Consider the following 112,009-nt stretch of genomic DNA (forward strand, 5'->3'; position numbering starts at 1 on the left):
AGGGGGCGGTAAGCGCATCCATCTTGCATATCAGCGATTCCCAAATCTGGATACGGGTTTGTCAAAGACATAATGTCCAAAATACTAGACTCAATGTCTGCTCCATGAGACATCACTCCCCGCCGCCGCAGCGCGCGGTCGAGGAGGCCTCATGTCGTTTCGTGAAAAGCATCTGTGGGTCAGCATCGTCTCCAGCGTGGCGGTGTGGGGCTGGTATTTCTGGTTCGTGGCCCGGCATCTGACGGCCGGCTGGCGGACCGACGATCATTTCACCGCGACGCTCAGCATAGCTTTCCTCGGCTGTCTGATCCTGGTGGTGCTGATCGAGGCGGTTCTGACCTTCATCGCCACGGCGATCACGCCGAAGGCCGAGCGCAGGATGAAGGACGAGCGGGAGATCCACGCCGCCCTCAAGGCCAGCCACATCGCCCTGATGGCCCTGATCGGCCTGATCTTCTGCGTCTCGGCCGCCGCCTGGCTGGCCGGGGTGGTGGACGACAATATGGTGGGCGGCCGCGCGGTCTTCTCGGTCAACGGCAATCTGATGGTGGCGCTCGCCAACGTCCTTCTGGCCTGCCTCGTCCTGACCGAACTGGTGCGGGCCGGGGTGACGCTGATGCTGCTGCGGGGGCTGCGCTGATGACCGTCTCGGAGAAGAAGGCCTGGATCAGCCTGATCGTCAGCGCGGGGATCTGGAGCGGTTATGCCGGGCTGGTCGGGTGGCATGCGATGGCCGGGGACGATCTGGGACGCTGGCCGGTGGCCCTGTTCGTCGAGGCGGTGATCGTGAGCCTTACGGTTCAGTTCGGCCTGTCGCTGCTGGCCCGCTGGCGCGCCCTGTCGTGGGAGACCGGGCTGGTCGATGAGCGCGAGCGGCTGATCGAGGGGCGGGCGGCGGCTCTGGGTTATGGCGCCTTGATCGCGGTGGTCGCGGCTGTGGCCCTGACCTGCGCCCTCGTCATCGGCGTGGGTCTGCCGGTGGGGCGCTATCGGCTGGTTCCGGACGGGGCGTTGAACCCGACGGTGGTCATGGCCGGCGGCCTGCTGCTGGCCATCGTCCTGGCCGAGATGCTGAAGTCGGCGACCGTGCTGGTCCTACACCGGCGCGCCCTCTGATGGCGGCTCCCCCACCCATCAGGAACCGCATCCGCGAGCTGCGCTTTCATGCGGGCGAGATGACCCAGGCGGCGCTGGCCGAGCGGATCGGCATGACCCGCCAGACCATCGTGGCCATCGAACAGGGCAAATACTCCCCCAGCCTCGAAGCCGCCTTCCGCATCGCCCAGGTGTTCGGCGTGCCGATCACCGAAGTGTTCGAGTGGGAGGGGTAAGGGGCCGCACATTCGCGGGCCTCGCTTGCACGATCGCGGGTTTCGCGCCCCCATCCGCCTTTGTATGCAGAGCGCATACAAGGAGCCTCCGATGTCCGACGCCTACGACAACATCCTGATCGAACGCCACGCCGACGGCTATGCGGTGGTGACCCTGAACCGGCCCGAGGCGCTGAACGCCCTGAACTCGGCCCTGTTCAAGGATCTGGCCGACTTCCTCGACGCGGTCGAGCGCGACGACAGCGTGCGTTGCCTGATCCTGACCGGCTCGGGCGAGAAGGCCTTCGCCGCCGGCGCCGACATCAAGGAGATGGCGGACCAGACCTATGCCCAGATGTATGCGAACAACTACTTCGCCCTGGGCCACGACCGCATCACCCGGTTCCGGAAGCCGATCATCGCGGCGGTCAACGGCTTCGCCCTGGGCGGCGGCTGTGAGCTGGCCATGCTGTGCGACTTCATCATCGCCTCGGACAAGGCGAAGTTCGGCCAGCCGGAGATCAACCTCGGCGTCGCGCCCGGCATCGGCGGCTCGCAGCGGCTGACGCGTCTGGTCGGCAAGTCCAAGGCCATGGACATGGTTCTGACCGCCCGGATGATGGACGCCGCCGAAGCTGAGCGTGCGGGTCTGGCGTCGCGCGTCTTCCCCCATGCCGAACTGATGGACGAGGTCCGCAAGATCGCGGCCCGCATCGCGGCCCAGAGCCCGCTGGCCGTCATGGCCAACAAGGAGATGGTCAACGCCGCCCTGGAGACGACCCTGACGCAGGGCGTGCAGTTCGAGCGCCGCCTGTTCCACTCCCTGTTCGCCTTCGACGATCAGAAAGAAGGAATGGCCGCCTTCGTCGAGAAGCGGAAGCCGGAGTTCAAGGGTTCCTAGAGGGCAACCTCAGGTCCCGGGAGCCGAGGTCCCCGGACGAGCCGGCATCGACCCCGCCTCGCAGCGCGGCCGGTCGCCGCGATTGCAGGCCGCTACGGTGGCGCGCCAGTCGGCCATGGCCTTCTGGTAGCGGGCCTCCTGATCGGCGTCGTATTCGGCGCGGGACTGGGCGTTGATCTGGGCGTCGATGGCCTGGCGCTCGGTCTCAGCCTCAACGTCGGCCTTCTGTTCCTTGTACTCGTGCACTGCCTCGGAATAGGCGGCGGCGTTGGCGTGGTCGGTCTGGTCGGCCAGCTCGTTGCGCTGGGCCACCTGGGCGTTCAGCCGCTGGGTGATCGAGACCTCGACCGGGTTCTGCTCGGAATCCGGGGCCGGGGCATTGGTCTCGCCCTTGAGCTCCAGAGCCGCGTCCGTGGAGGCGGCGGCCTGGGTGCGGGTCTGCGACGCCGGGGTGGGGGCGGGCGCGCCCAGCAGGGCCGAGACATTGTCCGTCGGCGCGGGCGCGGGCGTGCTGCTCTGTTGAGCCAGAACAGGCCCGGCCAGCAGGGCCGCGACGGCGGCCAGAACAGGAGCGGTGCGTTTCATATCTCAAGATTCCTTCCGAACAGCCCCCGGGGCAAGGAAACGCGCCAGACCCCGAAAGGGCTCCACCGCCGGCTGGGCCGCGCCTCGGGTGAAGTCCGCAGGCCCGGCCCCGCTCCACGGACCGTTGCCCGGCGAGGGCGGTCGACAGGGATCGAAAAGACAGCGACGGACTCGCGTTGACCCCCGCCGCGGGTTCAGCTATAGCCGCGCCTCTTCAGATTTCCGCGCCGTGGACACTGTGCTCCGCGGCGTTTTCCGTCTCATAGGTTTACCGATGGCCAACAACGCCGGCGCCCGTAAGGCGATCCGTAAGATCGCCGCCCGCACCGAAGTCAACAAGGCGCGCCGCACGCGCGTCCGCACCTTCCTGCGCAAGTTCCAGGAAGCGGTCACGGCGGGCGACGCCGGCGCCGCCAAGGACGCCTTCATCACCGCTCAATCCGAGCTGATGCGCGCCGTCACCAAGGGCGTGGTTCACAAGAACACGGGCTCGCGCAAGGTCAGCCGTCTGGCCGCCCAGCTGAAGAAGATGTCGGCCGCCTGATAGCGGTCCGACACTCGTCAAACGGGTGACCTAACTTTAGGCCCACACCCTACGGCGAAGCTTGCGGTCTGGATGCATACGGATCGGATTTTTCCGAACCGTCATTGTAAAATCCAGTAAATTCAACGGCGAGGCAGCTTCGGTTGCCTCGCCGTTTGCACGTCTGTCGCTAACTGTTCACAGGAGAATCCATGCTCGCCTGTGGGGTGAAATCCGCATTTCCCCAAGCCGGGTTTGGATTTAGCGGAGTCAAACAATTTAAGTACGAATCGACGTTCGAATCAGCGTTGACCCTCCCGCCGCCGAGCGTAAGTTTTGGGTTCTAACGCACTTCCATCCCCACACGGATGAAGACGGCGGGAACGAGGTTCCAGTCGGCGGGAGACGTCAAACCGAGAGGCCGCACCCGGCCCGTTGAAGCGCACGCTTCGCGGGACAGGAGACTGCGTCCCTGAGTTTTGCGCCCCGGTGCGTAGCCGACCGTCAGAAGGACGTCGGGTGGTGATGACTTTTTTATGGCGGGTGGCTTAACGATGGGGGGCTTGGCAGTGACGAGCATGACGGACCCGGATCGGATCTGGACGGAGGCGGCGGGCCGTCTGCGCGCGGAAATCGGCGAAGGCCCCTTCAGCTCCTATATCGCGCCCTCGGCGGTCCGTTCGGACGGCGCCGGCCAGCTGATCCTCGTCACGCCCACCGCCTACGCCCGCGACTGGGTGCGCAAGAACGCCCTGCGTCGCATGAACGAGCTGTGGCTGGGCCTGGACGGCCTGTCGCGCCGTCTGGAAGTCCGTTGCCGGGCCGAGGTCGGCTCGCCGGCCCCGGCGACCGCTGTGGTTCAGGGCGCCGTTGACACCGTTGTCGCGTCGGCTGCGATCCCGGCCGCCACCGTGGCCCCCGTCGCCGACGGCGCCCGCGCCGTGCGCGCCGCCGGCCTGCAGGAACGCCTGACCTTCGACAGCTTCGTGGAAGGGCAGGGCAACGCCTTCGCCCTCGCCATCGCCAAACAGGTGGCCAGCTGGGCCGACGGCCATTTCAACCCGGTCTTCTTCTGCGGCCCCTACGGCTACGGCAAGACCCACCTGCTCAACGCCATCGCCTGGGAGGCCCAGCGCCTCAAGCCCGAGGCCAAGGTGGTCTATCTGACCGCCGAACGCTTCCTGTCGACCTTCGTGCGCGCCATGCAGGACCGCTCGACGGCGGCCTTCAAGGAAAGCCTGCGCTCGGCCGACATGCTGCTGCTGGACGACGTCCAGTTCGTCGGCGGCAAGGCCTCGACCCAGGAAGAACTGCTCTCGACCCTCACCGCCCTGATCGAGGACGGCAAGCGGATCGTGCTGTCGGCGGACCGCCCGCCCACCGCCCTGTCGGAAGTCGAGCCGCGCCTGCGCAGCCACCTGTCCGCCGGTCTGACCTGCCCGGTCGAGCCCGCCGACCGCGCCCTCAAGATCGCCGTCGCCCAGAACCGCCTGGCCGCCTTTGCCAAAATGGGCGTGGTCCAGGGCGAGGCGCCGCGCGAGGTGCTGGAACAGCTGGTTGACCGCACCCCGGGTTCGGTCCGCGAGCTGGAAGGCGCCGTCAACACCCTGGCCGCCGCCGCCGGATCGCGTCTGGCCTCGCTGGGCGTCGATGAGGCCGCCGGCCTGCTGGGCGCCGCCCTGCGTGGCGGACCCGAGCGCCGCATCACGGTCGACGAGATCCAGAAGACCGTCGCCGAACATTTCAACATGAAGCAGGCCGATCTGCTGTCGGAGCGCCGGACCCGCGCCATCGCCCGTCCGCGCCAGATCGCCATGTATCTGTGCAAGCAGCACACGACCCGCTCCTATCCCGATATCGGTCGTCGCTTCGGCGGGCGTGACCACACCACCGTCCTGCACGGCGTGCGCAAGATCGAGGAGCTTCTGCCCGCCGACGACCAGATCGCCCGGGACGTGGAAGCCCTGACGCGGAAACTGCGCGGATAGGGTCGAGATTCGAGGGGTGAGGGTCGAGTAAGGCCTTGCGACGGGTGTGGGGCCCGGACTTATCCACATGCCCCTCGGCCTGTTTCCTCGACCCTCGACGCTCGTCCCTCGACCCTTCCTTGCTCCCCGCAGCCAATCCGCTAGTGTCACGGGCCAATCTGTAAGGCGACGCCGCGATTCCGCGTCGCGACCGGGCGATAAGACGATATGCAGCTGACCATCGAACGATCCGCGCTCCTGAAGGCCCTCGGGCATGTGCAGAGCGTGGTCGAGCGCCGCAACACCATTCCGATCCTGTCCAATGTCCTGCTCAGCGCCGGGCGCGACAGCCTGTCGTTCGCCGCGACCGATCTGGACATGGAGATGATCGACCGCGCCGACGCCGTGGTTCAGGTCGAGGGCCAGATCACCGCCCCGGCCCACACCCTGTTCGAGATCGTGCGCAAGCTGCCGGACGGCGCCGAGGTCTCCCTGACCTACAACGGCGACGATCCGCGTCTGACGGTCTCGGCCGGCCGCTCGCGCTTCAACCTGCCGGTCCTGCCGGCGGGCGACTTCCCCGTCATGTCGACCGACGCCTCGGGCGCCCGGTTCAGCCTGATGAAGGAAGACCTAGCCCGTCTGATAGACAAGACCCGGTTCGCCGTCTCCACCGAAGAGACGCGCTACTATCTGAACGGCCTGTATCTGCACACGGTCGCGGACAACGGCATCCCGCTGCTGCGCGCCGTGGCCACCGACGGCCACCGTCTGGCCCTGGCCGAGACCCCGGCCCCCGAGGGCGCCGCGGGCGGTCCGGGCGTGATCGTGCCGAGGAAGACCGTGGATCAGGTCCGTCGCCTGCTGGACGACGGCGCAGGGCCCGTCGAGGTCCAGGTCTCGCCCCAGAAGATCCGTTTCGAGTTCGGCCAGGCCTCCCTGACCTCCAAGGTCATCGACGGCGCCTTCCCCGACTATATGCGCGTCATTCCCAAGGGGAACGACAAGCAGGCCGACATCGACAACGCCATGTTCTCCAAGGCCGTCGACCGCGTGGCCACCATCTCGGCCGAGAAGAGCCGGTCGGTGAAGCTGGCCTTCGAGCTGGACCGCGTCACCCTGACGGTGCGCAACATGGAGGCCGGGCAGGGCGTCGAGGAGGTCGAGATCGGCTATTCCGAAGAGCCCTTCGAGATCGGCTTCAACGCCCGCTACCTGCTGGACGTCGCCGGCCAGATCACCGGTGAGAACGCCACCTTCATGTTCGCCGACCCGGCCTCGCCCACGCTGGTCCTCGATCCGGGTGATCCGGGCGTTCAGTATGTGCTGATGCCGCTGCGTGTCTGACGACGAAGGCGTCGCGCTTCTGGTCATTCGCACGGCGCGATGGCGGACCCTTGCGAGCATGGCGACATCCGTGATCGGCGTCGCCGTCATTTTCGGTGTTTGGGGTTGGGTCGCCAACATCATCGGTTTTCGGAGAAGCCTGACCATGATGGCGGCTGATCCGTTCAGTGCGGTGACAACGAGCTTCGTCGCGCTGCTGGCTCTCTCGCTTGTGGGCCATTCCGTCTACCGCCACTTCCATCGCGATACCCTGACCCTGAGTGACAAGGGCTTCCGGTTCCGGATGCCGGAGCGAGGGCGGTTTGTGCGTTGGTCCGACGTGAAGCGGTTCCGGGTCGAACGCCCGAAGGACAGCATGTATTCCGTGGTCGGGTGGGACCACCAGGATGACGCTCTCAGCGGTAACCCGGTCTGGCAAAATCCCAATCTGGAGGACGTTCGGAAGACGACATTGGACGCCGAAATCGGATACTACTGGGAGGGAGGCGCCGAGGCTGTCTGCGTCACGCTGGAGCAATGGCGCAAACGCTACGGCGGATCATGACACGCGACCTGACCCGGCGATGGGACGCTCTGTGATCACCGCCCTCACCCTCACCGACTTCCGCTCCTATGCGAGCGCGACCCTGCCTGTGGGGGCGGGGCCGGTGGTACTGCATGGGCCGAACGGGGCGGGCAAGACCAATCTGCTGGAAGCGCTCAGCCTGTTCACGCCCGGGCGCGGCCTGCGCGGGGCGACAGCGGTGGAGATGGGGCGGCGCGAGCCCGGCGAGGCCGGCGGCCGGGCCTGGGCCGTGGCCCTGACGCTGGACGCCGGCGACGGCGACGAGATCCGGCTGGGCACCGGGGTCCAGTCGGCGGGCGCGGCGCGGCGCATCGTGCGCATCGACGGGGAGACGGCGCCGCCTGGGCGGCTGCTCGATTATCTTCGGCCTGTCTGGGCGACGCCCGAGCAAGACCGGCTGTTCTCCGACGCCCGCGCCGAGCGGCTGAAATTCTTCGACCGGCTGGTCTTCGCGGCGAACCCCGCCCATGCGGCGACGGTCTCGGCCTATGAGAAGGCCCTGCGGGAGCGGCTGCGGCTGCTGACCGACGGCGCCGAGGGGCGGGAGGCCGATCCCCTGTGGCTCGATGCGCTGGAGCTGCGGCTGGCCGAGAACGGGGCCAGGGCCGCCATGGCCCGTGCGAGCGCTCTGGAGACCCTGCAGGCCGGCATCGACGCCCGCGGCGACCGTCCCTTCCCCCAGGCCGATCTGGGCCTCTCCGGCGAGGCCGAGGGGCTGGCTGTGTCGGGCGCCGACGAAGCCGCCATCGCCGCCGTGATCCGCGAGGGGATGGTCCGCTCGCGCGGCCGCGACGCCGCCGCCGGACGGTCGCTGTACGGCCCGCACCGCTCGGACCTGACCGCCCTGCACCGCGAGAAGAACCGGCCCGCCGCCGAGGGCTCTTCGGGGGAGCAGAAGGCGCTGGTCCTGAACCTGATCCTGGCCCAGATCGTGCGGTTGAAATCCGAGGGCGGGGCGTCTCCCGTCCTGCTCCTCGACGAGGCCCCGGCCCACCTCGACGCCAACCGCCGCGCGGCCCTGTTCGACGAGATCGTCGCCCTGAATTTGCAGGCCTTCATGACCGGCACGGAGGCCGCCCTGTTCGAGGATTTGCAGGGCCGCGCGCGCTTCGTCCGGGTCGAGGGCGGCAGCCTTTCGACCGAGGGCTGAACCCTCCGCTTTCCCTCGCTTTTCGTGGGGCTTTTCCTATATAAACGACAGATCGAGTCCGCCTGAATCGGCGGGTCTCTGAAAGCTCTTCCCTGCGGGCCGGATGGCCGTTCGCCATCCCCTTGGACGCCCGCGTCTCCGGACGATTGAATGACCGACCAGAACGAAAACGCCCGTCACGAAGATACGGCCGAAGAAGCCGCCTACGGTGCGGAATCCATCAAGGTTCTCAAGGGGCTGGATGCTGTCCGCAAACGCCCCGGCATGTATATCGGCGACACCGACGACGGCTCCGGCCTGCACCACATGGTCTATGAAGTCGTCGACAACGCCATCGACGAGGCCCTGGCCGGTCACGCCGACCTGGTCGAGGTGATCCTGAACGCCGACGGCTCGGTCACCGTGACCGACAACGGCCGCGGCATCCCGGTCGACATCCACGCCGAGGAAGGCGTCTCGGCGGCCGAGGTCATCATGACCCAGCTGCACGCCGGCGGTAAGTTCGACCAGAACTCCTACAAGGTCTCCGGCGGTCTGCACGGCGTCGGCGTCTCGGTGGTGAACGCCCTGTCGGACTGGCTGAAGCTGGTCATCTTCCGCAACGGCAAACGCCACGAGATGAAGTTCGAGCGCGGCGACACCGTCGAGAGCCTGAAGGTCACCGGCGACGCCCCCCTGCGCGACAACGGCAAGGTGCTGTCGGGCACCCAGGTCACCTTCTATCCGTCGGTGACGACGTTCAGCCATATCGACTTCGACCTGAAGACGCTGGAGCACCGCCTGCGCGAGCTGGCCTTCCTGAACTCGGGCGTGGTCATCAAGCTGCAGGACCATCGCGGCGCCGAGCCGATCGACATCCTGCTGCACTACGAGGGCGGGGTCGAAGCCTTCGTGCGCCACCTCGACAAGTCCAAGACCCCCCTGATGAAGGACGTGATCGTCATCAAGGGCAAGAAGGACAATATCGAGATCGACATGGCCCTGTGGTGGAATGACTCCTACCACGAGACGATGTTGTGCTTCACCAACAACATCCCCCAGCGCGACGGCGGCACCCACCTGTCGGCCTTCCGCACCAGCCTGACGCGGGTCATGGGCGCCTATATGGAAAGCTCGGGCGCGCTCAAGAAGGAGAAGGTCGCGCCGTCGGGCGAGGATGCCCGCGAAGGCCTGACCTGCGTCCTGTCGGTCAAGGTGCCGGATCCGAAATTCTCGTCGCAAACCAAGGACAAGCTGGTTTCGTCCGAGGTGCGTCCGGCCGTCGAGGGCCTGTGCACCGAGGGCCTGTCGCAGTGGTTCGAGGAACACCCCGTCGAGGCCAAGGCCATCGTCTCCAAGATCATCGAGGCGGCCTCCGCCCGTGAGGCGGCGCGCAAGGCCCGCGACCTGACCCGGCGCAAGTCGGCGCTGGATATCTCCAGCCTGCCCGGCAAGCTGGCCGACTGCCAAGAACGCGATCCCGCCAAGTCCGAACTGTTCATCGTCGAGGGCGATTCCGCCGGCGGCTCGGCCAAACAGGCCCGCAACCGCGAGAACCAGGCCGTCCTGCCCCTGCGCGGCAAGATCCTGAACGTCGAGCGCGCCCGCTTCGACCGGATGCTGTCCTCGGACCTGATCGGCACGCTTATTCTGGCGCTCGGCACCGGCATCGGCCGCGACGACTTCAACGCCGACAAGCTGCGCTATCACAAGATCATTCTGATGGCCGACGCCGACGTCGACGGCGCCCACATCCGGACCCTGTTGCTGACCTTCTTCTATCGTCAGATGCCGGAGCTGATCGAACGCGGCCACGTCTATATCGCCCAGCCGCCGCTCTATAAGGTCTCCAAGGGCAAGAACTCGCGTTACCTCAAGGACCAGGCCGAGATGGACTCCTACCTCATCGAGGAAGGGTCTTCGGAAGCCGAGCTGGACCTGGCCAGCGGAGAGCGCCGCACCGGTCAGGACCTGCAGGCCCTGGTCCGCGAGGCCAAGGCCTTCAAGGCCCTGGTCGACCGCCTGTCGCAACGCGCCCCGGCCTTCGCGGTCGAGCAGTCGGCCCTGGCCGGCCTGTTCGCCGAGGATCATGGGGATCCGGCCGCGGCGGCCGCCCGCCTGAACCTCTACGCCGAAGAAGGCGACGGCGACTGGTCGGGCGAGCCGGGCGTGCAGGGGGCGGTGGTGTTCAACCGTGTCCGCCGCGCCGTCTCGGAAACGATCGTGCTGGAAGAGGCCCTGCTGCGCTCGCTGGACGCCCGCCGTCTGGCCGAAAGGGCCCTGTCGTTCGAAGGCGTGTTCGACAAGCCCGCCGTCTATCGCCGCAAGGACAAGTCCACGACCATTCGCGGGCCGATCGACCTGCTGAACGCGGTGCTCGACGCGGGCAAGAAGGGTCTGGCGATCCAGCGCTATAAGGGTCTGGGCGAGATGAACCCTGAACAGCTGTGGGAGACCACGCTGGACGCCAACGCCCGCACCCTCCTGAAGGTCTCGGTCGAGCACCAGGAAGACGCCGACGACCTGTTCGCCAAGCTGATGGGCGATGTGGTGGAACCGCGCCGCGAGTTCATCCAGGCCAACGCTCTGGATGCAGCCGTCGACGTCTGATCAACACCGAAAGACGATCCGCAGGCCGGGCTTGCGGATCGTTTCCGGCTCTTCGCCTAATGCCGTCCGGCGTCGATGAAGGCCTTGATCGACGGATAGGTTGGCGTCGCGCGGTCACCGTCGCAGACCAGCTGGGCCAGATAGGCGTCGCGGGTTTCCGGCGCATAGGGGGCCCATTCCTCGGCATCGTCGAAGCGATCGGTCTGGACGCCGTTGGGGCCGTATTCGACCGAATAGACGAGCCGCGACTGTTTGGCCGAGCAACGGACCTCGATCTGGTCGGCGGCGTAGCTGTAGTCGCCGGGAGCGCCGTTCAGCGGGACCTTGGCCACGCTGACGCTGACGACGTCGCCGGTCGTGACGAAGCCGTTGACGTTGGCCATGTAAATCTTGACCGCGCTGCGGGAGAACGGGTTCCAGTCCTCCGTCGACGCCATGGTCTCGGCCGGAGCGGGCGTAGCGGCCGGGGCCGCATCCTGGGCCATGGCGGCTCCGCCGGCGGTCAGGCCGATCGTGAGCGCCGTGATTTGCAAAAGCGTCTTCATATGGTGTTTTCCCCATCTCTCCCTGACGTGGCGGAATATCATCCCTGTCCGGGACCGTTTGCAAGCGCCCCGGAGAGCGCCGAAATACGGAGATGAGCGACTTCGGCCATGTTCGCGCGTTACGTCAGCCCATGACCCGATGGCTGCTACTTTTCCTTGTCTTTCTGAGCGGACCGGCGCTGGCCCGGACCCCCTATCCGCCCGCGTCCCAGGCGGTTTCCCAGCCGGTGTTCCAGTCCGACCGGATCGTGGTCGAGAGCCGGGGACAGGGGCCGGATGTGATCCTGATTCCCGGCCTGGCCTCGACCGGCGAGGTGTGGCGGCGCACGGCGGACCGGTTGGACGACCGCTATCGTGTTCACCTGATCTCGTTGCGCGGCTTCGGCCAGATCCCGGCGGGGGCCAACGCCCAGGGAACGGTCATCGGGCCCGTCGCCAGTGAGATCCGTCGCTACATCGCCTTCCAGCACATGAACCGTCCGGCCGTCGTGGGCCACTCGATGGGCGGGCTGATCGCCCTGAGGATGGCGGCCGACGCCCCCGGCCAGATCGGCCGGGTGATGGTGGTGGACGCCGCCCCCTTCTTCCCGTCGCTAATCAGCGCGGGCGCCACGGTCGGGGATGTCGAGCCCCTGGCGCGGATCGCCTACCAGGCCCTGATGTTCCTGGGCGACGAGGCCCTGCGCCAGCAGGGGACCGCGATCGGCGACCAGCTGGGCGGGGCGTCGGACAGTCTGTTCAGCTCCATGGGCTGGCAGGGCGGCGACCGGGCCATGCTGGCCCAGAGCCTGTATGAGGTCATGACCACCGACCTGCGTCACCGCCTGCCGGACATCACGGCTCCGGTGACGGTCGTCTATGGCTGGAGCCCCGACGACGCCTCACCGCGCGCCCACGTCGATGGCCTGTTCCGCGCCAGCTACGCCAGCCTGCGCAGCCCTGCGACCTTCGAACGGATCGAGGGGGCCGAGCATATGGTCATGCTGGACCGGCCGACGGCGTTTTACGCGGCGCTGGACCGGTTCCTGGACTAGCCGTCAGCCCTGACCTCAGCCTTGGGCGGCCAGCGCCTCAAGCAACCCCTTGCCGTAGCGGTCCAGCTTGGACTGGCCGACGCCGGAGACGGCGCCGAGGGCCTCCAGCGAGCCCGGCTCGACGAGGGCGATCTCCAGCAGGGTCTTGTCCTGGAAGATGACATAGGGCGGGACGTGCTGTTCGGCGGCGCGGTCGCGGCGCCAGGCCCGCAGGGTCTCGAAGCGGGCGCGGACGTCGGCGTCCAGGGCCTCGACGGCGGCGTTGCGGTCATTGCGGGCGCGGCGGGGCTCGGCCCGGCCGGTGAGCGAGGCGGCGGGAACGCGGCGCACCTCGATGGCCCGCTCGCCGCGGTAGACGGCGCGGACGGCCTCGGGATCGCCGAGACCGACCAGCGGCTTGCCGTCATTGGGGTCTTCCAGCAGCAGGCCCTCGAACAGCAGGTGGTCGACGATGTCGCGCCAGCCGTTCTGGGAGACGTCCTGACCGATGCTCCAGGTGGAGAGGTCGCTCTCCCAGGGCTGGACGTCCTTGGTCTTGCCCAGCAGGTGATCGATGACGCGGTTGCGGCCGAAGCGTCCGCCGAGGCGCTGGACGGCGGCGAGCGCCTTCTGGGCCTGGACGGTGGCGTCATAGAGGGCGGGCGGATCGATGCAGACGTCGCAGACGCCGCAGACGCCGGCGTCGGTCTCTCCGAAATAACGTCGCACGGCCTGGGGGCGGCAGATCGCGCCGTCCAGCATGGCGAACAGGCGACGCGCCTTGCCCACCTGCACCGCCTTGACCTCTTCGGGCATGGGGCGGCTGTCGAGGCGGCGCAGGTTCCAGGCGATGTCGGAGGGGCCGTAGAGGGTGATGCCCTCGGCCGGTTCGCCGTCGCGTCCGGCCCGGCCGATCTCTTGCCAGTAAGCCTCCAGCGAGCCGGGCGGATCGGCGTGGATGACGAAGCGGACGTCGGCCTTGTCCACCCCCATGCCGAAGGCGATGGTGGCGACCATGACGGCGCCTTCCTCGGCGAGGAAGCGGGCGAGGCGGCGGTCGCGATCGTCCGTGCCCATGCCGGCGTGATAGGCGATAGCGTTGGTCCCGGCGTCTCTCAGGGCCTGGGCGACACGGTCGCAGCCGTCGCGCGAGCCGCAGTAGACGACGCCCGACTTGCCGCGCCGCTGACGCACCAGATCGATGACGGCGGCGTCGGTGCGGGCGCGCGAAGCGTTTTCCTTGCGCACGGCCGAGAGCTGCAGGTTCGGGCGGGCGAAGCTGTCGACGAAGACCTCGGCCGCGTCGAGGCGTAGGGAGCGGACGATGTCCTCGCGGGTGCGGGCGTCGGCGGTGGCGGTGACGGCGATGCGCGGCACGCCCGGAAACAGCTCGGCCAACTTGCCCAGGGTCCGGTAGTCGGGGCGGAAGTCGTGACCCCATTGGGAAACGCAGTGGGCCTCGTCGATGGCGATCAGGCTGAGTGGAAGCTCGTGCAGCCGGTCGATCAGATGCGGCTGGGCCAGACCTTCGGGCGAGACATAGAGCAGGTCCAGCTCACCCGCGCGGGCGGCGCGCCAGATGGCCGAGCGGTCGTCCATGGAGACGCCGGAATCGAGGCGGGCGGCGGCGACGCCCTGCTGCTTCAGCGCCTCAACCTGATCGGTCATCAGGGCGATCAGGGGCGAGACGACGAGGCCGAGGCCCGGGCGCAGGATGGCCGGGATCTGGTAGCAGACCGACTTGCCGCCGCCGGTCGGCAGGACGGCGAGGACGTCGCGCCCCACCAGGGCCTCGGCGACGACATCGGCCTGAAGCCCGCGGAAGTCGGGGTGGCCCCAGACGCGGTGCAGCAGCTCGCGCGCGTCATCCATGCCTGCCGGGGCAGACGTCGGGAGGGTGGCGGATTCGGCGGGCATCGCGCGCTTGTGCCCGATCCGTTCCGGGGTGTCACGCCGGGACTGGGCGTGGGATCAGGCCTCGAAGGTCACGATCTGGCGCACCACCTGACCGGCGTGCAGGCGATCGAAGCCCTCGTTGATCTGATCCAGCGGAATCTTGCCGCTCATTAGCCTGTCCACGGGCAGCCGGCCCTGACGATAGAGGGCGACGTAGCGGGGGATGTCGCGGCTGGGCACGCAGGTGCCGATGTAGGAGCCCTTGAGCGTCCGCTCCTCGCCCACGAGTGACACGACATTGACCGGCAGGGCGGCGTCGGGTGGGGGCAGGCCGGCGGTGACCGTAGTGCCGCCGCGTCGGGTCATGCGCCAGGCGGCGTCGAGCGCCCGAACGGAGCCGGCCATCTCGAAGACGAAGTCGGCGCCGCCGTTCGTCAGCTTGCGGACCTGTTCGACCGCGTCCGGATCGGCGGCGTTGACCGTCTGGACGGGTCCGAGGGTGCGGGCCAGCGTTAGCTTGTCTTCGGACAGGTCCACCGCGATGACGGGCGAGGCTCCCGAGGCCAGGGCGCCGAGGACGCTGGCGAGGCCGACGCCGCCGAGGCCGACGACGACGGCGCTCTGGCCCGCGCGAACGCCCGCCGTGTTCACAACGGCGCCGACGCCGGTCAGGACGGCGCAGCCGAACAGGGCGGCCTCGTCGAGCGGCAACTCGGGATCGACCTTCACCAGCGACCGGCGCGAGACGACGGCGCGGTCTGCGAAGGCGGAACAGCCGAGGTGGTGGTTCAGGGCCTCCGCCCCCCCATCATGAGAAATGTGATGGATGCGCTTGCCGCCCGAGAGCAGCTCGCCCTTGCCGTTGGCGACGGCGCCGGGTTCGCACAGGGCGGGGCGACCCTCGGCGCACGGGTTGCAGTGGCCGCAGGACGGCATGAAGACCATCACCACATGATCGCCGACGGCCAGGTCGGTGATCCCGTCGCCCAGCGCCTCGACCACGCCGGCGGCCTCGTGACCCAGGGCCATGGGCAGGGGGCGGGGCCGGTCGCCGTTGATGACGCTGAGATCGGAGTGGCACAGGCCCGCCGCCTTGATCGCCACCAGCACCTCGCCTGGGCCGGGCGGATCGAGGGTGACGGTTTCGACCGCCAACGGACGACTGTCGGCATAGGGGTGGGCGGCGCCCATGGCGCGGAGAACGGCGGCTCGGCTGGTGATCGTCATCTGGCGGCCTCGTGATCGATGACCTCTCGATAGGCGCTTGACGCAGCGTCGGCCAAGCCCGAGCGTCGTTCCGCGAACAGCTCCGCTGTCGGGACGTCCCCCGGTTTGTCCCGCCAGAGGCAAGAAACCCCCTGCGCTCAATCAGCGAGGCTCCGCGAGCCGAGCGCTAGCGCACTAAAAAAGAGGACGAGGAAACCTATGGCGATCCGGGAAGAAGGGCCTCTGGCCGATCGGGCGACCTACAAGGCCTTCCACATGGTCTCGACCCGCTGGGCCGACAACGACCAGTACGGCCATATCAACAACGCCAAATTCTACGAGTTCGTGGACTCGGCGGTGAACGCTCATCTGATCATCGCCGACGCCCTGACGGAATCGATCGGCCTGGTGGTCGACAGCGGCTGCCGATACACCTCGTCCCTGGCGTTTCCGGATGTGATCGAGGTCGGGATCAAGGTCGACCACGTCGGCAATTCGAGCGTGAAATACGGCTTCGCCGTCTTCCGCCGCGGCGTCAGCGTCCCCGCCGCCATCGGCCATTTCGTCCACGTCTACGTCGACGCCCAGACCCGCCGGCCCAAGCCACTGCCAGACAAGCTCCGGGCCGTGGTCGAGAACCTGAAGGCCGGCTGAGACGCTCCTCCGCCTGCATTGCTGAAGGTTCACTTGCCGGACGACGCTACACCTGTAGCGTTGATCTGACCCCGTTCCGGGGGCGGAGAGAGGTGCGGGATGCGGTATTGGCTGATGGGTGTGACGGCTGCGGCCATGGTTGCGTCTCCCGCTTCGGCCGCGCCGGAGACCTGGCTGTTGTCGGTCGATCGGTGGGGTAATGCGGAGCATTCAGCCCTGACGCTGGGGACCTCGGGCCGCGTCCTGACCGGGCAACTGGACGGCTGGACGGTCAGCGGACGCAAGGACGGCGAGAGGCTGACCTTCACCGCCACCGACAGCGACGGGGATGTGCGCCGGTTCGAGGGGACGGCGCATGACGGCGTCCTGACCGGCTGGGCCGACTATGAGGACACTTCGAACACGGGCGCGCGGGTACGCCATGCGGTCAGCGGGCGTCGGCTGGCGATGCCGGAAGGACCACCGGGACCGCGGACCTACGACCCCCGGACCTTCTCCAACACCTTCACCGCCGATCTGGCGCCGGTCATGGTCATCCAGCCGGGCGATGTGGTGACGACCCGGACTGTCGATTCCGGCGGGGTGGATGAGCGGGGCCGCACGGTCGCTCTGTACGGCAATCCCCAGACCGGACCCTTCTTCGTCGTGGGGGCGAAGGCGGGGGATGTGCTGGCGATCCATATCCGCAAGCTGTCGCTGAACCGGGACTGGGCCGACAGCCTGGACGGCTTCTCCGGGCGTGCGATGTCGCAAGGATTGGCGCGGGTTCCGGACCTGGGCGCGCGGGTGCGATGGCGGCTGGACCGTCAGACGGGAACGGCGCGGCTGGAAAATCCGCCCGAGGGTCTGAAGGACTATGTCGTGCCGGTGCGGCCCATGCTGGGCGGACTGGGCGTGGCGCCGGACTTCGGCTTTCCGGCCCAGTCGGCGGGCGATACGGGGCGGCACGGCGGCAATATGGACCTGAATGCGATCGGCGAGGGCGCGACCGTCTATCTGCCCGTGTTCCAGCCCGGCGCCATGCTGTTCCTGGGCGACGGCCATGCCCTGCAGGGCGACGGGGAAACGACCCAGTGGGCGCTGGAGACCTCGCTGGACGTCGAGTTCAGCGTCGAGATTCTGCCGGCCCGGCCGCTGTCGTCACCGCGCGTCGAGACGGCGGACCGGATCACGGTGCTGGGGCAGGCGCCGTCGCTGGACGAGGCCGTGCGCGCCGCGACCGGGGGCATGGTCCAGTGGCTGCAGCAGGACTACGGGCTGACCGTGTCCGAGGCCTCTATGATCCTGGGCACCGCAGCGGAGTATCGGGTCGCGACCCTGGCCGGGCGCAATGCAGGCCTGAGTCTCAGCCTCGATAAGGCCCGACTGGAGGGACTGAAGCGGGTTCAGTCCTCGTCGAGGTAGCGGGCGAGGAGCACGGCGCCGACGGCGGTGACAACGCCCAGTGCAAATGCGGCGACGATGGAGCCGGTGGCCACGGCGGTCGAAACGGTGACGGGGCGCGCCTCATACCATTCGACGATGTCGGCCTCGTCCAGATCGTCGTCTTCGTAACCGGCGGCTTCGGCGGCGTAATCGGGTCCGGTCATGGGAAAACTCTTTCTTGGGGCGCTAACGCTCGCGACGCGGTCGCTCGCTGCTTGAGCGCCGGGGCGTCAGCGCGATGGTGATGCCTTAATCCAAATCAGACTTGGCGGTTCCGTCATTCGCGTGCAACGGGCGCCTGTCGTGACAGTCGGTCGCGCATCGGCTAGAGGCGGCGGCTCTACAGCGCGGCGCTCAAGCAGCGAGCGACCGCGTTGCAAGCGATAGCGCCCACTACCAAGAGACTTCCATGGCCGGCCATTCCAAGTTCAAGAACATCATGCACCGCAAGGGTCGCGCCGATGCGGTGCGCTCCAAGCTGTTCTCCAAACTGTCGCGCGACATCACCGTGGCCGCCAAGAACGGCATGCCCGATCCGGCCCTGAACCCGCGTCTGCGTCTGGCCATCAACAACGCCAAGGCCGAGAGCCTGCCCAAGGACGTGATCGCCCGCGCCATCAACAAGGCCGCCGGCGGCGACGTCGATACGATGGAAGAGGTCCGCTACGAGGGCCGCGGCCCCGGCGGCGTCGGCATCATCGTCGAGGCCCTGACCGACAACCGCAACCGCGCGGCGTCGAACATCGGCGCGGCCTTCAAGAAGAACGGCGGCGCCCTGAGCGAGATGAACTCGGTCGCCTTCATGTGGGATAAGGTCGGCCAGATCATCTACAAGGCCGAGGCCGGTACCGAGGACGCGGTCATGGAGGCCGCCATCGAGGCCGGCGCCCAGGACGTCGAGAGCGATCTGGTCAAGCCCGACATCTATGAGGACGCGCCGGGTCACACGATCTGGACCAGCTTCGAGGACCTGAACGACGTCGCCGAGGCCATGTCCAAGGTGCTGGGCGATCCCAAGTCGACTGCAATCGTCTGGAAGCCCCAGTCTGAGGTGCCGGTCTCCGGCGAGCAAGTGGCGACCCTGCTGAAACTGCTCGACGCCCTGGACGCCGAGGACGACGTTTCCTCCGTCTATTCCAACGAGGACATCTCGGACGAAGACCTGGCGAAATACGCCGGGTGACGACGCCGGGGGGCGATATCGGGGAGGCGACGGCGGCGGAGACTTCAGCCGCTGCGCCGCGCCGTGGCTTCGACGGGGTGGCCGTCCTGGCGTGGATCGGTGCCATCCTGTTTGTCATCGCCCTTCCGGTTCTGGCGATCGTCGCCGTTGTGGCCATCGGGTCGCGGCAGCCCGAATTCGCCGGCCAGTGGGCCGAGATCGCCGACGTCTTCTCCGGCAAGGACGAAGTCCTGGCGACACCGCTTCCGGGGCGCCCGCCCCGAACCTGGTCGGACAAGGCCGGGAAGGATCGCCCAAAACGTCGGGAGACCGACGCGCCCACCGTCATCGCCAATCCCTCGTGGGTGGTGCGGCCGGCGGCTGAATTTCCACGGCTCGCCTACAGGCAGGGCGTCAAGGCGGGGCGGGTCGAGCTGCAGTGCCCGGTCGAAGCCGACGGGACCATTCCCTCCTGCTGGATTCTCAGCGAGACCCCGGCCGGCGCGGGTTTCGGCCAGGCGGCGGTGAACGGGGCGGTTCGGGCGCGTCTCACGCCCCGCACCGTCGATGGCGTTGCGACCAACGGCATGGTCCGGTTCGCGGTGAACTTCCGCCTGGGATAGGGCGCGGATTGTCCCGTCTGCGGGGCCGATTGTCCCCAGACCCGCGGAGTTCCCCGTATCGACTCGCCGGTAGGCGGAAGTTAACGTTTGGTTGAAGGGGGCGCCGGGAGTCCGATTCGTTTGAAGGCCTTGTCAGGAGGCCGCCTCCCGCAGGTTGTCCACCAATCGGAGTGCAGACGATGCTGTCCAGGATCGACCGGGTGCTGTCGCGTAACGGCAAGGGCGAACGCGCCGCTGCGGCCAATCAGACCGAAGCCGCCGTGGGTCAGGACGCCGCCGGGGTCATCGGCGAACGGTTCGAGACCATCCAGGACAGCCTCGACCAGCTGTCGGACATGGCCCAGAAGTTCGGGACGTTCGAGAGCCTGCTGGTTCAGCTGCGCGATCCGCTGGAAGCCGAGTTCCGCTCGCGCCGCGACAACCATGTCGAGCTGATCAACCTGCGTGTCGCCCACGGCGAGGCCGCCGAACGTCTGGAAGTCGCCAGCGCCGAGGCCCGCAAACTGGCCGCCGCCCTCAGCGAGGCCGAGGCCAAGGTCGACGACCTGACCGCGCGCAACGGTGAACAGTCCGCGAGCCTGCAGGAAGCCCGCATCGAGACCGACCGCCTGCGCAGCGACCTGTCGCTGGCGACCTCCAGGGTCGACGCGCTCGAGATCGCCGAGCGCACCGCGACCCAGCGCATCCGGGAGCTGGAACAGGATCAGGACTCCCTGCGCGCCCAGCTGAAGCAGGCCGAGACCCAGCGCACCGAATCCGAGAACGGCCGGGCCCAGACCCAGCGCGACCACGCCTTGGTGCTGGAAGAAAACACCGTCCTGCGTCGCCGTATGGAAGAGGTTTCGGCCGAGGTCGCCTCCCTGGCCCGCTCGTCCGCCGCCAGCGAAGGCCTGCTGGCCACCGAACGCGCTCGCGCGGCCTCGGAGCAGAGCGAGACGGCCCGCAACATGCGGGTGCTGGAAAACCAGACCGAGACCGCCCGCGCCGAGATCGCCTCCCTGTCGTCGCGACTGGATACGGCGACCGCCCGCGCCAACGGGCTGGAGGTTCTGAACACCGAACAGGCCTCGCGCCTGAGCGAACTGCAGGCCGGATCGCACGGCGCCGAGCGCAAGGCCGAACAGCTGCAGATCAGCCTGGACCGCGCCCTGGAGCGTATCCGCGGTCTGGAAAGCGAAGTCGAGGACACCCGCCAGCGTCTGGCCGGGATGGAAGTGGCCCGCCTCGCCGCCGTGGACCGCGCCGAGACCCTGACCAAGGCCGCCTCGACCCACGACAAGGCCATCGCCCGCGCCGAGGACCGGATGCTGAAGATCCAGGCCAAGCTGGCGGCGGTGCAGGAAGATCACCACACCAAGGCCGAGGGCTGGCTGCAGCAGATCACCGCCCTGCGCGCCGACGTCGAAGGCGCCCGCGCCGAGGCGGCCATGTCGGCGGCGGCCTTGGACGCGGCCCGTCGCGAACGCGGCGGCCGTCCGGCGGCGACGGAAAGCCACGGCTCGGTTCAGGCCCTCGTGGGCTGAGGCGGCCCCGGCGGGAACCGTAGAGCTTGGCCCGGGTTAAAGCCGGGCTCTGACGGAAGGACCCCGCCCATGGACATCACCCAGCTGATCCTCGACGATCACGCCGAGCAACGGCGGCTGTTCGCCATCCTGGAACAGATCGATCCGAAGGACGTCGACGCCCTGACCAAGGTCTGGGGACGGCTGTCGGCCTTCCTTGATGTCCATGCCGAGGCCGAGGAGCGGTTCTTCTATCCCGAGCTTCTGAAGCGCGGCGAAGGCGCCAACGACGCCGAGGACGGCACGGTCGAGGGCGAGACCGAAGACGCCATCGAGGACCACAACAAGCTCCGCGACGCGGTCAAGGCGGCCAACGCGCTGAAAATCGGTACGGCCGAATGGATCGAGGCGGTCGGCAAGGCCAATATCGTCAACTCAAAACACATGGGCGAGGAGGAGCGGCAGGGTTTGACCGACTTCCGCCGCAACGCCCCGATCACCAAACGCCACGAGCTGGCGGTCCAGTTCGCCGCCTTCGAGGCCGACCACCTGATGGGGATCAAGCCGGTCAACAAGGACCCTGAGGCCTATGTCGAGAAACACGGCTGACGCCGGCTTCTCCTACTCCTGAACCGCGTAGAGCTTGATCAGCTCGAACAGGAAGTCCCGCCCCTCATAGAGCGAACGGACGCGCAGCCGCTCGTTCAGGCCGTGGACGCCGTTGCCGTCCGGGTCGGTGAACATGCCGGTGACGCCATAGGTCGGGATGCCCGCCGCATTGGTGAAGCGACCGTCGGTGGCGCCCGTCGACAGGGTCGGGACGACCGGCACGCCGGGCCACATCTTCGCCGCCGCCGCCTTGATCGGATCGAGGATGGCGGGGGTCAGGGGCGGGGCCGGCGAGGTCGGACTGGGCTCGCCGATGGTCTTGATGGTGATGGCAGGGTTGGCGAGGGCGGAGGCGATCTCGGCTTGCGTCTCCGCGATCGAATGGCCGGGCAGGATGCGGCAGTTGACGTTGACCGTGACCTTCTGCGGCTGGGCGTTGGGGGCGTGGCCGCCGTTGATCAGGGTGGGGATGCAGGTCGTGCGCATCATGGCGTTCCACACCGGATTGGCGGCCCCCAGACGCGCGGCCGCCGCCGCGTCGGGCGCGTCATGGGCGGTCAGGGCGCGCAGGTCGGCGGCGCTGGCGGGCGTCGTTTCGGCGATGGCCGAGAAATAGGCGCGGGTGACCGGCGACAGCTCCAGCGGGAAGTCATGCTGCACCAGCCGGTCCAGCGCGGCGCCCATGGCCCCGATGGCGTTGTCCTTCCTCGGCCGGGCCGAGTGGCCGCCGGGGTTGGTCAGCTCCAGCGTATAGTCCTGATAGACCTTCTCTCCGGCCTGGACGTTCAGGGCGATGCGGTTGGCGTTGGCGTCGAGCTGTCCGCCCGCGCCCTCATTCAGGGCGAAGCCGGCCTGGAGCATTTCCGGGTGGTGCTCCAGCAGCCACTGGACGCCGTTCCAGTTGTCGTTGGTCTCCTCGCCGCAGGTCAGGGCCATCTTGATGGTGCGGCGGGGCTGGAAGCCCTGTTGTTTCAGGCGGATCAGGCTGTCGACCCAGACCGAGGCCTCGGCCTTGTCGTCCGAAGCGCCGCGCGCATAGAAATAGCCGTTCTCCTCGACGAGGACAAAGGGATCGCGCTCCCAGTCGGCGCGCCGCGCCTCCACCACATCGATATGGGCCAACAGCAGCATGGCGGGAGCGGAAGCGTCCGTGCCGGGCAGGGTGGCGATCAGGGAGCCGAACTTCGGCTGGTCCTCGGGAATGACGACGCGGGCATCGGCCCCGGAATAGCCGGCGGCGACCATGCGCGCGGCCATCCGCTGGGCGGCCAGGGTGCAGCTGCCTTCGGACAGGGTGGTGTTGGTCTCGACCAGCTCCTTGTAGAGGCCGCGGAACTCGACCTGATCGGGGCGAAGTTCCGTCGCTTGCGGCGTGTCCGCCCTGGCGATGGTCACGGCGGAGATGATGATGATCAGGGCGGCGGCGCCGAACAGCGACAGGATGATCCGGCTGGTGCGCAGCTTCTTCATCTCGGCATAGGCGGCGTCGTCGAGCCAGAAGGTGTTCGGAGCGGCCTCGATCACCGCGTTGCGCCGGATCAGGCGACGCAGGGCGCCGCGCTGGATCAGCCGGCCCTCAGCGAGGGCCACGGCCGTTTCGGGCGAGGTCGCATTCGCGTTGCGAAGCGTCTGCACGATCCGCTTCTCGGCCCGCACTGACGCCCCCGCCACCGCTCCGCCTATGCCTGCAGTCATGATCCCCGCCTCCTGTTTCGGGGGACAGTAGCGCGTCCCGAGGTCAGCGCCAGCATCCAGTCATTGTTCGGTAACCCCGTTTGAGGCATGAACGGAACGAATGCCGAACACGATGATTCAAAATGGCCCCGTCCGCATCCTCGGACTCGACCCCGGCCTGCGCCGGACGGGGTGGGGGGTGATCGTGTCCGAGGGCTCGCGGCTGCGCTGGATCGCCCATGGCGTAGTGGCCCCGGACGAGCGGGCGCCCTTCGCCGAACGGCTGCTGCATCTGCTTGAGGCGGTCGGCGAAATCTGTGTCGCCCATGGCTGCGAGGAGGCGGCGATCGAGGAGGTCTTCGTCAACGTCAATCCGGCCTCGACCCTGAAGCTGGGCCATGCGCGGGCGGCGGTCATGCTGGCTCCGGCGCGCTGCGGCCTGCCGGTGGCGGAATATTCGCCCAATCTGATCAAGAAGGCAGTGGTCGGAGCGGGCCATGCCGACAAGGGCCAGATCGCCTTCATGGTGAAGCGGCTGATGCCGGCCTCCGGCGAGGTCAAGGCCGATGCGGCCGACGCGCTGGCCGTCGCCATCACCCATGCGCAGCTCAGGAAGCGCACCCTGCTGGAAAGCCTGCGAGGCGCGGCATGATCGGTCGTCTGAGAGGCGTGCTGGCCGAGGTCGAGGAGGGGCACTGCCTGATCGACTGCGCGGGGGTGGGCTATGTGGTGGCCTGCGGGGCGCGAACGCTCGGGCGGCTGCCGGCGCCCGGCGACGAGGCGACCCTGCATGTGCATTCCCAGTGGAGCGAGGATGCGGGGCCGCGCCTCTACGGCTTCCTGACCCGCGACGAGCGGCGCGCCTTCACCACCATGCTGTCCATCCAGGGTGTCGGCCCCAAGGCCGCCCTGTCCGTGTTGGACGTCCTGCCGCCCGGCGAGTTGGCCGGCGCCGTGGCGCGCGAGGACAAGGCGGCGATCGGCCGGGCCAATGGCGTGGGGCCCAAGCTCGCCCTGCGCATCGTCACCGAACTGAAGGGCAAGCCTCTGGGCGACGTCTCCTTCACGCCGTCCGCGCCGGGCGTCCATGCCGAGGTCGCGCCGCCCGCGCCCAGCATCGCCGGGGAGGCCGTCTCGGCCCTGCTGGGTCTGGGCATCGCCGAGATCAATGCGCGGCGCGCCGTCGATCAGGCTCTGATCCGTCTGGGCGAGGACGCCGACCTGTCGGCTGTGATCCGCGCCGGGCTGCAGGAACTCGGCCGATGACCGACGACCGCATCATCTCTCCCCAGCCGGCCCCCGGTGAAGCCTATGACAGGGCGCTGCGGCCGCAGTCGCTGGCCGAGTTCGTCGGCCAATCGCAGGCCAAGGGCAATCTGAAGGTCTTCATCGGCGCGGCCCGCGCGCGCGGCGAGGCGCTGGATCACGTCCTGCTGTTCGGGCCTCCGGGTCTGGGCAAGACGACCCTGGCCCAGATCGTGTCGAAGGAGCTGGGCGTGGGCTTCCGCGCCACCTCGGGGCCGATCCTGGCCAAGGCCGGGGATCTGGCCGCCATCCTGACCAACCTCGAACCGCGGGACGTCCTGTTCATCGACGAGATCCACCGGCTGGCCCCGCAGGTGGAGGAAATTCTCTATCCGGCGATGGAGGACCATGTCCTGGACCTGATCATCGGCGAGGGACCGTCGGCGCGCTCGGTGCGTATCGATCTGGCGCCCTTCACCCTGGTCGGGGCGACGACGCGGGCCGGGCTGCTGGCCACGCCGCTGCGCGACCGGTTCGGCATTCCGCTGCGGCTGGAGTTCTACACCCCCGACGAACTGGTGCGGGTCATCACCGGGGCGGCGCGCAAGATGGGCGTGGCCATCGACGACGAGGGGGCGCGGGAGATCGGATCGCGCTCGCGGGGCACGCCGCGCGTGGCGGGCCGCCTGCTGCGCCGGGTGCGCGACTTCGCCGAGGCGGAGGGGGCGAAGACGGTGACGAAGCTGGTCGCCGCCCGGGCTCTGGCGCGGCTGGAGATCGACGAGGCGGGTCTGGATTCCAACGACCGTCGCTTCCTCAAGGCCCTGATCGAGAACTATGGCGGCGGGCCGGTCGGGATGGACACCCTGGCCGCGGCCATCGCCGAGGCGCGCGACGCCGTCGAGGACGTGATCGAGCCCTATCTGCTGCAGCAGGGCTTTATCCAGCGCACGCCGCGCGGCCGCATGGCCTGCGCCCGCGCCTATAGCCACCTCGGCCTGACCGAACCGCCCAAGCCGCCGGTCTCCGGCGTGGGCGACCTGTTCGACTGATGATCCTTCGCACGCCCGGACCGGCGGACCTGCCCGGGCTGAACGGCCTGATGAAGGCGAGCGCGGCCTATGCGGGCGAGTATGCGGCGATCCTCGAAGGCTATGAGATCGACGAGGCCCTGCTGGCCCGTGACGTCTATCGGCTGGCGGAGGATGAGCAGGGCTTGATCGGCTTCTTCAGTCTGACGCCCGGATCACCGCCGGAACTGGCTCTGATGTTTGTGGCGGACGCCCGGCAAGGCGAGGGCTGGGGCGCGCGGCTGTTTCAGGCGATGGCGGCCGAGGCTCAAGCGCTGGGCGCCGACGCGGTTCTGATCGTATCCCATCCGCCGTCGGTCGGCTTCTACGAGCGGCAGGGCGCGATCAGGATCGGTGAAAAGCCGCCCACAGGGCGTGCAGGCTGGTCCAGACCGATGCTGAGGATGAGACTTTGATCCGGTTGAACACTCTCGCCGCGGCAGTTGCACAAGCGATCGTGACCGCCGTCGTGGGCCTGATCGCCATCCGGCTGGCGGGCGGTCCGACCTCGGCCCTGATTGTTCAGGCGGGTGCTCTGGTTGTCGGCGCCCTGATCGCCGTCGGGCTGGGTTTCAATCCCTGGCGGCCGGGACCGAAGGGCGCGGCGGTTCTGGTCGGCGTCTGTCTGGCCCTGCTGTTCGCAACGCTCGGAGACGCTGGGCCGGGCGTACATCGCTGGATCGCAGCGGGACCGATCGTGTTGCAGCCGGCGTCGATCGTCCTGCCGTTCGTGGTCTGGGCGCTGGCGGTCGCGCGGACCAATTGGTGGGCGGGCGCCCTGACCGGCGCCTTCGCCCTGGTGCTGGCGATCCAGCCCGACGCGGCCTCGGCGACGGCTCTGCTGCTGGGGTTGATCGCCCTGGCGGTTGTGCGGGGCAGGGTGGCGGCGCCGGATGTCACCGCCCTTCTGATGGCGCTGGCGGCGGCGGTCTGGAGCTGGACGCGCGTCGATCCCCTGCCGGCCGTCGCCCATGTGGAGCGCGTCGTGCCCGAGGCCTTCGCGGTCAATCCCGTCGGCGGTGTCGCGGCGGGGCTAATGTTGATCCTCCTGCCCCTGCCGTTCGTGGTCAGGGCCTTGGAAGGAAGAGAGCGGGCGATTGCGGCCGGTCTGGCGGGTCTGTGGATCGGGCTGGTCGCGGGCAATCTGTTCGGCAACTACCCGGCGCCGGTCGTGGGGTACGGAGCGTCACTGGTCGTCGGCTGGCTGGCCTCGCTGGGTTTGGTCCTTTCGCGCGCTGCGCCGGCCACCGCGCCACGATGGACGATCGTTTCGCGGGTGCGATAGCCGACACTTTCCCTCCGCCCCGAACCCCGGCATGCTGCACGGGTGGAGGCGTGAATGGCGCGACGGCTGTCGGTTCAGAGAGTGATCGGAGTGCTTGGCGTCGCCGTTCTCGGCCTGGGCGCGCTGAGCCTGTGGGCGATCTCCCAGGGCGCACGGCCCGGTTTCTCCCAGGAGCCGGCCGCCGAACGGGTTCTGCGTCAGGCGCGCGAACAGCTTGGGGGTAAGGCCGAAATCCGTTTGATCGCCCCCGGAAACGGGCGGGTCGTGTGCGGCTATCTGGCCGCCGATCGTGCGGCGCCCGCGACCGGCTTCGTCTCGCGCCCCAACCGGCTGCTGCTCAGCAATGACCCTCTGAAGGGCGAATTCCAGCAGATGGTGGCCCAGGACTGTCCGGAATTCCCGGCGGCGGCGCCCAGCACGATCCTCCGATGAATCCCGACGTGCCCACCGCAGGCCGTTTCGAGGGCCGCGACCACCTGCTGCCGGTCCGGGTCTATTACGAGGACACCGACTTCACCGGTCTGGTCTATCACGCCAACTATGTCCGCTATTTCGAGCGGGGTCGGTCGGACTTCATGCGGCTGACCGCCAAGGGCCATGCCGAGCTGCTGGACGACGCCGAGCCGATGGCCTTCGTCGTCGCCGAAATGAACATCAAATACCTCAAGCCCGCGCGGATCGACGACGCCCTGGTCGTGCGCACCACCTATGACGCGGTGAAAGGGTCCCGGCTGATCATCTCCCAGAGTGTCGAACGGGACGGGGAGGTGCTGTGCCGGGCCGAGGTGACGGCAGTCTGCATCCATCTGGACGGCCGGCCCCGTCGACCGACCAAGGCCCTGATCCAGAGCGTGACGCCCTGGCTGAAGGGCTGACGGCCCCCCATTCGACCGAATATATGGAGGCCATGCTCACGCACCGGTGAGGGGAGCGTTAGTGACCTTGTCACGTCTGGCCGCTAGAGCCGGACAAGCGCCACACTATGGTCACGCCGGCCCGCACGATAGGCCGGACGCCGATTGCCTCAAGGACCCGCTCGCCGATGACAGTTCCCGCCGCCGCCGAAGCCGGAATGCTGAACCCCGTCACCCTTTTCATGACGGCCGATTGGGTCGTGAAGATCGTGATGATCGGTCTGGCCGGGGCCTCGGTCTGGTCCTGGGCCATCATCATCGACAAGGCTTTCCGCTTCACCGCCCTGAACAGCCAGGCCGACACCTTCGAGAAGGCGCTGAGCTCGGGTCGGTCGCTTGAGGACGTCGCGGCGGAAGCCGGGCCGCAGCCGAACCACGCCCTGCCGCGCATGCTGGTCACGGCGCTGGCCGATTGGCGAGAGACCCGGGCGCGCGGAGTGTTGACGGAGCAGCAGGGCAATCTGCTGATCAGCCGCATTGATCGGTCGCTGGATTCGATCATCGCCCGCGAGGGACAGCGGGTCGAAAACGGCCTGGGCGTGCTGTCTGTCGTCGCCACGGCCTCGCCCTTCATCGGCCTGTTCGGCACCGTCTGGGGCATCATGAACGCCTTCGGCCGCATCGCCTCGGCGGGCAACACCAATCTGACGACCGTGGCCCCGGCCATTTCCGAAGCCCTGTTCGCCACGGCGATCGGCCTGGCGGCGGCCATCCCGGCCTATATCGCCTACAACAAGTTCTCGATCGACGCGGGCAAGTTCTCGGGCCGTCTGGAAAGCTTCGCCGACGACCTGCAGGCCGCCGTGGCCCGTCGTCTGGGCGTGCCGAGCGCTCCGCCGCCCCCGCCTCCGCCGCCGTCCGAATTCTCGCTGCGCCGGGCCGACTGAGATGGCCATGGGCGGAGGGGCCGGACAGGGCCACGTACGCGGACGTCGCCGCGCCAAGAAGCGGCCGCTGAGCGAGATCAATGTCACACCGCTGGTCGACGTCATGCTGGTGCTGCTGATCATCTTCATGATCTCGGCGCCCCTGCTGACGGTGGGGGTGCCGGTCGAGCTGCCCAAGACCGAGGCCAGCGCCGTGCCGACGGACAATACGCCGATCACCCTGTCGATCGATCAGAACGGGGCGATCTTCCTGGACAAGACCCCGACCGAATACGACCAGCTGACGGCGCGGGTCGCCGACGCCGTGGGCGACGCCAAGAAGGACGAAAAGCCGATCTTCGTGCGCGCCGACGGCCGTGCGCCGTATCAGGCCGTGGCGCGGGTGATGGCGAGGCTCTCGGCCTCGGGTTTCACCAAGCTGAACCTGATCACCGATACGGCGCCGGATTCCGAAGGCTGACGTGAGAAGGCCGAGCCCCGCAATTCTGGGATCGATCGCGCTGCACGTCGGCGTGCTGGCGCTCGCCTTCGTGAGCTGGCCGAAGAAGGACCTGCCCGCGCCGATGCCGTCTTCCGTGCCGGTGTCGATCCTGTCGTCCGAGGTCATCGACGCCGCGGCCCCCGACAATCCCTCCGAGGAACTGATCACCGAGGACGGCGCCAGCGCACCGACCGAGGCGGTCGAGGCGCCCCCGGCTCCGACGCCCGCCCCGACCCCGCCTCCGACCCCCGCGCCGCCGACGCCGCGCATTCCGCCCAAGGTCACGCCGCCGGCCCCGACCCCACGTCCAACACCGACCCGTCCGACCCCGCCGGTCACCCGTCCCACGCCGCCGCGCCCCAAGACCCAGCCGCCAGCCGCGACACCGCGTCGCAATGAGCCCTCGCTGGACCTCGGCGCCCTGCAGGGGCCGCGCCGTCCGAATAACAATCCCGGCCGTCCCTCGACGGGCCAGCAGGGGACGGGGCAGGCAGCCCAGGCCTCGGGTCCGCAGCTGGCCGCGCTCGGACGTCAGGTGACGCCGAACTGGAACGTGCGGGTGGTTTGCGACCTGCCGAACGGCAACGCCCTGACTATCCGGGTGCGGGTCCGGCTGGACGCCACCGGCCGCATACAGGGCACGCCCGTCATCGAAGGGTCGAGCAACGATCCGGCCTGGCGCGCCGCCGCCGACAGCCTGATGCAGGCCCTGCGCGCGACGTCTCCGTTCGACGTTCCGGCGGGCTTCGCGGCCCAGGAAGTGCCGTTCCGGTTCGATACCGCGCGGCCCTGCGGCAACCGCTGATGCATTGGGCGGTTCAAGCTTCGCCAAACGGTCGCCCCAATCACCGGCAAGCTGGTCTTGGGGGCGACGGACGCGCTAGATCAGGCGCGCCGCAAGGTAAATGAGGGAGCCGTCCATGCGTCTGAAAACTCTTCTGGTCACGGTCGCTGCGGTGGCGATGTCGGCCCCGATGCTGGCGCAGGCTCAGGTTCCCGGCCAAGGCCCCACCGCTGCACCGGCGACCCAGGACGTCGTCGTCGACGAGGGCGTTCTGAAGCCCTTCCAGATCGCCATCGCGCCTTTCAGCGGCCCGAACGGATCCGAAGTCTCCGGCGTCCTGACCGGCGACCTGACGCGGTCCGGCTATTTCGAGGCGATCAGCCCGCGCAGCTTCATCGAGACCGGGTTGACGCTGAACAACGCGCCCAACTTCCCGCAGTGGACCCAGATCGGCGCCCAGGCGGTGCTCTACGGGTCGGTGACGCCGCGCCCCGACAACCGCAACGACTACGGCTTCCGTCTGTACGACCCGTACCGGCAGTGCCAGCTGGTCAGCTACAACTTCACCGCCACGCCCGAGCAATGGCGTCGGGTCGCGCACAAGATCGCCGACGTCGTCTATCAGCGCATGACCGGCGAGAGCGGCTTCTTCGACACCCGCATCATCTATGTCGCCGAGAGCGGCACCGAGCTGAATCGCCTGTCTCGCCTCGCGATCGTCGATCAGGACGGCTACAATCCCGTCTTCCTGACCGGGGGCGAGGAGATCATCCTGACGCCGCGCTTCTCGTCCAACCCGGACGAGATCACCTATATGGCGCTGGGCAAGGACTACAGCCGCATCTACCTCTACAACCTGTCGACCGGCCGCCGCGAAAGCCTGGGCGAGTTCGATGGTCAGGCCCTCGCGCCGCGCTATTCGCCGGACGGGTCCAAGGTGGCCTTCTCGATCATCCGCGGCGGCAACACCGACGTCTATGTGATGGATCTGCGCAGCCGTCAGCTGAGCCGTCTGACTTCGGATCCGGGCATCGACACCTCGCCGTCGTTCAGCCCGGACGCGCGCCAGATCGTGTTCAACTCGGACCGTTCGGGCACGCCGCGCCTGTATGTCATGAATGCCGACGGCTCGGGCCAGCGGCCGATCTCGCGTGGCGGCGGCAGCTATACCGCCCCGTCCTGGAGCCCGCGCGGCGACCTGATCGCCTTCACCAAATCCTCGGGCGGCCGGTTCTCGATCGGCGTCATGGGCACGGATGGTTCGGGGGAGCGCAGCCTGTCGTCCAGCTATTTCGAGGAAGGCCCGTCCTGGGCCCCGAACGGCCGCTACATCATGTTCTCGCGCCAGACGCGCGGCGGAAACACCAACCTCTGGATGGTCGACCTGTCGGGTCGGGTCATCGCCCAGTCTGGATATCAGGGCCGGGGCTCGGACCCCGCCTGGTCGCCGCTGCTGGACGCCGCCCCTGTGAACCTCGGCCGCAGCCAGGGACCGGACAGCTGTCCTTCGTGATTTCGGCTGCCTCGTCAGGGGAAATCAGTTCACGAGCGGAGCCGAACCCCTCAACAGTGCGTTACCCGAGCCAGAAGCGCCACCATTTCGCCACCTGCCCCGCTAAAGGCAAAGCTTGAAGCGCCGATCCGGCGTCCGAGGGCAAAACCAAGGAGACGACCCGCGATGACGACCATGACCAACCTGATCAAGCTGACCGCCGTCGGCCTCGTGATGGCCTCGATGGCCGCCTGTACCCCCAAGCGCGCCGTCGAGCCTGCTGTCCCGAACCAGCCGACCGCCCCGTCGAACCCGATCTATCCGGGTACGGGCACGGGCAACATCGGTGGCTCGAACACCGGCGCCGCTCGCCCGGGTTCAGAACAGGACTTCGTCGTCAATGTCGGCGACCGCGTCTATTTCGACCTGGATTCCTATCAGGTCTCGACCGAGGCTTATCCGCGCCTGGACGCCCAGGCCCAGTGGCTGCTGCGCTATCCGCAGATCACTGTCCGGATCGAAGGCAACGCCGATGAACGCGGCACCCGTGAGTACAACCTGGCCCTCGGCGCCCGCCGTGCGGAATCGGTGCGCAACTACCTGGTCCAGCGCGGCGTGCCCGCCGGCCGGATCGACACCATCAGCTACGGCAAGGAGCGCCCGATCGCCCAGGGCTCGAGCGAGGAATCGTGGGCCCGCAACCGCAACGGCCACACCGCGATCGTCTCCGGCGGGATGTAATCGCCCGCAGACGTGACGACATCGGGGGCGCTCGCGACGCGGGCGCCCCTTTTCGTTCCGGGACGCCCTCGTTCCGGAAGCCTGGGCCCGGCCTTGCGAAGGCCTCGAAACGGTGAAACCACTAAAGCCATGATGAAGCCCTTCCATCGCAATCTCCTGCTGGCCGCCACGGGCCTGTGCATCGTGGGCGGCGGCGTCGCCGTGTCCCAGGTCCAGCCTCTGGCGCCCGTCGAATGGGACAACCGCCGTCTCGACACCCTGGACCGCAATGTGCGCCGCCTCGAACGCGCCGTGACGCAGAGGAACGCGGTCGGCCAGCCCGTGCTGGTCGAGCCCGATCCGGAGGTCGTGGCCCTGCAGGGGCAGGTCAGCGACATGGACCGGCGTCTGCAGGACCTGGAGGCCAGCCTGCAGCGGCTGACCCGCGACGGCGAACAGACGGCCTTCAAGCTGGATGAAGCGACGCGCGACAACGCCGCCCTGCAAACCCGGCTGAACGCCAGCGACGCCCGCATCAAGGCCATCGAGGATCAGGCCAGGGCCGCCGCGGCCGCCGCCGCCGAGGCCGAGCAGGCGGGGCGGTCGCCGACCGGGAACGCCGCCGGCGATCTGGCCGCCGCCCGCGCCCTGACCGATGCGGCCGCGCAGGCCCAGGCTTATGAGGTTCTGATCACCAACTGGCCGTCCACGCCCCAGTCTGCCGAGGCCGGCTATCGTCTGGGCGACCTGCGCCGCGCCGACGATGACATGAACGGCGCCGTCCAGGCCTATGCCGGCGCCCTGAACGGCTGGCCGACCACGCCCTGGGCCGGGGAGACGACGCTGAAACTGGCCCGCGCCCTGGCGGCGACCAACCGCAATCCGCAGGCCTGTGCGGCGCTCGGCGAGTTCAACCGGCGCTATGCCGCGGCGGCCTCGGCCCAGCTGAAAACCATCGCCGGTCAGATCCGCACCCAGGCCCGCTGCACCTGACCGCCATGACCGCGCCGGACCCAGGTCTGGCGGCGCGGGTCGAGACCCGGCTCGACGCCCGGCTGATGCATGGAGCCGAGCCACCCGTCGTTCTGGGCCTGTCCGGCGGCGGGGATTCCCTCGCCCTGCTGGAGATCGCCGCCGACTGGGCGGCGCGCCACGGCCGCCGTCTGCTGGCCGTCACGGTCGATCACGGCCTGAACCCTGACAGCCGCGACTGGAGCCGCTTGTGCGCCGAGGCCTGCGCCCGTCGCGGCGTCGGCTGGATCGAACGACGCTGGGAGGGGGACAAGCCGGCGACCGGATTGACGGCGGCGGCGCGGACGGCGCGCCATGGGCTGATCGCCGAGGCGGCGCGGGCGGCGGGCGCGAAGGTCGTCCTGCTGGCTCATACCGCCGACGATATCCTCGAGAGCGACTGGATGCGGGCTCGCCCGGTCGAGGCGGGAGGCTCTACCCTGGGGCGTCTGCGCGAATGGTCGCCGTCACCGGTCTGGCCCGACGGACTTGGCCTGATCCTGTTCCGCCCCCTGCTCGAAGAGCGCCGCGAGGCCCTGCGCGACCTGCTGCGGGGCAGGGGTCTGGGCTGGATCGAGGATCCGGCCAATGCCGATGCACGGTTCGGGCGCAGCCGGGCGAGGCAGGCGCTGGCGGCCGGGGAGGGGGCTTTCGATGACGAAACCCCTCTGGCTCCCGTCGACCTCGGCGCCAGGCCGGTCCCTCTCCCTCTGGGAGAGGGCTTTGAATGCGGGAGGGGACACGGCTCGACAGTTCTGGCCGCGACCCTTCTGTGCGCCTCGGGAGGCTCGGCGCCGCCGCGCCGTGACCGGCTGGAACGGCTGATCCAGCGTCTCCGGTCGGACGAGAATTTTGACGCGGGTCTCGCCGGCGCCCGGATCGAGGCGCGCGGCGAAACGGTCCTGATCGGCCGGGAGCCAGGGGAGTTTCGTCGTCACGCGCCAGACGACGTCGCCCTGACGCCCGGAGAGCCCGCCGTCTGGGACGGGCGATACGAGATCGTGATCGCGGAGGCCGGCTGGACAGTCACGGCGGCCGTAGGAAGGCTGAACAGGCTGTCCGATGCGGATCGCAGAGTCCTGTCGCGCGTTCCATCGTGGGCCCGCGGAGCCCTGCCCGTGCTGATCCGGGACGAGGACGCTGGCCCGGTTCTGGCATGGCGCAGGGCTGAGGTTCGGGCGCTGGCGCCCCGACGTCTGGCGTTGTTCCTGGGAGCGATGTCGGGCGAAACGACGCAGGAGGCCGACCTCTTTCGAACCATCCATGGCGAAACGCCGCCCGCTGACCTATTTTCACACAAAGACCACCATCGCGGCTTAGGCTGACCGCCTTGCCGAAGGACCGAGAACAACAATGAACCTGCGTAATCTGGCGATCTGGGGCTTGATCCTGCTCGCGCTCGTGGCGGGCTATGCCGCCCTGAGCCAGAGCGGCGGTCCTCTGGCCGTGACCAAGGGCGGCCCGGCCGCCGCCGCTGCGAACCGGCAGGAGATCATCACCTATTCGAAGCTGGTCAATGAAGTCGGGGCCAAGAACGTCAAGGCGGTCGTGGTCAAGGGCGACCAGATCCAGGGCGTGTTCCAGAACAACAGCCGCTTCGTCGTCACCACCCCGCTGCAGAATGAGGCGCTGATCGAGGCCATCCGCGAGTCGGGCGCCCAGGTCGACGTCAAGACCACTCGCCAGTCGTGGTGGCAGGCCCTGTTGATCGGCATCCTGCCCATCCTGCTGCTGGTAGGCGTCTGGGTCTTCTTCATGCGTCAGATGCAGGGCGGGGCGCGCGGCGCCATGGGCTTCGGCAAATCCAAGGCCAAGCTCCTGACCGAGCACAAGGGCCGCAAGACTTTCGACGACGTTGCCGGCGTGGACGAGGCCAAGGAAGAACTGCAGGAGGTTGTCGACTTCCTCAAGGATCCGGGCAAGTTCCAGCGTCTGGGCGGCAAGATCCCCAAGGGCGCCCTGCTGGTCGGCCCTCCCGGGACCGGCAAGACCCTGCTGGCCCGCGCCGTCGCGGGCGAGGCAGGCGTGCCCTTCTTCTCCATCTCCGGCTCGGACTTCGTCGAGATGTTCGTCGGCGTCGGCGCCAGCCGCGTGCGTGACATGTTCGAACAGGCCAAGAAGAACGCCCCCTGCATCATCTTCATCGACGAGATCGACGCGGTCGGTCGTCACCGCGGCGCCGGTCTGGGTGGCGGCAATGACGAACGCGAGCAGACCCTGAACCAGTTGCTGGTCGAGATGGACGGCTTCGAGGCCAATGAAGGCATCATCCTGATCGCCGCGACCAACCGTCCCGACGTTCTCGACCCGGCCCTGCTGCGTCCCGGCCGCTTCGACCGTCAGGTCGTGGTGCCCAACCCCGATGTAAACGGTCGCGAGAAGATCCTGCGCGTGCACATGAAGGACGTGCCCCTGGCCGCCGACGTCAACGTCAAGACCCTGGCGCGCGGCACTCCGGGCTTCTCCGGCGCCGACCTGGCCAATCTGGTCAACGAAGCCGCCCTGATGGCCGCCCGCAAGGACCGTCGCATGGTCACCCATCGCGACTTCGAGGACGCCAAGGACAAGGTCATGATGGGCGCCGAGCGCAAGTCCATGGCCATGAACGAGGAAGAGAAGCGCCTGACCGCCTATCACGAAGGCGGCCACGCCATCGTGGCCATGAACGTCAAGATGGCCGATCCGGTGCACAAGGCGACCATCGTCCCGCGCGGCCAGGCCTTGGGCATGGTCATGCAGCTGCCGGAAGGCGACCGCTATTCGATGAAGTACCAGCAGATGGTCGATCGCATCGCCATCATGGCCGGCGGCCGCGTCGCCGAGGAAATCATCTTCGGCAAGGAGAACATCACCTCCGGCGCTTCGTCCGACATCACCCAGGCGACCAAGCTGGCCCGCCGCATGGTGACCCAGTGGGGCTTCTCCGACATCCTGGGCACCGTGGCCTATGGCGAGAACGAGCAGGAGGTCTTCCTCGGCCACTCGGTCGCGCGCAGCCAGAACATCAGTGAAGAGACCGCCCGGATCATCGATTCGGAGGTCAAGCGTCTGGTCACTGAAGGCTGGGATGAGGCCCGCCAGATCCTGACCGACAAGGCTGACGATCTGGAGAAGCTGGCCCAGGCCCTGCTCGAGTACGAGACCCTGTCGGGTCAGGAGATCAAGGACCTGCTGGAGAAGGGCGCCGCGCCGAACCGCGACGAGAACAACTTCCCCAACTCCGGGCCTTCGGTCTCGGTCCCCGTGACCCCCGTCGCCGACGGCGGTGTCACGGTCGACGTCCCGACCGTCCACTAGGCCTTCTGGAACCCGCCGGCGGCTTCGGCCTCGGCGGGTTCTTTCCGATGAACATGTTTGCATTATAAACAAGTCTATGAGATATGGCCTCATCCGAAACGGGAGGGGTCGCCATGTCGGCATCCGAAATCGATCGTTCCGAGCGCCTGCACGGCCTCGACGCACTGCGGGGCGGCGCCCTGCTTCTGGGCGTGGTCCTCCACGCCTCCATGTCCTTCATTCCGGCGCCGATCTGGATCGTCAGTGACGACCAGCAGTCGGTCGGGGCGGGGGTGCTGTTCTTCGCCATCCACATCTTCCGCATGGCGACCTTCTTCCTGCTGGCCGGCCTGTTCGCCCATATGATGCTGGGCCGGCGCGGCGTCGGCGGCTTCCTCAAGGACCGCTTCATCCGCATCGGCGGACCGCTGGGCGTCTTCTGGACCCCGGTCATGGCGGCGATCATCGCCGTGCTGATCTGGAATGCGATCCGGCAGGCCGCCGGCGCCCCGATGGGCCCGCCGCCGCCGCCGCCGACCTACACCTGGCTGACCATCCCCCTGACCCATCTGTGGTTCCTGTGGGTGCTGATGCTCTTCTATGTCGCCACCCTGATCCTGCGCGCGCCCTTCGCGATGCTTGATCGCAGCGGCGGCTGGGGCCGGACGGTCGATGGGCTGACGACGACGCTCGCCACGCCCTGGGGCGCCGTCGTCCTCGCCGCGCCTCTGGCGGTCGCCGTCTGGTTCGAGCCGAACTGGGTTCCCTTCTTCGGCATTCCGACGCCCGATCATGGACTGGTTCCCAACCTGAGCGCCTGCGTCGGCTTCGGCACGGTCTTCGGTTTCGGCTTCCTGCTGGATCGCCGCCGCGACCTTCTGGCGAGGCTGGAAGGCTGGGCGCCGGTCAACCTCGGTCTCGCGGTCGGGGCGGGCGCCACGCTGCTGATGCTGGCGGGCGGTCCCGCGCCCTCCATCGTTCCGGTGACCGATCCGGCGACCAAGGCCATGGCGGCCGCGGCGCTCGGCGTGGCGACCCTCGCCTCGGCCTTCGCTGCGGTGGGGCTGGCGCTGAAGCTCTTCTCTGGCCACAGCGCCTTGCGCCGCTACCTCGCCGACGCCTCCTACTGGATCTACATCGTCCATCTGCCGCTGGTGATGGTCGGGCAGGTGCTGATCCAGGACTGGGCCATGGTCTGGCCGGTCAAGCTGACGGTCGTGGTCGCGGGCGTCCTGGCGGTCAGCCTCGCCAGCTATGAGCTCCTGATCCGTCACAGCTTCATGGGGCGGTGGCTGAACGGGCGACGCATCCCCTGGCGGCGAAAGCCAGACGCCGAACTCGCGCCCGCCGAATAGCTTGCCAACCCCGGCCGGCGCGTCCATCCGATGGAGGCGCCGGCCGCATCAGGAATCGCCCTCATGTCAGACAAGTCCACGCCCGAAGCCGACCTCGCCTTCCTGCGCTCCGTCGTGACAGGCGGAGGCCCGGGCGGTCATCTGACGCTGGGCGTCGCCTATCTGGCCGGGGGCTTGCTCTACGGCGCCCAGTGCCTGTTCCACATCGGTCAGATCGCCGGCTGGATCCGCTGGCCTGATCTCGCCAATCTGGCGGTGGTCGTCGCGGTGCCGGTGGCCTTCTTCATCATCCTGACCTGGGCGATCCTTGAAGATCGCAAGGTCCCCAAGCCGGGTCCTATGGTCACCCGCACCCTGAACGCGGCCTTCAGCGCCACCGGCATGGCCAATCTGGCGATCATCATCGTCTTCGGCGTCGGGTCCGCACGCGATCATGACTTCGCCGTGTGGCTCTACTATGCGGCGGTGATCTTTGCCCTGCAGTCGGCGGCCTGGTTCGTCGCCTTTACCCTGAAGCGGACGCCGTGGATGTTGGCGGTCTCTATCGGCGGCTGGCTGACGGCAGTGGCGCTGGGCCTGACGGTGCGTCAGGCTGCGATCTACCTCGGCATCTGTACGGTGGCCCTGTTCCTGCTGTTCGCCTTGCCCGGCTGGGTCATGCTGCGCGGCGCCCTCAATGCGCGCAAAGCCGCCTGAACCATGGGCTTGCACGATCTCGGACGAATCGACGAGGTCATCCACGGCCGCATGCGGCTGGGGATCATGGTCTATCTGGCCGACGCCGAGGTCGCCGACTTCACCGAGCTGAAGACGGTGCTTGAGGCGACCCAGGGCAATCTCTCCGTCCACATCAAGAAGCTGGAGGAGGCGGGCTACGTCGCCGTCGCCAAGAGCTTCGTGAACAACAAGCCCCTGACCCGGGTCTCCATCACCGACGAGGGCCGCAAGGCTTTTGCCGCCTATCTGGAGGCGCTGGGCGGACTGATCGGTGGACGCGGCTGATGGCGCCGGTCGTCGTCGATCCGAAGCATGTCCACGCCTTCGCGGACGAGGGCGCCTTCGAGGCCTGGCTGGCGCAGAACCACGATCGCGAGACCGAGGTCTGGATCCGCATCTACAAGGTGAGGTCCGGCGTGGCCTCCATCACGGTCAAGGAAGCCATCGACGTCTGCCTTTGCTGGGGCTGGATCGACGGAGTGAAGAAGAGCTTCGACGAGGCCAGCTTCCTGCAGCGCTACACCCCGCGTGGAAAGAAGAGTGTCTGGAGCCAGGTCAATGTCGACAACGTCGCGCGCCTGACCGAGGCCGGGCGGATGACCAGTCACGGGCACAGCCACGTCGAGGCGGCGAAGGCCGATGGCCGCTGGGACGCCGCCTATCGCATCAAGGGCTCGACCCTGCCTGACGATCTTGTGGCGGCGGTCGAACCCGTCCCGGAAGCGAAGGCGACGCTTGCGACCCTCAGCGCCCAGAACCGCTTCGCCCTGATCTTCCGGCTGCAGGCCCTGAAGACCGAGGGGGGACGGCAGAAGGCCATCGCCCGGTTCGTCGAGATGCTGGCGAGGGGCGAAACGATCTATCCGCAAGGCAAAACCCAGGCGGTCGGCGCCTCGCTGCCCGGCTCGGTAAAATCTCGCAGGTAGAGGGTCACGCGATCGGGAAAGCTCGAGGCCCAGATCACGGCCTCCGAGACCGAGATGCCAAGCCGCTCCTCGTAAAGGGTATTGTCCCGGAACTCGTTCGGGTCCGCGAGGTCGGCGTCATTGCAGCTATTATCGTGATGGGTGGCCTCAACCCGCGCCTCCACGTATTTCCAGCGATACGGCCGCGCCCGTTCATCGATAATGTTTCCGATCATGCTCTCCAGTATCGCATCCAGCACCCCTTTGGTTATGGGCATCGTCAACGTCACGCCCGACAGCTTCTCGGACGGCGGGCGACTGGCGACGGTGGAGGCGGCGGTGGCCCACGCCCTGTCGCTGGTCGAACAGGGCGCCGACGTCCTCGATATCGGGGGAGAGAGCACCCGGCCGGGCGCCGAGCCCGTCAATGTCGCCGAGGAGATCGCCCGCACCCTGCCGGTCATCGCGGGCGTGCGCGCCCACTGGGCCGGGCCGATCAGCATCGACACCCTGAAGCCCGAGGTGGCCCGGGCGGCCGTCGGCGCCGGGGCGACAATCTGGAACGACGTCTCGGCCCTGAGCTTTTCGCCCGACAGTCTGGCGACGGCGGCGGCCCTGCGCTGCGACGTGGTCCTGATGCATATGCAGGGCGAGCCGCGCACCATGCAGGCGGCGCCCCTCTATGACGACGTCGTCGGCGAGGTCGTCGATTATCTGGAGGCCCGGGCGAAGGCGGCGGTGAAGGCCGGGGTGGCGCGCGAGAAGATCTGGCTGGATCCCGGCATCGGCTTCGGCAAGACCACGGCCCATAACCTCGCCCTCACGGCGCGGCTCGAGGCTCTGGTCGACCTGGGCTACCCCGTCCTCTACGCCGCCAGCCGCAAGCGCACGATCCTCGGCGTCGACGAGACCGCGACCGATCCCGCCGACCGACTGGGCGGATCGCTGGCCCTGATGCTGGAAGGGGCGCGGCGCGGCGCGAGGATGGTCCGTGTCCACGATGTGCGCGAGACGGTTCAGGCGCTCAAGCTGTGGTCGGCAGTCAGCTCGGCAGGTTGATCTGCCACGACACGCCGAACCGGTCCTGCACCCAGGCGAACCGTTTCGAGAAGCCATAGTTTCCGGCGGGCATCATCGTCTTGCCGCCTGCGCCCAGCGCCTCGGCCAAGGCGTCGACCTCGGCTTCGGCCTCCACCGTCAGGAAGGTCGAGGTCGAGGGGGTGAAGGTGAAATCGTGCACGGGCGGGGAGTCATTGGCCATGATCTCCAGCCCGGCGATCGTCAGCCGCGCCATGGCCACCTTGCCGTCCGGACCCTTGTGCAGGGCGGCGACGGCGGCCCCGGGAATGGCTTCGGCGTAGAAGGTCAGGGCCTCCTCGCAATCGCCCTGGAACATCAGGAAGGGGGCGGCGGCGGTGATCATGGCTCAGCTCCGGTTGGCGTCGGCGACGGCCGAGAGGTTGTCGAGGATCATGGACCAGCCGGCGGCGCTGCGCTCGGCATAGGCGGCCCAGGCGGGGGCGAGATCATGGCTGAGGATGACGGTGCAGCCGTCGCTCTCTGAGGCAAAGGTTACGGTCACGCGCGTCGGCTCCTCCGGCGCTTCGTCGACCCAGAAGTCGAAGACGATCCGGGCGGGGCGTTCGATCTCCACGAACCGGCCGAAGTGCCGCGCCAGATCCTCGCCGCGCCGTTCGAAGATGGCGAAGGCGCCGCCGACGACGGGGTTGTAGTCTGTCTTCTCCATCACGCCGTCGGGGGTATGGAACAGCCACAGGCCGACCGTCGCCGGATCGAGGAAGGCGTCGAACACCCGTTCGGGCGGATGGCGGAAGCGTTTCTCGACGCGCACCTCTACCGGATCGCTCATTCGCTCCAGCCTTCCACATGATGGTCGGGATGGCGGTCGACGACGAAGCGCGGCTCGATCCCATGCTCCAGCCAGATTTTTGCGCCGCCGAGGACCAGGGCAAAGCCGCCGGTGGAATCCAGAGCCTTGGCCACGCCGTCGGCGTCGTCCGTGAAACCCCGGTTCTCGACGGTGACCCAGGTGTGGTCCCCCCGCGGTTCGAACAGCCATTCGACTTCGGTCGGGGTCGCGCGGTTGTCCCAGTCGATCAGGATGCGGCGGTCCGGCTCGACGGCTTTCACGACGACCTCGGTCGAGGCTCCGTACATGGCCCAGGTCCAGTCGACGACGGCGCCGGGCGCCAGCACGCCGGTGCTGTCGGTGAACCAGAAGCGGGTGGTCACCGCCGGGTCGGCGAAGGCCTGAAAGACCTCCGCGACCGGTCGGCGGATCAGCATCCCGGCAGTTGCGACGGGCGCGCTCACGCCGTCCGCCAGTCGTTCGAGTACGGCTTCTCGTCGCCTGCCTTGGGGTTGTCGATCCGCTCGGCATAGGCGTCACGCAGGGCGAACCAGCGGTCCCAGCTCCACGGATGGCGCACGCCGTGGATGGCGTCCTCCAGTCCTTCCATATGGTGCTGCCAGCCGGCGAGGACGTTCTTGCGTCCGCTCTCCCAGGTCGAGGGCACCCGGTGCGACAGGATCAGGTGGGTGCCGTCGCCGTCGGGCTCCAGCCGCCACGAGACGATCGAGTCCGGATTGCTGCCGAAGGTGTGCTCGAACAGGGTGTAGGGCCGCACGGTCAGGACCTCGTTCGACTGGCGGCGCTTCTCCGGCACGTCAGGCATGAAGTCGTTGTCGGGTTGGCGGAAATGCAGCTCCATCTTGCCGCCCGGAACCGTCTCGATCTCGGCTTCGGCGAGCCAGCAGGCGAGACCTTCGGGCGTGGTCAGGGCTTTCCAGACGCGCTCGGGCGAATGCCGCAGACGGCGTTCGAAGCCGATGATCCAGCCGTCTCCGTCTTCGCGGATGGTCCCGGCGTCGCGGCCGGGAAGCGTTTCAACGAGGGCGTCGGTCATTGTGGAAACTCCTTGTCCAGATGCGCTTCCAGGGCGTCGAGCTTGTCGCTCCAGAAGCGGCGATAGGGGGCCAGCCAGGCGTCCAGCTCGGCCAGGGGGGCGGGGTTCAGGCGATAGAGGCGACGGTTGGCGTCCTTGCGCACCGTCACCAGCCCGGCGGCGCGCAGCACGCCCAGATGTTTCGACACGGCCGGCTGGCTGATCGGCAGGGCGGCGACGAAGTCCCCGGCGGGGCGTTCGCCATCGCGCAACAGACCCATGATGGCCATGCGGTTGGGTTCGGACAGGGCGAGGAGGGCGTCGTGCATTTGAATAACTAATCAGCTATATAGCCGAAACGCAATATATGATTTTCTTGCCCTCTGTGAGGGTGTGACGCATCAGGACGGCATGACCGCCGAATCCATAAGCAAGCCCGCCAAAGAAGGCCCGGGGCGCGTCCTGATCATCGCCGGCTCGGACTCGGGCGGCGGGGCCGGGATCCAGGCCGATATCAAGGCCGTGACCATGCTGGGCGCCTATGCGGCGACCGCCATCACGGCCATCACGGTCCAGAATACGCTGGGGGTGACGGGGGTGTTCCCCCTGCCGCTCGACCTGATCGAGCAGCAGGCGCGGGCCGTGCTGGACGACATCGGCGCCGACGCGATCAAGACCGGCATGCTGGGCACGGCCGAGACGGTCGAACGCGTCGCCGCCATCCTCGATACCTCGGACGCCGCCGTGGTCGTCGATCCGGTCATGGTGGCCAAGGGCGGGGCCTCCCTGCTGGCCAATGACGCGGTCGAGGCGGTGAAGGCCCTGATGGTCCCGCGCGCGACCTTGCTGACTCCCAACGCGCCAGAGGCCGAGGCCCTGACCGGGCTCGTGGTCTACGATCTGGACGGCCAGCGCCGCGCTGGCGAGGCCCTGTTGGCCATGGGGGCGAAGGCGGTGTTGATGAAGGGCGGCCATGTCGACGGGCCGACCGTCATCGACATCCTCATGACCGCGTCTGGCGAAACCTTGCTGGAGGGGCCGCGCATCGACACCACCTCGACCCACGGCACCGGCTGCACCCTGGCCAGCGCCTGCGCGGCGGGTCTGGCCAAGGGCCTGCCGCTGGAGGTCGCGGTCGCCGAGGCCTGGGCCTATGTCGCCGAGGCGATCCGGCGCGCGCCGGGGCTGGGCCATGGCCACGGCCCTCTGGATCACGGTTGGCCGGTGAGGGGACGATGAGCGATCTGAAGCAACGACTGGTCGAGATCGTCCGCGGCTATCCCGACCTGATGCACGTCATGACCACGGTGCGGGGCCTCGACCTGCCCGACTGGCTGATCTTCTCCGGCTCAGTCTATCAGAGCGTCTGGAACGATGTGACGGGCCGCGAGCCGGGCTACGGCGTCAACGACTTCGACCTCGGCTATTTCGACCCGGACACCAGCTGGGACGCAGAGGACGTAATCATCAAGCGCGTCGCCGCCGCCTTCGAGGAGCCGCTGCGCAGCCGGGTCGAGGCGCGCAACCAATGCCGGGTGCCGATCTGGTTCAGGTCCAAATTCGGCGAGGACTACGACCCCATCGCCTCGACCGCCGAGGCCCTGCCGCGTTTCGTCGCCCCGGCCTTCGCCGTTGGCGTGCGGTTGGAAGCCGACGACAGCATCACCGTCGTGGCGCCTTTCGGTCTGGAAGACGCCTTCGACCTGATCGTGCGTCCCAATCCCAACCGGCCCCTGGCCAAGGACTGGGCGAAGATCGCGACCAAGGTGACGTCGCGCTGGCCGGAAGTGACGGTGGTCGAGGCCTGACCCCCGCCGCACGGGGCTTTGCCGTGTTCTGATTTTTCGCGTATCGTCGTTCCCTGTCGCATGCGAGGGGAGATCGCGATGACGATGACGGCTGCGCCGGTGGCGGTGAAGGAGCGGTTCGGCTCCATGGATGTGCTACGGGGTGTCGCGGTCTGCGGCATCCTGCTGATGAACATTCCCTACATGGGCATGCTGGGCGAGTCGGGCCGACCGCCGCTGCCCGCCGCCCCCAATCCCGACTGGATCGCCTTCACCATCCAGGACGTCTTCTTCTCCGGAACCATGCGCGGGATGTTCACCCTGCTGTTCGGGGCCGGGATGCTGATCATGCTGCGCCGCGTCGACGAGCCGGGCGGGGAGAAGGCGACCTGGGCCTATCTGACCCGCTGCTTCGCCCTGATCCTTCTGGGGGTGGCGAACTTTGCGATCTTCGTCTGGCCCGGCGAAATCCTGTTCGCGTACGGCGTGACGGGACTGGCGCTGATCCTGTTCCGGAAGTCGCCGCCCCGGCTTTTACTGACGGCTGCGGCAGCATCGCTGGTGGTCCTGACACTGAGCTTCGCCATCCCGGTGATCGACCGCGCCGCCGCCCTGCGCGACGCCCCCGCCGCGGCGGCCGCCAAGGCCGAGGGCAAGACCCTCACCGACGAGCAGAAGGCCGCGCTCAAGATGCAGGCGCGGGGCGCCGAGGCCATGCGCCCACCCGCCGCCAAGCTGGAGAAGGAACGCCAGCAGCGCACCAGCTTCCCCGGCGTCCTCGTCTGGAGCACCAAAATCTGGGCCCAGTTCAATCTCACGCGCAACGGCGTCATCGGCCTGCTGGAAAGCCTCGGCTTCATGCTGATCGGCATGGCCCTGTTCCAGAAGGGCTATCTGACCGGCCAGAAGCCGTTGAAGACCTATGTCGGACTGATGGTCGGCGGCTATGGCCTCGGTCTGGCGATCCGGGGCGTACAGGCCTTCTGCGCCTGGACGACGGCCTATGAGCTGAACCCCTGGCAGATGCTCTGGGGCGCCTTCCTCTACGAAGTCGGGCGGCTGCCGATGACCATCGGCCTGCTGGGTCTGGTCATGACCCTCTATCAGGTCGGCGCTCTGGGCAAGCTGGCGGGGGCCGTCAAGGCCATCGGTCGCATGGCCCTGACCAACTATGTCGGCCAGTCGGTCATCACGGCCATCCTGTTCTACGCCTTCGGCCTGCTCGGGAAGTTCGGCTTCGCCCAGTTGATGGGGATCGCCGCCCTGATCTGGATCGGGCAGGGGATCTTCAGCGTCGTCTGGCTGAAATTCTATGAGATGGGGCCGCTGGAATGGCTTCTGCGGATGCTGACCTATGGCCAGAGAACGCCCATTCCCCGTGTCGCTCCGGTGATCGCCGCCCCGGCCGCGGCCCCGGCGGAATAGGCTTCGGGTTTCCAGTCCATCGCGCGTGGTCTAGGCAACCACCATGCGCCAGTGGACCATAGACGCCTTCGCCGACCGAGCCTTCATGGGCAATCCGGCCTGTGTGGTCGAGCCGTTCGAGGTCTGGCCCGTCGACGGCTGGATGCAGGCCCTGGCCATGGAGAACAACCAGTCGGAGACGGCCTTCCTGCGCCGGACGGCCGACCCGTCCCGCTTCGACCTGCGCTGGTTCACCCCGACAATGGAGGTCGATCTCTGCGGTCATGCAACCCTCGCCTCCGGCGCGGCCCTGATGACGGAAATCGACCCGGCCCTGACCGCCGTCAGCTTTGACACCCGGTCGGGGTGTCTGACCGTCCGCAAGGCGGCTGAGGGCTTCGAGATGGATCTACCGTCGGATCCGCCACGCCGAACCGGCCCGGTTGAGGGTCTGGCTGAGGCCATGGGCGTCGAGCCCGTTGAGGTCTGGGCGGGCCGTTATCTGGTCGTCCTGCTGCCCGACGCGGCGGCCGTGCGGGCCTGCACGCCCGACTTCAAGGCTCTGGGCGGCTTACAGGGTGAGGCTGGGGAGGGTGGTCAGGTGATCATCGCAGCCCTGTCTGATCAGGATGACGTCGATGTGGTCGATCGATTCTTCGGGCCCGGCTGCGGTATCGATGAGGATCCCGCGACCGGTTCGGCCCATTGCATCCTCGCGCCCCTCTATGCCGACCGGCTGGGACGTCCGGTGGTCCGCTTCCGCCAAATTTATCCCGGTCGCGGCGCCCTCTTCGAGACCGAGGTCGCGGGCGATCGTGTGCTGATCCGGGGGCAGGCGGTCACCGTGATGGAAAGCCGGCTGCGGCTGCGTCCCTGACCGCATAGCGAAAGGGCGCGACCCTTGCGGATCGCGCCCTCTGATTCAGACCGAAAGGTCCGGATTAGCCGCGACGGTTATCCCGGTCGTGGCGCTCGTAGCGGATCTGGGCTTCGAGGCGGTCGAAGCGACGATCCAGGTCGGCGCGTTCCCAGCTCGACAGACCGCCGCGGCGGTAGCTGGCTTCCAGACGGGCCAGGCTGTTGAACTCGCCGCGCAGGCGGCTGGCTTCACGACGGCTCAGCGAACCGTTGCGGACGCCCTGGTCAATGCGGCGATCCAGCTGGACCTGGCGCTGGTTGATCGACTGCCAGTTGCCGTAGCCGGTGGAGACGACGGGCGGGCGGCTGTTGTACGGGCCGTGATAGGACTGGGCGGCGGCGGGGATGGCGGCGGCCGACGTCGCGGCCAGAACCAGGGCGGGGACAATCATCTTCTTGAACATCTGATCACTCCTTGGAAATCTGTTCGTCGGGGGCCGGGGTGGCCAGCGATGACTGCAGATAACCACCCCCCGGCTGAGCCCGACCTGAACAGCCCTGGTCAGGTTCGGTTCATGTGCATGACAAATGCGCAAGACGGACTTTGGTGGGATATGCGAACCCCTTCGACATCCCGGCAAACCGCCTTACAGTGCCGTTCAGGCCTCGTTCAGGGCCACTGACGCATAAACACCTCCATCATGACCCGCGCTCTCGCCATCACCCTGGCTCTTCTTGTCGCCGCCGCGCCCTTCAGCGCCGCGTCTGCGCAGGATCACGGCCGCCGTGGCGACTACGACCGCGGGCAGCGTCAGGAGCAGTCGCGTGATCAGGGCCGGGAAGGCCGTCAGATCAGCGAGGCCCAGGCCCAGTCCATCGCCCAGTCCCGCGCGCGCGGCGCCCGCTTCGTCGGCTCTCGCGGGCTGCAGGGCGGCTCCTATGTCTTCGTCTTCGATGACAATGGGCGGATCTTCCAGATCTCCGTCTCGGCCAGCGGAAATTGAACCCAGGTTTCGGGAGCTACTGAATGCGCATTCTTCTGGTCGAGGACGATGTCGATCTGTCGCGTCAGCTGAAGCAGGCGCTGGGCGACGCTGGCTATGCGGTCGATCACGCCGCCGATGGCGAAGAGGCCCACTTCCTCGGCGACACCGAACCCTATGATGTGGTCGTGCTCGACCTCGGTCTGCCCAAGATCGACGGCGTCTCCGTGCTCGAGCGCTGGCGCCGCGACGGCAAGACGACCCCGGTCCTGATCCTGACGGCGCGCGGCGCCTGGTCCGACAAGGTCTCGGGCTTCGACGCCGGCGCTGACGACTATCTGACCAAGCCCTTCCACACCGAGGAGCTGCTGGCGCGGTTGCGGGCCCTGCTGCGCCGCTCGGCCGGCATCGCCTCGGCGACCCTGTCATGCGGCGGCCTGCGTCTGGACCCGCGCGCGGCCCGGGCCACGGTCAACGGCGAGCCTCTGCGCCTGACCTCGCTGGAGTACCGGCTGCTGCACTACATGATGATGCATCAGGGCCGGGTCATCAGCCGCACCGAGCTGGTCGAGCACCTCTACGACCAGGATTTCGACCGCGATTCCAACACCATCGAAGTGTTCATCGGTCGGGTGCGCAAGAAGGTCGGGTCTGACCGGATCGAGACCGTGCGCGGCCTCGGCTATCGCCTGACGCCCCTGGCCGGCGAATCCGAAGCGGCGTGAGCGACGCCCCTGTCGAACCTTCCGTAGAGCGCTCGAAGCCGTCGATCTTCGAGGACTGGGGCCGCTGGTTCGGCCGCCCCGGCCGCAGTCTGACGCGGCGTCTGATCCTGCTGGCCTGCGGCTGGATCGCCCTGGCCCTGATCCTGACCGGCGGGGTTCTGACCAGCCAGTATCAGGAAAGCGCCCTGCGCCGGCTCGGCTATATGCTGGGCGACACCATCGACGAAGTGGTGCTGGCCACCACCGCCACGCCCGGCGGCGGCGTTCACGTCGACGAGATCAAGGACGCCCCGACGCTAAGGGGCCTGTCCGGCAAATACTGGATGATCGCCGAGTTCGACGAGCAAGGCGGCCTGCGCGTCGTCGAACGGTCGCCGTCACTGGCGGGCGAGACCCTGTTCATCGACCCCGAATTGCCGTCGCGGCTGAAGTCCGAGTTCGGCATCCTGATCACCTACAACGACCTGAACGGGGTGCTGCGGCCGTCGCACAGCCAGCCGCTGCGCGTTGCCGCCAGTCTCAAGTCCATCCCTGACCGCGCCGCGCCCCTGGTCTTCATGGCCGGCATCGACCGGTCCGACATCGACCTCGACACCCGCCAGTTCGCCACCTTCACCTGGACGGCTCTGCTGATTCTGGGGCTGGGTCTGGTGATCGCTGTCTTCCTGCAGGTCCAGATCGGCCTGCGCCCCCTGTTCGGGCTCAGGACCGAGATCGCCAATGTCCGCAAGGGCAAGGCGGCGCGCATTGAGCGCTCCTATCCCGTTGAAATCGCGCCGCTTGCGGAGCAGGTGAACCAGCTTCTGGACCACAATCAGGAGGTGGTGGAGCGTCAGCGGACCCACGTCGGAAACCTGGCCCACGCCCTGAAGACGCCGCTGTCGGTCATGTTGGCCGAGGCCTCGGACCCCCAGAGCGATCGCGAAAAACTGGGTGATCTCGTGCGCCGCCAGACCGAGGTGATGAAGGGTCAGGTCGACCACCACCTGCGCCGCGCCCGCGCCGCCGCCCGCGCCGCCCACGGTCTGGGCGAACGGACACCGGTCGGCGAGGTCATCGACGAACTGGCCGTCATGCTGGAGCGGGTCTTCCAGTCCAAGGACGTGGAGATCGACTGGCGCGCCCCGGACGAACTGGGCTTCCTCGGCGAGCGTCAGGATCTGCAGGAAATCCTCGGCAATCTGATCGAGAACGCCTGCAAATGGTGCAAGCGCCGCGTCCGGGTTTCGGCCGGTCCCAGTGGTCTGGGCCAGATGATCGTGGTGGTCGAGGATGACGGCCCCGGCCTGCCCGAGGACCAGCGCGAGACGGCCATGAAGCGTGGCCAGCGGATGGACGAAGGCGCGCCCGGATCGGGCCTGGGCCTGTCGATTGTCGACGACCTGACGCGCGCCTACGGCGGCCGTCTGACACTGGGCGGCAGCGATCTGGGCGGGTTGAAAGCCATCCTTGAGTTGCCGGCGGCTGAGGCCTAACCCGTTAAGGTTCCTACGTAATCCGTTAACCCGCTAACCCTATTCTGGACGCGTACAGGCGTTTACGTGGGGTAGAGGCTGGATGACCGAACTTTCGGTCGCGCATCGCATGGCTCTGGGCCAGGTGGTCGAAGGCGTTCCCGACCGGACGCTGCGCCAGCTGACGCTCGCCGTCTCGGGCATGCCGGGCGGCAAGGCGCGCGCGCTTGAAGAGATGCTGGCCGCCGAAACCATCGACCGCGTGCGCCGCGCCCGGGGTTTTGCTGCCCTGACGCCCCTGTTCCGCCCGCGCGCCGACGGGGTTGAGGCCACCAGCTTCCCGCCCGGAGTCCTGCCGCGCCTTTGGAAGATCGCCTCAAGCCGCGAACCCAATATCCTGCCGTTGCTGGACGAGGACGACGACCGCGAGGCCGCCCGGACCGCCGCCGTCTGCGCCCGGCTGTGCGCCACGGCCGCCGCCGCTGTACGCGACCGGCCCAATGATGTCTGGCCCGCGTCGCTCGGTGACCCGGCGACCCGGGAAAGGGGGCTGGAGGATCTGGCCCATTGCTGCGACTTCGGCGGACTGGTCTATCGCGCCCTGCCGTCGCTGCAGGCCTGGGTTGGCCGCCCGGATGGAGACCAGGTCGCCGAACTGAGGCTTCTGGTCCGCGACGCCTCGGAAATGCTGCCGGACGGCGCCGAGCGCCTGATGGACATCTTGTTCGCCCACCTCGCCGACGCCTCGCTGATTCTCAGGCTGATGGTCCACACCTCCACCGCCGCGGCGCGCGGGGCCTTCCTGTCCGAGAGCGAACTGGCCGTCTTCGTCGACCGGCTGGTCGTGGGGATGGAGACGCGCTGCGCCCGCATCATCGCCTTCAGGCCCGGCGACCCGGTCGAGAGCCTTTGCGCTGATCTCCAGTGGTGCGCCGACGTCCTGAAAGAGCTTGAGGCCACCGTCCACGTCGATCGCGAGGGCGACTGGGGCAAGCGGTTACGTGAGGTCCGCGTCCGGGTCGGCAAGCGGCTGGGCGAACTGCTCAGCGGGGTCGGCAAGCTGGTCGACAAGGCCGTGCCCATGCACAAGGTCCAGACCTCCGGCCGTATGACCCGCAGCGCGCCCAATCTGGACATCGAGCTCGAGCCAACCACGATCCAGGCGGCGCAGGACGCCCTCAGGATGGTCGGTCTGTTCCGCAATCTGGCCGGACCTTTCGGGTGCGAGGCGCAACGCTCGACCCTGGTCCAGAACCTGACGGTCCAGTTGAGCAGCTATGCCGATCTGATCATCGAGGACGTCAACTCCGGCGACGCCCCGGACGAGACGGCGGCCATCGACCGCGCGGCCATGGTCGCCGGCTTCCTGGAACAGATCGCCGCACTCACCGAAGCGCGGGCCGTGCGTCGCCGCACCGCCGTGGCGGGCGGGCCGACCCCGGCCAAGGTCCTGGCCTGAGACGCGTTCCGGGGGCTCTCGCCGCCGGTCGTGCGATCCGCTAGAGCGGTTCCATGACGGCCTTCTGGATCATGACCGCACTGGCGACCGCGATGGCGGCTCTGCTGGTGCTCACCGGCGCGCGGCGCGGCGTCGACGCCGTGGTCGATGTCGAACCGGACGCGGCCGCGCGCGAACTGGCCGAGCTTGACCGGCTGAAATCCCGCGGCCTGCTGACCGAAGAGGCCTGGACGGCTGCTCGGGCCGAGGCCGGCCGTCGCCTGCTGGCCGGGCGGACCGGTCCCGTCGAACTGCGCGCCCGGCCGAGTGACCGGCGCTGGGTTCTGGGCGGGGTCGTGCTCGCGGCGGTGGTCGCGCTCGGCCTCTACTGGGGCATCGGCAAGCCCGGTTACGGCGACCAGACCTATGATCGCCGCGTCGACGCCTGGGGCGCCTCGGCCGAGCCGCTGGAAGCCGAACAGGTAGCGGCGGTCCTGACGCGGGAGGCGAGGCTGCGCCCTGACGACCGCCAGATCCTGACCATGCTGGGCGCGGCCCGTTTCGCCGCCGACGATCCGGTCGGGGCGGCCTCGGCCTTCCGCCGGGCGCTCGCGATGAACCCCGATGATCCCCGCACTTGGTCGCGGCTGGGCGAGAGCCTGGTCCGGTCGCAGGACGGAGCTGTCGGCGCCGACGCCGAGGCGGCCTTCCGTGAGGCGCTGAAGCGCGATCCCGGCCAGCTGGGCGCCCTCTACTTCCTCGGCGACGCCGCCCTGACGCGCGGCGATCGCGCCGGCGCCCTGGTGTTGTGGACGCCGCTGATCAAGGCGCTGGACCCCGCCGATCCGCGCCGCGCCGATCTTGAGAAGCGGCTGGCCGCCGGCAGCGCGGGCGCGGCCCGATGACCTCTTTCGGCCCCTGCCGCGCCCCGCTATACGGCCGCGAGTTTTCCTGCGCGCGCGGACCCTTCCGGACATGAGCTGGCTTCCCCGATCACCGAAGGCGCGGCGTCGCCTGTGGGTCGTGGCGGCCGTGGCGCCGATCCTGGCCCTCGCCGTCGGCCTGTCACTCTGGGCCATGAACGACAGCGTGACCTTCTTCTTCACCCCGTCGGAAGTGACCGTGGAAAAGGCCCCGGCCGGGCGCGACATCCGTCTGGGCGGTCTGGTCGAGGCGGGCAGCGTGCAACGCCACGGCGCCGACGTCAGCTTCGCCGTCACCGACAATATGGCCTCGACCCGGGTCATCTATCACGGCGACCTGCCCGACCTGTTCCGCGAAGGGCAGGGGATCGTGGCGCAAGGGAGCTTCCAGTCCGACCGCACCTTCGTCGCCCATCAGGTCCTGGCCAAGCACGACGAAAAATACATGCCGCGCGAAGTGGCCGACAAGCTGAAGGCCAAGGGCGAGTGGCGGCCCGCGCCGTCCTCTGCTTCCACTGGAAACGCCGCCCTGTGATCAGCGAATTCGGCGCCTACGCCCTGCTCCTGGCCCTTGTTCTGGCGGTGCTGCAAACCGTTATGGCGGCGGCCGGGCGCATCCGCCGTTCGCCCGTTCTGGCCGGCGCGGCGCAAGGCGCGGCCATTGCCTCGGCCTGTCTGGTGGCGCTGGCCTTTGCAGCCCTGATCTTCGCCTTCGTGACCTCGGACTTCTCGGTCGCCAACGTCGCGAACAACAGCCACACCGACAAGCCGATGCTCTACAAGGTCGCGGGCGCCTGGGGCAGCCATGAAGGCTCGCTGATCCTGTGGTGTCTGGTGATGACCGGCTTCGGCGCGGCGCTTGCGCGGGCCAGCGGCCTGCCGTTCGGGCTCAAGACTTCGGCGGTCGGCGTGCAGGGGGCGCTGGGAAGCCTCTTCCTCGCCTTCGCCGTCTTCACCTCCAATCCCTTCGCCCGTCTGGACCCGGCGCCGTTCCAGGGCGCCTCCCTGAACCCCCTGCTTCAGGACCCGGCGCTCGCCTTCCACCCGCCGCTGCTCTACGCGGGCTATGTCGGCTTCTCGGTGACCTTTTCGCTGGCGGTCGCGGCCCTGATCGAGGGCCGCGTCGACCCCGCCTGGGGCCGCTGGGTCCGGCCCTGGGCCCTGGCGTCCTGGGTGCTCCTGACCATCGGCATCACCCTCGGCTCCTTCTGGGCCTATTACGAGCTCGGCTGGGGCGGCTGGTGGTTCTGGGACCCGGTCGAGAACGCCAGCTTCATGCCCTGGCTGGCGGGCGCGGCCCTGCTCCATAGCGCCGTGGTGACCGAGCGGCGCGGAGCTCTGGCGGGCTGGACGGTCTTCCTCGCCCTTCTGGCCTTCACCTTCTCCATGCTGGGCGCCTTCCTTGTCCGCTCCGGCGTCCTGACCTCGGTCCACGCCTTCGCGGTCGATCCCGAGCGTGGCCTGATGCTGCTGGGCATTCTCGGCGTCACGGCAGGTGCGGCCTTCGCCCTGTTCGCCTGGCGCGCGCCGAAGCTGACCGGCGGCGGCCTGTTCGCACCCATCAGCCGAGAAGGCGCGCTGGTGCTCAACAACCTCTTCCTGACTGCAGCGGCGGCGACGGTGCTTCTCGGCACCCTCTACCCCCTGATCCTCCAGGCGGCGACGGGCGCGACCATCTCGGTCGGCCCGCCCTATTTCGCCCTGACCTTCACGCCGCTGATGGTGGTCGCCTTCCTGATCCTGCCCGCCGGGCCGCTGCTGGCTTGGAAGCGCGGCGACCTCAAGGGCGCGGGCCAGAGGCTGGCGGTCGCGGCCGGTCTGTCTCTCGTCTGCGCTCTTCTGGGCTGGATGGTTTTCGAGCCGCGCAAGGCCATGGCGGCGGGCGGCATCGCCATCGGCGCCTGGCTGATCCTCGGCGCCCTGGCCGAGGTCACCGAGCGGGTGCGGCTTTTCCGCGTCCCTCTCGCGGAGGTGCGGCGTCGGGCGAAGGCCCTGCCACTGGGCGCCTGGGGCATGACCCTGGCCCATGCCGGGCTCGGCCTGTTCGTGCTCGGCGCCGTGGTCGAGACCGGCTTCAAGGTCGAGGCCGCCGCCCCGCTCGGCATCGGCGGCGAGGTGACGGCGGGCCGCTATTCGGTGAGGCTGGACGACGTCCGCATCGTCGAGGGGCCCAACTATCTGGCCGAGCAGGGCCATCTGACGGTGACGCCCACCGATGGCGGCCGGGAACGGACCGTTATCGCCGAGCGTCGCTTCTTCCCCGCCGGCGGCCAGACCACGACCGAGGTCGGCCTCGACTTCCGCGGGCTGGACGACGTCTATGTGGTGCTGGGCGAGCGCCGCTCCACGCCTCAGGCCGCCCGGGCCTGGACGGTGCGGGTCTACTGGAACCCCTGGGCGCGGCTGATCTTCCTCGGACCGTTGGTCATGGCCCTCGGCGGAGTCCTGTCGCTGCTGGATCGACGTCTCCGCATCGGAGTCGCGGGACGCAAAAAGGCGATGGAGGGCGCCACGTGAGAAGGGCCGCGATCGCCTTCGTTTTCGTACTTCTCGCCGCGCCTGCAATGGCCGAACCCGCCGCTGCGCCCGACCAGCCGCTGGCCTCGCCGACGCAGGAAGCCCGGGCCCAGGCCCTGTTCCAGGACATCCGCTGCGTCGTCTGCCAGCACGAATCCATCGCCGACAGTCCCGCCGGCATCGCCGCCGACATGCGCCGCCTCGTCCGCGAGGAGATCGCCTCGGGCGCCACCGATGACTCGATCCGCGAAGACCTTGTCCGCCGCTGGGGCGACTACATCCTGTTCAAGCCGCCGGTGAAGGCCGCGACCTGGCTCCTGTGGTTCGGACCCCTGGTGCTCGTGCTCGTTGCGGGCGCGGCCTTTGTCGTCCTGTCCTTGCGCAAAAAGCCCGTGACGGCCCCGCTTTCGCCCGATGAGGAGCGGCGTCTGGAGGAACTTCTCCACACGGAAGGAGTTCGCCCCGATCCTGACGCAACTTCGTCCCACGACTGACGCCGGGCGCGATCAACGATCCGTTCGGCGGCGTTGTGGCTTCGGCTGGAACGGGCCTATATCTCAACGCGAAACGGTCTCCAGACGAGGCCGAAAGAGGATCGCAAGACGACGATGCTGAAGCGGAAAGAGTTCATTCTGGGGGCTGCGGCCGGCCTGATCGTTGCGGCGGGCGCCACCGCCGGCGGCGTCATTTCATGGCCCGGCGCCCATGCCGAGACCCGTCCAGGGCAGCTGGTGGCCTCGGCCGGGGCCGCGGGCCTCGCCTTCGCCCCGCCGCAGGGCGCGCCGCTCAGCTTCGCCGACATCGTCCAGCAGGTCGCGCCCGCCGTGGTCCAGATCGAGGTCGAAACCCCGGTCGAGCGTCCGCAGGGCGTTCAGGGCTTCCAGATTCCGGGCCTGCCCGGTCTGGTCATTCCCGGACCCGGCCAGCAGCAGCAGGCCGAGCCCGACGCCGAGCCGCAACTGGCCCAAGGCGCCGGCTCAGGCTTCTTCATCTCGCGTGATGGCTATATCGTCACCAACAACCACGTCGTGGCCAACGCCAAGTCCATCAAGGTCAAGATGACCGACGGCCGGACCCTGGACGCCACCCTGGTCGGGCGCGACGAAAGCACCGACCTGGCCGTGATCAAGGTCGATGGCTCGGACTTCAACTTCGTCAGCTTCGAAGAACAGGCCGATCCGCGCGTCGGCGACTGGGTCGTGGCGGTCGGCAATCCCTTCGGTCTGGGCGGCACGGCGACGGCGGGCATCGTCTCGGCCCGCGGCCGCGACCTGCAGGACCGTTCGAGCGCCTACGTCGACTATCTGCAGATCGACGCCGCCATCAACCGGGGCAACTCGGGCGGCCCGACCTTCGACATCTACGGCCGCGTCATCGGCGTGAACTCGGCGATCTTTTCGCCCACCGGAGGCTCGGTCGGCATCGGCTTCGCCATTCCGGCGGCCACCGCCAAGAGCGTCACCGACCAGCTGATCCGCAGCGGCGCCATCGAGCGCGGCTATATCGGCGTCCAGATTCGCAATCTGACCGATGATCTCAAGGCTGCGGTGGGTCTGCCCGCCGACGCCAAGGGCGCCATGGTCGAATCGGTCACCGCCGGCGGTCCGGCCGAGCGCGGAGGCGTCCGCGCCGCCGACGTGATCGTCTCGGTCAACGGCCAGGCGGTCGAGACCAGCAACGCCCTGACCCGTGCGGTCGGCGCCGTTTCGGTCGGCAGCGATCTGCGCATCGAGCTGTTCCGTGATGGCCGTCGTCAGACAGTGACGGTCAAGTCGGCCAAACGCCCGTCGGAAGCCGAACTCTATCCCGAGGATGACGAGGGCAATCCGCGCGCGCCGACGCCGGGGCCGACCGCTCCGTCCGGCCTGACGGTCGAGGGCATCAACCTCTCGGCCCTGACCCCCGCGCTGAAGCGCCGCTATTCGCTGGCGGACGATGTGACCGAGGGTCTGGTCGTCACCGAGGTCGCGCCGCGCTCCAAGGCCGGCGAGATCGGCATGCCCGCCGGCACCGTGATCACCAAGGCCTTCGGCCGCACGGTGAATACGCCGCAGGACTTCAAGTCCGCGGTCGACGCCGCGCGCGCCGCCGGCCGCTCCCACGTGCTTCTGTCCGTGGTGGTGAACGGCACGTCGCGGCTTGTGCCCCTGGAACTGTCCAAGGGTGAATAAGGCTTAACTGACAGGATCGTCACGGATGCGCTAACGTCCGTGACGATTCTGAATTCAGGAGGGCTTCATGCGTGTTCTGGTGGTCGAGGATGACGCCGAGGCGGCGACCGCGATGGTTCGCGGCCTGACCGAGGCCGGGCACGAGGTGTCGCACGCCATCGACGGCGCCTATGGCCTGCTCGAGGCCCAGCGCGGCGGCTATGACGTCTATGTCGTGGACCGGATGATGCCGCGCCTCGACGGCATCGGCATGGTCGAGACCCTGCGCAAGGACGGCGACCAGACCCCGGTCCTGTTCCTGTCGGCGCTGGGCGAGGTCGAGGACCGGATCACGGGTCTGAAGGCTGGCGGCGACGACTATCTGGTCAAGCCCTATGCCTTCGGCGAGCTGATCGCCCGGGTCGAGGCCCTGGCCCGCCGCCGCGAGACCGGCGGCGTCCAGACCGTGCTCAAGGTCGGCGACCTGGAGATGAACCTGATCGCCCGCACCGTGCATCGCGGCGCCACCGAGATCGACCTGCAGCCGCGCGAGTTCCAGCTGCTGGAGTTCCTGATGCGTCACGCCAACCAGTCGGTGACCCGCACCATGCTGCTGGAGAAGGTCTGGGAATATCATTTCGACCCCCAGACCAATGTCATCGACGTCCACATCAGCCGCCTGCGGTCCAAGATCGACAAGGGCTTCGACAAGGCCATGCTGCAGACGGTGCGCGGGGCGGGATACCGGCTGGAGGCGTAAGACGCCTCGATGAAACTGCCGTCCCTCTTTCGCCGCACGCCCTTCCGGCTGACGCTGCTGTTCCTGGCGCTGTTCGCGGCGGCGGCCAGCGCCATCCTGGCCTATGTCTATTTCGCCTCGGCCTCGGAGGCGCGTGCGCGGTCGCAGAAGGACGTCCTGATCGAGCTGTCCGCCTTGCAGGCGATCTATCGCACGCGCGGGGTGGACGCCCTCAACCAGGCCCTGGTCGAGCGGATCGTGCGCGGCGGCCCCTACCTCTATGTTCTGGTCGACGCCAGGGGCGAGCAGATCAGCAGCAATCTTTCGAAATCGCCTGTTGATCCAAAACAGCCGGCCGCCGCCGGCGAATGGGAGCCCTTCCCCCTGACCTCGACCGACGCGGACGGTCGCGTCCAGACGCGTCAGGGCATCGGGCAGGAGGTTCTGCTTTCCGGCAGGGAGCGGCTGTTCGTCGGCGAGGACATCGGCGACATCGAGGAATCCCTGTCGCGTCTGACCCAGGCCCTGTGGATGGCCATGGGCGGGGTGCTGTTGCTGGGCGCTACCGGCGGACTGATCATCAGCCGCAATGTCGAGCGCTCGATGGGCCGGTTGAATACGGTCGTGGCGGCGGTGCGCGACGGCGATCTGAAGGCGCGGGCCCAGGTCCGGGCGTCAGGCGACGAGCTCGATGAGCTCGGGCGCGGGCTGAACGGGATGCTGGACCGGCTGGAGGCCTCGATGGCCTCGATCCGTCACGCGGGCGACGCCATCGCCCACGACCTGCGTTCGCCCCTGACCCGGATGCGGGCCAAGCTGGAGGTGGCCCTGATCGACGCTGAGGCGGGCAAGGTTTCGGGAGTCGAGGCGCTGGAAATCGCCCTGACCGAGGCCGATCATCTGCTCAAGACCTTCAACACCGTCCTGGCCATCGCCCGGCTGCAGGCGGGCGGCGCGCCGGATCCGCAGGTGTTCGACGCCGCCGATCTGGCCGCCGACATGGCCGAGCTCTATGAACCCGCCGCCGAGGACAAGGGGCTGGAGTTCTCCGCCGAGATCGAGCGCGGCCTGATGGTTGAGGGCAACCAGCCCTTCCTCGCCCAAGCCCTGGCCAACGTCATCGACAACGCCATCAAATACACCCCGACCGGCGGGGCGGTGATGCTGCGCGCGCGTCGGCGCTCGTCGGGCGAGATCGAATATTCGGTCACCGACACCGGCCCGGGTGTTCCCGCCGAGGACCGCGAACGGGTGGTTCAGCGCTTCGTCCGCCTCGACAACAGCCGCAGCGAGGCGGGCTCGGGTCTGGGCCTGTCTCTGGTCTCCGCCGTGCTGGAGGCCCATGCCGGACGGGTCCAGCTGGACGAAGGTCCGGGCGCCTACGGCGGCTTCGGGCCCGGCCTGCGCGTCGCCCTCGTGCTGCAGCCGGCGCCGTGACTGAGCCCGTCCTCGGCGACCGCATCGGTCCTTGCGGCCCGGTCGTGGATGCGGCGGCCGCCACGCGCTGGCTGGAGCGCCTGAAACCCGCGGCGGAGGAGGGTGGCTGGAGCGCCTGTCTCGACCGCGCCTGGCCGGCCCTGGCTCCGGTCTTCGCCGCCTCTCCCTATCTGGCCGGATTGGCGCGACGTTCACCCGAGCGGCTGCGCGCGACGCTGGAGACCGCGCCCGAGGCCCGGCTGGAAGTCATCCTCGCCGAGACCCTCGCCCTGAGCGGCCCGCCGGATGAGGTTCGGGCGCCGCTGCGGGGGCTGAAGGCCGATCTGCACCTGCTGACAGCGCTGGCCGATCTGGGAGGGGTCTGGGACCTGACCGCTGTTACGGCCGCCCTGTCGCGGTTTGCGGACGCCGTGACCCAGACGGCGCTGGCCTCGGTCGCGAGCGAGCAGCGCGCCAGGGGCAAGCTGATCTCGGCGGTCGGCGATCTCGCCGGTCCGGTCCCCGGCCTGTTCGGCCTGGCCATGGGCAAGCACGGCGCCTTTGAGCTGAACTATTCCAGCGACATCGACATCTCCCTCTTCTTCGATCCCGACCGGCTGGCGCCCGCCCTCGCCCCCGGCGTTGAGGCCCAGCCCTTCGTCGACCGTCTGGCCCAGGCGACGGCGACCCTGCTGCAGGAGCGGACGGCGGACGGCTATGTCTTCCGGGTCGATCTCCGCCTCAGGCCCGACCCGTCCTCGACGCCGCCGGTCGTCGCCACGCCCATGGCCCTGTCCTATTACGAATCCGTCGGCCAGAACTGGGAGCGGGCCGCCTTCATCAAGGCGCGGGCCATCTGCGGCGACCCGGAGGCGGGGGCGGAGTTTCTCGAGGCGCTGGTTCCCTTCGTCTGGCGGCGCAGCCTCGACTATCAGGCCGTGCTCGATATCCAGTCGATCAAACGCCAGATTCACGCGCACAAGACCGGCGACGGTCTGGTGGCCATGGGCGCCAATCTGAAGCTCGGTCGGGGCGGCATCCGCGAGATCGAATTCTATGCCCAGACCCAGCAACTGATCCTCGGCGGGCGCGACAAGTCCCTGCGCGCGCGGCGCACCGACGAGGCCCTCGCGGCTCTGGCGGCGGCGGGGCACATCCCGACCGAGGTCGCCGCCGATCTGACCGCCGCCTATGCCGAGCTGCGGGCGCTGGAGCATCGCGTCCAGATGCTGGACGACGAACAGACCCACACCCTGCCGGTCGACGCCGAGCGCCGCATCGCCGTCGCCGCCCTGTCGGGCGAGGCCAGTCTGGCCGAATTCGACCGGGGCGTGGAGGCCCTGCTGCTTGGCGTCAACCGCACCTATGGCCAGCTGTTCGAAGGCGAGGAAGACCTGTCCTCGCCCTGGGGCAGTCTGGTCTTCACTGGCGTGGACAATGATCCGGAGACGCTGGAGACGCTCAAGCGCATGGGCTTTTCCGAGCCCGCCACCGTCGCCGATACGATCCGCAGTTGGCACCACGGCCGCATCCCGGCGACGCGCTCGGCGCGGGGACGCGAGCTGTTTACCCGGCTGGCGCCGCGCCTGCTGACCGCCGTGGCCCGGACCGGTTCGCCGGACGCGGCCTTCAAGCGGTTCGCCGTTTTTTTCTCGGCCATGAACTCGGGCGTGCAGGTCCAGGCTCTGTTCCTGAACCAGCCCGAGCTGTTCGGCCTGATCGTCGGGGTCATGGCCTTCGCGCCGAGGCTGGCGCGCACCCTGGGCCGCTATCCGGCGGCGCTGGATTCCATGCTCGACGCCCGTTTCCAGATCCCTGTCGGCCCCAATACCGGCCTGTTCGCCCAGATGGAGGCCGAGGCGCGCGAGGCGGGCGACTTCGAGGGGGCGATGAACGTCGTGCGCCGCCTGCACCGCGAACAGGCCTTCCGCATCGGCATCCAGACCCTGACCGGGCGGGTCGGGCCGGGCGCGGCGGGCCGGGCTTTCACCAACCTCGCCGACGCCGTCATGGGGACCCTGGCCGAGGCCGCCTTGGCCGAGACGGTGCGGCTGGGCGGGGCGATGCCCGGAGCGGTCGCGGTGATCGCCCTGGGCAAGGCCGGGTCACGCGAGATGACCGCGGGCTCGGACCTCGATCTGATGACCGTCTATGAGGCGCCGCCCGAGGCGGTGTCCGAGGGCAAGGGCTGGACCGCCGACGTCTTCAACGTCCGCTTCACCCAGAAGCTGATCGCGGCCCTGTCCGCCCATACGGCCGAGGGCGGCCTCTATGAGGTCGACATGCGGTTGCGGCCGTCGGGCGCCAAGGGGCCGGTGTCGGTCAGGCTCTCGGCTTTCGAAGACTATTACGCCGCCGAGGCGGACACCTGGGAGTTCATGGCCCTGACCCGGGCCCGGGTGGCCTGGGCCAGCGACGCCGGTTTCGGCAAGCGGGTTTCTCAGGCCATCGAGGCGGCGCTGCGTCGGCCGCGCCCCGGCGTCGACATCGCCCGCGACATTCGCAGCATGCGTGATCTGATGGACCGCGAGCGGCGAGCCCAGGGCTTCTGGGATTTGAAGCTGTCGCGCGGAGGCCTGGTCGACGCCGAGTTCGTGGGCCAGTTTCGCCAGCTGACGGCGGCGCCCCAGGGCGGCCCCCTGTCGGTCTCGACCGTGGTCCAGCTGGGCGAGGACACCCCCATGGCCGAGGCCTGGCGGCTGCAGCAGCGGATCGGCCAGCTGTTCGCCTGCGCCTTCGACGAGCGACCCGATCCGGAAGAGGAGCCCCTGGCCTTCCGCCAGCGTCTGGCCGAGGGGGCCGGGGCGCCCGATTTCGAGACCCTGATGACCCGGTTGAAAGAGGTCCGGGCCGAGGCGCGCGCGGCCTTCGATCAGGCCTTGCCGCCCGTCCGCGACGGAGAGTCGTCTTCCTCGCGTTGAACTTCTCGACGGGGGTCATGCGGGCTCAGGCCCGATGGAGACGACGTATGAAGAAGACCATCATCGCCGGCGGACTGGCCGCCGCTTCCCTGGCCGTTCTGGTGGGCGCCGCCGCCCCGGCTCCGCAGACGGCCGCGCCTGCCGCCGCTGCTCCGGCCGCACAGGCCGCGCCCGCGGCGCGTCACGCGCGTATTGAGGCTCGTCGAGCCCAGCCGGTCACCCAGGCCGAGTTCGTTCAGGCCCGCGTCAGCCGCCTGACCGCGCTCGACACCAACCACGACGGCACGGTCACCGCCGAAGAACGGCGCGCCGCCGGTCAGGCCCGTCGCGCCGAGCATGCGACGCAGCGCTTCGACCGCCTCGACGCCGACAAGAACGGCCAGATCAGCCGCGCCGAGTTCGATGCCGCCAGCCCCGAACACGGCGCGCGTGGAGCGCGGGGCGAGCATCGTGGACCGCGCATGGCACATCGTCGCGGCGGTGAAGGCCACGGGCCCGCTCAACGCGTCGCCCAACACGGCCCTATCGTCATCGCCGACGTCCAGACCAGGCTGACCGAAGGCTTTGTCCGTCTGGATGCCGACCACGACGGCGTCCTGAGCCCGGCTGAGCGTCAGGCGGGGCGCGCCGTGATGCGTGAGCGGTTCCAGGAGCGCCGGGTTAACCGACAAAACCGTGCGCCTGCCGCCACTTCGGCGTCGCCCTCGGCCCCGGCTTCGGAGTAAGACCGTGTCGGGGAAGGCCGTGATGGTTCGGTCGGCCCGCTCTGTGAGCAAGGGAGCAGGCCGGCTTGGCATCGATCGTCGACCCCGACGAGGAACTGGTTCGCCGCGTGGGTCAGGGCGACCCGGCGGCGATCCAAGCCATGGTCGCGCGCAAGCTGCCGCGCATGCTGGCCCTGGCGCAGCGGATGCTGGGCGACCCGGTCGAGGCCGAGGACGTGGCCCAGGAGGCCATGCTCAGGGCCTGGAAACAGGCGCCGCGCTGGCGTCCCGGCAAGGCCAAGTTCGACACCTGGCTGCACCGGGTGGGTCTGAACCTCTGCTACGACCGGCTGCGACGGCGGCGCGAGGTGCCGACCGAGACGCCGCCCGACCGGCCCGACGACGGGCCGGCGCCCGACCGGGGCCTTCTGGCCGCCGAACTGGGCGTCCGGGTCGATGCGGCCCTGAGGCGACTGCCCGAGCGTCAGCGCGAGGCCATCGTCTTGTGTCACTACCAGGAGCTGTCCAATATCGAGGCGGCCGACCTGATGACCATCAGCGTGGAAGCGCTGGAGAGTTTGCTGTCGCGGGGCCGTCGGGCCTTGAGGCAGGCGTTGGCGGATATGGCGCCCAATGCCGAGAGGCATGCCGCTGGACGGGGGGCTGAAGGATGACGACGATGAACGCCGAAAGGCTGAAACAACTGGCCGAAGCCTATGGCGCCGACAAGCGGCGCTGGCCCGAGGCCGAGCGGAAGGCGGCGGAGGCCCTCATGGCCTCTGACGGGCCGTGGGCGGAGCGGATGCTGTTCGAGGCGCGTCAGACCGACGCCGCGCTCGACGCCTCGGCGCGACCGATGGTGTCCAACGCCCTGCGCGACCGGGTCATCGCCTCGGCCATGGCCGCCGGCCCGTCGCCGCGCAAGGCGCGCCTGGTCTGGGACCGTCTGGTCATCTGGTTCGGCGCGGGCTGGGCCGCCGCGGCCTGCGCGGGCGTGATCGCCGGCGCCAGCCTGACCCCGCACCTGACCGCCGACGCCCAGGCCGACGCGGTCCTCTACCAATCCAGCCTGTCCGGCGTGGACGATACGGAGGTTCTGGGTTGAGCCTGCTGAATTCGCCGCGCGCCCTGAAGATCGCCCTGGCCGCCTCCGTCGCCCTGAACCTGTTCGCTATCGCGGGCGGGGTCACCCTGTGGGTCACCAAGACCAAGGCCGAGGACAAGATCGAGGCGGCCCAGGTTCCCGGCCGCCAGAGCACCTTCAAGGACATCCTCGCAGGCATGGAGCCCGAAACGCGCCAGCGCGTGCGGCAGACCTTCCGCGCTTCGGCCATGGCGGCCCGGCCCGACTTCGAGGCCTCACGCGCGGCGCGCCGTCAGGCGGTTGAGCTGATGCGTGGTCCGAACCCTGACGCAGCGGCCGCCAACGCCCTGCTGGATCAGTCTCGCGCCGCCGAGATGCGCGGTCGGACCCGGCTGGAGCATGACGCCACAGCCGTTCTCGCTACCCTGGATCCCGACGACCGTCAGGCCCTGGCTGTCATCCTGAGCCGACGGGGCAAGGGCGCCGCGCCTGTTGAACAGCGTCGCGGCGGACCCGGCGGTGAAGGCGGACGTCCCGGCGGTCCTCACCCGGACCCGCACTAGACCTCAAACCCGGTGTGCGCCGCTTCAGGCCGCGCGAGCCTGGGTCTGGGATGAGGACTGGGCGCCATCCGCCTCGGCGTCGGCCGGGCGAACTTCCGGCAGGTCGAAGCTGACCACGGTGCCGGCGCCCGGCTCGCTGTCCATGGCCATGACGCCGTGGTGCATCTCGATCAGCGACTTGGTCAGGGCCAGGCCCAGGCCGGTCCCTTGCGTGGTCTTGGAGTGCTGGCCCTCGACCTGTTCGAACGGACGGGCGAGACGGCTCAAATCCTCTGCGGCGATGCCGATGCCTGTGTCGGCGACTGCGACCCGCTGACGGCCCGCGCCGTGGTGGGCCACCGAGACGGTGATCGAGCCGCCCTCGGGCGTGAACTTCACGGCGTTTGAGATCAGGTTCAGCATGACCTGCTTGAGGCCCCGCTGATCGGCGTCGATGTCGGGCAGGTCCTGGGCTTCGAGCACCAGAACCAGGCCGGAGTCCTCGGCCTTGCCGCGCATCAGTCGGATGGCGTCCTCGCAGACCTCCTTCAGCGACACCTTCTCATAGTGCAGCGTCATCTTGCCGGCCTCGATCTTGGCCATGTCCAGGATGTCGTTGATCAGGCTGAGCAGGTGCTGGCCCGAGCGCAGGATGTCGGAGGCGTAACCCTTGTACCGCGCGTCGCCGACGGGGCCGAACATCTCCCCGGCCATGATTTCCGAGAAGCCGTTGATGGCGTTCAGCGGGGTGCGCAGCTCGTGGGACATATTGGCCAGGAACTCGGACTTGGCCTGGTTGGCGGCTTCGGCCCGGGTCATGGCGATTTCGTATTTGCGGGCCAGCAGGCTGAGCTTCTCCTGGCTCGACTCCAGTTGATCGACCATCAGGCGCAGACTGTCGGCCGCGCGCTGGGTCTCGGCCTCCTGCTTCTTGATCTGGGTCAGGTCGGTGGCGGTGACCACGGTGCCGCCGTCGGAGGTGTAGCGCTCGGCCAGCCGCAGCCAGCGACCGTCGTGCATCTCGACCTCGCGCATCCCGGCGCCGAGGTCCGAGGACGGGTGATCGGCCTTGATGGCCAGGGCGGCGATGCGGTTCAGTTCGTCCTTCATGGCCCCGCGGCGCACGGCCTCGGGGGCCAGGCCGAAGGCGTCGGAGAAGGCCTGGTTGCACAGGATCAGCCGACCATGACGGTCGAACAGGGAGAAGGCGTCCGAGACGCTCTCGATACCGTCGCGCAGGCGGCTTTCAGCCGACTGGGCCTGGGCCTTGGCGCGGCGGGCTTCGGTGATGTCCAGCGCGACGCCGAGGATGTTGATGAAGCCGTCCTCGTCGCGCTCGCCGCGCGCCTGACCCCGGGCGTCGATCCAGCGGATCGTGCTGTTCGCGCCGGTGACGGGGAAGGTGGTCTCGAAGGCGCCGAAAGTCGCGGCCTGACGCAGGGCGTGTTCGACCAGTTCGCGGTATTTGGGGTGGACCCGGCCCAGCACGGTCGCGGCCGGGACTACGCCGCCTTCGGGCAGGCCCAGCAGGGTGGCCATATAGTCGGACAGGGTGACTTCCTCGGCCTCCAGGTCCCATTCCCAGACGCCGCAGCGGGCGGCCTCGACGGCGACGCGGAAGCGGTGCTCGGTCTCGGCCCAATCCCGCGTGGCGCGCTTCTGCCGCCAGCCCTGAACCATCATCAGCGCGCCGACCAGGGCGCCGAGGCCGAGCGGAGCCAGCAGGACCCAGACGTCGCCGAGCAGGCCGCCGCCGGAAGACAGGGGCTGGGCCGCGACGGCCAGCAGGCCGGTCGACCCGACGGGGGCGGCGACGAGGCTCATCGGCTTGCCGCCAGCAGGCGTCGCGGTGATCGGGCTGGTCGCCGCCTTCAGGGCCGCATGGTTGAGGGCGGGGATGGCGGCGCCCGGCGTCGCGGAGGCCGCGTCATCATCGGGAGTCGACAGATAGAGGGCTTCACCGGCGCCGGCGCCCGCCTGAGGCGCGGGCAGGGGGATGCGGGCGACGATCCGCATCGTCCCGGCGGGTTTGCCGGTCAGGACCGCGCGACGGTCCGCCCCGAGCCGAAGGGCGGGCGAATGGGCGCCCGACGCCAGCGGTTCAGCGAAGCTCTCGGCCTGGGCCCCGCTGGCCGCCTGAACGGCGCCGGTCGCCGAGACGATGGCGAAGGCCGTTTCGGGCGCAGCGGCGCGGGCGGCCTCGGCGGCGTCCAGCGGACGGTCGGCATGGGCGGCGAGGGCGGCCGCGCCGATGGTCAGGCCGGCGCGGGCGGCGGTGATCCGGCCGTCCATCCGCGCCGCGAACAGTTCGGCGTCCTGCTGCTGGCCGGCGATGCGCAGGGTGTCGGCTTCGCGCTCCGGCCGGGCGGTCTGGCGCGCGATCAGCAGAACATAGGCGGCGACGACGAGGGTGAGGCCCAGAAGCAGGATCTGGGTGCGGCTGGCCGCACCTCCGCCGCCCTGATCGGATGATCGGCGGCCCGGTCCCTGTATGCGGCGCTCATTGCCCCGCAAGGCGCTCTCCCGGACTTAAATGCTGGTGCTAACGGCCGTTGGCCTGCTTGAGCACGAGCGATTCGACGAAGTCTGGAATCTAGGCTGCGTCGCGGAATCCTGTCGAGCTATGGTTAATACGTAGCCTCACGCCGCCTGTGCGCGAATCTTTGGCGCAACAGTTTCTGGCGGGGTGGCGAGTACGTCAGTCACGCTCTTGAGAATATCGCGAGCCTGCCGGGCAAGGGCCATGCTCTCCGGCGGGGCGTCATCGGGGTTTTCCGCGACGGCGTCGATCAGCGATTGGGCCAGGCTCATGAGGCGGGGCGCCGCGGCGATCAGCCGGGCCTGGAATTCGATGCGGTCGGGATCGCGGTCGTATTCGGCGCCCGGCACGCGCCAGCCGCCCCAGTCGGCGGGGTCGGTGACCACGACCGGGTAGGTGCCCGGGAAGGGATGGTGAGGCGTGTCCTCAGCCAGCTGCCACTTGTTGCGGGCGCGCAGCAGACGCCAGTCGCCGATGTCGTCGACCGATTCGTCCTCGACGGGCAGCAACAGCTCGTGGGCGAGGAACTCGCGGCCCAGGCCGATTTCATAGGTGACCCGGACGGGTTCGTCGAAGCCCTTGGCCCAGACGGGCTGGACCTTCTCGATGTGGGCCCACGCGCCCACGCATTCGACCCAGACCTTCTGGCCCTTCTGGAATTGTGCGCGCGCCATGCCGGTTCTCCGATGTCCGGCGGACAGGATGACGCCTCACCGCTTGACGTGCGGTTTCCGAAAAGGGTGAAGAGGAGGTGAAGGATCAGCCGGGCTGGGAGATCGTCTCCAGCGTCTCTCCCGCGTATTTCTCCTTCACCCGGGTCGACAGGTCGCCCAGCGACACCACCCCGACCAGCCGCTCGTGCTTGTCGACCACCGGAAGGCGACGGACCTTGTCGCCGCCCATGGCGTCGAGCGCGGTCTTGAGGTCGGCGGAGTCCAGGGCGGTCACCACCTCGGTGGTCATGACCTCCGAGACGGGGGTCGCGGGGCCCAGGCCCTTGCCCACGGCGCGGACGGCGATGTCGCGATCGGTGACCGTCCCGACCAGCCGCTCGCCGTCGGCGACGGGGATGAAGCCGAAATCGCCCGAGGTCATGCGGGCCGCCACGTCCTGGATCGTGTCGCCGGGGCGGGCGACCTGAACGTCCTTGGTCATCACATCGCGGATCTTCATCGAGGCTTCCTCCTGTTGACCGCGACAGAACCCCGGGGATGAAGGGCGGTTCCGCTTTCGCCTTTCGCCCGCGAGCGGTAAGGGCATCGGCCCGAAGGAGACGCCCCATGACCGCCGCCGCAGACGCCAAAGCCATCCTGAGCCGCCTCGGCGTCTCAGACGCCGTGTGGAATGGCGATCTGCCGACCCGCTCGCCGATCGACGGCTCCAGCGCCGGCGCCCTGGTTCAGGCGACGCCGGATCAGGTCGAGGCGGCCGTGGCCCGCTCGGTCGAGGCCTTCAGGGCCTGGCGTCGCGTGCCCGCCCCGCGCCGGGGCGAACTGGTTCGGCTGCTGGGCGAGGAGCTGCGCGCCGCCAAGACCGATCTGGCCATGCTGGTCACGCTTGAGGCCGGCAAGATCGTTTCGGAGGGGCTGGGCGAGGCCCAGGAGATGATCGACATCTGCGACTTCGCCGTCGGTCTGTCGCGCCAGCTCTACGGCCTGACCCTGCCCAGCGAACGTCCCGGCCACCACATGCGCGAAACCTGGCAGCCGCTGGGGCCGGTCGCCGTGGTCACGGCCTTCAACTTCCCCATCGCCGTCTGGGCCTGGAACGCGGCGCTCGCCCTCGTCTGCGGCGATCCGGTGATCTGGAAGCCCTCGGAGAAGACGCCGCTGACGGCGCTGGGCGTGCAGGCGGTGTTCGAACGCGCGGTGGCCCGCTTCGGCGACGCTCCTGAGGGCCTCAGCCAACTCCTGATTGGCGGCCGCGAGATCGGCGAAGCCCTGTCGGCCGACCCACGCGTGCCCTTGGTCTCGGCGACGGGTTCGACGCGGATGGGCAAGGCCGTGGCCCAGACCGTCGCGGGCCGTCTCGGTCGGTCGCTGCTGGAGCTCGGCGGCAACAACGCCATGATCGTCACCCCCAGCGCCGATCTGGAAATGGCCGTGCGCGCCATCGCCTTCTCGGCCGTCGGTACGGCGGGCCAGCGCTGCACCAGTCTGCGTCGTCTGATTGTGCATGAGAGCGTCGCCGAGGCCCTGACCGCGCGTCTGGTCAAGGCCTACGCCACCCTGCCGGTCGGCGACCCGCGCAAGGACGGCGTCCTCGTCGGTCCGCTGATCGACGAGGCGGCGGTGAAGGGCTTCGAGACCGCCCTGTCGGACGCGGTGGCGCAGGGCGGGGAAATCCTCGTCGGCGGGACGCGGATCGAAACCGGGGCGACCTATGTCACCCCCGCCATCGTGCGCATGCCGGCCCAGACGGCCGTGGTCGAGCACGAGACCTTCGCCCCCATCCTCTATGTCCTGACGTGGAGCGACTTCGATCAGGCGATGGAGCTTCAGAACGCCGTGCCGCAGGGCCTGAGCTCCTGCGTCTTCACCGACAGCGTGCGCGAGGCCGAGGCCTTCCTCTCGGCCTGGGGGTCGGACTGCGGCATCGCCAACGTCAATATCGGACCGTCGGGCGCCGAGATCGGCGGGGCCTTCGGCGGCGAGAAGGAGACCGGCGGCGGACGCGAGAGCGGCTCGGACGCCTGGAAGGCCTATATGCGCCGCCAGACCCAGACGGTGAACTTCTCCGCCGACCTGCCCTTGGCCCAGGGCGTCAAGTTCGACGTCTGATCAGGCGCCGTCGTAGGCGGCCTGAAGCGCGGCCTGATCGAGCTTGACCATCTTCAGCATGGCCACGGCCGTCCGCCCCGCCGCGGCGCGGTCGCTGGAGGACTGCAGTTCATTCAGGACCACCGGCACGATCTGCCAGCAGACGCCGAACCGGTCCCTCAGCCAGCCGCACTGCTCGGGCTTGCCGCCGCCTGCCTGCAGCGCGTCCCAGTAGTGGTCGATCTCGGCCTGATCCTCACAGTTCACGGTGAAGGAGATGGCGTGGTTGAAGTCGTCAAGCTTGCCGGCGTCCATGGCCGTGAACGACTGGCCGGCGAGGGTGAACTCGACCACCTTGACCGATCCGGGCGGCCCGCTGGGCGTGTCGACTTCCAGCGTCCAGACCCGGTCGATGCGGGAATCGGGGAAGGCGGAGACATAGAGGTTCGCGGCCTCCTCGGCCTCCTTCACGAACCAGAAGGACGGGGCGATCTTGCTGAGCTTGGGCATTTCGGGGCTCCCTGATTTTCTGTCGTATTGAAACCCCGGCGGCCGGTTCGGTTCAGAACCGGCGCACCATGACGACGCCGATGAAGACCAGGGCCACCCCCGCCAGACGACCGATGCCGATCGGATGGCGAGGCACGCCCAGGGCGCCGAAATGGTCGAGCACGAGGCTGAGCAGCAGCTGTCCGGCGACCATCAGGGTGATGGTCAGGGCGGCGCCCAGACGGGGCACGCCCCAGGCGGCGGTGATCACGAAGACGCAGCCGTACAGGCCGCCCATCCACGCCCAGGCGGGCAAGGCCTTCGCCGCGGCCAGATCGGGCTTGGTGTGCAGCACGGCCGCCAGAATGCCCAGCGCCACCGTCCCGATGGCGAAGGACATGAAGGCCGCATTGACCGGCGAGGCCAGGGCCACCGCCAGCCGGGCGTTGGTCGGCGCCTGCAGGGCGGTCGCGCCACCGGCGATCACGATGGCCAGCAGGATCATGGCGGAGTTGAAGCTCATCCTGCTGAGCTAACACGCCGTTTCGCGAACCGGCAGGGGGCGCGTCAGGAATGATCGGCGATGAAGCGGGCGCCACGTTCGCCCTCGGGATCGTTCTCGACGCCGAAGCTGCGGTTGATGGTCATATGGGTCTCGCCGGGAGCCGCCACGACCTCGGCCCGGCCTCCGGCCCGGGTCAGGGCGGCGGCGAGGGCCTGGCTCTGGGCAGCCGAGTCGGCGCGGCTGGCGACATGGAAGATCAGGAAGGGCGGGTACGCCTGACCGGCCCGCACGCGTAAGGTCGGCGACAGCTCGGCGCGAGCGGCCCCGCCTTCAGGGCCGAAGGCGTTGTCGTACATCTGGTCCAGGGCCCGCCCGACGATGCCGCGTCCGCGCGGGCCGGTGGCGTCATATCCGGCGCCGTCCAGCAGGATCACGCCACCCAGATCGGCTGGCTTCAGGCCTTGCGCACCGAGATAGACGGGATCGACACCCACCAGCGCCGCCAGATGGGCGCCTGCCGAATGGCCCAGCAGGAAGATCGGCCGGCCGGGCAGACGGCGGTGCAGGTCGGCGATGGCCGCGGCCACATCCTGCGCCTCCTCGCGGGCGCCGACGTCCGGGACGAGCCGGTAGCCGGTCGAGGCCAGGGTCAGGCCGTGACGCCGGGCATAGTCGGGCAGGGCGCTGACCATGGAATTCTCGCCCCGCTTCCAGCCGCCGCCGTGGACGAACAGCAGGATGGGTCCCGTGTCCGGCCCGGGGTAGAGGTCGTAGCTCTGAAGCGGATCGGACCCGTAGGCGTTCGCCGTCGGGGCGGCCTGTCGAGCGAGGCCGGGCGTGGCCACGGCCAGGACGGCTCCGGACATGGAAAGGACCATCAGGCGGCGGCGGTCGAGCATCGGCATCGGCGTCTCCAAGGGCTTCAGACCTTCAACGCCGGATCCCGCCGGAGTCCGTCACCAGCTTTCCGGTGTCGGCGCGCCGCCGAAAATCTCCGCCAGCCGCGCCCGGGTCGAACGGTGGGCGTCTTCGGGCAGGGCGTCGGGGGCGAACCAGCCGATCTCGGCGATCTCGCCGTGGCTGGTGCGGCCTTCCATGGTGAAGGCGTCGATGGCGAAGACCAGGACATGATCGCCGCGGAAATAGCGCTCATTGGAATGGATCGATACGAGGCGCGGCGGGGCGGTGGCGATCAGCCCGGCCTCCTCGCGCATCTCACGCACGATGGCCTGTTGCGTGGTCTCGCCCCGGTCGACTCCGCCGCCGGGCAGCCACCAGCCCATGACATAGGTGTGCTTGACCAGCAGGACCCGTCCCTCGCCGTCGACGGCGACCCCGCGCACCCCCAGGGTCATGCCGCGCGTCAGGCGCGAGATCGCGAAGAACAGGGGTCGGGTGAAGGGCTCGACGACGGCGCGCCACGGCTTTCTGGACATCGGGCGACCATGGCACGGCCGTCGCCTCAATCCCAGCGGGCCACGACGGCTTGAACCCATGCCCCTGGCCCGGTATCACCCGATCTGAACAGGAGCATTTCCATGCTGGCTCTCGGCATTATTCTCGGCTTCGTCGTCCTGCTGGGCGTCATCAACTTCATCGAGTTCGGTCGGGTTGACTAAGGCCCGCGCCGCCCTCGTCACGGGTGGCGGCAAGCGCATCGGCCGGGCCATCTGTCTGGCGCTGGCCAAGGCAGGCCACGACCTCGCCGTCCACTATCGCAGCGATCCCGAAGAGGCCGAGGCGGTCGCCGAATCGGTGCGCGCCCTCGGCCGTCGCGCCGTCATCCTTGAGGCCGACCTGACCGACGAGGATCAGGTCCGGGGCCTGATCCCCGCCGCCACAGCCGCGCTCGGCCCCCTGTCCGTCCTGGTCAACAACGCCTCGGTGTTCGAGAACGATGCGGTGGGCGGTCTGTCGCGCGAGACCTGGGACAAACACCTCGACACCAATTTGCGCGCGCCCGTGGTCTTGGCCGAAGCCTTCGCTGAACAGGCGCCGGACGGCGCGGTCATCGTCAATCTGCTGGACCAGCGGGTGCTCAAGCCCGATCCCCGCTTCTTCTCCTACGCCCTGTCGAGGAACGGCCTCTGGTGGGCGACGCGCACCCTGGCCCAGGCCCTGGCCCCGCGCGTCCGCGTCAACGGCGTCGGCCCCGGCCCGACCCTGCCTTCGATCCATCAGTCCGAAGCCGACTTCGCCGCCGAGGCCGCGGGCACCCTGTTGCAGAAGCCGGGCAGCCCGGAAGCCGTCGCCGCCGCCGTCGTCTGGCTTGTCGAGGCCGATATGGTCACCGGCCAGATGATCGCCGTCGACGGCGGCCAGCACCTGGCCTGGCAGACCCCCGACATCCTCGAGTCCGAGTATCCCCAATGAGTGCAGAGCTGTCCGGCGTCGCCGCCTTCCCCTCCACCGACACCCTCCGGCGTGAAGGCCTGACCGTCTTCGTGCGCGGCCTGACCATCGAGGCGGGGATCGGCGTCTATGACCACGAACAGGGGCGTCTGCAGACCCTGATCATCGACGTGACCCTGGACATGGGGCCGCATGCGGTCGAACGGCTGTCGGACACCATCAACTACGAGACCATCGCCCAGTCGGCGCGCGACATCGCTGCCGAGGGTCACATCGGCCTGGTCGAGAGTTTCGCCGAGCGCCTGGCCCTGGCCTGTCTGCAGGATGCGCGGGTGCGACGGGCCACGGTGCGTGTCGAGAAGCCCGGCGCCCTGCAGGGCGCTGTCGCCCCCGGCTGCGAACTGACCTGGGTCCGCTGAGGGGGCCAACCCCTTGAAGCGGTTGCGCTGAAGCTCGGCGAGCGCCATTGTCCCGCCGATGAGGACCGGCTCCGCCGGACCCATTGGCGCCGACGCCCGAACGGAGATTTTCGATGGCCGAACCCGGCGATCCGCATTCGCCCCAGGACGGCGCGCCGCAAGGGCCCGAAGACGCCGACCTGTTCCGCGACGCGCCCGCGCCCGCACCGGTCTCGACCCAGCGTCCCACCTGGGCCGCGCCGGTCCGCCCCGCACCCGAGCCGGAAGAGGACCCGCACGCCCACGACGACCTGATCGGCTTCACGAGCCCCGCCTCTCTGGCGGGCGCCGAGCGCCCGACGCCAGAACCGGAGCCGGAGCCCGTGATCGAACCGGAAGCGGCCTCGCCGGAGCCGGAGGTCAGCCCGATTCCGGATCCGGAATCCCTGATCCTGGCCCCGGACTTCACGACGCCGAAGGCCGAGCCCCGGGTTCACGACACCATTCTGGAGCCCACCTCGTCCTGGTCGGTCGATACGCCGCTGGCGGCCGAGACGGTCGCCCCGGCTGCGCTGAGCCCGGTGTTCAGCCGCCCGTCGCCGGCGCGTGGTTCCGCGCCCGCGCCGACGTTCGGACGCGCAAACGGGAGCGGGGGCGCCGGAGGCGAGCCGCTCGAGGGCGCCACAGGCCTCTATACGATCTACGCCCTGATCCTGTTCGCGGTGCCGACCTTCGGGGTGGCGGCGGTGATCGGCCTGCTGATGGTCTGGATGCGCCCCCGGCCGGAACAGCCCCTGGCGCGCAGCCATTTCGAGTTCCAGACCCGCACCCTGTGGATCGCCGCCATCGCCGCCGCCGTCGGCGTCGTGCTGATCGCCGTGAACCTTGGGGTGTTCGTACTCGTTGCCATGGCGATGTGGGTGATCGTGCGCGGCGCCTGGGGGATCATGACCCTGGCGGCGGGCAAGCCGGTCGCGAACCCACGCACCTGGATGATCTGAACCGAAGGAGCGCTACAGCATGACCGACGCCCAACCCCGTCTGGACAGCGGCCATGAGTCGGAGGGCAAGCCTGCGGCGATCATCGCCTGGGCCCTCTATATCCTGTCGATCCCCAGCGCGAACCTGCTGGTCATCGTCGGCCTGATCGTCGCCTATGCCGGGCGTGGGACCGCCACAGGTCTCGCGCGCCAGCATATCGAGGCCCAGATCGTCCTGTTCTGGTCGGTCTTCTGGTGGACCCTCGGTCTGTGGATCGTGGTGGCGATCAGTGCTCTGCTGTCGACGATCCTGATCGGAATTCCTTTCCTGCTCCTGGCGCTGCTGCTGCTGTTCGTCCTGCACGTCTGGTTCACGGTGAAGGCCGTCCTCGGCCTGATTAATCTGCTGTCCGACAAGGCGCCCTGAGCCCGATCCTCTGAACCCGGCGCCCTGACGGGTCTTTCCAGCGCTGTTGCCAGCGCCGTTGCAGGCGCGCATCAATCGCAAAAGATCGGGCGCGGCGCCGGAACACCCGCGCGTCCTGTCGGTTGCCGAACAAAGCACAACGCCGGGAAGCGCCTCCATGACCGATTTTCGCGACGTGCCCGCCGAGCACCGCTTCGAGCAGGGCTTCACCGATCCCGACGGCGCCCTGCGCGTCGTCTGGGCGGACTATTCGATCCAAAGCGACCGGCGCGCCATCCTGCACGTCGAGGCCGAGCCCGAGCTGCGCGGCTCCGGCGCGGCGGGACAGTTCATGCAAAGTTTGGCGGATCACGCCCGCGCCGAGGGCATCCGCCTGGCGCCCCGCTGCAGCTATGCGGTGATCTGGTTCAAACGCCATCCGGATTATGACGACGTCCTGGCCTGACCATGCCGCATCTTGATCCCGCCACCTTCGGCCCGGCGGCGGGCGTCCTGCAGACCTGGGTGCTGCCGGTCCTGCTGGGGCTGGGTCTCGCCTCGGCGACCGGCCTGCGTACCTTTCTGCCGCTGCTGATGCTGGCCCTTGCAGCGCGGTTCGGTCTGTTCGGGATCACCCTGAACGAGCATCTCACCTGGGTGGGGTCGGTCCCGGCCATCGTCGCCCTGGGTGTCGCGGCGGCGGCGGAGTTCGCGGGCGACAAGATTCCGGTCGTCGACCACGCCCTGACCGTCATGGGCGCCTTCGTCCGCCCGGTCGCCGGCGCCATAGCCGCGGCCAGCGTCTTTGCGGGACTGGATCCGACGACGGCGGCGGTGGCCGGGATCATCGTCGGGGCGCCGACGGCCTTCGCCTTCAATGCGGTGCAGGGTGGAACCCGGCTGACCTCGACGGCGACGACGGGCGGGCTGGGCAACCCCGTGCTGTCCTTCATCGAGGACGTGCTGAGCTTCTGTATGGTGCTGGTCGCCTTCCTGGCGCCGATCATCGTGCCGATCGTTCTGATCGTCTTCGCTGTCCTGCTGTTCCGACTGGCCAATCGCCTGCGCGAACGGCCTGCCAGGGCAGGGTGACCCGCCCCTAGAGGGTGCGGGCGACGATGGTGCGGATCGTCTCGGCCTTGACCGGAAGATCGCTGTGCAGGCGCGAGGCGATCTCGCGCGCGCCGACCGGATAGGCGTCGCCGCCATCCGCGATCTCCTTGGCCATTTCGGCCGCCTGGATCAGGATCTTCTCGAACGCCTCGACCTGTTCCACGGCCAGGGCGCGGGCCTCGGTCTGGAGGCGCTTGACCCGTTCGGCGGTGGTCTCGGGCGTTCGCATCATCTCGTAGATGGCGCTTTCGGCTTCGACGAGGCGCAGATTGGGCGTGGCGGGCGGCTTGGACTTGGCGGTCGGCATGATTTGGTTCCCTCAGCTGAAGGAAAAATCCGGGAACGCGCCCGTCGTTCCCGGAATTTCATCCGTTCTCGAAGAACCCGAATCCACTGTGTCGATGACGCATCATGAGGGATCGCCCGGATTAAACCCGTTCGCGGCCCTCTTCGTGCTCGTCGTCCAGGACCTCGGCGGCCTGTTCGTTGAGCGCCTGACCCTCGCGCCGCGGCTTGACGTAGGGCGCCGGCTGCGGGGTCGTCGTATTGTTGCGCCACAGGGACCGGCCGGCGGTGAGCCCGCCCGCGACCTGCAGCGTCAGCCGTTCCTCGTCGCGGCGGCGGACGTCCTCGATGGTCTCGCGAGCCTCGTCCTCCGAGAAGCCGAGATCCTTGAGCACATGTTCGCCGAAGGCCAGGGCGGATTCGAAGGTCTCGCGGATGTGGAACTCGACCCCCGCCTTGATCAGGCGGATCGAATGGCCGCGATCATAGGCGCGCACGAACAGCTTGGTCAGGGGGAACTCGGCCTTGACCAGTTCGACGATGCGGTCGGCCGTCTCGGGCTTGTCGACGCAGACCAGGATGGTCTCGGCCGATCCGGCGCCCGAGGCCCTCAGCACGTCCAGCCGGGCGCCGTCGCCGTAATAGACCTTGAAGCCGAAATTCCCGGCGGCCTGGATCATCTCGACGTCGACATCGACGATGGAGACGTCCACGTCGCGGGCCAGAAGCGGCTGGGCCACGACCTGTGCGAAGCGGCCGAAGCCGATGATCAGGACCCGCTCGCGCAGACCCTCGGCCTTGTCGATGCCGTCCAGCGACACGACGTCCTTCGGCTTGAACCGGTCGGCGAGCAGCATGCGCACCGGGGTCAGGGCCATGGACAGGATGACGACGGCGGACAGGATGGCGGCGGTGCGGGCGTCGAACAGACCGGCGGCCAGCGCCGCGCCATAAAGGACGAAGGCGAACTCCCCGCCCTCGCCCATCAGGGCCGCGCGCTTGAGGGCCTCTCCATGGCCTGAGCGGATGCGGGCGATCACATAGACCCCCGCCATCTTGGCGAACATGAAGGCCGCGACCCCGCCGAGGATGACCGGCCAGTCGCGGACCACGACCCCGAGGTCCAGCGACATGCCGACGCTCAGGAAGAACAGGCCCAGAAGGATGCCGCGGAAGGGTTCGACGTCGGCTTCCAGCTGATGGCGGAAGGTCGATTCCGACAGCAGGACCCCGGCGAGGAAGGCGCCCATGGCCATCGACAGCCCGCCCAGGTCCATGGCCCAGGCGGCGCCCAGGACGACCAGAAGCGCGCCCGCCGTCATCACCTCGCGGCCGCCGTAGCGGGCCAGAAGGCGGAAAGCCGGATTGAGCAGCCAGCGCCCGATCACATAGACGGCGGCGACGGCGGCGATGGCGAAGCCGATGGTCAGCCAGATCGGCTGGGAGTTCTCGATTGCGGTGCCGAACATGCCGCCGAAGACCGCGACCAGAGCCAGCAGGGGGACGATGGACAGGTCCTCGAACAGCAGGATGGAGACTACCCGTTGCCCGGGCGCGTCCGACTGCTCGTTCCGCTCTTCCAGCAGCTGCATGACGATGGCGGTGGAGGACAGGGCGAAGCCGGCGCCGGCGATAATGGCGGCGGGAACGGCCAGACCGGCCAGAAGGGCGGCGCCGGTCAGAAGGGCGGCGCAGGTCAGAACCTGAAGGGAGCCCAGACCGAAGATTTCCTTCCTCAGGCTCCACAGCCGGGCCGGCCGCATCTCCAGCCCGATAATGAACAGGAACATCACGACACCCAGTTCGGCGACGTGCAGCACCGCCTCGGCGTCCTCGATCAGCCGGAAGCCGAACGGGCCGATGACGAGGCCGGCGGCGAGGTAGCCCAGCACCGCGCCCAGGCCGAACCGCTTGAACAGGGGCACGGCGACCACGGCGGCGGCCAGCAGGGCCACCGCATGACCCAGTCCCATTCCGCCGCCCGTCGGATCCGCCATATCGTCTGCCCTGCCTCGTGAAGCTCCATAGTGGGGGCTGGGGCGCAGGATTGCCATCAGGACACAGTCGATCCGCGCCTTTTTTGGTCCGCGTCCCGGTCACAGTTTCGCCGAACGCCAGTCGGTCTCATGCAACCAACGATATAACCGGAGGAGGACGCCATGATCTCGACTGTGCTCAAACAGGGGGTGGCCGCCGTTGTCGGCCTGTCGCTCGCCGCGCCGGTGGGGGGAGGGGCGATGTCCGCACCCGCGCCCGCGCGTGTCGCCGTCGAGGATGGAGAGGCGACGCCTGCCGCCTGCGCTCCGCTCGGCTTCCACCTCATCCGGGGCCCGCAGTATCCGCCTCCGTCGCGCCCCGTTATCGCTCATGCGGCGCCGCCCCCGATCACCCTGCCGATCGAACCGACGAAGAAGGAGGATCGGGTCGAGTATCAGGGCCCGCCGGTGATCGTTCCCGGACCGCCGCCTCCGCCTGCGCCGCCTCCGCCTGCGCCGCCGCCGGTGATCACCACCGACGCCTCGGGCAATGTCGTCGCCATCGATGGACGCAGCGCCCAGGCGACCATGGACGCCAACAGGCTGCAGGGCCTCGTCGTGTCGGGCGCCCGCATGGGCTACGGCGGACCGCAGGCGGTTCCCGTCGTCCCGGCGGACACCGAACACTATCCGGACGCCACGCCCAATCCTGTTCATCGGGTCGCCGACGAGCCGGTCTCGACCTTCTCCATCGACGTCGACACCGCCGCCTATTCCAACGTCCGGCGCTTCATCGCCGACGGTCGGCAGCCGCCGCGCGACGCTGTGCGGGTCGAGGAGATGATCAACTATTTCGACTACGGCTACGCCCGTCCGACCAATCGCGCCGAGCCCTTCGCCGTGACCACCGCGGTCGCGGCCTCGCCCTGGTCGCCGGGGCGTCAGATCGTCCATATCGGCCTGCAGGGCTATGAGCTACCGGCCGGTGAGCGTCGGCCGTTGAACCTGACCTTCATGGTCGATGTCTCGGGCTCGATGAGTTCGCCCGACAAGCTGGGCCTGGCCCAGCAGGCGATGAACCTGATCATCGACCGGCTTCGGCCCGAGGATCGGGTGGCGGTGACCTATTACGCCTCGGCCGTCGGCACGGCGGTGGGGCCGACCTCGGGCGCCGAGAAGCTGAAGCTGCGCTGCGCCGTCGCCTCCCTGTCCAGCGGTGGCGGCACGGCCGGGGCGCAAGGGCTGGCCAATGCCTATGACCAGGCCCAGGCGGCTTTCGGCGCCGACAAGGTCAACCGCATCCTGATGTTCACCGACGGCGACTTCAACGTCGGGGTCACCGACAACAAGCGGCTGGAAGACTATGTCGCCGACAAGCGGGCGACCGGCATCTATCTGTCGGTCTACGGCTTCGGGCGCGGCAACTACCAGGACGCCCGGATGCAGGCCATCGCCCAGGCCGGCAACGGGACCGCCGCCTATGTCGACGACCTGAACGAGGCGCGTCGCCTGTTCGGGCCGCAGTTCGACAAGGGCGCCTTCCCCATCGCCGACGACGTGAAGATCCAGGTCGAGTTCAATCCCGGACGCGTCTCGGAGTACCGGCTGATCGGCTATGAGACCCGGCTTCTGAACGAGGAGGACTTCAACAACGACCGCATCGATGCGGGCGAGGTCGGGTCGGGCGCCTCGGTCACGGCCCTGTATGAGATCACCCCTGTCGGCGGTCCCTCGCAGATCCCCGAGCGCCGCTATGACGGGAACCGTCCTGCGCCGGCCCTTCAGTGGGGCGCCGGCGATCCGGACGGGGAGGTCGGGTTCGTCCAGGTCCGCTACAAGCTGCCGGGCCAGCCGACCTCGCGGCTGATCCAGCATGTGGTGTCCAACGCCGGCGGGGGCAGGGTTTCGGCCCAGCCGCCCGAGGCGACCCGCTGGGCCTTGGCCGTCGCCGCCTTCGGCCAGCGCCTGCGCGGCGATCCGTGGATGGCGGCCAACTACGACTGGGCCTCGATCCTCGAACAGGCCCAGGGCGCGCGCGGCGACGATCCCTACGGCGATCGCGCCGAGTTCGTGCAGATGATCCGCGCAGCGGACAGTCTGTCCGCGAGAGGCCAGCCCTAGGGGCTTTCTTCTCCTTCTACGAAAGTGTCGGGGGTGACCTGTTTCACCTCCGACACATTTGTTCCCGCATAAATGCGATTTATTCGCAATTGAGGTTGAACCTTGGCCGGAACTTGATATTGCGAGCTCATCGCAATGCGACCGCATCGCAAAATCACGTTCACTCCAGCCGGATCTCCTCCCCCGATGACCGATAACCGCGCCTCGACGCTTCGCGCCCTTCTGTTCGCCTCCAGCGCCGCCGGCATGCTCTGCGCCGCGCCCGCCTTCGCCGCGGAGGAGGGCCCGATGTCGACCGCTCCGGTCACCGGTCCCGCCGATCAGCAGTCGACCTCGGTCGGCGACGTCGACGTCAACGGCCAGCGCATTCGCCGCCAGCCGGAATCGACCAAGTTCGTCGCTCCGCTGGTCGATACGCCGCGCAGCGTGACGGTCATCCCGCAACAGGTCATCGAACAGATCGGCGCCACCTCGCTGCAGGACCTGCTGCGCACCTCGCCCGGCATCACCATGGGCGCCGGTGAGGGCGGCCAGCCGCTGGCCGACCGTCCGTTCATCCGCGGCCAGTCGTCGGGCAACAACATCTTCGTCGACGGCATCCGCGACTCGGGCGGCCAGCAACGCGAGGTCTTCAACCTCGAACAGGTCGATGTCGTGAAGGGACCGGACTCCGCCTACGCCGGTCGCGGCTCGGGTGGCGGCTCGATCAATCTGGGCTCCAAGTCGCCCAAGCTGGTCGACTTCACCAACGTCTCCTTGGGCGGCGGCACCGACAGCTACTGGCGCGGGACGCTCGACTTCAACCGCCAGATCGGTGAATCGGCTGCGGTTCGACTGAATGTGCTCAGCGCTTCCGCGGACGTCGCCAACCGCAACTCGGTCGACTACGACAAGTTCGGCCTGGCCGCCTCGGTCGCCATCGGTCTGGACACCCCGACCAGCGCGACCCTGAGCGTCTATCACCTCGACGCCAACCAGATGCCCGACTACGGCATCCCGCTCTATACCAAGACCGGTATCCGCACGACGGCCAGCGGCATCATGGATGTGCCGTACGACAGCTTCTACGGTATCCACTCGCGCGACTATCTGAACAATACGGTCAACACCGGCACGCTCGATTTCCGGCGCCAGCTGACGCCGAACTTCACGCTTCGCAACGTCACCCGCTACTCCGAGACGCTGAACGACTATGTCGTGACCAACCCCGGCGACGGCGGCAACATCACCAACAACGGCGTGGCTCTGATCAACGGTGTCTACTGGATGAAGCGCGGGACCAAGTCGCGCTGGAACCCGGCGACGACCCTGGCCAACGTCACCGAGGTGTTCGGGACCTTCAACACCGGCTCGATCAAGCACAGCGTCGACTTCGGCCTGGAGCTGTCCAGCGAGACGAACAAGAACGCGTCCTACACCGTCACCACGACCGGCGGCTCGACCTGCCCGGCGCCGCTGACCGGCTTCGACTGCACCCCGCTGTATGATCCGAACCCGAGCGATCCCTGGACCGGGACCATCGTGAAGGGTCTGGTCAGCGAAACCACCAACGAGACGACCGGCGTCTACGCCTTCGACTCGATCGCGATCGGCGATCAGTGGCTGCTGAACCTCGGCCTGCGCTACGACGACTACCGCGCCTCGGGCCGCAACGCCTCGGGCACGCTCGCCGCCCCGATCTACACCGAGGTCGCCGGCGACTGGAGCTTCGTCAACTACCAGGTCGGCGTCACCTACAAACCGACCCGGCACACCAGCGTCTATGCCTCGTATTCGACCTCCTCGACGCCCCCAACGATCTCGGGCGGCGACCAGAATGGCGGCAGCGGCAATGGCACGGGCAGCGCGGCCAACGACCTGCTGGATCCGGAAGAGTCGACCAGCTACGAGGTCGGCGCCAAGGCCAGCCTGTTCCGCGAACAGCTGCAACTCAGCGCCTCGGCCTTCCATACCTCGCGCAAGAACGCCCAGGTCCTGACGGACAGCAGCCAGGTGCCGCCCAAGTACGAACAGGTCGGCGAGGTCGAGGTCCAGGGCATCGAGCTCGGCATCTCGGGCAACATCACCCCGCAGTGGCAGGCCTTCGGCGGCTATACCTACCAGCATTCCGAACTGGTTCGGGCCGCCACGGGGAACCTGAACGAGGGCGATCCCCTAGCCAATACGCCCGAGCATTCGTTCAGCCTGTTCACGACGTACCGGGTGATCCCCAAGCTGGCTGTCGGCGGCGGCGTCTACTACGTCTCGAAGAGCTTCGGCGGCAACCAGGGCGGCGCCGGTGGCGGAACCAACGGCGTCTATGCGCCGGAATACACCCGCGTTGACGCCTTCGCCTCCTACGACCTGACCGACCGCGCCACCCTGCAGCTGAACGTGCAGAACGCGACGGACGAGGAGTACATCCTGCGCACCAACGGCGTGCACCACGCCGACCCGGCGCCGGGCCGTTCGGCCACCTTGGCCCTGAACGTCCGCTTCTAAGGGACGATCCGGATCAAATCCTTGGGGCCCCGTTGCAGCTATGCAGCGGGGCCCTTCGGCCTTTAAGAGATAGTCCTCATGCTGCTCCATATCCCCGAGGTCTTCACCAAGGACGAGGTCGCCGTGCTGCGCCAGCGGCTCGACGCGGGCCCGTGGAGCGACGGCAACGCCACCTCGGGCCACCAGTCGGCCTTGGCCAAGCGCAACATGCAGCTGCCCGAGACGTCGGAAGTCGCCATCGAGGTCGGGTTGATCGTCCGACAGGCGCTGGAAGCCAATCCGATGTTCGTCTCGGCCGCCCTGCCGCACACCCTCTATCCGCCCCTGTTCAACCGCTATGAGGGCGGCCAGGCCTTCGGCGTCCATGTCGACAACGCCATCCGCCAGCAGGGCCGTTCGGGCGTGCGCATCCGCAGCGACCTGTCGGCGACCCTCTTCCTGTCCGAGCCCGAGGACTATGACGGGGGCGAGCTGATGATCGAGGAGAACTATGGCTCCCAGTCGGTCAAGCTGCCGGCCGGGGATCTGGTCCTCTATCCGTCCAAGAGCCTGCACCGGGTCACCCCGGTGACGCGCGGCGCCCGGGTGTCCAGCTTCATGTGGCTGCAGAGCCTGGTTCGCGACGACGCCGCTCGCGAGACCCTGTTCCAGCTCGACGTCGCCACCCAGCGCGTGAATATCGACAAGGGACCGCAGGATCAGGCGGTCATCGAACTGACCGGCGTCTACCACAACCTGCTGAGGCGCTGGGCCGAGGTCTAGGCCTGGGCCTAATACACGTCCCGTCGGTACCGTCCGGCCTCGGACAGCGCGATCACCTGATCGGCCCCTAACGCCTCCTCCAGCGCCGTATGGACGCCGGAGGCCATGCCTTCCAGAGAGCCGCAGACGTAAAGGGCCGCGCCCCGGTCGACCCAGCGGCGGAGTTCGTCGGCCCCTTCGGCGATGACGGCCTGGACATAGCGGCCGTCGCCGGCGTCGCGCGAGAAGGTGCGGTCCAGACGGGTCAGGACGCCCGAGGCCAGCCAGGCCTTGAGCTCGGCATCGTGGAAGGCGTCGTGGGCGGCGGTGCGCTCGCCGAACATCAGCCAGGCCTCGCCAGAAGTCCGGGCCTTGAGGTGCCCGCGCAGGCCGGCCAGACCCGTGCCGTTGCCGATCAGGATCATCGGGGTTCCGGCGGCCGGGCCGTGGAAGCTGCGGTTCACCCGCACCCGCATGGCCACTTCGTCGCCGAGGTTCGCCTGCCCCGTCAGCCAGCCCGAGGCCAGACCCGGCGTCCCGTCGGGATGACGCATCAGCCGCACCAGCAGCTCCAGCCGGCCGTCGGCGGGCAGGGAGGCGATGGAATATTCGCGCGCCGCCGGACGATCGCCGTCCGGGGCGGGGACGCCGATCTCGACGATGTCGCCGGCCAACCAGTCGGGCGTGTGGTCGATCGGTTCGAAGGCCAGGTGGAAGGCCTCGCCGCCGGGGCTGCCGGGGTTGAGCAGGCGCCGCTCGACCAGCTTCCAGCGATCGTAGGACGGCGGGGTCCAGTCGGGTTCGGCGTTGGAGCCGGTGACGGCGTTCAGCTGGTGCTGCCAGTGACGGATGGCCTCGGGATCGGCGTCATCGACCTCGACCAGATCGAACAGGGGCGCGGCGCCCGACCGCTTCAACCAGCCGTCCACGACATGGGCGAAGCCGCAGTAGTCCTTGTAGCTCCGGTCCCCGAGCGCCAGCATTCCGTAGGTCAGGTCGGGCAAGGCGGCGTCGCGGTCGAGGATGCGGCGCAGGACGCGGCCCGCGCTGTCGGGGGCGTCGCCTTCGCCGGTGGTGGCGACGACGAACAAGGCGCGCTTTGCCGCCGTCAACATGTCGAGTTCGAGGTCGGCGAAGGAGACGACGCGCGCGGCCTGACCCGCTTCAGTCAGGGCGCGGGCGGTCATCAGGGCCAGCTCCTCGGCGAAGCCCGTCTGGCTGGCGTAGGCGATCAGGGTGGCGTCGGAACCGCCGCCGCCGAAGGCCTCGGTGCGGGCGCGGTCGGCGCGGCGCGCCCTGGCGTTGGCGATGGCGACCGCCACGCAGACGATCAGCCAGAGAACGACGGCGACGCCGGCCGCGATCCAGTGGACGGGATCGGTCGTCACGTCAGGCTTCCTTCGGCTCGTCTTCAAGCATGGCGGCATAGAGCGGGGTCATCCGCTCGATCGGTCCACGCGGAGTCCGTTCGACGAAATGGGCGGCCAAGCCATAGGCCTCGGCGAACTCGGGACCGTCATAGGGACCCATGACGGTCAGGGCCGTGGCGAAGGCGTCGGCCTTCATCGCGGAAGGATGGACCACGGTCACCGAGGCCAGACCGTTGTCGATCGGGCGACCGGTGCGGCCGTCGACGGTATGGGAATAGCGGCGGTCTTCGTGGGTGAAGGCTTTGCGGTAGTCGCCCGAGGTCGCCAGGGCGATGTCGACCAGGGCGATCAGGGTGCGAGGCGCCGGGCTGCCCGGCGGCTGTTCGATCTCGACCCACCAGGGCTGGCCGTCGGGCTTGACCCCCGCGCCGCGCAGCTCGCCGCCGATCTCGATCAGGTGGGAGGTGGCGCCCATGGCGGTCAGGCGTTCGGAGACCCGGTCCACGGCGTGACCCTTGGCGATGCCGGAGAAATCGAGCTTCATCCCGCCGGCCTGAACGGCCGCGCGAGCGTCGCGGTTGAGGCGCAGCGACTGCCAGCCGCCCAGCGCCTGGGCCGCGTCGATCTCTTCATCGGAGGGCAGGGGAGCGTCGGTCGGCCGCGGCCCCGGCGGGCCGAAACCCCAAAGATCGACGAGGGCCCCGAGTGTCGGATCGACCGCGCCATTGGTGTCGTCGGCGATGTCCAGCGCTGCGTCGAGCAGGCTCCAGAAAGGCTGGGAGAGGGCCCAGGTTCCGGCAGGGGCGCCGTTGAAGCGGCTGATCTCGCTGGTCGGCTCCCACGGGCTGAAGACGGCGATGACGGCGTCCAGCTCCTGCCGGATGGCGGCGTCCAGCGCCTCCTTGTCCACGCCGGGAGGAGCCACGATTCGGGCCGACCAGGTCGTGCCCATGGTGTCGCCGCCGAGCGTCCAGACGGTGTCGCTGGGCGGGCGCGACGGCGGGGCGCTCATCGGCGGGATCAGGACGCGGTTGTCCGCACCGTCCTCCTCAGACGGCGAACCGCCGCCGATGAGGACCGGCGGCGGCGCGGCTTTTGACCCCTTGAAGGTCAGGGGAAGACTTCCACGACGGCGGTATAGGCGGCCGAGGGCGTCGGCGGGCCGGCCATGCCGCGACCGCCGCCGGGACCACCGGCCGGGGCGCCTTCGGGACGAGGGCCTTCAGCACGCGGGCCTTCGGGGCGGGGGCCTTCGCCGCCTTCACGCTGGGGCGCGCCGCCGGGGCGGTTGACGGTGTTGATCCAGTACATGCCGGCCTCGGGCCAGGTGACCGAGAACTTGCCGTCGGGGCCGGTCTTGACCGCGATCTCTTCCGGGGCGTCGCGATACTTCAGCCCGCCGCGCGCGATCGTCACGTCGGCGCCGGCCAGCGGGGCACCGTCCTTGAGCAGCTGGAAGGTCGCGGCCTCGCCCACGGCCAGTTCCGACGGGTGGGTGGTCGGGACCATCTCGATGCCCTGACCGGTCGGCTGGAAGACGGTGGTGGTCGGCTCGCCCAGGGTGACGAAAGTCTCCAGACGGTTGGAGTTGATCGCCGAGACGACGTCGGTCGCGCCCGCCGGAATGTTGGCGGCCAGTTCAGTCGCCGGACCGCGCCAGCGGCCGGGCGCGCCATTGAGGTTCCAGGTGGCGTTGGCGGTCTGGGACACGCTGCCGACACGATAGGTGCCGGCCTGGGTCAGGTGGACGTCGAAGGTCGAGCGCCACTGGCCCTGCATCGTGTGCTCCAGCGGCACGTTGGAGCCGTCCGGCGCGGTGGCGCGCAGATTGTCCAGACGCATGGCGGCGTGGTCGGCGTCGAACACACCGTTCGAGATACCGGCGTCAAAGCCGACCCAGCCGTCGGTGCCCGACAGGCTGGTGGTCGAGGGCAGGATCCAGGCGCGGTGAGCCTGGGCCGACAGCGGCGCGGCGAGGGCGGCGATCAGGGCGACGACGGCGGCGCCGGCTTTAAAGCGGTTCATGTCCGGGATTCCTTTCAGCGGCTGACGGCGACGGAGACGGCGCCCAGTTCGGAGGTTCCGGCGACGCGGCCGGTGTTCGCGGCGCCCCAGCGGAAGGGCACGCGGACGACCTCACGGCCGCCCTGTTCGCGGGCGGCTTCGACCACGAGGTTGTACTGGCCGGCGGCGACACCGGCGAGGCGGGCGGCGGGGATGGTGATGGTCTGACGGCCGGGCGCGCGGGTGGCGCCGGAGACGCCGTCGGCCGGCATGCGCATGGCGCGGCCGCCCTTGCGCCACCAGGTGCGCAGGTCCTTCAGCCAGTTCTGGCCTTCATTGTCCGGCTTCACCTGCTCGTACCAGACGGCCAAGGTGCGCACGGTGCTCTGGTCGGCGGGGTTCTCGATCCAGACGGCGACATAGGGGCGGTGGTAGGCGGCGACCGGCAGGCGGGGGATCTCGATCGTCACGGTCAGGTCGGCGGCCATGGCCGGGGCGGCGACGGCGGAGGCCGCGGTGACGGCGAGGGCGGCGGCGGGCAGGAGGCGCATCGGTTCTACTCGGTCAGTGAAAAGGGATCGGGGAGGATCAGTGGACGAAGATCAGGGCGATGATGACGGGGATCAGCAGACCCAGACCTACAAGAGGCCAGGTCATGGGACGGCTGCGCGAATGCAGCCAGAGAAGGGTCAGGCCGGTCACCGCGAAGATGATGCAGGCGGCGGCGAAGACGTCGATGAACCAGTACCAGATCGGTCCGGTGTTCCGGCCCTTGTGCAGATCGTTGATGTAGGCGACCCAGCCCTGGGAGGTGACTTCATACTGGGCCTCCCCCGTTGCACGGTCGATGGTCAGCCATCCGTCGCCGCCGGGCATGGCCAAGGCCACATAGACCTCGTCGGCGGTGGTCTCGGTCGGCTTGCCGCCGATATTGGCCTTGAAGGTCTGGGCGGCCCAGCGCGCGACGGCGGGCGGGACGGGGGCGGCGGTCTCCTCCGGCATCTCGGCCAGACGGGCCAGCAGCGGAGAGGGCAGGGTTCCGGTCTGATCGGCGACGACGGGGGTGGCCTTGATCTGGGCCGCATGGTTCAGGGTGATACCGGTCACGGCGAACAGGATCATCCCGGCCAGGGCCAGACCCGCCGAGATCCAGTGCCAGGTGTGCAGCTGCTTCAGCCAGAAGGCGCGCGCCTTGTTGATCGCCGGCGGCTTGGCGCGGGCGGTGTCGGCGGTCTTGTCAGGCGTTTTGGAACGCGGGTTTGCGGCGGCTTCGGTCACGCCGTGGCTGTGCCATATCTTGCGAACGATTTGCAATAGATGCGGATGCGAAACCGATCTCCCGCGGCGCTTTTCCTTACCAGTTCAGGCTGATGCCCGCGCGGATCGTGCGCGGCGGGCCATAGCCGGCGACGCCGTCGGCGGTCTGGGAGACTTCGACAGTCTCATCGAACAGATTGTCGGCGACGGCGTAGAGGGTGACGCCGTCGCGCAGGGCGTAGTCGGCCCGGGCGTCGAGCGTCAGGGCGGCATCGAGCGTGCGGCTGTTCAGATCGTCGTCGAAGCGGGCGCTCTCGTAGCGGGCGCGGCTGGACAGGGTCAGACGGTCGGTCGCGCGCCAGTCGATCCCGGCGGTCGCGCTCCACTCCGGCGCCTGGGCGGGCCGGAGGCCGGTCAGCTGGGGCGCCGAAGTCCCACCGTCCATCTCCGCATCGGTCCAGCTAACGGCGGCGGTCAGGGTGATCCGGTCGAGGCGCCGTTCTGCGTTCAGCTCGATCCCGGTCGCCTCGATGGTCCCCGCGTTCTGGCGCTGGCGCAGGACGCCGCCAGCGGGCACGAAGCCGCCACGGGGCAGGGCGGCGATGACGCCGGGGCCGGTCCCGATGGTCACATTGACGATGGCGTCCTCGATCCGGTTCCAGAACAGGGTGGCGCCGAAGGTCGTGGTCTCGTGATCCCACGACAGGCCGGTCTCGAAGCCCTGCAGCCGCTCGGGTTCGAGGTCGGGATTGGATTCGGTGATGTCGTTGCCGACGCGGAACGGGCGGTGCAGCTCATTGATCGTCGCGGGCCGGAAGCCGGAATAGGCGGCGGCGCGGGCGGCCCAGCCGGAGCCGAGGTCACGGCGGACGGCCAGCCGCGCCGAGGTGACCTCTCCCGAGCGGTCGGCATAGGTCTCGTCCAGCAGGGCGGCGCCGGTGGCCCGGTCCAGCTCCAGCCGATGGCCGTCGGCGTTCTTCCATTGATCGAGGCGCAGGCCCCCCGCGACCAGCCAGGCCCCGCCCGTCCAGGAGCCCTCGGCATAGCCGCCGACGACCGAGGTCTCGCCGCCAGCATAGCGGTCGCGGGTGAAACGGTTGAGCGGGGCGGACCAACTGAACCGCTCCTGAGTCTCGCCCTCGGCATAGCGGGCGTCGGCGCCAAGCTCCCACTCCAGCCACCCGCCAAACAGACCGATCGCGCTCTGTCGCAGGGCCAGATTGGCGCCCCAGCCCGTGGCGGGCGTCGCGTACTGGTCATTGGCGGGAGTGGTGGTCGACCGGTCCGCCGCGACCGAGGCGGAGGAGTTCGAGAAATCGCTCTCGCGCCGCCAGACCTGGGCCCGCCAGCCGAGGGCGCCTTTCGATGGCGTACGACTGAGAGTCGCCGAATATCCCTGACCGCTGGCGGAGGAACGGGTGTTCAGAAGGCCGGATCCGCGATCCTCGTCATAGGCGGAGGCGCGTAAGGAAAGGGCGGTCAGGTCGTCGAGGCCGACGTCGGCGCGTAGGGCCGCGCTCTTGGTATCCAGGTCCAGTGGAGTATCGGCCGCGCCCGCCGCCGCGCCGCGCACGGGGACATAGCCGTCGGAATGATCCAGCAGGACCGAACCGGTGATCGCGACTCTTCCGCTCTTCAGGGTGGTCGCCGCCGCCAGTCGACGGCCACCGTCCTCTCCGACCGAAGCGTCCAGCATCCCGCCCTCGCCGTCGCGTTCCCTGAGCGCGATGACCCCGGTCAAGGCGCCGGCGCCATAGGGACCCGCCCCTGCGCCACGCACGATATCGAGGCTCTCAAGGCTCTCCGGCGCGACCTGCGACCAGATCACCCAGCCGCCGAAGGGATCGTTCAGCGGCACGCCGTCCAAGGTCACCAGGGTCCGCCCGGCGCCCGACGGGGCGATGGCGCGAAGGCTGATGCCCTGGGTCGTCGGATTGGCCCCGAGGCTGGAGGTGCGGCGGAACAGGGAGACGGCCGGGACCGTCGCCAGGGCCTCGTCCAGACGCGTCGATCGGTCCAGTGTTGTCTGATCCAGCCGGATCACCGAGAAGGCGGCCTCGCCCGCGGCGGGCGGCAGGCGGGCGGCGGTGACCACCACCTCCGGAAGCTGAACGGGTTCGGGAGGCGGAGGCGGGGTCTGGAACATCGAGCGTTACAATACCCGACTTCGGTCGCGGTTGCGCAGCCAATGGCTCAGGCGGCTTCAACCTGTATTTCAGCCTGATTGCCCTCGCCCGAAAGCGCCAGCCGTATGGCGTTCAGAAGAGCGTCGGCCTGGATCGGCTTCTGGGCCACGCCATTCATCCCGGCCGCCAGATAGAGGCGCTCGTCCTTGGGATCGGCATTGGCGGTCAGGGCCAGGATCGGGATACAGGCCTCGGTGCCCGTCAGGTCGCGGATCGCCCGGGTCGCCTCGACCCCGTCCATGACCGGCATCTTGATGTCCATCAGGACCAGATCGAAGCGCTCGGCCTGAACCCGATCGACTGCCTCGCGCCCGTTCTCGGCCGTGGCGGTGGTGCAGCCGAACAGCTCCAGCATCTTCGACGCCACGAAGCGGTTGGTCGCGTTGTCGTCGACGATCAGGACGTGGATCGTCTCATGCGGCGTCGGCTCGGCGATCTTCTCGCGCGCGTCTCGCACGTCCGGACCGGCCTCGGGCAAGGCGACGGTGAAGCGGAACCGGGCCCCGCCCTGCGGCGAGCGCTCGACGGCGATGGCGCCGCCCAGCCGCTCGACGATCTGGCGGCAGATGGCCAGACCCAGTCCGGCGCCGGCGCCTTCGCGCCCCGCCTGACCGGTGTTGAAGGGGTCGAAGATGGTCGCGGCGGCCGCCTCGGACACGCCCGGGCCACTGTCATCGACCATGCCGGTGATGATCAGGTCGCCGCCGCGCGCCGCGCTCTCGATGCGCACCTCGACCTCGCCGGCCTGGGTGAACTTCAGGGCGTTGCCGATCAGGTTGTTGAACAGCTGCTTCAGCCGCATCTCGTCGCCGACGATCCAGTCGCCGGCGGCGGTGTCGCAGACCACGGACAGGGAGAGACCTTTCTCCTCGGCGCGCGGGCTCCACAGGGCGAGGAGGTCCTCACCCAGCCGATCCAGATGCACGGGCGCGGTCTCGAAGCTCATCAGCCCGGCGTCGGCGCGCGACATGTCCAGCGCATCGGTCAACAGGCGCAACAGGCTCTGGCCGGAATCGAGGATGGTGCGGACATAGGGGCGCATCTTTGCCTGGGTCAGCTCCCGCTCCATCAGGGCGGCGACGCCGAGCACCCCGTTCAGGGGCGTGCGGATCTCATGGCTCATCACCGCGAGGAACTCGGACTTGGCGCGGCTGGAGGCGCGTGCTTCCTGCTCGGCGCGGCCCAGATCACGGACGAGGGTGCTCATTTCCTCGGCGCGCTTGCGGTGGATGACGGCGCCCGCCTGCAGCACATGGACGCCGGCGCCGACCCCGACGTATCGGCCGCCCGAGGTGACGATGAAGCCGTTCAGCAGCCCGCCCAGATCCGAGGCGTCGAGGCTCTGGAACAGGATGGCGGCGTCGGCCTGGGCGTCGAGGATGCGGGGCCGTTCGTTCATCAGGCTGGAAGCCGGACGGCGGGCGTAGAGGGCGCGGCCGAACTCGGCGGCCATCCTCAGGGTGAAGGCGTTGCGCTCGATCAGGCCGACGGGGCGATCATCGACATCGACCACGGCGATGACCAGCGTATTGGGCTCGGACTGGAACCGGTCGAAGATCTGCGCGCCCGGCGTGTCCGGCGACACGGCCGCCACCTTGCTGATGAAATCCCCGATTCGGGCCATACAAAACTCCCCTTGTCCGAAGGGGCGTGTAGGGCCGAGGATTTAACGCCAGCTTTGCCGGAAATGAAGGTTTTTAGATCATGTCGTGACAGGTGTTCCGGGTTCGGAATTAAAGCCGGGCCAGAAGCTCCGCCGCGAACTCCGACAGGGTGTCATCCCGGGCGCCCATGACGATGATCCGGTCGCCGGGACGGGCCAGTTCGACGATGCGGTCGCCGCAGGCGGGGCGGTCGTGCAAAGCCTCGGCGGTGCGGCCCAGCGCCCGGACCCCGGCGGCGATGTCCTCGGACCCTACGCTGCGGTCGGTGGTGCCGCCGTAATAGACGGGCTCGGGCATGATCAGCACATCGTCTTCGCGCATCAGTCCGGCGAAGCCCTCGATGAACTCATGCTTCATCAGCTTCAAGGGCCCGAAGCCGTGCGGCTGGAACAGGATCAGCAGTCGGCCGTCGAAGGCGTGCAGGGTCTTCAGGGTCGCGGCGATCTTGTCGGGGTTGTGGGCGAAGTCGTCGATCACGGTGACGCCGTTCCGCGTGCCGACGACCTCCATCCGGCGACGGATGCCGGCGAAGGTCTCCAGCGCCTTGACCGCCTCCGCCAGCGGCACGCCGAGCGCGCGCACGGCGCCGAGAGCCGCCAGCGCATTGGCGACATTGTGGGCGCCGGGGACGTTGAGGACGGCCTTGATGCGCGCGCCGCTGGAGCGTTCCACGAGGTCGAAGGTCATGCCGGTCGGCAGGGGCTTGAGGTCGTGGGCCGAGAGGTCGGCGTCCTCATTGCCCAAGGCGAAGGTGATCACGGCATCGGCGCGCCCGTCGTCGACCATGGTCTGGGCCAGGGCCGCGGTCTCGACGTTGTCGAGGTTGAGCACGGCCGTCTTCGCCCGGCCGGTGAAGCCCCCGAACAGGTCGCGCAGCTCCTCCATCGACTTGTGATCCAGCGAGATGTTGGAAACGACGGCGACGGTCGGATTGTAGCGGGCGATGGAGCCGTCCGATTCATCCACCTCGGCGACGAAGAGGAAGGGCGAACCGGGCAGGGCGCTGGCGTAGGGGTGATCCCCGTCGGCGAAATTCTTCATCACCGCGCCGTTCACGACCGTCGGCTCATCCTCCTGCGTATGCAGAATCCAGGCGACCATGCCGGTGATGGTTGACTTGCCGCTGGTGCCCGCGATCCCGACCGAGGTGTCGGCGGCGTTGAACAGTTCGCTGAGCAGTTGGGGCCGGGTCTTGATCGTGGCGCCGACGCGTTTGGCGGCGCCGATGTCGGGCACGGTGTCCTCCACCGCGCCGGTCGCGATGACGATCTGCTCGGGCCGGGTCACGCCCGATCCGTCCTGCGGATGCAGGGTCACGCCGTGGGCGCGCAGCCAGTCGAACTTCTCCGGCGTGCGGCCTTGGTCCAGCGCCCGGTCGGAGCCCTCGATCCGTCGGCATTCCTGCGCCTGAACGATCATGGCCAGCGGCAGCATGCCGGAGCCGCCGATTCCGCAGAAGAAGTAGGAGACGTTGGAGGTCATCAGGCTTTACAACAGGGCTTCGTCGCAAACCGCCAGAGGGTTCGCGGCAGGAATGGGTCTTCGGAGGCTTCGTGACGCTTGAAATCGATCCGGGCAAGACCGCCCTCGTCCTCATCGACCTTCAGGCCGGGATCCTCGCCAGTACGCTCGCCCCCTATGACAGCGCGACGGTGGTCGAAAACGGCCTGACCCTGGCACGGGCGGTCAATGCGGCGGGCGGGACGGTGGTCGCCGTCAACGTCAGTTTCGGCCCGGGACGGATCAACGGACCGCAGGGGCGGATCGACAACCCGGTCTCCACCGATCCGGTCCCGGCGAACTATGCGGAGATCGTCCCCGAGCTTCTGGCGCTGGCCGACATCACGATCACCAAGCGGCAGTGGGGCGCGCTGCACGGGACGGAGCTGGACACCCTGCTGCGCCGACGCGGGACAGACACGGTCATCGTCGGCGGGGTCGCCACCAATTTCGGGGTCGAGTCGACCGTGCGTGAGGGCTGGTCGCACGGCTATTCGATGATCGTCGCCGAGGACGCCTCGACCACCTTCTCGGCCGCAATGCAGGACTTTCCGATGAAGCTGGTCTTCCCCCGCATCGCCCGGGTGCGGTCGGTGGCCGAGATCGTCGGCGCGTTGGGAGGATGACCGTGCCGTCCCTCAAAGTTTTCGGCCTCCGGGTGCTGAATACCCTGTTCGGAAGCCGTCTGACGCCGGCCGAGGCGGCGTTCGCGGCCGCGTCCGCCCCACCAGGATGGATGAACAGGGCCTATGGGATATCGTTGTCGGTTGTGTGCGCCGTTATCCTTTTTTGCATCGTCGCCGAACGGGGATGGCTGCCGATCCCGAACTCGCCGCTTATCGGGACGCTCCATGGTTTCGCGACGCCTACGGCGCTTCTGCTGATGATTGCGTGGCAACTGATCATCGGACACTACCAACGTCGCGCCAAAGCCCGGATAACGCCCACCCCATGATGGCCAATACCTTCAAAGTCGGCGTCGTCTGCGTCAGCTCCCGCTTCGCGAAGGAGCGGGCCGAGCAGGTCGAGGCCTGGATGGCCGAGCACCATCCCGAGGGCGACGTCGCCGTCACCTTCCATCCCGCCTGCTTCATGAAGCACGGCCATTTCGCCGGCGACGACCGGGCCCGGGCCGACGCCTTCGTCGAATACGCCAACGACCCGCGCTTCGACGCCATCTGGTTCGCGCGCGGCGGCTATGGTTCCTGCCGCATCGTTGAGGACGTCATTCCGCGCCTGAACGACGTCGCCCGGACCAAACGCTATATGGGCTATTCCGACGTCGGGACCCTGTTGGCGGGCATGTACAAGGCCGGGTTCAAACATCTGGCCCACGGGCCGATGGCCTCGGATTCTGTGCGCCACGACGCCACCGCCGAGCGCGCCCTGGCCTGGCTGGTCAATGGCGACGAAAAGGGGCTGGAACCGTCGCTGGCCATCGACAAGAAGAAGGCCGTCGCCTTCAATCTGACCATCATCGACCAGCTGGTCGGCACGCCGCTGGAGCCTGACCTGACCGACCACGTCCTGATGATCGAGGAGGTGTCGGAGGCGCTCTATCGCGTCGACCGGATGATGTTCCACCTGACCAGCCAGCCTTCGATCCGAAAGGTCGCGGGCATCCGTCTGGGGCGTGTCTCGGACGTGACGCCCAACGATCCCGACTTCGGCCTGACGGCGCAGGAGATCGTCCGCTACTGGTGCCACCGCTCCGGCATCCCCTTCCTCGGCAAGGCGGACATCGGCCACGACGGCGACAACAAGATCGTACCCTTCGGCTGAGCCTTGCCTCGGGCGGATAATGATGCGCGGCGGACACGCCTGTGTGGCGTCGTTAACGCCTGTTAAGCGAGCCCTATCGACACCGGCGAATTGTCAGGGCCAGATGCGGGCGATGGAGCCCTTTGGCGCACCACTGCTGGCGGCCTGGACGCGTGCGGCCGCCGCCGGCGTGGTGTGGCTGGTCGTCTCGGGTTTTACGGCAGGTCCGGTTACGGCGTCGGGGGGCGCCCAACCGGTCCCGGGGATAGGGGCTGTCGAGAGCCGGAGCTTCATCACCAGCGACGGGGCTCGCCTTCATTATCTGGAGGCGGGCCCCGGATCTGACTCACTTTCAGGCGGACCACCCACCGTCGTCTTCGTGCCGGGGTGGACCATGCCGGGGTGGATTTTCGAGCACCAGATCGACGCCCTGAAAGGTCGTTTCCACGTCCTCGCCCTCGATCCGCGCGGTCAGGGCGAGAGCGAGGTCACGGCCTTCGGCTACAGCTACGAACGGCGCGGTCGCGACATCGGCGAACTGATCGACCATGCGGCGCCGGGCCCGGTGGTCCTCGTCGGCTGGTCGCTGGGTGTGCTCGACAGCCTGGCCTGGGTGGCGGGGCAGGGCGACGGGCGGATCGCGGGCCTTGTCCTGATCGACAACTCCGTGGGCGAGGAACCGGCGCCCGTCGCGCGACCCGGCGCCGGGAGTCCCGCTGATCGCGCGGACCTTCCCGAAGACGAACGCCGTCACCGCCGCGCCGCCTTCGTCGCCTCCATGTTCGCCCATGATCCGGGCGCGGACTATCGTGCGCGCCTGACCGATCAGGCCCTGCGCATGAGCCAGGCCGATGAACGCCGCCTCCTGGCCTATGACGCGCCGCGCAGCTACTGGCGCGCCGCCCTGCATTCGACCGACAAGCCGGTCCTCTATGTCGTCCGCCCGCGTCTGAGGGCGCAGGGTGAGAACCTGATCCGCACCCATGCCGACGCGCGGATGGAGGTGTTCGAGACCGCCGGCCACGCCCTGTTCGTCGACGAGGCCGACCGGTTCGACGCCCTGCTGATCGACTTCCTCGATCGCCGCGTCGCGGGAGCCGTCCATTGAAGGGCGCCGCGGACAGCCGTGCGGCCCTGATGCCCCTGTTCCTGATCGCGCTCGGCGTGGTCGGGATCGAGAACGCCCTGACCCGATACTTCGCCGTCGCGAAATGGTCGGAGTACGGCTACTGGATCATCTCCATCGTCATGGCGGGGTTCGCGCTTTCGGGCGTCTTCGTCGCCCTGTTCCGCGACACGGTGGCGAAGTCGGGCGTGGCGCTGAGAGCCATCCTGCCCGCCGCCATGATCCTGGCCGCCGCCTTCGGTTTCCAGATGATGACGGCCAATCCGTTCAATCCGCTGCAGCTGCAGAACCCGACCACCTGGCCCGATCAGGTCCGCAATATCGGCCTCTATTATGCGGCCCTGCTGCCCTTCTTCTTCCTCGCCGGCCTCTACATCTCCCTGATCTTCGTGCTCAATCACCGGGAGATCGGGCGCGTCTATGGCTACGATCTGATCGGCGCGGGCCTCGGTTCGGCCGTGGCGCTCGGCCTGATGTTCGTGGTCCATCCCTTCCTGCTGGCGCCGGTGCTGCTGATCCCGCTCGCGCTCGGGCCGTGGTTCCAGCCGGGACGGAGTCGCTGGATTGGAGGCCTGCTGGCGCTCGCGGCTCTGGTCGGCGGCGAGTACGTCCTGTTCACCGGGACGGCCCCGGCCTTCAGCGAGTTCAAGGCCATCTACGCCCCGATGAACACGCCGGGGGCGAAGGTGGTCGCGGAGATCCGCGCGCCGCGCGGTCATTATCTGCTGCTCGACGACTTCACCGAGCGGGTCGACGCCGACGTCTCCAACAATGCGGGCATGATGGGGATCGCAGGACCGCCCGCGACCTACGGCCTCTACCGCGACGGCAATCGCATCGCCTCGCTTCCCAAAGCCTTCGGTCGCGACGCCGCCTATGCGCCCAGCGCCCTGAGCGCCGCGCCCTATGTCCTGCGTCCTCATGCGGAGACCCTGCTGGTCGGTCTGTCGGGCGGCTTCCGCATCGCCGAGGCGAAAGCGCTCGGCGCCGCCAATATCGACGGGGTCGAGGGCGAGCCGGTGCTGAAGGACGCCCTGATCCACGGCCTCGGCCCGTCGCCGGCGATGGCGAGCGACCCGACCGTGCGTCTGCTCGAGGGCGGCCCGATCGCGGCGGCCTGGCGGGCGGGACCAAACCGCTATGACCTCATCGACGTCTCGGCCGACTTCGTCGACGCCGCGCCCGCCAATGTCACCGGCGTCACGGTCGAGGCCATGCAGGCCTACCTGGCGGCGTTGCGGCCCGGCGGCGTCGTCTCGATCTCGGTCTCGATCCGCGACTTCCCCGTATATGCCCTGCGCGTCGTCTCGACCGCGCGGGAGGCGCTTCTCGCGGCGGGCGTCGCCGATCCGTCGGCCCACGTCATGATCTATCGCTCGGCCTGGAATGCGCGGATCCTGATCAGTCCGACGCCGTGGTCGGCGGCCGACATCGTGGCGCTGAAGGCCTTCTGCGCGGCCCGATCCTTCGATGTGTCGTGGGCGCCCGGGATGGACGTCGCCGCCGCCCGCGCGACCCTGTTCAACGACCTGCCCAGCGTCTCCTTCGAGACGGGTCAGATGATCTCGAACGGCCCCGACGACGCCATCGCCAATGAGGTCGCAGCCGTGGTCGCGGGCCGCGCCTCGGCCTCCAGCGGGGCCTTCCACATCCGCCCCGCGACACTAGACAGACCGGCCTTCTATTCCTCGCTGCGGATCGAACACCCCCAGACCCTGATCAAGCGTCTGGAGGTCCTGCCCCAGGCGGAGATCGGCGCTTTGGTGAATGTCGCCGTCCTCGGTCAGGCCATTCTGATCGCCCTTCTGGTGCTGGCGGCGCCCGCCCTGTTCGTGCGCAGGAAGGGAATGGCGAAGGAGCCGCGCAAGCTGTGGCCCGTGCTCTATTTCCCGGCGCTGGGCCTCGGCTTCCTGTTCATCGAGATCCTGCTGATCGACCGGGCAGCCTTCTATCTGAACGACTATTCCTCGGCCTTCGCCCTGGTCCTGACCTCGATGCTGATCTTCTCCGGCCTCGGCAGCATCATCGCGGGCAAGGTCGGCGGCCTGCCCAAGGCGGCGTCCGGCATCGGCCTGATCGTGGTCATGGCCTGGATCGCGGCCATGCTGATCGGCGGCGAGGACTATTTGATGCGCACGCTCGACCAGCCGCTGTGGATGCGCGCGGGCACGGTGGTTTTGGCCGCCGCCCCGGTATCGCTGGCGCTGGGCATGCCCTTCCCGCTGGGGCTGATCTCGGTCGGGGACGGGCGAGCGCTTCCGTGGGCCTGGGGGCTGAACGGCGCCTTCTCCGTGGTCGCCACGCCGCTCGCCAATCTGATGAGCCGGGACATCGGCTTCTCGTCCCTGCTGATCGCCGCCGCCGGTCTCTACGTCCTCGCCTTCATGGCCCTGCCCTTCGGGGCGCCGGCCGTACGGCCGGTGATGAAGAGCGCGCCGCAGCCCTCTCTCAACCCGTCGGGCCTCGACCCGGCCTCGCCCGTGGAAAGCCCCGCATGACGTCCTCCGCCATCATGGATCGCCGCGCCCTTCTCGCCGGCGCCGCCGGGCTCGCCGCCCTCCCGCTCGCCGCCTGCGACGACAAGGCGATGAAGGATGTGCAGGCGCGGCTGAATCCAACGCAAGGGTCCGCCGAAACCGCGCCCCCTGCTGCTCCCGCCGCCGCCGCTGCTCCGACGACCGGAACCGGCCCCGCGCCTTCCGCCGTCGTCAACGGCGTCAAGGGGGCGTCCAGCCCCTGGACCTTCGCCGCCTTCCAGACCGCCATGGAGGCCTCGGGCCGGCCCAGCGCCGTCACCGAAGCGCAATGGGCCGAGATCCAGACGCGCAAGCCCGCCGCCATCGCCCGGATCAAGACCTACCTCGAGGGCCGCTTCAACGGCGTCGCCGACCCGAACGTCCTAGCCGCCTTCGAGGCCGTGCCGCGCGAATATTTCCACTACGCCTACGCCCAGCAGGCCTCCACGGCCTATCAGGCCTATGAGGCCGATCCCAAGCCCTGGGCCATCGGACACGGCTCGGTGCTCTCGGACTATCTGGGGCAGGCCTATATGACCCAGCTGGCGGCGCCGAAGCCGACGGACGTCACGCTGGAGATCGGCACCGGATCGGGCTTCCAGTCGTCGCTGCTCAGCCGCGTGGTGCGCGACGCCTACACCATCGAGATCATCGAACCGATCGGCCGGGCGGTGGACAGGATCTTCGCCCCGCTCGGCTATTCCAACGTCCACGGCAAGGTCGGCGACGGCTATTTCGGCTGGCCCGAGGTGACCGAGGGCTTCGACACCATCATGCTGACCTGCGTCGCCCAGTACGCCCCGCCCGAGCTGTTCCGCCAGCTCAAGCCGGGCGGCAAGCTGATCATCCCGATCGGCCAGCCCTTCCGCCGGGGGCAGGTCCTCTATGTCTATACCAAGGACGCCGAGGGCCGGGTCCACAGCCGCCGCGACGTCGGCGTCTTCTTCATCCCCATGACCGGCGCCATGCAGGCGCGGCCCAAGCCGGGCTGACATCCGCCGGGTACGGATAATCCGCCCCGAAAACGCGTGTGTTTCATCGCCGCAACAGGTTTCCTCGATGTCAAACCGTCATCTGACTGAGCGGAATTCGTCGACGAAGCGCGCCTAGATCGCCCCATCCGCGACACCTTGTCGTCATGGATGTTTCCGGGGGGATCTCAAATGTCTTTGTCCAGAATGCTCGCGGGCGGCTCCGCCCTGGCGGTGCTCGCTCTCGCCGCCGCGCCTGTCCACGCGCAGCAGACGACAGCCGCCGTGCGCGGCGTGGTGGTCGACGCCAACGGCGCGGCCCTGTCCGGTGCGACCGTCACAGTGACGCACGTGCCGACCGGCGCCGAGCAGATCATCGTCACCAACGCCGAAGGCGCCTTTGACGTGCGCGGCCTGCGTGTCGGCGGTCCCTACCGGATCGTGGCCGTCGCCCCCCGCTTTGCCTCCCAGACCATCGAGGACCTGTCGCTGAACGTCGGCGACGCCCAGCGCGTGCGCCTGACCCTGGCCCCTGTCGACGAACTGTCCGAGGTCGTGGTCACCGGCGCCCGCCGCGCCACCACGACCCAGCTGGCCAACGTCGGCTCGCGCACCACGGTCGACCGCGAAGGCATTGAATCGGTCGTTTCGGTTCGCCGTGACATCCGCGACATCGGCCGCCGCGACCCGCTGGCCAGCCTTGATTTCGTGGCCCGCAGCACCGGCCCTTCGGGCGGTCTCTATATCGCCGGCTCCTCGCCGCGCGCCAACCGGATCACCATCGACGGCGTGCGCTCGCAGGACAGCTACGGCCTGAACACCGGCGGATTGTCGACCAACCGCGGTCCGGTCTCGTTCGAGGCGCTGGAGCAGGTCGCCATCCAGGCCGTGCCCTTCGACGTGGAGGACGGCGACTTCACCGGCGGCGCCCTGAACCTGATCCTGCGTTCGGGCTCGAACCAGTTCCACGGTTCGGCCTTCTACAACTACCGCTCGACCGACATGGCCGGGAACATCCTGCCGGTCGTCGGCTTCACCAACGGCGACATTCTGGCGGTCCCGCTGCAGGGCGAGCGCAAGGTCGTCAACACGATCGACGAGGACAACTACGGCTTCTTCCTGTCGGGTCCGATCCTGCCCGACCATCTGTTCTTCGCGGCGTCGTACGAGAAGTTCACCAGCTTCGACACCACCGGCACGGGTCCGCTGGGCGCCGGTTTCGCCAACACCTTCAACCGCATTCCGGGCGTCTCGACCGGCGCCGGCGCGAGCCAGGCGGACATCGACACCGTCCTGGCCAACTGGAGCGGCTATGCCGCCTCGACGCAGCTCACGCCCGGCACGGTCGCCCAGGTCGAGCCGATCATCGACGAGAAATATTCGCTCAAGCTCGACTACGACATCATCGACGGCCAGCGGCTGTCGGCGACCTATCGCCACGCCGAAAGCTCGGTCTGGAAGCGCAGCCCCTCCACGACTTCCATCAGCCTGGACACCAACTGGTACGTCCAGCCCGAGGTCGAGGACAACTACTCGGTCCAGCTGAACTCGCGCTGGAGCAACGTGTTCTCGACCGAGGGCCGCGTCGCCTATCGCGAATACACCCGCGGCCAGATGCCGCCGGAAGGCCAGGGCTTCGCCAATATCTCGATCTGTACGGACCCGACCAACCCGGTCGGCGGTGCGACCTTCTCCTGCACCTCCGGCACGCCGTCCATCAACTTCGGTCCCGACCAGTTCCGTCAGGCCAACGTCCTGGCGACCAAGGAGTACGCCGGATCCTTCATCGGCAACTTCACTGGCATCGCCGGCCATACGATCAAGGGCGGCTACCAGTACCGCAAGGTCGACATCTACAACCTGTTCGTCCAGCAGGCCCGGGGCGTCTACTACTTCGACTCGGTCGCCGACTTCGCCGCCGGCCGCGCCAACCAGCTCTCGTACGGCAACGCCCTCAGCGGCAATACGACCGACGCCGCGGCGGTGCTGGACTATTCGATCCATTCCCTGCTGCTGCAGGATACCTGGGACGTCACCGACCGGCTGACGCTGAACTATGGTCTGCGCTGGGACAACTACGTCTCTGACGTGAAGCCGACGCTCAACGCCAACTTCGTTACCCGCTACGGCTATAACAACCAGCAGAGCTATGACGGCATCGACGTCCTGATGCCGCGCGTCTCGGCCAAGTACAACGGCGATACCTTCGAGCTGTCGGGCGGTTTCGGCCTGGTCTCGGGCGGCGTGCCGGACGTCTTCCTCGGCAACAGCTACGGCGCAACGACCGGCGCCCTGACCAACTCCTTCGCCATCCGTCGTCAGGCTGACGGCACCTATTTCGACACCGCCTCCTCGACGGTCATCTCCCAGGCCCAGGGCGACGCCCTGCTGAACCTGAACAAGGCCGACGCCGCCTTCATCACCACGCCTTCGGCGACGGCCAACGCCATCCTGACCGCCGACAGCGCCGCGCGTCGCAACGCCTTCACCAACTCGCTGGCTCCCGGGTTCGAGATGCCTTCGGACTGGAAGGCCAACCTCTCCTACAAGACCACCGTCTGGGGCTTCGACCTCGGCTTTGACGGCGTGATCAGCCGGTCCGAGAACAATGTCGCCTTCCGTGACATCCGCTCTCGCCTGCTGACGGTCAACGGGGTGCAGCAGCTGACCCCGGACGGCCGTCTGCGCTACGACGGCCTGCAGATCGCCGGCGCCACCCCGGCCGACGTCCTGGCCAACCGCGCGGCCCAGGGTCTGCCGGTCGCCACCAACCCCGACCTGGCCAACCTCGGCCTGTTCGGCGACGTCCAGGCCTACAACCCGGACCAGAAGGCCTGGAGCCGCACCGCCGCCTTCTCGGTCGGTCGCGACTTCGGTGAGCTGAAGGCCTGGGTCTCCTACGCCCTGCAGGAAGGCTCGCAGTACGGCGGCATCTCCGAGTTCGGCACCACCGCCGGCGGCAACGGCACCTCGGGCGCCTACTATACCGACCAGAGCTTCGACCGGGATCCGAACGCTCCGGCGCGCGGCGATGCGAACAACCTGATCGAACGGGCCTTCAAGATGAACCTGGCCTACAAGGCCGAGTTCTTCCCTGGCTGGGTGTCGCGCTTCACCCTGTTCGGCGAGCGTCACACGGGCCGTCCGATCAGCTTCCTGATGAGCGACCCGGCCGGCAACCGGAACCCGACCTTCGGCGTCAGCCGCGATGACGCCCTGGCCTATATTCCGAACCTGAACAATCCGGACCCGACCAACCCGCTGCATTTCGTCGATCCAAACGGCGTCAATGTCTTCTTCGACAGCCAGACCTCGGTCGATCGCCTGAAGGCGGTGGTCAACCAGTTCGGCCTGCCCATGGGCGGCATCCTGAAACGCGGCATCGGCCGCAACCCGGACGTCGAGCGCTTCGACTTCCAGTTCGCCCAGGAGATCCCCAGCCCGGTCCGCGGCAACAGCCTGCTGTTCACCGTCGATATCGCCAACCTGGGCAATCTGCTGAACAACAACTGGGGCGTGGTGAAGGAGTATTCCAACAGCCGCTCGGGCGCCGTCATCGTCAACGCCCAGTGCGCCTCGGCCACGGGCGTCGCCGCTGGCCCCGCCAGCCCGGTCTGCGCCGCCTATCGTTACAGCTACACCACCGCCAACGCGACCACGGCCGCCACCCCGACGGTCGATCAGGCCGCCAGCCTCTGGTCAGTGGTGCTGGGCTTCAAGTACCGCTTCTGACGACGCCGGAAGGGGCTGTCCTGCGAGGGGCGGCCCCGGCTTTCCCGACCTGAAGGGGCCGTCCCGCCGGGGCGGCCCCGCCTTTTTCCCGATCAGTTCCGGCTGGTCATCGGCGACGGATGCCGCCACCTTGGCGGCATGACCCTCGACGATCTCGGTCCGCGCCTCATCATCCTGGGGCCGTCGAACAGTGGCAAGTCGACCCTGGCCGAGGCCATCGCGCGGGCGCGGGGGCTTGAGGCCGTGCATCTGGATCAGTTGCACCACCTGCCGGGCACAGACTGGGTCCAGCGGCCGCCCGCAGAGTTCGTCCGCCTGCACGCCGAGGCCATCGCGGGCGAGCGCTGGGCCATGGACGGCAACTATTCACGCCTGCTGCCCGCTCGACTGGCGCGGGCCACGGGCGTGATCCGGCTGGAGCTGCCGACGGCGGTCAGCCTGTATCGCTACGCACGGCGGAGCTGGTTCGAGCGGGGCAGGGTGGGCGGTCTCGAGGGCGGGCGCGACAGCGTGAAGTGGCTGATGATCCACCACATCGCCGTCACCACACGCGCGAACCGGGAGCGTGACCGCCGCGCCTTTGAGGGCTTCGATCTGCCCAAGATCCGGCTGGCGACGCCCGCCGCCCTGAACGCCTTTTACCGCGACAACGGCCTGACCCGGTCCTAGGCGGCTTCGGCCTGTTCGACCGAGACGGCGTCCAGGGCCTGGACCAGGTCGGCGATCAGATCGTCCTGATGTTCCAGACCGACCGAGAGACGCAGCAGGCCGTCGGTGATGCCGGCGACCACGCGGGCCTCGGGCGTCATGGCGGCGTGGGTCATGGTCGCCGGGTGGGCGATCAGGCTTTCGACGCCGCCCAGCGATTCCGCCAGGGTGAAGGTCTCCAGCGTCTCGACCAGGGTGCGCACGGCCTCGACGCCGCCGACCAGTTCGAAGCTGAGCATGGCGCCCGGGCCCTGCTGCTGGCGGGCGGCCAGGGCGTGGTTCGGGTGCGACTTCAGGCCGGGGTAATAGACCGTCTTCACCGCCGGGTGGGCTTCCAGCAGGGCGGCGACGTGACCGGCCGTCTCCTGCTGGCGCTCGATGCGGGTGAACAGGGTGCGGATGCCGCGCATGGTCAGATAGGCGTCGAAGGCGCCGCCGGTCACGCCGCGGCAGTTGGCCCACCAGGCCAGTTCCGCGTGGTCGGCCGGATCGGCCGAGATCACGGCGCCGCCGACGACGTCAGAGTGGCCGTTGATGTACTTCGTGGTCGAGTGGACCACGATGTCGGCGCCGAGTTCGATCGGGCGCTGCAGGGCGGGCGACAGGAAGGTGTTGTCGGCGACCACCTTGGCCCCGACCGCATGGGCGCGCACGCAGATGTCGGCGACGTCGACGACGCGCAGCAGGGGGTTGGACGGGGTCTCGACCAGAACGAGCTTGGGGTTCAGCGCGAAGGCGGCGGCGAGGGCTTCCGGATCGCCCTGGTCGACCCACAGGACCTCGAAATGGCCCTTCTTCGCATGGGCGCACAGCAGGCGGTGGGTGCCGCCGTAGCAGTCGTGCGGGGCGATCAGCAGGTCGCCGGGCGAGAGCAGGCTCAGCGGCAGGTCGACCGCGGCCATGCCGGTGGCGGTGACCACACAGCCGGCGCCGCCTTCCAGCTCGGCCAGGGTCTCGGCCAGGACGTCGCGGGTCGGGTTGCCCGAGCGGGCGTAGTCGTACTTCCGCTTCTGGTCGAAGCCGGCGAAGGAATAGTTCGACGACAGATAGAGCGGGGGCATGACCGCGCCGTGGGCCGAATCCTGATCGACGCCCGAGCGGGCGCAGATGGTGCGGATGTCTTTGGCGGTACGGCCATTCAGGCTGGAAGCGGGGCGGGTCACTGGTCGATATCCTTGAGGGCGGAGCGGAGGATGTCGCCGACGAGGGCGTCCTCCTTCAGGAAGGCGTCGTGGCCGTACAGGGACGGAGCCTCGACCAGACGCCACAGGGTGGGCAGGCGGGCCGCGAGTTCGCGGATGTCGTCGATCGGCACCAGCCGGTCGGAGGTGAAGCCGACCAGGGTGACCGGGGTGGTGATGGCCTCGGGCGTGACCGAATGGCGGTCCAGCGAGTCGGACATCGACAGCCAGCGTGAGGGTGTGGTGTGGGTGCGGTAGGCCACCCCGCGCGCGGTCAGATATTCGCAGACCGGATAGGCCTGACCGGCGGCCAGGGGGGCGGTGGTATCGAAGCGCTCGGAGAACTCCTCGGCGGTGCGATAGGTGGTCATGGCCAGTTCGCGGGCCAGGGCGACGCCGTCCTCGGGCCGGCCGGCCTCGACCGCCAGCTTCAGGATGCGGCGCTGGATGCCGCGCCAGGCGGTGGCTTGCGGATGGGCGCGGTGGGCGGCGGAGACGACGATCAGCTGCTCGGCCCAACGCGGGAAGAGTTCGCCGAAGGCCAGGGCGATCATGCCGCCGTAGGAGCAGCCGACCACGGCCGCCACGGTCTCGGCGCCGAGGTGATCCAGCAGCAGGCCCAGCAGTCGGGCCTGGTCGTGGGTGGTGATGGTGGCGGGCTCGTCACCCGCGTCTTGCGCACCCGGCGCATAGTCGAAAGCCAGAACCTGACAACGGCGCAGGTCGATAGGGCCGCCGGCGGTGACGGCGTCCGACCACCAGCCCAGACCGTTGGTCTCGGTGCGGTGTACGAAACGGCCCGCCGAGATGCCGCCGGCGACGACGACCAGAGGCGCGCCCTCGCGGCCGTGCAGCCGGCCGGTGACAGTGGTCTGGTTCAGGCGCTGGCCCGATTGCAGGCGGAAGTCGGCGGGGATTTCGACGACGACGTCGACGGCGTTGCCCTGACGAATGCGGCGCAGATCCGGCACGAAGCTGCGCGGCTTGACGTCCAGACGCGCGACGGCGTCGTCCAGGGTACATTCGGGTTCGGTGGTTTCGGTATCGAAGGCCATCGTCGTCTGCATCAGTCCCGCTCAGCAAGGACCCGATGCGGTGACAGATGCGTGGATGCGCCGCCGTATACCGGCGCTCCACTCATCTCTCGCGACCCCGAAAGGTCTCGCAGGAGTTGGCACCGTTCGGACGGAATCCGATGGTTGCCCCGACGTCAAAGGGCCTATCCCTCGGTCGGTCTTGATGAGTGATCTAACCGTGAGGCAAAACGGGGGTTCAGGTCAAGCGGAAAAATCCACCGGATACCCGCGCAACAGCTTCCCCGCTGTGCCGCGTTATACTCGTCGTAACCCGACTATGCGCAAAAAACTTCCAAGACGGGGTTGACGGCTGCGTTCCGGCCCGACACCCTTAGACAACGATTTTTGCAAGGTTCACCCCGTGTCCCGTTCTGGCCTCATCGCCATTTCGATTAGGACATTATGTCTTTGACAAACCCACGTCATGATGTAGTGTGGATGGACAAGGAGAAGCCCCGTGTCCGTTCTGTCGAAGCCCTATTTCCACGATGAAGCCGCCGCCTTCGCGTTCGTCGAAGGCATCATCTGGGCGGGCTCACCGCATTGCCCGACCTGTGGCTCGCTCAAGGTCTATGCGATCAAGCCGAACCCAGAAAAGAAGGTCCGCATGGGCCTGAAGAAGTGCGGCGACTGCAAGCGTCAGTTCACCGTCCGCATCGGCACGATCTTTGAGGAAAGCCACCTTCCCCTGCACAAGTGGCTGCAAGCCATCTACCTGATGTGCAGCAGCAAGAAGGGCATCAGTTCCAAGCAGCTCGAACGCACCCTGGAATGCACCTACAAGACCGCGTGGTTCCTCTCGCACCGCATCCGCGAGGCCATGCGCTCGGGCGATCTGGCTCCCTTCGGCGGCGGCGGCACCCCGGTTGAGGTGGACGAGACCTTCATCGGTCGCGAGCCCGGCATGAAGGTGAAGTCCGGCTTCAATCACAAGATGAAGGTGCTGACCCTGATCGACCGCGAGACCGGGCGCGCCCGCTCCATGGTCATCGACGACATCAAGGCCTCGACCATCGGCCCCATCGTTCTGGCGAACGTCCAGCGCGAGGCCGCCCTCATGACCGACGAAGCCCACCGCTTCCAGTCGATTGGCCGTCACTTCGCCAGCCACGACACCGTCAACCACGCCCGCGACGAATACGTCCGCTACGGCGATCCGGTCATCACGACCAACACCGTCGAGAACTACTTCTCCGTCTTCAAGCGCGGCATGAAGGGCACCTACCAGCACTGCGGCAAGAAGCATCTGCATCGCTATCTGGCCGAGTTCGACTTCCGGTACTCGAATCGCTCGGCTCTGGGCTGCGAAGACGTAGAGCGCGCCGAACGCGCCCTGAGAGGGGTCGTCGGCAAGCGCCTGACCTATCGGCGGACTAACGGCGGGGCCGAAGCCCACGCCTAATGGACGGCACCGAAGGCGCGGGTACAAGATTTAGTTAACCGGATTGACTCTTCTACCAAATGGCGCCTGTGGCCCATTGTCGATTCGGAACGAATCGCTTATGTTTACACCTGAGGCGGTCACGCGCCGGAACTCCCCAAAGCATCCCTAGGGTGCAGGCGAGAAATCGCAATCATGGGCCGGGGGGCCGCCTCAAATCACTTGAACAGCGCTACCATGGCCGCTTGCTCCTCGGTGAGTTCGATCTGGTCTGCCCATGGGTAGAACTTCATGCCGTAGCTGAGAAAGTTGCCCTTTCTCGAATAGATGTTGGGCTTGAGAAGTTCGGCATAGCGAAGTTCGCAGTTCCCATAGTTGTTGAGTTCAACGCCCGCTGTGACGGCCGAGGCGACAATATCGGAAATCTGCAATCCCGCATTTCGCGAGTGGTCGTGAGCTTCCACTCCTTCGATGTCGATGACCGGCCATTTGATTTGAATGGCGGGGTCATCCATCGCTTTCAGGCGGTCCAGATAGGCCTGAAAGTCGGGGTACGACATACCGCCTCGGCGCGAGAAAATGATTTTGACGCGTCCGTCTCCCTCGGGAACCTTGGGTCTCATTTCCCGGCACAGCCAAGACACTCGCTCAATCAGGTATCGGCAGAGGTAGAAGTAGAGCTGGTTTTTCCCGGTGTAGATCCCAGCCGGAATGATGGGCTTGTTGGCCACGATACAAATCGATCGTAACGGCTTCAGCCTTAGCTCCTGAACAGCCATTACCCGTTGTTCGTGGCGCAGGCCGACAAAATGAAGCGGCTTCTTGAGGCTCTTTTGATCGAGCCGCGCTCGGATTCCGTCACGCCAAGTGATGGCCTCGCGCTCGCGCGACATACGGCAAACCGTAGCCGATAAGGTCAGCCACCGCGACGCGCCGCCAGACTTGCCGGCCACCCGGTAGTTAGCCAGCCCGTCGTCGCCGCACTCATCAATATATGCTATGAAGCTATGAGCCATGACCCAGACAGACCACGATAAGCCCCAGGCTGACAAATTCCGCGACATGGCCCGAGAGCTAGAGGCGGACGAAGACGAGGCGCGGTTTGAGGAAGCGGCGCGTAAAGTCGCGATGGCTCCAGTCCCGCCGAAAGCTCCCAAGGCTTCGACCTAGGCCCCCGGCAGCGATTTCGGCTCGTACATGGATGCCAACCTAGCTGCCTCGACCTTACCGCCGGGCAGGAGGTTCGCCTTCTTGAGTATGTAAACGGGGTATTTGGTCGGCAGATAGAACGACCGGAACCAGTGCTGAAACTCGGCCCATGACTCATTCGGGTAAGCCCACGCCATTTGCGGATTGCTGCCGCTTTGCGGGTACTCGCTCGGAAAGTAATGTGGGTACTGGATTCGAGCGCCGAAGCGCCGGTCAAAGTCGTTCGCAGTCCAATGCCTACCCCAAACACCCCCGACACTTCCGTCAGGCATCGTGTGTTCATTCACGGTTAGCCCGGCGTTGATGAGGTCAACTACCAGTCCGCTCGTCTCTTTAAAGACGCTGAAATAGCCCGCCGGGACGCTATCCTTGAGCAAGGACACCCGGGCATTAAACAGGCGCCACTTGTCCTCTGGCTTGTAGCCGAGCGCTTCATAGATGAATTGCTGCAGGCCGAACCGGGCGAGGCTGCGAAAGTTTTTGATCGCAATCTCGTTCGTTCGCTGGGCCTCAAACGCGAAGTATTCAATGATTGCCGTGCCGACTACGTCGGGATAGGCATAGTGCGGCGTACCGTCCTTCGTAATTTCGATGAACAGCTGCGGTTCGTCGAACCCCTTAGATGATAGATATTCTTGAAAGTACTGCATCCTTCCGCGCGGAAATATGCCTGTCGTTTGAGCTTGTTGCCACTCTTGGGTTAGTTCTTGAATGGTCGAACGCGCCGCACCGGCCATAGCCGCGATGCCCCGCTGAGTCAGATAGGGAATTCCATTTTCCAGAACCCCCATCTCAACTCCAGCCACCTCCTTCTCTACCTCAATGCCAAGGTCGAGTTTAAGTTGAACAGGGGCGGCCGGACGAGGCGCAATTTCATTAGCCAAGCTATTGATCCTTAACAGGAAATAGGTGGCCGGTCTTTGCCTCTAAAGGGCATTCGCTTTCAGCCAGGGCGGGTACTGTGCGCCATCGCGAGCGATTCACCAACCGGCGATACGTCCAGCGAAGTCCAATCCTGAGGCCCGCAAGCCGTGGCCGTCGCGTTACTGGCCGGGCGCAAAGATCGCCTTGATTGTCAGGTAGGTGAAGAAAAGCGCGATGTAGACAAGGAAGTAGAGCTGTCCGCTCTCCAGCTTTTCCCACCATTTAGGTGCAGGCGGGTGCGGAGCCTGCGGCGGATGCTGGGTCTGCGGCGGGAACTGATGCGGCGACGCGGGAGGGGCGCTACGTCCAGAAACACCCCTAACAATCCATACGACAGCCGCCGCCGACACAAGGGCTAACGGAACGTATGGCCAGATGCCGGACATGGTCATGCCTGGCATCGCTTTTGATAAAGGTGTGCCGGGGCCGAGCGCCTCGCGCAGCGCCATGATGATGGCCGCGACGTACAGCAAGATCGTTGATAGGGGGTCAGGGGGCGGTAAGCGCATCCATCTTGCATATCAGCGATTCCCAAATCTGGATACGGGTTTGTCAAAGACATAATGTCCTTCGATTAGCACCGCCGCCGTCGTGACGGCGCGGACGGGCACGCCTGCGCTCACCACCACCGGCGGTATGACCATCACCGGCCCCTTCAGGGCGGGAAAAGGTTAGCGCACGTCGAACCCGACAAGCACCAACCCAGACCCGCCCGGACCCCCCGGGCGGGTTTTTTCTTACCCGATCTCCACCCCCGATTTTTCGCACCACCCTCTGCTGCCGAGACCGAAAATGTCCCATCTCTCCGTCGTCCAGAAATCCGATCCGCTCAAACCCGCCGCCGAACAGGGGGCCGCGCTGAACGTCGTGGTGCTCAAGTTCGGCTCCTCGATCCTGCGCTCCCAGGCCGATGCGCCCGCGGTGGCGTCGGAGGTCTATGGCCATGTCCGCGCGGGGCGGAAGGTGGTGGCGGTGGTCTCGGCCTTCGGCGGCCAGACCGACCGGCTGCTGGCCGACGCCCGCCTTCTGGGCCTTGATCACGAGAACGATCTGCTGCCCGGCTATGTGGCGCTCGGCGAGGAACAGGCGGCGGCCCTGACCGCCATTGCCTGCGACCGGATCGGCCTGGATGCGGTGGCGCTGTCCGTGCGCGAGCTGGGCATCGTCGCCGACGGACCGGCCGAGCACGCCCATCCGCGGGAGCTCAAGAGCGGCGCCCTGCTGCGGGCCCTTTCGGAGCATCAGGTGGTGGTGGTCCCGGGCTTCGGCGCGGTCCGTCCGGACAACAAGGTGGCGCTGCTGGGACGCGGTGGATCGGACCTGACGGCGGTCTTCCTGGCGGCCGAACTGGGTCTGAAGCGGGTGCGGCTGGTCAAGGATGTGGACGGCCTCTACGACCGCGACCCGGCCTCGGCCTCGGGCAAGCCCCTGCGCTATCGCCGCGCGTCATGGGACGAGGCGCGTCGTCACGGCGGCGCCCTGGTCCAGCATGACGCTATCGATCTGGGCCAGGAGCGCGGGGTCGAGATCGAGGTCGCGGGGCTGGCGCGCGCCAGCGGCACGGTGGTCGGCGACCATTCGGCGCCGCCCGGACCCTCGGTGCCCGACGCCCCGATCCGGGTCGCCATCGCCGGCTGCGGCGTGGTCGGCGGCGGCCTTCTCGCCCGTCTCCTCGGCGATCCCCGCTACCAGGTCACGGGCGTTCTGGTGCGCGATCCGAAGAAGCCCCGTGACGTCGCCGCCCCGTCCGATCTGTTCACCGCCGACCGCGCCGCCTTCCTGGCCCAGAAGCCCGATCTGCTGGTCGAAGCCCTGTCGGAAGGCGAGGCGGGCCACGACCTGATCCGTGAGGCGCTTCAGGCCGGGATCGACGTCGCCAGCGCCAACAAACAGGCCATCAGCCGCGACCCCGCCGGGCTCCAGGCCCTGGCCGATCAGCACAAGGCCCTGTTGGTCTATTCAGCCGCCGTCGGCGGCGGCGCCCCGATGATCGAGACGCTCCGCGCGGCGCGCGAGGCCGGTCCGGTCGCCCGCTTCGAGGCGGTGCTCAACGGCACGGTCAACTTCATGCTGGACCGGCTCAGCGCCGGCGCCGACTTCGCCGACGCCTTGGCCGACGCGCGGGTGGCGGGCTTCGCCGAAGAAGATCCGTCCTCGGATCTGGAAGGCCGCGACGCCGCCGCCAAGGTCCGTCTGCTGTCCTTCGAGGCCTTCGGCGAGACGCCGGGCGAGGGGACGATCACCTGCGATATCCTCTCCGACGCCTTCAAGCCTAACGGCTCGCCGGTGCGCCAGATCGGGGCGTGTGTGAAGTCTGCCGCCGGGCTCGACGCCACGGTCCTGCTCAACCGCGAGCTTG

The 112,009-nt window shown here is 68.3% G+C and carries 111 protein-coding genes and 1 riboswitch (1 of these 112 cut by a window edge); of the genes, 77 read left to right on the forward strand and 34 right to left on the reverse strand.

Features of this window, described 5'->3' with window-relative positions:
* Positions 1–151: 151 nt before the first annotated feature.
* From AC1ROD_RS13070 to AC1ROD_RS13085, 4 genes are all read left to right on the forward strand, one after another.
* Positions 152–640, forward strand: coding sequence for a hypothetical protein (locus AC1ROD_RS13070; RefSeq protein WP_492948698.1), 489 nt, complete (start codon positions 152–154; stop codon positions 638–640).
* Positions 640–1,116 (forward strand): hypothetical protein, encoded by a 477-nt coding sequence (locus tag AC1ROD_RS13075; protein ID WP_492948699.1) that lies wholly within the window; start codon positions 640–642, stop codon positions 1,114–1,116. The genes AC1ROD_RS13070 and AC1ROD_RS13075 overlap by 1 nt, the downstream gene beginning before the upstream one ends.
* Entirely contained in the window at positions 1,116–1,331 is a 216-nt protein-coding gene (locus tag AC1ROD_RS13080) for a helix-turn-helix transcriptional regulator (RefSeq protein WP_492948700.1), read from the forward strand. The genes AC1ROD_RS13075 and AC1ROD_RS13080 overlap by 1 nt, the downstream gene beginning before the upstream one ends.
* A 91-nt stretch (positions 1,332–1,422) precedes the next feature.
* Entirely contained in the window at positions 1,423–2,211 is a 789-nt protein-coding gene (locus AC1ROD_RS13085; RefSeq protein ID WP_492948701.1) for an enoyl-CoA hydratase-related protein, read from the forward strand.
* 9 nt (positions 2,212–2,220) lie between these two features.
* Here the strand turns inward: AC1ROD_RS13085 and AC1ROD_RS13090 are convergent, their stop codons facing one another.
* On the reverse strand, positions 2,221–2,796 hold the full coding sequence (locus AC1ROD_RS13090) for a hypothetical protein (RefSeq protein ID WP_492948702.1): 576 nt from the start codon (positions 2,794–2,796) through the stop codon (positions 2,221–2,223).
* Between the two features lie 274 nt (positions 2,797–3,070).
* On the opposite strand from AC1ROD_RS13090, the gene rpsT reads away from it, so the two are divergent.
* The 6 genes from rpsT to gyrB all read left to right on the forward strand — a co-directional run bounded on the left by rpsT (position 3,071) and on the right by gyrB (position 10,937).
* Positions 3,071–3,340 carry a 30S ribosomal protein S20 gene (gene rpsT / locus AC1ROD_RS13095; protein ID WP_207870537.1) on the forward strand — a complete coding sequence of 90 codons (270 nt, stop codon included), beginning with the start codon at positions 3,071–3,073 and terminating at the stop codon, positions 3,338–3,340.
* Positions 3,341–3,855: 515 nt separating this feature from the next.
* Positions 3,856–5,307, forward strand: coding sequence for a chromosomal replication initiator protein DnaA (gene dnaA / locus AC1ROD_RS13100; RefSeq protein WP_492948703.1), 1,452 nt, complete (start codon positions 3,856–3,858; stop codon positions 5,305–5,307).
* A 207-nt stretch (positions 5,308–5,514) separates the two neighbouring features.
* Positions 5,515–6,633 (forward strand): DNA polymerase III subunit beta, encoded by a 1,119-nt coding sequence (gene dnaN, locus AC1ROD_RS13105; protein WP_492031473.1) that lies wholly within the window; start codon positions 5,515–5,517, stop codon positions 6,631–6,633.
* A complete protein-coding gene (locus AC1ROD_RS13110; RefSeq protein ID WP_492948704.1) occupies positions 6,626–7,177 on the forward strand; it encodes a hypothetical protein in 552 nt (183 codons plus the stop codon). Before dnaN ends, AC1ROD_RS13110 begins: the two co-directional genes overlap by 8 nt.
* A gap of 19 nt (positions 7,178–7,196) precedes the next feature.
* The gene (gene recF / locus AC1ROD_RS13115; protein WP_492948705.1) at positions 7,197–8,348 is read left to right on the forward strand and encodes a DNA replication/repair protein RecF; all 1,152 of its coding nucleotides are present in this window, start codon (positions 7,197–7,199) and stop codon (positions 8,346–8,348) included.
* A gap of 150 nt (positions 8,349–8,498) precedes the next feature.
* The gene (gene gyrB / locus AC1ROD_RS13120; RefSeq protein ID WP_492948706.1) at positions 8,499–10,937 is read left to right on the forward strand and encodes a DNA topoisomerase (ATP-hydrolyzing) subunit B; all 2,439 of its coding nucleotides are present in this window, start codon (positions 8,499–8,501) and stop codon (positions 10,935–10,937) included.
* 56 nt (positions 10,938–10,993) lie between these two features.
* Here the strand turns inward: gyrB and AC1ROD_RS13125 are convergent, their stop codons facing one another.
* Positions 10,994–11,482, reverse strand: a complete 489-nt coding sequence (locus tag AC1ROD_RS13125; protein WP_492948707.1) for a hypothetical protein — start codon at positions 11,480–11,482, stop codon at positions 10,994–10,996.
* 131 nt (positions 11,483–11,613) lie between these two features.
* On the opposite strand from AC1ROD_RS13125, the gene AC1ROD_RS13130 reads away from it, so the two are divergent.
* A complete protein-coding gene (locus tag AC1ROD_RS13130) occupies positions 11,614–12,516 on the forward strand; it encodes an alpha/beta fold hydrolase (protein WP_492948708.1) in 903 nt (300 codons plus the stop codon).
* 15 nt (positions 12,517–12,531) lie between these two features.
* Here AC1ROD_RS13130 and recQ read toward each other — a convergent pair whose 3' ends face one another.
* Together recQ and AC1ROD_RS13140 are read right to left on the reverse strand one after the other, a co-directional pair.
* Entirely contained in the window at positions 12,532–14,412 is a 1,881-nt protein-coding gene (gene recQ / locus AC1ROD_RS13135; protein WP_492948709.1) for a DNA helicase RecQ, read from the reverse strand.
* A gap of 54 nt (positions 14,413–14,466) precedes the next feature.
* A complete protein-coding gene (locus AC1ROD_RS13140) occupies positions 14,467–15,618 on the reverse strand; it encodes a zinc-dependent alcohol dehydrogenase family protein (RefSeq protein ID WP_492948710.1) in 1,152 nt (383 codons plus the stop codon).
* Between the two features lie 198 nt (positions 15,619–15,816).
* On the opposite strand from AC1ROD_RS13140, the gene AC1ROD_RS13145 reads away from it, so the two are divergent.
* Positions 15,817–16,251 (forward strand): acyl-CoA thioesterase, encoded by a 435-nt coding sequence (locus AC1ROD_RS13145; protein WP_492948711.1) that lies wholly within the window; start codon positions 15,817–15,819, stop codon positions 16,249–16,251.
* A gap of 99 nt (positions 16,252–16,350) precedes the next feature.
* Complete coding sequence (locus tag AC1ROD_RS13150; protein WP_492948712.1) at positions 16,351–17,655, forward strand: acetamidase/formamidase family protein; 1,305 nt, start codon at positions 16,351–16,353, stop codon at positions 17,653–17,655.
* Here AC1ROD_RS13150 and AC1ROD_RS13155 read toward each other — a convergent pair.
* Positions 17,637–17,840 (reverse strand): hypothetical protein, encoded by a 204-nt coding sequence (locus tag AC1ROD_RS13155; protein ID WP_492948713.1) that lies wholly within the window; start codon positions 17,838–17,840, stop codon positions 17,637–17,639. The two genes, AC1ROD_RS13150 and AC1ROD_RS13155, sit on opposite strands and share 19 nt — an antisense overlap.
* Before the next feature lie 245 nt (positions 17,841–18,085).
* Between AC1ROD_RS13155 and AC1ROD_RS13160 the strand changes: the two genes are divergently transcribed.
* The 4 genes from AC1ROD_RS13160 to AC1ROD_RS13175 all read left to right on the forward strand — a co-directional run bounded on the left by AC1ROD_RS13160 (position 18,086) and on the right by AC1ROD_RS13175 (position 21,572).
* Entirely contained in the window at positions 18,086–18,859 is a 774-nt protein-coding gene (locus tag AC1ROD_RS13160; RefSeq protein WP_492948714.1) for a YebC/PmpR family DNA-binding transcriptional regulator, read from the forward strand.
* Positions 18,856–19,461, forward strand: coding sequence for an energy transducer TonB (locus AC1ROD_RS13165; protein ID WP_492948715.1), 606 nt, complete (start codon positions 18,856–18,858; stop codon positions 19,459–19,461). Before AC1ROD_RS13160 ends, AC1ROD_RS13165 begins: the two co-directional genes overlap by 4 nt.
* Positions 19,462–19,640: 179 nt before the next feature.
* Complete coding sequence (locus AC1ROD_RS13170) at positions 19,641–20,984, forward strand: hypothetical protein (RefSeq protein WP_492948716.1); 1,344 nt, start codon at positions 19,641–19,643, stop codon at positions 20,982–20,984.
* 69 nt (positions 20,985–21,053) lie between these two features.
* Entirely contained in the window at positions 21,054–21,572 is a 519-nt protein-coding gene (locus AC1ROD_RS13175; protein ID WP_492948717.1) for a hemerythrin domain-containing protein, read from the forward strand.
* 12 nt (positions 21,573–21,584) lie between these two features.
* Here the strand turns inward: AC1ROD_RS13175 and AC1ROD_RS13180 are convergent, their stop codons facing one another.
* Entirely contained in the window at positions 21,585–23,267 is a 1,683-nt protein-coding gene (locus AC1ROD_RS13180; protein ID WP_492948718.1) for a M20/M25/M40 family metallo-hydrolase, read from the reverse strand.
* Positions 23,268–23,367: 100 nt separating this feature from the next.
* On the opposite strand from AC1ROD_RS13180, the gene ruvC reads away from it, so the two are divergent.
* The 20 genes from ruvC (at position 23,368) to folP (ending at position 40,447) form a co-directional block, all read left to right on the forward strand.
* On the forward strand, positions 23,368–23,898 hold the full coding sequence (gene ruvC / locus AC1ROD_RS13185) for a crossover junction endodeoxyribonuclease RuvC (RefSeq protein WP_492948719.1): 531 nt from the start codon (positions 23,368–23,370) through the stop codon (positions 23,896–23,898).
* Complete coding sequence (gene ruvA, locus AC1ROD_RS13190; protein WP_492948720.1) at positions 23,895–24,512, forward strand: Holliday junction branch migration protein RuvA; 618 nt, start codon at positions 23,895–23,897, stop codon at positions 24,510–24,512. The genes ruvC and ruvA overlap by 4 nt, the downstream gene beginning before the upstream one ends.
* A complete protein-coding gene (ruvB, locus tag AC1ROD_RS13195; RefSeq protein ID WP_492948721.1) occupies positions 24,509–25,543 on the forward strand; it encodes a Holliday junction branch migration DNA helicase RuvB in 1,035 nt (344 codons plus the stop codon). The genes ruvA and ruvB overlap by 4 nt, the downstream gene beginning before the upstream one ends.
* Entirely contained in the window at positions 25,543–25,977 is a 435-nt protein-coding gene (locus AC1ROD_RS13200) for a GNAT family N-acetyltransferase (RefSeq protein ID WP_492948722.1), read from the forward strand. The genes ruvB and AC1ROD_RS13200 overlap by 1 nt, the downstream gene beginning before the upstream one ends.
* Before the next feature lie 41 nt (positions 25,978–26,018).
* Positions 26,019–26,846: an FtsW/RodA/SpoVE family cell cycle protein gene (locus AC1ROD_RS13205; RefSeq protein ID WP_492948723.1), complete on the forward strand. Its 828-nt coding sequence runs from the start codon at positions 26,019–26,021 to the stop codon at positions 26,844–26,846.
* Positions 26,847–26,900: 54 nt separating this feature from the next.
* Positions 26,901–27,278 (forward strand): hypothetical protein, encoded by a 378-nt coding sequence (locus AC1ROD_RS13210; RefSeq protein ID WP_492948724.1) that lies wholly within the window; start codon positions 26,901–26,903, stop codon positions 27,276–27,278.
* Positions 27,275–27,721: a tol-pal system-associated acyl-CoA thioesterase gene (gene ybgC, locus AC1ROD_RS13215; protein WP_492948725.1), complete on the forward strand. Its 447-nt coding sequence runs from the start codon at positions 27,275–27,277 to the stop codon at positions 27,719–27,721. Before AC1ROD_RS13210 ends, ybgC begins: the two co-directional genes overlap by 4 nt.
* A 167-nt stretch (positions 27,722–27,888) precedes the next feature.
* Complete coding sequence (gene tolQ / locus AC1ROD_RS13220) at positions 27,889–28,647, forward strand: protein TolQ (RefSeq protein ID WP_492948726.1); 759 nt, start codon at positions 27,889–27,891, stop codon at positions 28,645–28,647.
* A gap of 1 nt (position 28,648) precedes the next feature.
* Positions 28,649–29,107, forward strand: coding sequence for a protein TolR (gene tolR / locus AC1ROD_RS13225; protein WP_492948727.1), 459 nt, complete (start codon positions 28,649–28,651; stop codon positions 29,105–29,107).
* 1 nt (position 29,108) lies between these two features.
* Positions 29,109–29,933: a TonB C-terminal domain-containing protein gene (locus tag AC1ROD_RS13230; RefSeq protein WP_492948728.1), complete on the forward strand. Its 825-nt coding sequence runs from the start codon at positions 29,109–29,111 to the stop codon at positions 29,931–29,933.
* 115 nt (positions 29,934–30,048) lie between these two features.
* Complete coding sequence (tolB, locus tag AC1ROD_RS13235) at positions 30,049–31,425, forward strand: Tol-Pal system beta propeller repeat protein TolB (RefSeq protein ID WP_492948729.1); 1,377 nt, start codon at positions 30,049–30,051, stop codon at positions 31,423–31,425.
* A 165-nt stretch (positions 31,426–31,590) separates the two neighbouring features.
* Positions 31,591–32,145, forward strand: coding sequence for a peptidoglycan-associated lipoprotein Pal (pal, locus tag AC1ROD_RS13240; protein WP_492948730.1), 555 nt, complete (start codon positions 31,591–31,593; stop codon positions 32,143–32,145).
* Positions 32,146–32,274: 129 nt separating this feature from the next.
* Positions 32,275–33,117 (forward strand): tol-pal system YbgF family protein, encoded by an 843-nt coding sequence (locus AC1ROD_RS13245; protein WP_492948731.1) that lies wholly within the window; start codon positions 32,275–32,277, stop codon positions 33,115–33,117.
* Positions 33,118–33,122: 5 nt separating this feature from the next.
* Entirely contained in the window at positions 33,123–34,460 is a 1,338-nt protein-coding gene (gene tilS / locus AC1ROD_RS13250) for a tRNA lysidine(34) synthetase TilS (RefSeq protein ID WP_492948732.1), read from the forward strand.
* A 28-nt stretch (positions 34,461–34,488) separates the two neighbouring features.
* Positions 34,489–36,432: an ATP-dependent zinc metalloprotease FtsH gene (gene ftsH / locus AC1ROD_RS13255; RefSeq protein WP_492948733.1), complete on the forward strand. Its 1,944-nt coding sequence runs from the start codon at positions 34,489–34,491 to the stop codon at positions 36,430–36,432.
* Positions 36,433–36,545: 113 nt separating this feature from the next.
* Positions 36,546–37,766 (forward strand): acyltransferase family protein, encoded by a 1,221-nt coding sequence (locus tag AC1ROD_RS13260; protein WP_492948734.1) that lies wholly within the window; start codon positions 36,546–36,548, stop codon positions 37,764–37,766.
* Positions 37,767–37,829: 63 nt separating this feature from the next.
* Positions 37,830–38,462 carry a hypothetical protein gene (locus AC1ROD_RS13265; protein ID WP_492948735.1) on the forward strand — a complete coding sequence of 211 codons (633 nt, stop codon included), beginning with the start codon at positions 37,830–37,832 and terminating at the stop codon, positions 38,460–38,462.
* A gap of 3 nt (positions 38,463–38,465) precedes the next feature.
* On the forward strand, positions 38,466–38,768 hold the full coding sequence (locus AC1ROD_RS13270; RefSeq protein ID WP_492948736.1) for a winged helix-turn-helix domain-containing protein: 303 nt from the start codon (positions 38,466–38,468) through the stop codon (positions 38,766–38,768).
* Positions 38,768–39,409, forward strand: a complete 642-nt coding sequence (locus AC1ROD_RS13275) for a YdeI/OmpD-associated family protein (protein ID WP_492948737.1) — start codon at positions 38,768–38,770, stop codon at positions 39,407–39,409. Before AC1ROD_RS13270 ends, AC1ROD_RS13275 begins: the two co-directional genes overlap by 1 nt.
* A gap of 213 nt (positions 39,410–39,622) precedes the next feature.
* The gene (folP, locus tag AC1ROD_RS13280) at positions 39,623–40,447 is read left to right on the forward strand and encodes a dihydropteroate synthase (protein WP_492948738.1); all 825 of its coding nucleotides are present in this window, start codon (positions 39,623–39,625) and stop codon (positions 40,445–40,447) included.
* On the opposite strand, the gene AC1ROD_RS13285 is transcribed toward folP, so the two are convergent.
* Genes AC1ROD_RS13285 through AC1ROD_RS13305 form a run of 5 tightly spaced genes read right to left on the reverse strand, consistent with a single transcriptional unit; the run spans position 40,431 to position 42,623 of the window.
* Entirely contained in the window at positions 40,431–40,811 is a 381-nt protein-coding gene (locus AC1ROD_RS13285; protein WP_492948739.1) for a VOC family protein, read from the reverse strand. The two genes, folP and AC1ROD_RS13285, sit on opposite strands and share 17 nt — an antisense overlap.
* 3 nt (positions 40,812–40,814) lie before the next feature.
* Complete coding sequence (locus AC1ROD_RS13290; protein ID WP_492948740.1) at positions 40,815–41,258, reverse strand: SRPBCC family protein; 444 nt, start codon at positions 41,256–41,258, stop codon at positions 40,815–40,817.
* Complete coding sequence (locus AC1ROD_RS13295; RefSeq protein ID WP_492948741.1) at positions 41,255–41,722, reverse strand: SRPBCC family protein; 468 nt, start codon at positions 41,720–41,722, stop codon at positions 41,255–41,257. Before AC1ROD_RS13295 ends, AC1ROD_RS13290 begins: the two co-directional genes overlap by 4 nt.
* Positions 41,719–42,315: an SRPBCC family protein gene (locus tag AC1ROD_RS13300; RefSeq protein WP_492948742.1), complete on the reverse strand. Its 597-nt coding sequence runs from the start codon at positions 42,313–42,315 to the stop codon at positions 41,719–41,721. Before AC1ROD_RS13300 ends, AC1ROD_RS13295 begins: the two co-directional genes overlap by 4 nt.
* The gene (locus AC1ROD_RS13305) at positions 42,312–42,623 is read right to left on the reverse strand and encodes an ArsR/SmtB family transcription factor (RefSeq protein WP_492948743.1); all 312 of its coding nucleotides are present in this window, start codon (positions 42,621–42,623) and stop codon (positions 42,312–42,314) included. Before AC1ROD_RS13305 ends, AC1ROD_RS13300 begins: the two co-directional genes overlap by 4 nt.
* Before the next feature lie 82 nt (positions 42,624–42,705).
* Here AC1ROD_RS13305 and thiD point away from each other — a divergent pair, with 82 nt between their 5' ends.
* From thiD to AC1ROD_RS13325, 4 genes are all read left to right on the forward strand, one after another.
* Entirely contained in the window at positions 42,706–43,533 is an 828-nt protein-coding gene (gene thiD, locus AC1ROD_RS13310; RefSeq protein WP_492948744.1) for a bifunctional hydroxymethylpyrimidine kinase/phosphomethylpyrimidine kinase, read from the forward strand.
* Positions 43,530–44,102: a nucleotidyltransferase family protein gene (locus AC1ROD_RS13315; protein WP_492948745.1), complete on the forward strand. Its 573-nt coding sequence runs from the start codon at positions 43,530–43,532 to the stop codon at positions 44,100–44,102. The genes thiD and AC1ROD_RS13315 overlap by 4 nt, the downstream gene beginning before the upstream one ends.
* A gap of 78 nt (positions 44,103–44,180) precedes the next feature.
* Positions 44,181–45,506, forward strand: coding sequence for a DUF418 domain-containing protein (locus AC1ROD_RS13320; protein WP_492948746.1), 1,326 nt, complete (start codon positions 44,181–44,183; stop codon positions 45,504–45,506).
* A 43-nt stretch (positions 45,507–45,549) separates the two neighbouring features.
* Positions 45,550–46,362, forward strand: coding sequence for a PhzF family phenazine biosynthesis protein (locus AC1ROD_RS13325; RefSeq protein ID WP_492948747.1), 813 nt, complete (start codon positions 45,550–45,552; stop codon positions 46,360–46,362).
* 64 nt (positions 46,363–46,426) lie between these two features.
* Here AC1ROD_RS13325 and AC1ROD_RS13330 read toward each other — a convergent pair whose 3' ends face one another.
* On the reverse strand, positions 46,427–46,807 hold the full coding sequence (locus AC1ROD_RS13330; protein ID WP_492948748.1) for a hypothetical protein: 381 nt from the start codon (positions 46,805–46,807) through the stop codon (positions 46,427–46,429).
* Positions 46,808–47,044: 237 nt separating this feature from the next.
* Between AC1ROD_RS13330 and AC1ROD_RS13335 the strand changes: the two genes are divergently transcribed.
* The 16 genes from AC1ROD_RS13335 (at position 47,045) to AC1ROD_RS13410 (ending at position 63,960) form a co-directional block, all read left to right on the forward strand.
* Positions 47,045–47,347: a hypothetical protein gene (locus tag AC1ROD_RS13335; RefSeq protein WP_492948749.1), complete on the forward strand. Its 303-nt coding sequence runs from the start codon at positions 47,045–47,047 to the stop codon at positions 47,345–47,347.
* Between the two features lie 23 nt (positions 47,348–47,370).
* Positions 47,371–48,051 (forward strand): response regulator transcription factor, encoded by a 681-nt coding sequence (locus AC1ROD_RS13340; RefSeq protein ID WP_207870583.1) that lies wholly within the window; start codon positions 47,371–47,373, stop codon positions 48,049–48,051.
* Complete coding sequence (locus tag AC1ROD_RS13345) at positions 48,048–49,526, forward strand: sensor histidine kinase (protein ID WP_492948750.1); 1,479 nt, start codon at positions 48,048–48,050, stop codon at positions 49,524–49,526. The genes AC1ROD_RS13340 and AC1ROD_RS13345 overlap by 4 nt, the downstream gene beginning before the upstream one ends.
* 82 nt (positions 49,527–49,608) lie before the next feature.
* Positions 49,609–50,964, forward strand: coding sequence for a hypothetical protein (locus AC1ROD_RS13350; RefSeq protein WP_492948751.1), 1,356 nt, complete (start codon positions 49,609–49,611; stop codon positions 50,962–50,964).
* A 53-nt stretch (positions 50,965–51,017) separates the two neighbouring features.
* Positions 51,018–51,848 carry a c-type cytochrome biogenesis protein CcmI gene (ccmI, locus tag AC1ROD_RS13355; RefSeq protein ID WP_492948752.1) on the forward strand — a complete coding sequence of 277 codons (831 nt, stop codon included), beginning with the start codon at positions 51,018–51,020 and terminating at the stop codon, positions 51,846–51,848.
* A gap of 70 nt (positions 51,849–51,918) precedes the next feature.
* Positions 51,919–52,401, forward strand: coding sequence for a cytochrome c maturation protein CcmE (gene ccmE / locus AC1ROD_RS13360; protein WP_492948753.1), 483 nt, complete (start codon positions 51,919–51,921; stop codon positions 52,399–52,401).
* Complete coding sequence (locus tag AC1ROD_RS13365) at positions 52,398–54,383, forward strand: heme lyase CcmF/NrfE family subunit (RefSeq protein WP_492948754.1); 1,986 nt, start codon at positions 52,398–52,400, stop codon at positions 54,381–54,383. The genes ccmE and AC1ROD_RS13365 overlap by 4 nt, the downstream gene beginning before the upstream one ends.
* On the forward strand, positions 54,380–54,877 hold the full coding sequence (locus AC1ROD_RS13370; RefSeq protein ID WP_492948755.1) for a cytochrome c-type biogenesis protein: 498 nt from the start codon (positions 54,380–54,382) through the stop codon (positions 54,875–54,877). Before AC1ROD_RS13365 ends, AC1ROD_RS13370 begins: the two co-directional genes overlap by 4 nt.
* 114 nt (positions 54,878–54,991) lie before the next feature.
* Positions 54,992–56,554, forward strand: a complete 1,563-nt coding sequence (locus AC1ROD_RS13375) for a Do family serine endopeptidase (protein ID WP_492948756.1) — start codon at positions 54,992–54,994, stop codon at positions 56,552–56,554.
* A gap of 67 nt (positions 56,555–56,621) precedes the next feature.
* Complete coding sequence (locus AC1ROD_RS13380; protein ID WP_492948757.1) at positions 56,622–57,293, forward strand: response regulator transcription factor; 672 nt, start codon at positions 56,622–56,624, stop codon at positions 57,291–57,293.
* Between the two features lie 9 nt (positions 57,294–57,302).
* Positions 57,303–58,709, forward strand: a complete 1,407-nt coding sequence (locus tag AC1ROD_RS13385) for a sensor histidine kinase (RefSeq protein ID WP_492948758.1) — start codon at positions 57,303–57,305, stop codon at positions 58,707–58,709.
* Complete coding sequence (locus tag AC1ROD_RS13390; protein WP_492948759.1) at positions 58,706–61,609, forward strand: bifunctional [glutamine synthetase] adenylyltransferase/[glutamine synthetase]-adenylyl-L-tyrosine phosphorylase; 2,904 nt, start codon at positions 58,706–58,708, stop codon at positions 61,607–61,609. The genes AC1ROD_RS13385 and AC1ROD_RS13390 overlap by 4 nt, the downstream gene beginning before the upstream one ends.
* 47 nt (positions 61,610–61,656) lie before the next feature.
* Positions 61,657–62,334 carry an EF-hand domain-containing protein gene (locus AC1ROD_RS13395; RefSeq protein WP_492948760.1) on the forward strand — a complete coding sequence of 226 codons (678 nt, stop codon included), beginning with the start codon at positions 61,657–61,659 and terminating at the stop codon, positions 62,332–62,334.
* Positions 62,335–62,399: 65 nt separating this feature from the next.
* Positions 62,400–62,987, forward strand: coding sequence for an RNA polymerase sigma factor (locus AC1ROD_RS13400; protein WP_492948761.1), 588 nt, complete (start codon positions 62,400–62,402; stop codon positions 62,985–62,987).
* A gap of 5 nt (positions 62,988–62,992) precedes the next feature.
* Positions 62,993–63,418, forward strand: coding sequence for a hypothetical protein (locus AC1ROD_RS13405; protein ID WP_492948762.1), 426 nt, complete (start codon positions 62,993–62,995; stop codon positions 63,416–63,418).
* Positions 63,415–63,960 (forward strand): periplasmic heavy metal sensor, encoded by a 546-nt coding sequence (locus AC1ROD_RS13410; protein ID WP_492948763.1) that lies wholly within the window; start codon positions 63,415–63,417, stop codon positions 63,958–63,960. The genes AC1ROD_RS13405 and AC1ROD_RS13410 overlap by 4 nt, the downstream gene beginning before the upstream one ends.
* Before the next feature lie 24 nt (positions 63,961–63,984).
* Here the strand turns inward: AC1ROD_RS13410 and AC1ROD_RS13415 are convergent, their stop codons facing one another.
* From AC1ROD_RS13415 to AC1ROD_RS13425, 3 genes are all read right to left on the reverse strand, one after another.
* On the reverse strand, positions 63,985–66,453 hold the full coding sequence (locus tag AC1ROD_RS13415) for a PAS domain-containing sensor histidine kinase (RefSeq protein WP_492948764.1): 2,469 nt from the start codon (positions 66,451–66,453) through the stop codon (positions 63,985–63,987).
* A gap of 126 nt (positions 66,454–66,579) precedes the next feature.
* Complete coding sequence (locus AC1ROD_RS13420; protein WP_492948765.1) at positions 66,580–67,152, reverse strand: hypothetical protein; 573 nt, start codon at positions 67,150–67,152, stop codon at positions 66,580–66,582.
* A gap of 85 nt (positions 67,153–67,237) precedes the next feature.
* Positions 67,238–67,651, reverse strand: coding sequence for a CBS domain-containing protein (locus AC1ROD_RS13425; protein WP_492948766.1), 414 nt, complete (start codon positions 67,649–67,651; stop codon positions 67,238–67,240).
* A 107-nt stretch (positions 67,652–67,758) separates the two neighbouring features.
* Here AC1ROD_RS13425 and amaB point away from each other — a divergent pair, with 107 nt between their 5' ends.
* A complete protein-coding gene (amaB, locus tag AC1ROD_RS13430; protein ID WP_492948767.1) occupies positions 67,759–69,258 on the forward strand; it encodes an L-piperidine-6-carboxylate dehydrogenase in 1,500 nt (499 codons plus the stop codon).
* Here amaB and AC1ROD_RS13435 read toward each other — a convergent pair whose 3' ends face one another.
* Genes AC1ROD_RS13435 through AC1ROD_RS13450 form a run of 4 tightly spaced genes read right to left on the reverse strand, consistent with a single transcriptional unit; the run spans position 69,259 to position 71,667 of the window.
* Complete coding sequence (locus AC1ROD_RS13435; protein ID WP_492948768.1) at positions 69,259–69,747, reverse strand: VOC family protein; 489 nt, start codon at positions 69,745–69,747, stop codon at positions 69,259–69,261.
* 52 nt (positions 69,748–69,799) lie between these two features.
* Complete coding sequence (locus AC1ROD_RS13440) at positions 69,800–70,249, reverse strand: DMT family transporter (RefSeq protein WP_492948769.1); 450 nt, start codon at positions 70,247–70,249, stop codon at positions 69,800–69,802.
* 44 nt (positions 70,250–70,293) lie between these two features.
* On the reverse strand, positions 70,294–71,136 hold the full coding sequence (locus AC1ROD_RS13445) for an alpha/beta hydrolase (protein WP_492948770.1): 843 nt from the start codon (positions 71,134–71,136) through the stop codon (positions 70,294–70,296).
* A 51-nt stretch (positions 71,137–71,187) separates the two neighbouring features.
* Complete coding sequence (locus AC1ROD_RS13450; protein WP_492948771.1) at positions 71,188–71,667, reverse strand: NUDIX domain-containing protein; 480 nt, start codon at positions 71,665–71,667, stop codon at positions 71,188–71,190.
* 175 nt (positions 71,668–71,842) lie between these two features.
* Here AC1ROD_RS13450 and AC1ROD_RS13455 point away from each other — a divergent pair, with 175 nt between their 5' ends.
* From AC1ROD_RS13455 to AC1ROD_RS13480, 6 genes are all read left to right on the forward strand, one after another.
* Positions 71,843–72,604 (forward strand): SDR family oxidoreductase, encoded by a 762-nt coding sequence (locus AC1ROD_RS13455; RefSeq protein WP_492948772.1) that lies wholly within the window; start codon positions 71,843–71,845, stop codon positions 72,602–72,604.
* Positions 72,601–73,002 carry a dihydroneopterin aldolase gene (gene folB / locus AC1ROD_RS13460; protein ID WP_492948773.1) on the forward strand — a complete coding sequence of 134 codons (402 nt, stop codon included), beginning with the start codon at positions 72,601–72,603 and terminating at the stop codon, positions 73,000–73,002. The genes AC1ROD_RS13455 and folB overlap by 4 nt, the downstream gene beginning before the upstream one ends.
* 113 nt (positions 73,003–73,115) lie before the next feature.
* Positions 73,116–73,982 (forward strand): DUF4870 family protein, encoded by an 867-nt coding sequence (locus tag AC1ROD_RS13465; protein WP_492948774.1) that lies wholly within the window; start codon positions 73,116–73,118, stop codon positions 73,980–73,982.
* Between the two features lie 19 nt (positions 73,983–74,001).
* On the forward strand, positions 74,002–74,388 hold the full coding sequence (locus AC1ROD_RS13470; RefSeq protein WP_492948775.1) for a hypothetical protein: 387 nt from the start codon (positions 74,002–74,004) through the stop codon (positions 74,386–74,388).
* A gap of 157 nt (positions 74,389–74,545) precedes the next feature.
* Complete coding sequence (locus AC1ROD_RS13475) at positions 74,546–74,833, forward strand: GNAT family N-acetyltransferase (protein ID WP_492948776.1); 288 nt, start codon at positions 74,546–74,548, stop codon at positions 74,831–74,833.
* A 2-nt stretch (positions 74,834–74,835) separates the two neighbouring features.
* Complete coding sequence (locus tag AC1ROD_RS13480) at positions 74,836–75,459, forward strand: DUF4126 domain-containing protein (protein ID WP_492948777.1); 624 nt, start codon at positions 74,836–74,838, stop codon at positions 75,457–75,459.
* Positions 75,460–75,466: 7 nt separating this feature from the next.
* On the opposite strand, the gene AC1ROD_RS13485 is transcribed toward AC1ROD_RS13480, so the two are convergent.
* Together AC1ROD_RS13485 and AC1ROD_RS13490 are read right to left on the reverse strand one after the other, a co-directional pair.
* The gene (locus tag AC1ROD_RS13485) at positions 75,467–75,787 is read right to left on the reverse strand and encodes a hypothetical protein (RefSeq protein WP_492948778.1); all 321 of its coding nucleotides are present in this window, start codon (positions 75,785–75,787) and stop codon (positions 75,467–75,469) included.
* Between the two features lie 121 nt (positions 75,788–75,908).
* Positions 75,909–77,762: a monovalent cation:proton antiporter-2 (CPA2) family protein gene (locus AC1ROD_RS13490; protein WP_492948779.1), complete on the reverse strand. Its 1,854-nt coding sequence runs from the start codon at positions 77,760–77,762 to the stop codon at positions 75,909–75,911.
* A 162-nt stretch (positions 77,763–77,924) separates the two neighbouring features.
* Between AC1ROD_RS13490 and AC1ROD_RS13495 the strand changes: the two genes are divergently transcribed.
* The 3 genes from AC1ROD_RS13495 to AC1ROD_RS13505 all read left to right on the forward strand — a co-directional run bounded on the left by AC1ROD_RS13495 (position 77,925) and on the right by AC1ROD_RS13505 (position 83,105).
* Positions 77,925–79,862: a vWA domain-containing protein gene (locus AC1ROD_RS13495; RefSeq protein ID WP_492948780.1), complete on the forward strand. Its 1,938-nt coding sequence runs from the start codon at positions 77,925–77,927 to the stop codon at positions 79,860–79,862.
* A gap of 186 nt (positions 79,863–80,048) precedes the next feature.
* Positions 80,049–82,343: a TonB-dependent receptor gene (locus AC1ROD_RS13500; RefSeq protein WP_492948781.1), complete on the forward strand. Its 2,295-nt coding sequence runs from the start codon at positions 80,049–80,051 to the stop codon at positions 82,341–82,343.
* Positions 82,344–82,421: 78 nt separating this feature from the next.
* Complete coding sequence (locus tag AC1ROD_RS13505) at positions 82,422–83,105, forward strand: Fe2+-dependent dioxygenase (protein ID WP_492948782.1); 684 nt, start codon at positions 82,422–82,424, stop codon at positions 83,103–83,105.
* A gap of 8 nt (positions 83,106–83,113) precedes the next feature.
* On the opposite strand, the gene AC1ROD_RS13510 is transcribed toward AC1ROD_RS13505, so the two are convergent.
* The 8 genes from AC1ROD_RS13510 to AC1ROD_RS13545 form a co-directional block, all read right to left on the reverse strand.
* On the reverse strand, positions 83,114–84,472 hold the full coding sequence (locus AC1ROD_RS13510; RefSeq protein WP_492948783.1) for a sulfite reductase subunit alpha: 1,359 nt from the start codon (positions 84,470–84,472) through the stop codon (positions 83,114–83,116).
* Position 84,473: 1 nt separating this feature from the next.
* Entirely contained in the window at positions 84,474–85,466 is a 993-nt protein-coding gene (locus AC1ROD_RS13515; protein WP_492948784.1) for an FAD:protein FMN transferase, read from the reverse strand.
* A 98-nt stretch (positions 85,467–85,564) separates the two neighbouring features.
* The gene (locus AC1ROD_RS13520; protein ID WP_492948785.1) at positions 85,565–86,479 is read right to left on the reverse strand and encodes a DUF4198 domain-containing protein; all 915 of its coding nucleotides are present in this window, start codon (positions 86,477–86,479) and stop codon (positions 85,565–85,567) included.
* A 14-nt stretch (positions 86,480–86,493) separates the two neighbouring features.
* Positions 86,494–87,009 carry a DUF2271 domain-containing protein gene (locus AC1ROD_RS13525; RefSeq protein ID WP_492948786.1) on the reverse strand — a complete coding sequence of 172 codons (516 nt, stop codon included), beginning with the start codon at positions 87,007–87,009 and terminating at the stop codon, positions 86,494–86,496.
* A 37-nt stretch (positions 87,010–87,046) separates the two neighbouring features.
* Complete coding sequence (locus AC1ROD_RS13530) at positions 87,047–87,736, reverse strand: PepSY-associated TM helix domain-containing protein (protein ID WP_492948787.1); 690 nt, start codon at positions 87,734–87,736, stop codon at positions 87,047–87,049.
* Between the two features lie 76 nt (positions 87,737–87,812).
* Positions 87,813–89,861: a TonB-dependent receptor gene (locus AC1ROD_RS13535; protein ID WP_492948788.1), complete on the reverse strand. Its 2,049-nt coding sequence runs from the start codon at positions 89,859–89,861 to the stop codon at positions 87,813–87,815.
* A gap of 47 nt (positions 89,862–89,908) precedes the next feature.
* Complete coding sequence (locus tag AC1ROD_RS13540) at positions 89,909–91,525, reverse strand: ATP-binding protein (RefSeq protein WP_492948789.1); 1,617 nt, start codon at positions 91,523–91,525, stop codon at positions 89,909–89,911.
* Positions 91,526–91,634: 109 nt separating this feature from the next.
* The gene (locus tag AC1ROD_RS13545) at positions 91,635–93,047 is read right to left on the reverse strand and encodes a glutamate ligase domain-containing protein (protein WP_492948790.1); all 1,413 of its coding nucleotides are present in this window, start codon (positions 93,045–93,047) and stop codon (positions 91,635–91,637) included.
* A gap of 71 nt (positions 93,048–93,118) precedes the next feature.
* On the opposite strand from AC1ROD_RS13545, the gene AC1ROD_RS13550 reads away from it, so the two are divergent.
* From AC1ROD_RS13550 to AC1ROD_RS13585, 8 genes are all read left to right on the forward strand, one after another.
* A complete protein-coding gene (locus AC1ROD_RS13550; protein ID WP_492948791.1) occupies positions 93,119–93,691 on the forward strand; it encodes an isochorismatase family protein in 573 nt (190 codons plus the stop codon).
* The gene (locus AC1ROD_RS13555) at positions 93,688–94,020 is read left to right on the forward strand and encodes a hypothetical protein (protein WP_492948792.1); all 333 of its coding nucleotides are present in this window, start codon (positions 93,688–93,690) and stop codon (positions 94,018–94,020) included. The genes AC1ROD_RS13550 and AC1ROD_RS13555 overlap by 4 nt, the downstream gene beginning before the upstream one ends.
* Complete coding sequence (locus AC1ROD_RS13560; protein ID WP_492948793.1) at positions 94,020–94,847, forward strand: LD-carboxypeptidase; 828 nt, start codon at positions 94,020–94,022, stop codon at positions 94,845–94,847. The genes AC1ROD_RS13555 and AC1ROD_RS13560 overlap by 1 nt, the downstream gene beginning before the upstream one ends.
* A gap of 112 nt (positions 94,848–94,959) precedes the next feature.
* On the forward strand, positions 94,960–95,934 hold the full coding sequence (locus AC1ROD_RS13565; protein ID WP_492948794.1) for an alpha/beta fold hydrolase: 975 nt from the start codon (positions 94,960–94,962) through the stop codon (positions 95,932–95,934).
* Entirely contained in the window at positions 95,931–98,450 is a 2,520-nt protein-coding gene (locus AC1ROD_RS13570) for a spermidine synthase family protein (RefSeq protein WP_492948795.1), read from the forward strand. The genes AC1ROD_RS13565 and AC1ROD_RS13570 overlap by 4 nt, the downstream gene beginning before the upstream one ends.
* A complete protein-coding gene (locus tag AC1ROD_RS13575; protein ID WP_492948796.1) occupies positions 98,447–99,460 on the forward strand; it encodes a protein-L-isoaspartate O-methyltransferase family protein in 1,014 nt (337 codons plus the stop codon). The genes AC1ROD_RS13570 and AC1ROD_RS13575 overlap by 4 nt, the downstream gene beginning before the upstream one ends.
* A 171-nt stretch (positions 99,461–99,631) precedes the next feature.
* Positions 99,632–103,171, forward strand: a complete 3,540-nt coding sequence (locus AC1ROD_RS13580) for a TonB-dependent receptor (protein ID WP_492948797.1) — start codon at positions 99,632–99,634, stop codon at positions 103,169–103,171.
* Positions 103,172–103,309: 138 nt separating this feature from the next.
* Positions 103,310–103,840 carry a P-loop NTPase family protein gene (locus AC1ROD_RS13585; protein WP_492948798.1) on the forward strand — a complete coding sequence of 177 codons (531 nt, stop codon included), beginning with the start codon at positions 103,310–103,312 and terminating at the stop codon, positions 103,838–103,840.
* Here the strand turns inward: AC1ROD_RS13585 and metB are convergent.
* The gene (gene metB, locus AC1ROD_RS13590; RefSeq protein WP_492948799.1) at positions 103,837–105,042 is read right to left on the reverse strand and encodes a cystathionine gamma-synthase; all 1,206 of its coding nucleotides are present in this window, start codon (positions 105,040–105,042) and stop codon (positions 103,837–103,839) included. The two genes, AC1ROD_RS13585 and metB, sit on opposite strands and share 4 nt — an antisense overlap.
* Positions 105,039–106,127, reverse strand: coding sequence for a homoserine O-succinyltransferase MetX (gene metX, locus AC1ROD_RS13595; protein WP_492948800.1), 1,089 nt, complete (start codon positions 106,125–106,127; stop codon positions 105,039–105,041). Before metX ends, metB begins: the two co-directional genes overlap by 4 nt.
* Before the next feature lie 67 nt (positions 106,128–106,194).
* Positions 106,195–106,306, reverse strand: a riboswitch (SAM riboswitch).
* Between the two features lie 287 nt (positions 106,307–106,593).
* Here metX and AC1ROD_RS13600 point away from each other — a divergent pair.
* The gene (locus AC1ROD_RS13600) at positions 106,594–107,538 is read left to right on the forward strand and encodes an IS1595 family transposase (RefSeq protein WP_492948801.1); all 945 of its coding nucleotides are present in this window, start codon (positions 106,594–106,596) and stop codon (positions 107,536–107,538) included.
* A gap of 197 nt (positions 107,539–107,735) precedes the next feature.
* Here the strand turns inward: AC1ROD_RS13600 and AC1ROD_RS13605 are convergent, their stop codons facing one another.
* The 3 genes from AC1ROD_RS13605 to AC1ROD_RS13615 form a co-directional block, all read right to left on the reverse strand.
* Positions 107,736–108,533 (reverse strand): DUF3800 domain-containing protein, encoded by a 798-nt coding sequence (locus AC1ROD_RS13605; RefSeq protein ID WP_492948802.1) that lies wholly within the window; start codon positions 108,531–108,533, stop codon positions 107,736–107,738.
* 150 nt (positions 108,534–108,683) lie between these two features.
* Positions 108,684–109,610 carry a BstA C-terminal domain-containing protein gene (locus tag AC1ROD_RS13610; RefSeq protein ID WP_492948803.1) on the reverse strand — a complete coding sequence of 309 codons (927 nt, stop codon included), beginning with the start codon at positions 109,608–109,610 and terminating at the stop codon, positions 108,684–108,686.
* Between the two features lie 159 nt (positions 109,611–109,769).
* On the reverse strand, positions 109,770–110,123 hold the full coding sequence (locus AC1ROD_RS13615) for a hypothetical protein (RefSeq protein WP_492948804.1): 354 nt from the start codon (positions 110,121–110,123) through the stop codon (positions 109,770–109,772).
* A gap of 319 nt (positions 110,124–110,442) precedes the next feature.
* Here AC1ROD_RS13615 and AC1ROD_RS13620 point away from each other — a divergent pair, with 319 nt between their 5' ends.
* Positions 110,443–112,009: the 5' portion of an amino acid kinase family protein gene (locus AC1ROD_RS13620; RefSeq protein ID WP_492948805.1), read on the forward strand. 179 nt of this gene lie beyond the right edge of the window; the window shows 1,567 of its 1,746 coding nt (coding positions 1–1,567); its start codon is at positions 110,443–110,445; the stop codon falls past the right edge of the window.

The sequence above is a fragment of the Brevundimonas sp. GW821-FHT12E07 genome (assembly GCF_058807035.1).

Coding starts and splice junctions, on each gene's coding strand:
- AC1ROD_RS13480 (WP_492948777.1), top strand. CDS start 74,836: ATGCCGCATCTTGATCCCGCCACCTTCGGCCCGGCGGCGGGCGTCCTG.
- AC1ROD_RS13155 (WP_492948713.1), bottom strand. CDS start 17,840: ATGACCGGACCCGATTACGCCGCCGAAGCCGCCGGTTACGAAGACGAC.
- AC1ROD_RS13420 (WP_492948765.1), bottom strand. CDS start 67,152: ATGGCGCGCGCACAATTCCAGAAGGGCCAGAAGGTCTGGGTCGAATGC.
- AC1ROD_RS13265 (WP_492948735.1), top strand. CDS start 37,830: ATGTCAGACAAGTCCACGCCCGAAGCCGACCTCGCCTTCCTGCGCTCC.
- AC1ROD_RS13470 (WP_492948775.1), top strand. CDS start 74,002: ATGACCGACGCCCAACCCCGTCTGGACAGCGGCCATGAGTCGGAGGGC.
- AC1ROD_RS13335 (WP_492948749.1), top strand. CDS start 47,045: ATGACCCGCGCTCTCGCCATCACCCTGGCTCTTCTTGTCGCCGCCGCG.
- AC1ROD_RS13540 (WP_492948789.1), bottom strand. CDS start 91,525: ATGGCCCGAATCGGGGATTTCATCAGCAAGGTGGCGGCCGTGTCGCCG.
- AC1ROD_RS13130 (WP_492948708.1), top strand. CDS start 11,614: ATGACCCGATGGCTGCTACTTTTCCTTGTCTTTCTGAGCGGACCGGCG.
- ruvC (WP_492948719.1), top strand. CDS start 23,368: ATGCCGAACACGATGATTCAAAATGGCCCCGTCCGCATCCTCGGACTC.
- recF (WP_492948705.1), top strand. CDS start 7,197: ATGGGACGCTCTGTGATCACCGCCCTCACCCTCACCGACTTCCGCTCC.
- ruvA (WP_492948720.1), top strand. CDS start 23,895: ATGATCGGTCGTCTGAGAGGCGTGCTGGCCGAGGTCGAGGAGGGGCAC.
- AC1ROD_RS13150 (WP_492948712.1), top strand. CDS start 16,351: ATGCGGTATTGGCTGATGGGTGTGACGGCTGCGGCCATGGTTGCGTCT.
- AC1ROD_RS13160 (WP_492948714.1), top strand. CDS start 18,086: ATGGCCGGCCATTCCAAGTTCAAGAACATCATGCACCGCAAGGGTCGC.
- AC1ROD_RS13500 (WP_492948781.1), top strand. CDS start 80,049: ATGACCGATAACCGCGCCTCGACGCTTCGCGCCCTTCTGTTCGCCTCC.
- AC1ROD_RS13270 (WP_492948736.1), top strand. CDS start 38,466: ATGGGCTTGCACGATCTCGGACGAATCGACGAGGTCATCCACGGCCGC.
- AC1ROD_RS13485 (WP_492948778.1), bottom strand. CDS start 75,787: ATGCCGACCGCCAAGTCCAAGCCGCCCGCCACGCCCAATCTGCGCCTC.
- AC1ROD_RS13180 (WP_492948718.1), bottom strand. CDS start 23,267: ATGACTGCAGGCATAGGCGGAGCGGTGGCGGGGGCGTCAGTGCGGGCC.
- dnaA (WP_492948703.1), top strand. CDS start 3,856: ATGGCGGGTGGCTTAACGATGGGGGGCTTGGCAGTGACGAGCATGACG.
- tolQ (WP_492948726.1), top strand. CDS start 27,889: ATGACAGTTCCCGCCGCCGCCGAAGCCGGAATGCTGAACCCCGTCACC.
- dnaN (WP_492031473.1), top strand. CDS start 5,515: ATGCAGCTGACCATCGAACGATCCGCGCTCCTGAAGGCCCTCGGGCAT.
- AC1ROD_RS13070 (WP_492948698.1), top strand. CDS start 152: ATGTCGTTTCGTGAAAAGCATCTGTGGGTCAGCATCGTCTCCAGCGTG.
- tilS (WP_492948732.1), top strand. CDS start 33,123: ATGACCGCGCCGGACCCAGGTCTGGCGGCGCGGGTCGAGACCCGGCTC.
- AC1ROD_RS13170 (WP_492948716.1), top strand. CDS start 19,641: ATGCTGTCCAGGATCGACCGGGTGCTGTCGCGTAACGGCAAGGGCGAA.
- ftsH (WP_492948733.1), top strand. CDS start 34,489: ATGAACCTGCGTAATCTGGCGATCTGGGGCTTGATCCTGCTCGCGCTC.
- AC1ROD_RS13520 (WP_492948785.1), bottom strand. CDS start 86,479: ATGAACCGCTTTAAAGCCGGCGCCGCCGTCGTCGCCCTGATCGCCGCC.
- AC1ROD_RS13125 (WP_492948707.1), bottom strand. CDS start 11,482: ATGAAGACGCTTTTGCAAATCACGGCGCTCACGATCGGCCTGACCGCC.
- ruvB (WP_492948721.1), top strand. CDS start 24,509: ATGACCGACGACCGCATCATCTCTCCCCAGCCGGCCCCCGGTGAAGCC.
- AC1ROD_RS13200 (WP_492948722.1), top strand. CDS start 25,543: ATGATCCTTCGCACGCCCGGACCGGCGGACCTGCCCGGGCTGAACGGC.
- AC1ROD_RS13575 (WP_492948796.1), top strand. CDS start 98,447: ATGACGTCCTCCGCCATCATGGATCGCCGCGCCCTTCTCGCCGGCGCC.
- AC1ROD_RS13555 (WP_492948792.1), top strand. CDS start 93,688: ATGACCGTGCCGTCCCTCAAAGTTTTCGGCCTCCGGGTGCTGAATACC.
- AC1ROD_RS13385 (WP_492948758.1), top strand. CDS start 57,303: ATGAAACTGCCGTCCCTCTTTCGCCGCACGCCCTTCCGGCTGACGCTG.
- AC1ROD_RS13490 (WP_492948779.1), bottom strand. CDS start 77,762: ATGGCGGATCCGACGGGCGGCGGAATGGGACTGGGTCATGCGGTGGCC.
- AC1ROD_RS13465 (WP_492948774.1), top strand. CDS start 73,116: ATGGCCGAACCCGGCGATCCGCATTCGCCCCAGGACGGCGCGCCGCAA.
- AC1ROD_RS13305 (WP_492948743.1), bottom strand. CDS start 42,623: ATGCACGACGCCCTCCTCGCCCTGTCCGAACCCAACCGCATGGCCATC.
- AC1ROD_RS13425 (WP_492948766.1), bottom strand. CDS start 67,651: ATGAAGATCCGCGATGTGATGACCAAGGACGTTCAGGTCGCCCGCCCC.
- folP (WP_492948738.1), top strand. CDS start 39,623: ATGCTCTCCAGTATCGCATCCAGCACCCCTTTGGTTATGGGCATCGTC.
- AC1ROD_RS13535 (WP_492948788.1), bottom strand. CDS start 89,861: ATGTTCCAGACCCCGCCTCCGCCTCCCGAACCCGTTCAGCTTCCGGAG.
- AC1ROD_RS13495 (WP_492948780.1), top strand. CDS start 77,925: ATGATCTCGACTGTGCTCAAACAGGGGGTGGCCGCCGTTGTCGGCCTG.
- rpsT (WP_207870537.1), top strand. CDS start 3,071: ATGGCCAACAACGCCGGCGCCCGTAAGGCGATCCGTAAGATCGCCGCC.
- AC1ROD_RS13525 (WP_492948786.1), bottom strand. CDS start 87,009: ATGCGCCTCCTGCCCGCCGCCGCCCTCGCCGTCACCGCGGCCTCCGCC.
- ccmE (WP_492948753.1), top strand. CDS start 51,919: ATGAGCTGGCTTCCCCGATCACCGAAGGCGCGGCGTCGCCTGTGGGTC.
- AC1ROD_RS13505 (WP_492948782.1), top strand. CDS start 82,422: ATGCTGCTCCATATCCCCGAGGTCTTCACCAAGGACGAGGTCGCCGTG.
- AC1ROD_RS13565 (WP_492948794.1), top strand. CDS start 94,960: ATGGAGCCCTTTGGCGCACCACTGCTGGCGGCCTGGACGCGTGCGGCC.
- folB (WP_492948773.1), top strand. CDS start 72,601: ATGAGTGCAGAGCTGTCCGGCGTCGCCGCCTTCCCCTCCACCGACACC.
- metX (WP_492948800.1), bottom strand. CDS start 106,127: ATGCAGACGACGATGGCCTTCGATACCGAAACCACCGAACCCGAATGT.
- AC1ROD_RS13435 (WP_492948768.1), bottom strand. CDS start 69,747: ATGCCCAAGCTCAGCAAGATCGCCCCGTCCTTCTGGTTCGTGAAGGAG.
- AC1ROD_RS13380 (WP_492948757.1), top strand. CDS start 56,622: ATGCGTGTTCTGGTGGTCGAGGATGACGCCGAGGCGGCGACCGCGATG.
- AC1ROD_RS13315 (WP_492948745.1), top strand. CDS start 43,530: ATGAGCGATCTGAAGCAACGACTGGTCGAGATCGTCCGCGGCTATCCC.
- AC1ROD_RS13175 (WP_492948717.1), top strand. CDS start 21,054: ATGGACATCACCCAGCTGATCCTCGACGATCACGCCGAGCAACGGCGG.
- recQ (WP_492948709.1), bottom strand. CDS start 14,412: ATGCCCGCCGAATCCGCCACCCTCCCGACGTCTGCCCCGGCAGGCATG.
- gyrB (WP_492948706.1), top strand. CDS start 8,499: ATGACCGACCAGAACGAAAACGCCCGTCACGAAGATACGGCCGAAGAA.
- ybgC (WP_492948725.1), top strand. CDS start 27,275: ATGAATCCCGACGTGCCCACCGCAGGCCGTTTCGAGGGCCGCGACCAC.
- AC1ROD_RS13145 (WP_492948711.1), top strand. CDS start 15,817: ATGGCGATCCGGGAAGAAGGGCCTCTGGCCGATCGGGCGACCTACAAG.
- AC1ROD_RS13340 (WP_207870583.1), top strand. CDS start 47,371: ATGCGCATTCTTCTGGTCGAGGACGATGTCGATCTGTCGCGTCAGCTG.
- tolR (WP_492948727.1), top strand. CDS start 28,649: ATGGCCATGGGCGGAGGGGCCGGACAGGGCCACGTACGCGGACGTCGC.
- AC1ROD_RS13580 (WP_492948797.1), top strand. CDS start 99,632: ATGTCTTTGTCCAGAATGCTCGCGGGCGGCTCCGCCCTGGCGGTGCTC.
- AC1ROD_RS13245 (WP_492948731.1), top strand. CDS start 32,275: ATGATGAAGCCCTTCCATCGCAATCTCCTGCTGGCCGCCACGGGCCTG.
- AC1ROD_RS13285 (WP_492948739.1), bottom strand. CDS start 40,811: ATGATCACCGCCGCCGCCCCCTTCCTGATGTTCCAGGGCGATTGCGAG.
- thiD (WP_492948744.1), top strand. CDS start 42,706: ATGACCGCCGAATCCATAAGCAAGCCCGCCAAAGAAGGCCCGGGGCGC.
- AC1ROD_RS13300 (WP_492948742.1), bottom strand. CDS start 42,315: ATGACCGACGCCCTCGTTGAAACGCTTCCCGGCCGCGACGCCGGGACC.
- AC1ROD_RS13330 (WP_492948748.1), bottom strand. CDS start 46,807: ATGTTCAAGAAGATGATTGTCCCCGCCCTGGTTCTGGCCGCGACGTCG.
- AC1ROD_RS13475 (WP_492948776.1), top strand. CDS start 74,546: ATGACCGATTTTCGCGACGTGCCCGCCGAGCACCGCTTCGAGCAGGGC.
- AC1ROD_RS13405 (WP_492948762.1), top strand. CDS start 62,993: ATGAACGCCGAAAGGCTGAAACAACTGGCCGAAGCCTATGGCGCCGAC.
- AC1ROD_RS13275 (WP_492948737.1), top strand. CDS start 38,768: ATGGCGCCGGTCGTCGTCGATCCGAAGCATGTCCACGCCTTCGCGGAC.
- AC1ROD_RS13375 (WP_492948756.1), top strand. CDS start 54,992: ATGCTGAAGCGGAAAGAGTTCATTCTGGGGGCTGCGGCCGGCCTGATC.
- AC1ROD_RS13585 (WP_492948798.1), top strand. CDS start 103,310: ATGACCCTCGACGATCTCGGTCCGCGCCTCATCATCCTGGGGCCGTCG.
- amaB (WP_492948767.1), top strand. CDS start 67,759: ATGACCGCCGCCGCAGACGCCAAAGCCATCCTGAGCCGCCTCGGCGTC.
- AC1ROD_RS13515 (WP_492948784.1), bottom strand. CDS start 85,466: ATGAGCGCCCCGCCGTCGCGCCCGCCCAGCGACACCGTCTGGACGCTC.
- AC1ROD_RS13560 (WP_492948793.1), top strand. CDS start 94,020: ATGGCCAATACCTTCAAAGTCGGCGTCGTCTGCGTCAGCTCCCGCTTC.
- AC1ROD_RS13210 (WP_492948724.1), top strand. CDS start 26,901: ATGGCGCGACGGCTGTCGGTTCAGAGAGTGATCGGAGTGCTTGGCGTC.
- ccmI (WP_492948752.1), top strand. CDS start 51,018: ATGACGGCCTTCTGGATCATGACCGCACTGGCGACCGCGATGGCGGCT.
- AC1ROD_RS13395 (WP_492948760.1), top strand. CDS start 61,657: ATGAAGAAGACCATCATCGCCGGCGGACTGGCCGCCGCTTCCCTGGCC.
- tolB (WP_492948729.1), top strand. CDS start 30,049: ATGCGTCTGAAAACTCTTCTGGTCACGGTCGCTGCGGTGGCGATGTCG.
- AC1ROD_RS13440 (WP_492948769.1), bottom strand. CDS start 70,249: ATGAGCTTCAACTCCGCCATGATCCTGCTGGCCATCGTGATCGCCGGT.
- AC1ROD_RS13290 (WP_492948740.1), bottom strand. CDS start 41,258: ATGAGCGATCCGGTAGAGGTGCGCGTCGAGAAACGCTTCCGCCATCCG.
- AC1ROD_RS13090 (WP_492948702.1), bottom strand. CDS start 2,796: ATGAAACGCACCGCTCCTGTTCTGGCCGCCGTCGCGGCCCTGCTGGCC.
- AC1ROD_RS13325 (WP_492948747.1), top strand. CDS start 45,550: ATGCGCCAGTGGACCATAGACGCCTTCGCCGACCGAGCCTTCATGGGC.
- AC1ROD_RS13080 (WP_492948700.1), top strand. CDS start 1,116: ATGGCGGCTCCCCCACCCATCAGGAACCGCATCCGCGAGCTGCGCTTT.
- pal (WP_492948730.1), top strand. CDS start 31,591: ATGACGACCATGACCAACCTGATCAAGCTGACCGCCGTCGGCCTCGTG.
- AC1ROD_RS13445 (WP_492948770.1), bottom strand. CDS start 71,136: ATGCCGATGCTCGACCGCCGCCGCCTGATGGTCCTTTCCATGTCCGGA.
- AC1ROD_RS13140 (WP_492948710.1), bottom strand. CDS start 15,618: ATGACGATCACCAGCCGAGCCGCCGTTCTCCGCGCCATGGGCGCCGCC.
- AC1ROD_RS13320 (WP_492948746.1), top strand. CDS start 44,181: ATGACGATGACGGCTGCGCCGGTGGCGGTGAAGGAGCGGTTCGGCTCC.
- AC1ROD_RS13085 (WP_492948701.1), top strand. CDS start 1,423: ATGTCCGACGCCTACGACAACATCCTGATCGAACGCCACGCCGACGGC.
- AC1ROD_RS13545 (WP_492948790.1), bottom strand. CDS start 93,047: ATGACCTCCAACGTCTCCTACTTCTTCTGCGGAATCGGCGGCTCCGGC.
- AC1ROD_RS13260 (WP_492948734.1), top strand. CDS start 36,546: ATGTCGGCATCCGAAATCGATCGTTCCGAGCGCCTGCACGGCCTCGAC.
- AC1ROD_RS13075 (WP_492948699.1), top strand. CDS start 640: ATGACCGTCTCGGAGAAGAAGGCCTGGATCAGCCTGATCGTCAGCGCG.
- AC1ROD_RS13350 (WP_492948751.1), top strand. CDS start 49,609: ATGACCGAACTTTCGGTCGCGCATCGCATGGCTCTGGGCCAGGTGGTC.
- AC1ROD_RS13605 (WP_492948802.1), bottom strand. CDS start 108,533: ATGGCTCATAGCTTCATAGCATATATTGATGAGTGCGGCGACGACGGG.
- AC1ROD_RS13450 (WP_492948771.1), bottom strand. CDS start 71,667: ATGTCCAGAAAGCCGTGGCGCGCCGTCGTCGAGCCCTTCACCCGACCC.